This window comes from Corynebacterium sp. HMSC068H04 (assembly GCF_001811255.1).
GTDB lineage: Bacteria > Actinomycetota > Actinomycetes > Mycobacteriales > Mycobacteriaceae > Corynebacterium > Corynebacterium hesseae.
In genome coordinates, this window is the sequence record NZ_KV803997.1 from 57,303 (window position 1) to 156,902 (window position 99,600).

Sequence of the window (99,600 nt, forward strand, 5' to 3'; positions counted from 1 at the left end):
CGTGCGAGCACCACCTTGTGCCCTTCTACGGCAAGGCGCACATCGGCTACATCCCGGGCCCCGACGGCCACGTCACCGGACTGTCTAAGCTGGCCCGCCTGGCGGATATGTACGCCAAGCGCCCGCAGGTCCAGGAACGCCTCACCAGCCAGATCGCCAACGCCCTCGTGGACGTCCTCCACGCACAGTCCGTCATCGTGGTCATCGAGTGCGAGCACCTGTGCATGGCCATGCGCGGCATCCGCAAGCCGGGGGCTACCACGACGACCTCCGCGGTCCGCGGCGGTTTCAAGAAGAATGCGGCCTCCCGTGCGGAGGTCATGAGCCTCATTAGGAGCTAGTTTCCATGGCAGTCAGCAACCTCACCGTCCCCGGCCGCACGCTGGTCATGGGCATCGTCAACGTCACGGAAGATTCCTTCTCTGACGGCGGACGCTGGATTAATGTCGACGACGCCATCGCGCACGCCCGGCACTTGGTGGCCTCCGGCGCGGACATGATCGATGTGGGCGGCGAGTCCACCCGCCCGGGTGCGGTGCGTGTCGCGGCCGAAGAGGAAGAGCGCCGCGTCGTGCCCGTCATCAAGGCGCTGCACGAGGAGGGGATCAAGACCTCGGTGGATACGATGCGGGCCTCGGTTGCTCAAGCCGCCGCCGAAGCTGGCGTCGACATGATCAACGACGTCTCCGGTGGTGCCGCCGACCCGGACATGTACCGCACCATGGCCGCCATCGGCCTGCCGGTGTGCCTCATGCACTGGCGCACTGTCCAATTCGGCAGCGCAGCCGGAGTGGCCGACCACGGCGGGGACGTCGTGCGCGATGTCCACGAGTCCCTGGCGAAGCTCGCCGATAACGCCCTCCAAGCAGGTGTCAGCCACGACAATATCGTCGTGGATCCGGGCCTGGGCTTTGCCAAGTCCCCGCAGGATAACTGGGCTTTGCTCAAGGCGTTGCCGGAATTCCTGGAGGGCGAGTTCCCGCTGCTTGTGGGCGCTTCCCGCAAGCGCTTCCTCGCCGCCATCCGGGAGGATCGCGGTGTCGAGTCCAGCCCGCTTCTCGCGGATCCGGCCACCGCGGCCGTGACCGCCATTTCCGCACAGATGGGAGCGTGGGGCGTGCGCGTGCACGAGGTTGATGTCTCCCGCGATGCCGTGGATGTCGCCGCGGCCTGGAATGCGGGCGCGGCGTATACCGGCGGCGAGCATGCCTCCGGTAGCTACGCCAACGGCGCCGATGGAGGCACCGTGGTCTCGACTTCGCTGGGGAGGGCTTAAACCCATGGCGGATCGCATCGAGCTCACCGGCCTGGAATGCTTTGGCTACCACGGCGTCTTCGAGGAAGAGAAGAAGACGGGGCAGCCCTTCATCGTGGACGTCACATGTTGGTTGGACACCGCGGGCATCGAGGATGACCTGTCACGGACGGTCAACTACGCCGAGCTTGCCGACGTCGCAGCAAACATCGTCGAAGGCCCCTCCCGCGATCTCATCGAAACGGTGGCCGCTGAAGTCGCCGAGACCGCGATGCAGCGCTTCGAGATCCTCCACGCCATCGAGGTGACGATCCACAAGCCGAAGGCACCCATCCCGCGCACCTTTACCGACGTCGCGGTCGTAGCGCGCCGCTCCCGGAAGCGGATGGCAGGCTAATGCGCGCTGTCTTGTCCATCGGGTCCAACATGGAGGATCGCCGCGCGCTCCTGCAGACCGTTTTCGATGAATTCGCCGCCGAGACCGTTGCGGCCTCCCCGGTCTATGCCACCCCGCCGTGGGGTGTGACTGACCAAGATGAATTCCTCAACGCAGTGCTTATCGTGGACGTGGACTGCACTCCGCTGGAGCTGCTGCGCCGCGGTCAGAAGCTGGAAGAAGCAGCTGAGCGCGTACGCGTGCGGCATTGGGGTCCGCGCACCTTGGACGTGGACATCGTGCAGATAGACGGCGTTACCTCTGATGATCCGGAGCTCACCCTCCCGCACCCCTATGCGCACGAGCGCGCCTTCGTGCTCGTGCCGTGGTTGGCTGCGGATGAGCATGCGGAGCTCAACGGCACCCCGGTGCGCGAGCTCATCGCGGGCCTCGATGAGGACGAGGTCGCAGCGGTGAAGGAAGTGGGGTAGGCGATGAAGAGGACGTCGATCAGCGCGCTCGTCGGCGTGGCCCTCTTCGTGGCCGCAGCGGCCGCCATCCTCACCACCCGCTTTTATGGCTCAATGCTGGCCATTCCGGCAACGGTGTCGATTTCCCTGTGGGCCATGGCGCTGGTCTGCGTGCTGTTGACCCTCAAGGTGCGCGGTGCCAAGGATGATGAGCACGGCATCGGCCTGGATAACTCGCAGCTGAATCCGATGACCATCGCGCAATTCCTGCTCGTCGGTAAAGCCTCCGCGTGGACCGGCGCCATCGTGGGCGGGGCCTATGCGGGAATGGCGGTCTACGTGGTGCCGCGCGCCGGCGAGCTCGTTGCTGCGTCCGGTGACCTGACCGGGGTGGTGACCTCGGCGCTGGGTGGTGCCGCGATGTGCGTTGCCGGAGTGGTGCTAGAGCGACACTGCGAGGTGCCACCTCCATCTGATGGTGCACAAGCGGTAAGTTAGTGGGCATGACGAGTCCGAACCACGCCCCTGAGCCCCAGCACGAGTCGGCCCCGGATGATCGCCCGACGACCCAGTTTTCTGTACAGCCGGACTCACAGCCACCAACGTCGGTGGAGTCTTCCCAGTCCGGTTCGAAGACGGACGCCGGTTCCATCGGGCTCATCGTCTTGGTCATTCTCGCGGTCATTGCCAGCCTGGTCATGTTGATTTCGGGCTCGGCGAATGCGCTGAAGATCGCTTTGCTCGCCTCCCTGTGGGCCGCGGTTCTGGGCTTCTTCCTGGTGGTGCGCTACCGCCGTCAGGCCCATGAGGCCAACGAGCTTCTGGCGGTGGAGCGCTCCCATGCTGCTTCCTCGCTGACCGTCTCCGGATCTTCCACAGCAGACAACAGCCAGGTCCTGGCGGAGATCCGTTCTGAACTAGAAGCCATCCGCGCCCAGATCGAGGAGATCTCGGGGCGCGAGTGGGTCTACGAACCTGCCGCCCTGTACGCGGAGGCCCGCCGTATCCAGGAGCTGGAGCGCAAGGCCGGTGGCGCGAGCGTGGATGAGCGCGGCGATGCCACCAACGTGAATTTCACTCAGAAGTCCGGTGGCGCGCCGTCTGCCGACGCCGTGGCAGGCCGCCTCGGCTCGCAGCCGACCCACCCGGTGAGCAACCCGCTGGACAACCTGTTGGCGGATAATGCCCGTGCCAACGCCCAGCAGCCGGCGGCGAAGCCAGCTCAGCAACCCACGCAGAAGCCAGCCGAGCGGCCCGCCGCGAAACCCGCCGGGAAATCCGCAGAACAGCAGGGCGCCCGCCCAGCCCCATCGCCCTTCAGCGCGCCGCAGCCTTCTCAGAACCGTCCCTCGGCGTTTCGCCCAGTGACCGAAACACAGCCTCAGCCGCAGGCGGCACAGCAGAAGCCACAGCCGAAGCCTCAACCCCAGCCGAAGACTGAGAAGCCACAGCCCCAGCCAAAGGCGCCGGAGTTCAAGACCGATAGCTTCCAGGCCGTGCAGTGGAACCAGGGTGCCGCGGGCGGGCAGCACATCAAGGAGAACTCTGCCCCGGCCCAGCCGCACCACCGCCACCGCAAGCCGGAGGCAGACACCGCACAGACCAGCACCCGTGGCCGCCGCCGCAGCGATGAGCACCGCGAGGGCGCGGTCTCCGTGGCGGAGCTCATGGCACGCCGCAAGCGTCAGCAGGTACAGCAGAACAAGGGCGACAAGAAGTAGATGAAGGCACCACGCATGCGGGTGGCGGTCTGGGGTAACTCCCGGGCCGGCCTTAACTTCGCACGGCGCCTCGAGTGGGCGGGCCATACCATCGAGAGCCTTGAGGACCCCGCGCAGTTGGACCGCTTCGATGCACTGATTATCGCTGCAACGGCGAGAGAGCTGGAGGCAGCTGTGGGAGACGTCGCCAAGCACGTGCGCCCGAGACAGATCGTCATCCATACCTCGTTGCTGGCCGGTGTGGAAGCACTCGATGACCTGGAAACGCGCGGGTGTGTGACGATTGCCGCAGCACCATTGGCTGACTCTTATGCGGTGAGCGCGCCCGATGAGGTAGCGGAAACCGTCATTGGTCTGCTGCTATCGGAGATTTCCCAGTCCGCAGAAACGGTGCCGGAGGAGCAGCGCGCCGAACGTGCCGCACGGTTGTACTACGCGGAGATGCTCGGTGCACTCAGCGTGTGGGCGGCGATAAAGGCGGGGATTATCGAAAACTTTATGGGCGGCGCCTTCGACCTCGACGCCGGGGACATCATCGATGCTTATTCTGCCGCCGTGGAGCTGGGCATGGCGCGCAACTACCGCGACGTCGCCCGCATGGTGGGCGGGCAGGAGAAGATTGAAGAACTGGAACTGTGGGCAGTAAGAAAGGAAGCGCCGTGGCAGAACAACTCCTAGTGGAGGACATTGAGCGCATCCGCATGGTTGGTAGCGCCTACCGCAAGACGGGCAAGCGTGTGGTGCTCGTGCCGCTGGGCCGCGATATCCATGCGGGGCACCTGGCCTTGGTGCAGGCGGCGCAGCGCGTGCGCGGCGGCATCGTCGTCGTGGCTGTGGACCCAGAGACGGACATCTCTGCCCTCGACGGTGTTGATGTGGTGTGGCGCTATAGCGAGCAGAGCCAGCGCACGCGGGTCCTCGCACCCGATCACGGCATGGAGGACGTGAGCGCGGAGCTGACCCGCATTGTGGCGCTGACCTGTGCGCTGGGGCCCAGCGATGTGCTCATGGGGGAGAAGGACTACGAGCTGCTCGTGGCCACCCAGCAGGCCTTTACGGACCTCCACATCACAGCGCGCGTGCAGGGCGTGCCCTCGGTGCGCATGCCGGACGGAGTGGTGATGAGCCTGCGCAACGCTGACGTCGCACCGGAGGCCCGCGAGCAAGCCAGCGCGCTGTCGGCGGCACTCACCGCCGGTGCGTACGCGGCGGAGTCCGGAGCCGAAGAGGTTGTGCGCGTGGCACGTGAAGTGTTGGCCGCAGCAAACGTGGAGTCGGAGTACGTCGAGCTGCGCGGACGCGACCTGGGTGAGGCCCCCGCAGAGGGCGATGCCCGCCTCTTTATCGCCGCTACCGTGGGTGGGGTGCGGCTCATCGATAACGCGGGCGTGCCGTTGGGCATTGGCTTCCGTAACTTAGAACAGCGCGGATAAAAGTCTGTGGCGCAGGTCTCCACCAGTTAGGTTGGAGGCATGAAGATTGGAATTCTGGGAGCCGGCGCCATCGGCGGATACTTTGGCGGAAAACTGAAAGCAGCGGGCCACGACGTCGCCTTCGTCGCTCGCGGTGAGACCTTGCGGGTGTTGGGGGAGACGGGCGTGACGCTGATCGACGCCCACGCGGAACCCACCACCACCGAGGTCATTAAGGTCCCGGCTGCCCAAACTTTTGCTGAGGTCAAAGAACTCTTGGGTGGGCTGGACGTGGCGGTTATTGCGTCGAAGGCGCTGCCGGGCAACGAGACCTTTGGCAGCGCGGAGGACCGAGAGGCCCTGCAGGGGATCCCGGTGGTGACCACGCACAACTCGGTTGAGATTCCCTACCTGGCGGCCGAGGAATTCGGGGAGGAAAGCATCCTTGCCGGTGTCGCCCGCGTTTACGCCACCCGCCTGGGACCGGCTCAGATCAAGCGCAACCCAGGGCCCTTGGCTTTGGCTTTTGGTCCGCTGAGTGCTGAGGCGCCGGAGTCGCTGCGCCGTACGGGCGAGGAGCTGGCGGCCGCGTTGAAAAAGTCTGGGGCCTCCAGCAAGTTCCACGACGCCGCGCTTGTCGACGTCTGGTCGAAAGCCATGTTCGTCACCCCGACAGGCACTCTAGGCACCTTGGTGGACAAACCGATTGGGTACCTCTGCCAGGAAATCCCCGGCCAGCTCGAGGCCTTCATGCGGGAAGTTGAGGCCGTCGGGCGCGCACTCGGCGTGGAGCTACCAGAGAACGTGGTGGAACAGACCATGGAGTTTGCCCGCCAGCAGCACCCGGACAGCACGTCCTCAATGCAGCGCGATATCAAGGAAGGATTGCCCAACGAATTAGACGCCCAGGTCGGAGCGATCCGACGCATGGGCGTCAAAGCTGGGGTTGCAACCCCGTTGTGGGACTTCGCACAGGAGGTGCTGGAGGCGCAGCTGCGCACCGCCTAAGAGTGCGCACTACGCAGCGTCGGTGCCTTATTCGGTACCGATCTTGCCGCCCTTCTTCCACACCACAACCACGGCCGGGCGCGGGGTGGACTTACCGCCATCAGGCCAGTGGGAGGTGGCCTTGTCGAAGGTGGCGTCATCAGACTCGCCCGGGTGCTGAACGTTGACCATGACGCGGTCATCGTCGACGATCGGGCCACAGGTCTCCGCGCCCGCCGGGACGGTGAGGAAGCACTTGAGCTCGCCGCGGGTCTCGCCCTCGGTGGTCACGGCGTAGAGGCCGTCGTTAGAGTCCAGCGCGTTGCCGTCAGTGGAGATCCACAGGTTGCCGTGGTTGTCGAAGGCCAGGTTATCCGGGCAGGAAATCGGGGAGACCTTCTCCTTGTCGAAGCCACCGAAGTAGGTGCTGGCCTCACGCGGGTCACCGCAGACTAGGAAGAGGTTCCAGGTGAACTTCTCACCGGCGTGGTCATCCTCGAGCTCCATGACGAGGCCGTTCTTGTTCTCCTTGACCGGAGCCCATTCCTTGGCGTCTTCCTTGTTCTTCTTAGCGTTCTCGCCGGTGGCGCCGCGGTACTTATTGTTGGTCAGCGCGATGTAGACCTTCTCGGTCTCCGGGTGAACCTGGACGTCTTCCGGGCGGTCCATCTTGGTGGCGCCCACCTTGTCGGCGGCCTCACGGGTAAAGACGGCGACCTCTTCGGCGGACATGCCGTCCACGTGGGACTCGAACTTGTTGTTCTCAGTATCGGAGGTCAGCAGCTTGACCCACTCGCCGCTGCCATCGAAAGCGCCGTCCTCCGGCAGGACACCAGAGCCGTCGATTTCCTTCTCCGGGGAGTTGCCCTCCATCTTGGCCACGTACAAGGTGCCGTGGTCCAGGATGGTCATGTTGTGCTCGAGATCGCCTTCCTTGTACTTCTTGGTGGAGACGAACTTGTAGACGTACTCGAAGCGGGAGTCATCGCCGGAGTAGCACACCACGGTGCCATCCTTGGTTATGTGGATGTTGCCGGCCTCGTGCTTGAAGCGGCCCACTGCGGTGTGCTTAATCGGGGTGGACTTCGGGTCCAGCGGGTTGATCTCCACGAGCCAGCCAAAGCGGTTCGGCTCGTTCGGCTCCTTGGTCACATCAAAGCGGTCATCGTACTTTTCCCACTTGCGGTCGGACGGGCCTTCCTCGATGCCGAAGCGCTTGAGGGATTCAGCAGCCTTCTTATCCTTGATGTCGCCGCCGGCGAAGTATTGGTCGAAGTTCTCTTCGCCGGAGAGCATGGTGTTCCACGGGGTCACGCCGCCGGAGCAGTTGTTGAGGGTACCCAGGACCTTCTCACCCTTCGGGTCGGCGGAGGTCTTCACCAGGTCAGTGCCCTTAGCTGGGCCCACCAGGGTGAACGGGGTGGTGGCGGTGATGCGGCGGTTGAGCGGGCCGAACTCACGCTTGAGCTCGCCGGAGCCCTTGACCTTGGACACCTCGAGGATAGTGTGGCCGTGACCGGCCCAGCCGATCTTCACCTGTTCCTCGGTGGGGTTCTCCGGATCGTAGTCCGGGAACATCATCGGCTCGGTGGTGTACTCGTGCGAGCACATGTAGATCATGCGGTTCTTGTCATCCGGGTGCTCGATGAGGCCGGCGAAGTCATTGTTGAAGCCGAACTGCTTCTCCGCCGCTTCGGCGGTCTGGTTGTTGACGTCGAATTCCGGAGCGCCCTCGATGACTGGGTCACCCCAGGCAATCAGAACGGACTGCTCATAGCCCTTCGGGATGACGACCTCATCCTTGGTATTGGCCTCAACGGCTTCAAAGTGCATGCCTTCGGCGGAGGTGAGCTCGATGTCGGAGCCCTTAACTTCGCTGGTCTTGTTGGAGGAGCCGCCCGCCGCAGACCCGTTGTCATCCGGAGCAGCGCATGCAGCCAGCGCAGAGGAACCACCAACGGCGACGACAGCCAAGCCACCGGCGCGCAGGGCGGTACGGCGGGAGAACTGGTCGCCGAAGTAAGGGTTGTCGGAGGTGTTCTCGCATTCGCCGAAACAGGCATTACCGCACTTGTAGGTGCAGGTAAGAGAAGAACGAGACGAGGTGAACATGTTAGCCAAGAGATTACGGCCGTTGAGTGCCATGAAAGTTATGCTCCAAAAATCGAAAATCGTTGGTTGCGCAAGGGGATGTCGCAACGAAGTGTCGCAACGGACGTCATGAGTTAATACGGTTGAGATGACCGCGCGGTTGATCCTGTCTAACCGCTAGATGAACACTCTGTGAACCGGGATCGCGCCAGCGTATAGGGATCGACTACCCTAGACAACCGTGAGCGAGAAGAAGAATACTGAAGTTACTGACGTCCCCGAGCAGCTGCGCATTCGCCGCGAGAAGCGTGCCCGACTGTTGGAGTCCGGCACCGAGCCCTATCCGGTGACCGTAGACCGCACGATCTCTCTGCGGGATCTTCGCCAGCAGTTCCAGGTAGTGGCCGAAGGCGAGGAACCGGCCGCGGAAGAGGGCGTTACCTACCTCAGCGCTGGTGAGGAGACTGACGTTGAGGTGGCCATCGCCGGCCGCCTCATCTTCATGCGCAATACCGGCAAGCTGTGCTTCGCCACCCTGCAGGATGGCGACGGTACCCAGGTGCAGGCCATGCTGTCCCTTGCAGAGGTAGGGGAGGAGCGCCTAGCCGCGTGGAAGTCCGACGTTGACTTGGGTGATTTCATCTCCGTGCACGGCCGAGTAATTGCCTCGCGCCGCGGCGAGCTCTCCGTCATGGCTAGCGAATGGACCATGGCGGCGAAGTCCTTGCGCCCGCTTCCGGTGTCCTTCGCTGACATGAATGAGGAAACCCGCGTGCGCCAGCGCTACAACGACCTCATCGTGCGCGAGGAAGCCCGCAAGAATGCCATGACCCGCGTCAAGGTCATGCGTGCACTGCGCAACTACCTGGAGGATGAGGGCTTCGTAGAGATCGAAACCCCGATGCTGCAGACCCTCCACGGCGGTGCAGCAGCCCGCCCGTTCGTAACGCACTCCAATGCTTTGGACATTGACCTGTACCTGCGCATCGCGCCGGAGCTCTTCCTTAAGCGCGCCGTCGTCGGCGGCATCGATCGCGTCTTTGAGATCAACCGCAACTTCCGCAACGAGGGCGTCGACCGCTCCCACTCCCCGGAATTCGCCATGCTGGAGACCTACGCCGCGTGGGGCGACTACAACGATTGCGCCCGTACCACCCGTGAGTCCATCCAGTCGGTGGCACGTGCGGTCTTCGGTTCCACCACCGTCACCTTGGCGGATGGCACTGAGTATGACTTCGGTGGTGAAGAGTGGCCGGAGATTGAAATGTACCCCTCACTCAACGAGGCTCTGCAACGCAAGTTCCCGGGCCAGCCGGAGGTCACCATCGACTCCACCGTCGAGGAGCTCAAGGCGCTTGCCGACGTCATCGGGCTCGACGTCCCGAAGGACGGCGGCTGGGGCCACGGCAAGCTGGTGGAAGAGATCTGGGAGGTGCTCTGCGAGGACCAGCTGGAGGGCCCGATCTTTGTGAAGAACTTCCCGGTCGAGACCTCTCCGCTGACCCGCCAGCACCGCTCCCTGCCGGGTGTGACCGAGAAGTGGGATCTCTACGTGCGCGGCTTCGAGCTGGCTACCGGATACTCGGAGCTGGTGGATCCCGTTATCCAGCGCGAGCGCTTTGAGGATCAGGCGCGCTTGGCCGCCGGCGGTGATGAGGAAGCCATGGTCTTGGACGAGGACTTCCTCGCCGCCATGGAGCAGGGAATGCCTCCGACAGCCGGCACGGGCATGGGCATCGACCGCCTGCTCATGGCCCTGACTGGCCTGGGTATCCGTGAGACCGTGCTCTTCCCGATTGTGAAGCCGGAGAAGTAGGCCCGAGGCCAACTCGCACAGAGCTCACCCCGCGGCACATTCCGCGCGCAACGCACAAGCCACCAGCCCCACAGCTGAAGGCTTGTGCGTTGTTGTTTTGCAGCCTCCAGTTTGTTGCCACAGCGCACATCACTCAGCGAGAAGCCTGCCTGCGTGGAAAAATACAAAGCATGAAAAAGCTACTCTCTCTTCTCACACTGCCGCTTGTAACGGCTGGCTTGGTTGCGTGTTCTTCTGATGAAGGAACCGAGGAAACCCATCGATTCGAAGTTGTGGAGTCCTCCGGTTCTCAAAGCAGTGCGCAAAGCTCTGAAAGCGCCGAAGAAAGCGATTCCACAGATCGCGAGCCGGAGTTTGGCTCTCAATCTTCCGGACTCAAAGAGCGCGATGCCGAGGACTTCCGCGCCACTGGGTTCAGGTATGAGACCACGGTTGCTTGGGGAGTGAGGAGCCCAGACGGCAGGGTGTCGTGTTCTCTGACTGAGGGCTCTAAAGGGCCTTGGTGCAGCGTTGGCTTTGAGAACCCGCCTATCCTGCCTGACCCCGAGAACCCGCAATGGGAAGCGAACATGGTTTCCTTCAAAGATGGCGCAGGCTTCTTCCCCAACGGCGTGGTGGATGCCGGCGACCAGGTTCCATCGCAGCAGCTGGGGGAAGGCGAGAAGGTCGAAATAGACGGTGTGGTTTTTGAAGCCCCCAGCGCAGATGAATTCACCGTTCAGGCCCAAGGGCACCAGTTCACCGTGAAATACGGCGGCCAGTTTTCGGCGGATACCTATCCTTTTAAACCGGACTCCAATGGCTATGCGCCCGTGGGTACCGTCTGCGGCGAGGCTGACACCAATTTTGGCCGTCAGAAAGTCTTTGTGCAGACAGACGGGACGAATTGCACGACTGCAATGGACATCGTGGACAAGTACTTCAACTACGAGTGGGACATCAAAGAAATGAACTCTCGCGGAATTTTGGAGCTTGACGGCTGGAAGTGTTCCTACCGAGAACCGGAGTACATTGACATGCCGGATCCGGATGCACGCCGTCTGCACTGCGGTGATTTGTCCGGTAATGGTCGGGTCATTCTTCTCGACGCTGTACACCCAGATGTTCCGAAATACACATATAACTACTAGCGCAGCACTAATTCGTGGGACGATGATTGTTATGAAGAAGCTTCTCTCTATCCTTTCTGCCTCCCTCATGGCCTGCGCCGTGGCTTCGTGTTCTTCCACGAGCGAACCGGCGGGCGATGAGCCACAGTTTCAACAGAACTCAGCCAGCTCCACTAGCTCTGAGTCTGCCTCCAGTAGCTCTACTGAGGCCGCGGCGTCGAGCAGCGCCAAGCCCGATAAAGACAAACCCGGCGGATTGAAGGAACGCGATCCGAAGGACTTTATGGCCGGCGGTGATCGGGCGAGTATTCCGAACCCCATCCCGGCCGTCAAGAGCCCTGATGGGCGCGTCCTCTGCCTCATTCACGAAGAGACTGACGGCCCAAACTGCAAGGTGGAGTTTGCTGATCCGCCAATCTATCCGGGGCCAGTCATGCAAAGCTGGAGGTCAAACGCGGTGAGCTACCGCAGTGACCGTGGCTTCTTCCCTGTGTGGGCCATCGAGTTCTATAGGCCCACCGAGGTTGAAACGCTCAACGAGGGCGAGACCGTGAGCTTTGACGGTGGAACCTTTGAGGCGCACAGCGGCAATGAGTTCGTGGTCAAGTCGAACGGGCACCACTTCACCGTCAAGGATGATGGACAGTACTACTCCGATACCTTCCCGGCGAAACCGGACGCGGATGGCATTGCCAACACCGGTGCGGTGTGTGGTGAGAGCGGCACGCGTGGTGAAGACACCGGTTTGGTCTACGTGCAAGAGGACGGCACGAATTGCAATGACGCCATGGAATTGTTGGATGAATACGCCAACCATGATTGGCAGGCTGGCGAGGGCGGAAGCCGTGGCCACCTCGAGACTGACCTAGGACACTGTGCATACGGTGCGCCGAAACTGTGGGAGGATACCCCAGAAAACCGGCTGCTGGGTTGCAGCCTGGATAGCGGTGGCAGCGTCGTGGTCATCACGTCCCGCAACATGGAAACGATTCCTTAAAACCCCACCACCTGCCGGGGAGCGAGGAAACCTCGCTGCCCTGGCTCATGTGGCATCCCCGGCTAGCTTGCGAGTACTCTAAACTCCTTGCGCGCTGACATCGGAAGCGTTGGCGCGAGTATCCCCAGAGCAGAGAAAAGAAAGGTGTGGCTGGCCGCATGTCCGCTGAGATTCCCTCCAAGGTAGTCATCAACCTCAGCATCCTGGTGCTGGGAGCGATGGTCATGATTCTCAACGAGACCTCGCTGTCCGTCGCACTACCAGCCATCATGGCGGACTATGGCATCCCCGCCACGAGCGCACAGTGGTTGTTGACGGGATTCATGCTCACCATGGCCGTCGTCATTCCGACCACCGGTTACCTGCTGGAGAGGCTCACCACGCGCCAGATTTTCTTCGCCTCTGCCGGGTTCTTCCTGGCAGGCACCGTGGTGGCGGCCCTTGCGCCGAGCTTCGTCGCTCTGCTCCTCGGGCGCGTCCTGCAAGCAGGCGGGACTGCGTTGATGATCCCCACTCTCATGACCGTGGCCATGACTCTGGTCCCACCGCAGCGCCGCGGCACGGTGATGGGCATTATTTCTGTGGTTATTTCCGTCGCCCCGGCGCTGGGCCCCACGGTCGGCGGGGCAATCCTCAACCGCTTCACCTGGCACGTCATTTTTTGGGCCATGGTGCCGCTCATCGCTCTCATCCTGGTGGCTGGTCTCTGGCGCCTGAGTGATGTGGGTGAGAACCGCGATACCCCACTCGACGGTCCCTCCGTACTTCTTTCTGCTTGTGCATTTGGCGGTCTGATCTATGGTTTGTCTTCGATTGAAAAGATGCTGCAGGGTGGCGCCTGGGTAGACATCGCCGTCACCGTGGTGGGCGTCATCGCGCTCATCGTCTTCATCCGCCGGCAGCGGCGTCTGGCGCTCGAGGATCGTGCACTAATGGATATGCGCCCCTTCCGCGTTCGCAACTTCACGCTCGCGGTGCTCATCCTGGTATTGTCCTTCGGCCTGATGCTGGGAATGGTTACGGTCTTGCCCATCTACCTGCAGACCACCCTGGGCGTCACCGCCTTTGCCACGGGTTTGGCGGTGATGCCGGGTGGAATTCTCCAAGCATTTCTTTCCCCGATTGTGGGCCGACTCTTCGATTCCTATGGCCCGCGCCCGCTCATGATTCCGGGCTCGCTGTTTATGGTGGCCAGCCTGTGGCTCTTGGCCACCTTGGGCGAGAACTCAGCCGTGTGGATGGTTGTGGGCATGCACGTTCTCTTCTCCTTCGGCATGTGCCTGATGATGACGCCGTTGATGACAACAGCGCTGTCCTCGCTTCCGGAGAAGCTGTATTCGCACGGGTCGGCCATCATGAACACCTTCCAGCAACTGGCGGGTGCGATGGGAACGGCCTTCCTCGTTGTCTTCCTCACGCGCGGCACCCAGGCCGGTGTCGCGGCGGGGATGGGACCAGCCGCAGCGACGGCACAGGGAACGCACTGGGCTTTCCTCTTCGCTGGCGTGGCCGGCACCGCCATTGCGGTGATTGCGCCGCTGCTCAAGCGCGTGAATTAGCACAGCGGCATGTTCAGGCGAAGCTCCTCTGCATCCTCGCCCCACACGAGAACGGCGTCGGTCGAGTCCTCGGCGCCCATGTAGAACACCGGCTCGGTGTCGGAAACGTCGTAGCTGCGCACGGTGCACTGTCCGTTGGACAGTTCCTGTGCATCCTGCGTCGGGGCGGCTGCATCGCGCTTGGCGACGTCCCCGTACCGCGCCACGGAGTAGCCCACACCGTCACCAACGCAGGTGATTTTCGCGTCCTGACCATCTTCCGGTTCGCGGGCATCGCAGGTGGCACCGCTGAAGCCTTCCCCGCCGGGACGGGAGCTGATGAGTCCCGGGTGGTCGTCGACAAGCGCCTGCTCCGCCTCGGACCACGCCGGCCGCCCCAAGAAGAACCACAGTAGGCCGCCGATCAGAGCTAAGAGGAGAAGCCCCACGCCGAGCCCGGCGAAGACTTTCTTCTTCGAGGTCGACTTGCGCTTGGTGGAGCCTTTCGCGGGAGCGGGAGCTGCGACCTGCGGTTGGGGCTGCGTTCCCCACCCCTCCTGCGGGGCGGGGGAGTAAGGCTGTTCTGGCTGCCACTGCGGTGTGCCCGTTGCGGCGGTGTTCGTGCCACTGGTATTCGCGCCAGCCGTGTTCGTGCTGGTCGTGCCCGCGCTACGCAGCGAATCAACGACGGCAGCAGCCGAGGGGTAGGCGGCAGCTGCGCGGAAGGAAGGGCAGGCGGCGGCGACGATGCGCGCGAGGCGGTCGATTGCTTCTTTCGCTGTTGCGTTGGGAGCTTCGTTAGTTGAGGCTGGTCCGACCGCAGCGAAGAAGGCATTCGAGCGGTTATCGGTCAGGATGATGCGACGCGGATTGAGCGCGCGGATGGCGTAGTTGGCGCGGCCCTTGTTGAGCAGAAAATCGGTGGCGTCTGCCAATGGAGCAAAGACGGCGAGGGCTTCCTCCCGGGACAGGTGGTGCGCGCCAACGCCGGAGGAGGTGAAGTTAGAAAGCTGCTCGCCCGGCAGACTGCGGCGCACAAAGAATTCCTGACCGCTGTTCATCGTGCCTGTGCCCACGATGGGTGCGATGGCGCTGTGCTGTAGCTGCCCCATAATGCCGGACTGGCGGAGTACGCCGCGGTGCTCCGGGGCGTAGATTTCCACGAGCATCTCATCGTGTGAGGGATCTTCTACGAGGAAGAGCGTGGAGTCGGCTCCTTGGTCCAAGACTGCCTTTTGGCGCAGCTGGTGCTGGGTGGTGAAAAATTCTGGGAGCATAGACACGGTGAGGGGAAATCCTTCGCGGAGAGTCGACGATGAGATTTATAGAATCCTCTTCATTCTAAGGGGATGAAGCCTCCATGGCAGGCTGGTGCGTGATGCGGGCTTTCTACTGCCTGTTCGCTACCGGCGTACAGTGCCGTTGCCTGCGGAAACGGGGATTTAGGGGAAGTGGGGAGAAAAATCGTGAATGGAGTGTCCGCCCCGCGCGTTAGAGTGGATGACACATTTAAAGCGAAAGGTAAGAGGTAATGTTCGAGAGGTTTACTGACCGTGCTCGCCGCGTCATCGTTTTGGCGCAGGAGGAAGCACGCATGCTCAACCACAATTACATCGGCACCGAGCACATCCTCCTGGGGCTTATCCATGAAGGTGAAGGTGTAGCAGCCAAGGCCTTGGAGTCCATGGGCATCTCGCTGGAGGATGTCCGCCGTGAGGTGGAAGAGATCATTGGTCAAGGTTCTCAGCCGCACACAGGCCACATCCCATTTACCCCGCGCGCCAAGAAGGTCCTCGAGCTCTCGCTGCGTGAGGGCCTCCAGATGGGGCACAAATACATTGGCACCGAGTTCCTGCTCCTCGGCCTCATCCGTGAGGGTGATGGTGTGGCTGCGCAGGTGCTGACCAAGTTGGGTGCTGACTTGCCGCGCGTTCGCCAGCAGGTTATCCAGCTGCTCTCCGGATATGAGGGCAACGAGGGCGAAGGCAACCAGTCCCAGGGCGGTGCCGGCCCGGTTGGCGCTGGTGCTGGCGCTGGCCAGGGCGGCCGTGGCGGCTCGGGCGGCTCCGGTGAGCGTTCCAACTCTCTGGTGCTGGACCAGTTCGGCCGCAACCTCACCCAGGCTGCGCGCGATGGCAAGCTGGACCCAGTGGTGGGCCGCGATTCCGAGATCGAGCGCATTATGCAGGTGCTGTCCCGCCGCACGAAGAATAACCCGGTGCTCATCGGTGAGCCCGGCGTGGGTAAAACCGCCGTGGTCGAAGGCTTGGCTCTCGATATCGTCAACGGCAAGGTCCCGGAGACCCTCAAGGATAAGCAGCTCTACTCGCTGGACCTGGGCTCCCTGGTGGCCGGTTCGCGCTACCGCGGTGACTTTGAGGAACGCCTGAAGAAGGTGCTCAAGGAGATTAACCAGCGCGGTGACATCATCCTCTTCATCGATGAGATCCACACCTTGGTCGGCGCCGGTGCCGCCGAGGGCGCTATCGACGCCGCGTCGCTGCTGAAGCCGAAGCTGGCCCGTGGCGAGCTGCAGACCATCGGTGCCACCACGCTGGATGAGTACCGCAAGCACATTGAGAAGGACGCCGCTCTCGAGCGCCGCTTCCAGCCGGTCAAGGTGGAAGAGCCTTCTCTCGATGACACCATCCTCATCCTCAAAGGCCTGCGCGATAAGTACGAGGCACACCACCGTGTCTCCTATACCGACGAGGCACTGAAGGCGGCGGCCTCCCTGTCTGACCGCTACATCAACGACCGCTTCCTGCCGGATAAGGCCGTGGACCTCCTCGATGAGGCCGGTGCCCGCATGCGTATCAAGCGCATGACCGCTCCGGAGGGCCTGCGCGAGGTCGATGACCGCATCGCTGAGGTCCGCAAGGAGAAGGAAGCTGCGATCGACGCCCAGGACTTTGAGAAGGCCGCTGGCTTGCGCGATAAGGAGCGCAAGCTGGGTGAAGAGCGCGCGGAGAAGGAAAAGCAGTGGCGTTCCGGTGACCTAGAGGAGATCGCTGAGGTCGGTGAGGAACAGATCGCAGAGGTCCTGGCTCACTGGACTGGCATTCCGGTTCTCAAGCTCACGGAGAAGGAATCCAACCGCCTCCTCAACATGGAGGAGGAGCTGCACAAGCGCATCATTGGCCAGGACGAAGCCGTCAAGGCTGTGTCCCGCGCCATTCGCCGCACCCGTGCTGGTCTGAAGGATCCGCGCCGTCCTTCCGGTTCCTTCATCTTCGCCGGCCCGTCCGGTGTGGGTAAGACGGAGTTGTCGAAGTCCTTGGCTAACTTCCTCTTCGGTTCGGATGATGACCTTATCCAGATCGATATGGGTGAGTTCCACGACCGCTTCACCGCCTCCCGTCTCTTCGGTGCTCCTCCGGGATACGTCGGCTACGAGGAAGGCGGCCAGCTGACGGAGAAGGTCCGCCGTAAGCCGTTCTCCGTGGTCCTCTTCGACGAGATCGAGAAGGCCCACAAGGAGATCTACAACACCTTGCTGCAGGTGCTGGAGGACGGCCGCCTGACCGATGGCCAGGGCCGCATCGTGGACTTCAAGAATACGGTGCTCATCTTCACCTCCAACCTGGGCACCCAGGACATCTCGAAGGCCGTGGGCTTGGGCTTCACCGGCTCCTCGGAGAATGATTCGGATGCGCAGTATGAGCGCATGAAGAACAAGGTCAACGACGAGCTGAAGAAGCACTTCCGCCCTGAGTTCCTCAACCGTATCGATGAGATTGTGGTCTTCCACCAGCTCACCCAGGAGCAGATCGTCGAGATGGTGGAGCTGCTCATCGGACGCGTCGAGAAGCAGCTTTCCGAGCGTGACATGGGCATCGAGCTCACCCAGAAGGCCAAGGATCTTCTTGCCAAGCGTGGCTTCGATCCGGTCTTGGGCGCTCGCCCGTTGCGCCGCACCATCCAGCGCGAGATTGAGGACCAGCTCTCCGAGAAGATCCTCTTCGGTGAAATTGGCGCCGGTGAGATCATCACCGTGGATGTTGAAGGCTGGGATGGTGAGTCCAAGGACAACTCTTCCGCAACCTTTACCTTCACCCCGCGTCCGCGCCCGCTGCCGGAGGACACCTTCGACAAGGAGCTCGAGGAAACCGCCGTGCGCGAGGCCGATGAGGAACTAGCCACCGAGATCGATGAGGGATCCCACGGTCCGAATTCCGATGGTCCTGACACCGTCACCCCGGATGTCCTCGATGAGTCTGGTAGCGACTCCGCCGAGGAATCCCACAACAACGATGGTGATGACGGCAATCCGCCGCCGGCTGGTGCCGGTGCTGGCCAGCCGCTCTAAGCGCTGACTTGGGCCCCGCGCTGGGCCTATAAGGATTAGCCCCGAACCGCATGCGAGTGACACTCCGTGCGGTTCGGGGCTTTCTTTGCGTGACCGGTGGGCGGGACGGCCCGGTGGGCGGCGTGCCCACAACTAGAACAGAATCAGCACACTGTCTCGTGGGATTCGTGTTCTGGGGGCTCGATTTGGATGGTGGAGTGCTCGATGCCATGTTTGCGCAGAACGTGCTGGGCGGCATCTAACAGCGGACCGGTGTCGACGGTGCCGTCGCGCACGATGTGCACGGTCGTGAGAACGTTGACTCCGTCCAGGCTCCACAGGTGCAGGTCATGGATGTCGGCAACGCCTTCGACCCGACGCAGCACGGGTTCGATCACGCTGGCGTCGAAGCCCGCCGGAACCTGCTCGAGCAGAACGCTTGCCGACAACCGCATGAGCTGCCACGCGCGTGGGAGCACCATCGCCGCGATGACTAAAGAGGCGATCACGTCCGCCGCCACAAATCCCGTGGTCAGCACCACGATGCCCGCTACGATCACCGCGACCGAGCCGAGCAAGTCCACCAGTACGTGTAAGAACGCGCCTTCCACGTTGATCGAGGACTCGCGGTGCCGGTGCAGCACCCACGCCGAGAGCGCATTGGCTACCAGGCCGATCACCGCGATGATCAGCATCGCCTTGCCCTGTACCTCGGCCGGGCTCTGCAGGCGGCGCACCGCCTCGACGACAATCCACACTGAGATTGCCAGCACCATTACTGCGTTGGCTAGCGCCGCAAGTACCTCTACTCGCCGGTAGCCGTAGGTGGCCTGGGCTGATGCTTGGCGCCGCCCAACCAACACTGCGATCACCGCAATGATGAGTCCCGCGGCGTCGGAAAGCATGTGCATCGCATCCGCCATCAGTGCCATCGAGCCCGCCAACCATCCGCCGATTAGCTCCGCGAAGAAGACAATGCCGGTAATACTGAGCGCAATCAGGAGCGCGCGCAGCGGCGTGCTGGAGTGATCATGGTCGTGGTGCTCGTGTGCCATGCACTCAGCCTATCACCACCAACGCTTATTGACAATAAAATGAAAACGTATGGCGGCGGGCAAAAGTGTGCGTTCTAGCTCTACTTGGCCACGCCGAGGTCTACCAGAGCTTTCTTTGCTACTTCAGGGTCATCACTCTTGATCATGTACTCAACGATTCCCTTATCATCCGCGAGGATCTCCTGAACAGTGAAGATGGCCTCCAATCGCTGTGCCTTGAATGTGGAACCGCGCGTTGATTCTGCCGGAATCTCAGCGGCGTCCAAGACGGGCTTGCCGTCACGAACGGCGGCGGTGGCAGCAGGATCATCGGTGAAGACTACATAACCAACCTCAGGCGCCTTCGTAGTATCCACGGAACAGTTGGTGCCCTTCGCTTCTGGGGCAGGGGAGTTATCCGCGCCGTAGTAGCTGAACATCACTTCATAATCTGTGCACACTTCCACGAAGTCAGCAATCGGCTCGGGCGCATGGTCGGTAGGAGTGAGGCCGCTTTGAGCGTCGCCAGCAGTATCGCCACCGGTCTCGCCGGCGGTGTCACCGTTGGAAGCCCCGGAATCGGCAGGTGCTTCAGCGGCGGGCTGCGCAGGCGCGGCGGAATCCTCAGACTTGTCACCAAAGAGGGCATCTTTAGCTGCGACGTAACCAATCGCTACCACCACGATGACCGCGATTACTAGCGGAAGGAGCAACAGCTGCTTCTTTACACTGAGGCCTTGCTTCGGGGCATCGGTATGGGAACCTGTCGTGCCTGCGGTGGGGTTCGACGTGGAGGCGGTGCCTGATGCATTCTTCGAAGCTGCGCCTGGGTCTAGTAGTTCGCCATGCTTGATGAAATGGCGGTAGCCATTATCCGCAACTGTCTGGCCTTCTTTGATGTGTGATGTGTCTTCCGCCCCGTTAAGGTGATCGGGCGAACCCGGGTATGCAAGTCGGCTCATTATTCAGTCCACCACCGTGAATCAATATCGGAATACAGGGAGCGCATCGACTCAACGTGCTCTTCAAAGCTATTGCGATTGAGACGGTGCTTGTTTTCTTTCCACCGCTTAAAAAGCTCCTCCGAAGACACCGCGCGCGAGGCCTCCGTTCGTGCCTCCCGGCCTGCGGTCAGGGCCCACTGGGCGGCAAACTGCACGCGACGCGCGGCCTTTTCCGTGAACCCGCTCCACACTTTGTATGTGTTGTAGAGTTGAGCCACGACGGCCCAGCCATCCTGGTAGGGCAGAACTGTGACGTTGCCCAGGTTGTCAAGTTCAAGGAACTCAAAATGAGATGGATCCTTCTTATCGGCGGTCACGAGGATCCTTCGGTTGGTGACAAACGCGGCACCATCCACCCCGCTAGCTTTCGTAGCGGCGGCTTCCAGCACAATCTCGTCGACACCAAGGCCTTCTACAACGGCTGCGGCGGCAGCGTGCACAATCTCGGAATCACCAGCACGTTTAAGCGCAGCACCGAGATCTGGCCGGTCTGTCATTGCAATTTGGGGTCCTGTCATGCACACGAGACTAACAACACATCAAAAACTGTGACTGGGTGTGCTGAATTATGGTGTAGATCACCCCCAGCATAGGGGTGATGGATGGGACACCACGGAACCGTGCCAGAAACCTCGGTACGTTGTGTGGGTATGAGCTCAACGTTCACGCCAGCAAAGTTTGATGACACTTGGATCTACCGCCTTACAAAGTTCCCGTGGCCGGAACCGACGCCGAGCGACGATGAGGTGCGCCGCCACTCGTGGGGAATGACGTACAAGAGCAATAAGGCGTTTGCGACCCCGCTAGGGGTTGAGGCCATCAACGCAAGGGCGGCCAAATACTACAAAACATCTCTCGAGCAAAACTGGGGGGTCACTGGTGCACAGGAAGCGTATCAGGTTATTGATGCTCTGCTCGAAGGTGGCCAGCACGTGGAAAATGACCTGGTTTTACCCCTCGCATACGCCGTGAAGAACGTCCCCGAGCGCGAGCTAGACGCGGAAGTGGAGGAAAAGGTCGAGTTCCTCAAAGACTTCTTTATTGCCCAAGGCGCGGATCCGCGCCTTGGAGAACATAAGTTCCGCTACCTCGTGAGGATGTTGCGCTCGGAGGGCTTTGCCAAAGCAGCGGCCCCGGCACTGCCCACCACTACGCGCGCATGGGACATAATCCGTGTTCACGCCGTTGGTGGCCCGGCAACGGAGCTGGGGTGGATCTCTCCAGAAGAGTTCCTTCAGATTTCAGACAAGGCCGTGGCGGCGCTGCAGCGCTACTTCGTGTCGTGGGCTGACGTAGCCGCAAGTTTCTGGTGGGGTCGAATGATCTGGGCGAGTGATGGTGAGCCCGACGTCACCGCTGCGATGAAGGATCAATCGCAACGGATCACCGAGCTGCTCGCACACAGTGATTCGCCTTGGGTGCGCGTGCCCTTGCACGACATCCAGGCCGAGGAGCCATTCTCATCCTTGGGTGGTTTGCACTAAGTCTTAGGAAGCCTGGCAGTTAGAGGGTGCGGGGACATCCTTGAAGCGATCGATCAGATAGTCCACGCCGCGCGGAACCGAGTTGATGATGCCAACGGCGTGGTTGGCCCCGGAGTGGGGAAGAACGTCGACGGGGTCGGCGGCGTCAAACTGGACGGTGCCGCCGAGTGAGCAGTAGCTACCGGCCATCGCGCGAGCTTGCTCGTAGGGGATGAGGTCATCGGTGGGGGAGTTCATGACCAGCATCGGGGCGTTGAGGGCACGCTGGCCCAGTCGTTGCTCCGCAAGCATCTGGGCGGCAGCCGGTTTGCGGCGCACAAGTTCGCCGAAGGACTCGCCCGTCTTGGTCAGCTGGCTGGTGCGGGTAAAGCCCCACGTCGCAATCGAATCACCAATGCAGGCGTGGGCGGCGCTGGCAAGGAAGTGCATGCCGCGCGGGTTCATCTCGGTGACGACCTCGTTATAAAACTCAGGGCTGCGCTCCGCATAGCCGTTGATGGCATAGCCCAACACGTGAACGATGGAGGAGCCATCGACCGCGTTCATGACCTCGAAAAGATCGGCCGGCGGGGCACCGGCGTAGGTGCCCTTGACGTTGAGCTCCGGTGCATAGGTTTCCGCGTACTCGGCTGCGGCCGCGGCCGCACCGCCTCCTTGGGAATAGCCAGCAAAACCCACGGGGGCATCTATCGGCGCGTTCGCGTGGCGGAGGGCGGCGCGGGCGGCGTCGAGAACCGCGTGTGCTTCCTCGATGTGGTTGACATAGGTGTGGTGACCTGGTGTGCCGAGTCCAACCAGGTCGGTCGTGACCACGCGCACGCCCTGTTGCGCGGCGTATTGGTACAGCGCGTACTCGTAGTTCATATTGAGCGTGACCTGATTGGCCGGACCCAGCGCGACGTTGCCCACCGACTGCGTGGCATTGGACGGAGCGCACTGGTCGCCCGCGCCGCGGGTGCCGGGTGCGAAGATGATGGTGGGGCGCTCACCCGGGCCGCTCCAGGCAGCGGAAGGCTCGTAGATGACGCCGGTGACGGTGGTGGGGGAGCCGTCCATGAGCGTGGACTCATAGGAGATCTTCTCCGCAGTGACGCCGGAGACGCCTGCGAGGTGGTCAATCGGATGGGCGGAGGTCGGCGTGCCGGGTGTAGCCGATGCTGTGACGGGCAGCAGCGCAGAAGCCGCCAGCGTAAGGGCCGCCACGAGTGCGCGAGGAGAGATTAGATTCATGCCGTAAGGGTAATCGCTCTGTCGCCGGTGCGCAGCGACTTCGCTGCGCTGAGACGTCGCTGCGCTAAGCTAGCGCGCATGGGCATTTATTTTCGCAAGCGCAAGAAGACCGGAAAAAATAGCTGGATCAATCTCTCCGGCTCCGGTGCCTCGATGTCAACAAAGGTCGGTCCCGTGACCTTTAACTCCCGCGGCGGCATGTGGGTCAATCTTCCAGGTGGACTGAACTTCCGGGGGCGCTGGCGCTAATGACTTCTCACCCCAGCAGCGACTATGTCCGTATGGGGTACGAGGCCGACGTCGTCCTGCGCCTAGGCATGATGCTCATGGGTGCGGGAACGTCCGGCTACCGCGTGCTGCGCGGCATGAAACGTGCCGCCCGCGCGCTCGGCTTTGATCGGCTCGACGCCAACGTTGGCGTCACACAGATCACCTGTACGTTCCACCGTGGCCGCGACTTCCGCACGGTGGTGGCGCAACAGCATTCGCCGGCTGTCGACGCTTCCCGGATCGAAGCCCTTGAGGACCTGACCCACCACCGGCTGTACGCGGGCATCACGGCGGAAGAACTTACAAAGATGCTCGACGTCATCGAGGCCAACGTGGTCAAGCGGTGGAACCGCTGGCTCCTAGCTGCGGCGGCGTCCATTGCGTGCGCCTCTTTCGCGGTCCTGAACTTCTTTACGCCGCTGGCGATTCTGCTGGTAGCCCTCGCCGCCTTTTGTGGTCAGCTCACCCGCGCGGTTTTGCACGGCAAGCACGTCCACCAACTGGGGTGCATCGTGGCAGCCGGAACGGTGGCCAGCCTCGTGTACTTCTTCACCACCGAGGCCGTGGCCGCCGCCGGAGTGGCGGACCCGTCAGAGTTTTCCTCGGGCTACGTGGCCGCGGTGCTCTTCCTCATTCCCGGCTTCCCGTTGTTCTCCGCGCTCATTGACCTCGCGCGCTTCGACTTCGAGGCCGGGCTTTCCCGCCTGACCTATGCGCTGACGGTGATCACCGCCGCGACCTTTACCGTGGCGTTGGTCAGCTGGACCACGGAGCTAACTCCGGAACCGGGCATCCCCGACTATGCGCCGGTGTGGTACCTCGCCGCCGCGGCGGCCAGCTTCTTGGGCATTTCCGGATTCGCGTTCCTCTTTAATTCCTCGCGCCGGATGGTGCTCGTGGCGGCCGCGGTGGGAACGGTGGCCAACCTCGTTCGCCTTATCCTTATCGGGGTCGGGGCCACAAGCTACGTCGGCGCGTTCGCCGGCGGTCTCATCGTGGGGCTCTTGGGCGCGGTGGCCTCCAAGCGCGCGCATCTACCGCGCATCACCACGACGGTGCCGGCGTCCGTCATCATGATCCCGGGAACCTCCATGTTCCGCACGGTTTATCACCTTAATGTTGGCAACATGGACCAGGCGTTGAACAACTTCGCCACTGCCTCGATGGCCGTGGCGGCCATTGGTTGCGGGCTCATCCTCGCCCGCCTGCTGACTGACCGCGATTGGACCTTCGGTCACCTCATCGATTTCTCGCACGTGCCTAGTGCGGCAGGTGAAACAGGCCCTGCTCGTTGATGTCCATTAGGCCATCCTCGATAAGCGAGGCCTGCGCCCGCGAGCGCTGCGTCGCGTCCGGCCACACCGCATCCAGGTCGGCTTGGGGAACTGGGTGGGGTGAGCCTCGGAGGACGTCGAGAAGCAGCCCGCGCACCTGGCGGTCCGTGCCGGTGAACTTCTGCACGCGCTTCTTTGCCCGCGCTGCCTCCTCTTCGCTGGGTTCCGGACAGCCCGCGAGCTGCCACGCGCACGAGGCTTTGATGGGGCAGGCGGCGCAGTCGGGGTTCTTGGCTGTGCACACCAGTGCACCGAGCTCCATGAGCGCGGCGGAAAAACGTGGCCCATTCTCCTCCGGAAGCAGTGCTTCCACCTGTGCCAGCTCGCGTTTTGTGGGAGGCGGCGCGAGGAAGCGGCCCTCCTCGGCGCGGGCATAGACGCGGCGCACGTTGGTATCCACCACCGGGACGTTGTAGCCAAAATGGAAGCACGCCACGGCGCGCGCGGTGTACTCACCGATCCCGGGCAACGCCAAGAGCTTGTCGACGTCCCCCGGAACCGCCCCCTCACCAATCTCCTTCGCGCACTCCCACAAGCGCAGCGCGCGGCGCGGGTAGCCCAGCTTTCCCCAGGCGCGCAGTACATCCGCTTTGGATGCCGCCGCGAGGTCGTGTGGGGTGGGCCAGCGGCGCATCCACTCCTCCCACTGTGGGGCCACGCGTGCGACGGGGGTCTGTTGGCTCATGACCTCGCTTAAGAGCACACCCCACGCTGAGGTACCCGGTCGGCGCCACGGCAGGGGGCGCTCATGGGCATCGAACCATTCCACGACAGCTTGGGTATCCATAGGCACCTCAGTGTAGGGCGCTGAGGTCTAAGCTAAGAAACATGCCTTTAGCAAAAGTTCCTCAAAATCCACAGAAAGTGTGGGAAGCCCTCCAGCAAGGTAATCAACGCCTCGTTACGGGCAACCTCATCGCCGTTAACCAGGACGCGAAGCTGCGCGCTGGCCTGACCCAGGGCCAGGATCCGCGCGTCATCGTATTGGCCTGCTCGGACTCCCGCGCGCCGATCGAGCACGTGTTCAACATTGGTTTCGGCGATGCCTTCGTCATCCGTACCGCGGGCCACATTTTGGACAGCGCGGTGATGGCCTCGCTGGATTATGCCTTAGAAAACCTCCACGCCAACCTGCTCGTTGTCATGGGACATCAGTCCTGCGGCGCAGTGGGCGCGGCCAAGGACTTCCTGGATGGTGGCGAATTGCCCACGGGCCTGCAGCGCCCGATCATCGAGCAAGTTGCCGCGGCCTCGATGGTGGCCAAGCGTGATGGCCGCGAAGAGCGCGCTGACTTCGAGCGCGAAAACACCGCGCAGGTGGTTTCCCAGATCATCTCCGATATTCCGGCTGCACGCCGGCTTCTCGACGCCGGAACGCTCGGCATCGTCGGCCTGCGCTACCTCCTTGAGGATTCCAGCGTGGAAACCGTCGTCCTGCACGGAGTTCATTAGCCCTGGGCGCTGGGCGGGCCCCAAGCGCGTAGAAGCCGCTGCTCAAGACACGCGGCTTGGGGCTGGCCCGGGTTGGGCTCGAGTCCCCTTAAACTAAGACCTGTGACTGAGCCATCCCGTACCCCGAAGCAGCTGCCGCGAGAGATCTACGTGCGTCGTCGCGTCGCCGCACTCGTGGCGATCTTGGTACTCGTGGTTGTTCTTATCTTCGCTGCTACCGCGCTCTTTGGCGGTTCGAAGGAGGACTCGGCGGCCGAGTCGCAGCAGGCAGCGGTTTCGGATACCTTGGCACCTTCGGAAAAAACAACCTCCGCAGCGGAAACGACGGAGCCCACCTCAGCCAAGGAATCCGCCGAAGCGACGGGTTCGACGGAACCGGCGAAATCCGAGGCGGGCGAGTCCGGCAAGGAAGAACCAACGTCAGAGGCGAAGCCGGATGAGCTGACCGTGGACCCGTCCAAGACGACGTGCTCCCTCCAGGACCTCAAGGTGCTGGCTAAGACCAATGAGGACAGCGTCCCGGCCGGTAAGATGCCGACCTTCTACCTGGAGGTTTTTAACCCGACGACAAAGGATTGCTCCATCGACCTCGATGAAGAGCAGCTGCGCTTTGAGGTTTACAAGATGGGCTCTAACGAGCGCGTGTGGGCCGATACTGACTGCTATGCCTCTGTAGAAACCGGCAAGCAGACCTTCAAGTCCGGTGAGACCCGCTACTTCCAGGCGGATTGGTCCCGCAAGCGCTCCGAACCGGGCAAGTGTACCGAGCGTGAGGAAGCCGAGCCGGGTGCTTACTTCCTGCATACCGTCATCGGGGAAAACTACTCCCCAGCGTTGCCGTTTAACTTGCTTTAAGCGCTGCAATCGCCTCGCTCAGCGTTGCGGCTTGGTGCACCTGCATGCCGCCGCCGATCTCTACCTTTCCGGGCGGGACGATGGCGTAGCGGTAACCCAAACGGGACGCTTCTGCCAAGCGGCGGTCTAGGTTCGGCACACGGCGCACCTCGCCAGCTAGGCCCACCTCACCGATGACCACCGTCTTCGGTGGTAGCGGCTGCTCGTGCAAGGAGGACCACGTGGCGAGCGCTACGGCAAGATCCGTGGCTGGTTCCTGAATCTTCATCCCTCCCACCGTGGCCACGTAGGCGTCCTTATCGTTGGTGCGCTCGCCCGCGCGGGCCTGCAGCACCGCGAGCACCATGGGGACGCGGTTGGCGTCGAGCCCCGTCACCACGCGCCGCGGGTTCTTGGCCACGGGATCGACAGTCAACGCTTGTACCTCGGCCAAGATGGGACGCACACCATCCATGGCGACGGTTACCGCGGAGCCATCCGGGGTGCTGCCGCGGTGGGAAAGAAAGAGCCCGGAAGGATCCGCGACCTCCCTGATTCCGGCCGCTGTCTGTTCGAAGCAACCCATCTCATCGGTAGCGCCAAAGCGGTTCTTCAGGCCGCGAAGCAGCCGCAGTGAGGATTGGCGGTCACCTTCAAAGTTCAAGACAACGTCCACGAGGTGCTCGAGCACGCGTGGTCCGGCGACGTTGCCGTCCTTGGTCACGTGCCCGACGAGGAGGATAGGGATGCCGGTGGTTTTAGCTAGCGTGGTCAGCGCTGCGGTCACAGCCCGTGACTGCGCTACGCCGCCAGCGACGCCTTCGACCCCGGCGGCGTGCATGGTTTGGACGGAGTCCACGATAAGCAGGCTGGGCTTAAGCTGCTCTACATGGCCAAAGACGACGTCCAGGTTTGACTCGGCCGCAAGGTAGAGCGTCTCATGCAGCGCCCCGGTGCGCTCCGCGCGGGCGCGGACCTGCCCTGCGGATTCCTCCGCGGTGGCGTACAGGGCGGTGCGGCCCAACTGTGCCCAGCGGGAGGCTACCTCCAGCAGCAGAGTGGATTTGCCGACTCCCGGCTCTCCCGCCATGAGCACGACCGAACCAGGGACGATGCCGCGGCCGAGAACGCGGTCAAGCTCCCCGATGCCGGTATTGATGGCCTTCGTCGCTGACGCGCCGACCGTCGTTATCGGCACCGCCGGGCTCGTCGGCGTCAAGCCTGTGGGGCGCCGCCCAGACACCGCGGCTTGGGCGGCGGTACTGCTTTGAGTCGCCGCGGTTTCCTGCAGCGTCCCCCACGAGCCGCACTCAGGGCAGCGGCCAAGCCACTTGGGGGAGACGAAGCCACACTCAGAACACGTGTGGACGGGACGAACCTTTTTTGCCATGTCTCACACTCTAGTAAGCCGCGTGGACATCCAGTGTGCTCGTGAAATGAAGTAGGTCTTTTTCACTTACCGCGCGCGCTACTCATGAAGGCGTTACAGTGTTAAGCAGGTTACTCCAATGTGTGTGCCTGTCCCTCTTCATATCTGTCCGATTCTCTAGTAAGAAGGTAATTCTCATGAAGATTCGTCGCACTCTCGTTGCCGCTGGCGCTGCTGTTGCCATCGCTTTTGCTGGTACCCCGGCTGCTTCCGCAGCGCAGGCGCCGGAGCCGCTGGCTTCCGTTCTGACCCAGATTGCTAACACCGCTGGCTACGAGGCTCAGAACATCATCCTCGTCCCGGCTGCCCTGTCCTCCTTGGGCTTCCTGTCGAACCTGCTGTCCTAGTCCAGACCTCTCACACACAAACCTCACTATTCAAGGAGACAAAATGAAGATTCGTCGCACCCTCGTTGCCCTGGCCGCTGCTACCTCTCTGGCCGTTGCAGGCACCCCGGCCGCTTCTGCTGCTACCTACCCGGAGCCGCTGAACCAGGTTATGGATCAGATGGTTAAGGTCGGTGGCCCGCAGGCGCCGAACCTTCTTCTGGTTCCGGCTGCTCTGTCCTCCCTGGGCATCGTGAACTCCATCGTTGTGCTGGCTCTGACCTCTTCTCAGGCCTAAGCACCTCACTGGCACTGTAGAAAAGGCCACCGCGTGTATCTCATGCGGTGGCCTTTGTGCATCTACGGAAGCACTAATACGAAACGCAACCGCCCCAACTGACGAAGTTGATTCCCCGATTCGAAGATCCGGGAAAACTTTGGCAGCTGGGGCGGTTGCGCTTTGAAGAAAAGGCTTACTTGTTCTCGGCGTAGCCTTCGGTGGACTGCGGGTCGCGGTCGAAGTCACCGGACTGCAGCGGGGAGGCGGACACGGTGGCGTCAACCTCAATGGTGCCGGTGTTGAAGGTGAAGGTCACCGGGCGGGAGCCGCCGAAGGCGTAGTCCTCGTTCTCCAGGGAGGTGGTCACATAAGTGATGTTCTCATCCTTGCCGTCCTTGGGGAGGCGGTCCAGGTTCGTCTGGGAATCAGCAAAGAGGGAATGATCGCGGGGGAGCGGCTCGACGCCCTCCAGAGGAACATCCTGGCCGTCGACGCTGACGGACTCGAGGACGACGTCGTTGACCTTGTAGCCCTGGTTGACGGCGATGAACTTGAGGGAGGTCTCACCGGTGTCCGGCTCAACCTGAATGGTGACGTCACGCACGGCCACCTTTCCATCTTCGGAGCTTGCGGATGCGCCGTCGACAGCAATCACCTTTTCCGCGGTCTGAGCAACATGACCGGCCGAGCAGGACGCCAAGGCCAGCGCGGAGAGGGCGGTAACTGACATGATGGCACCGCAGCGAGCGGCGGACTTCAGGGACTGCACTGTGAGTGTCCTCCATTGAATTGCGATCACAAAGCTTATCAACGCTTTAGCCTAGTACCTCTGGGGAGAAAGCACACAGTTTCCAGCAAACCCCTTGGGTAGACCGGGGGTAGCCGAGCTTTCTATGGGGCGTCACCGTGGTGTAAAGCGGCGGGCAGGCGGTACCCGGGCGGGGGAGCGGGGCACGATGGCTGCGTGCTAAAATAGATTCCCTGTATATGCGGCCCACCGAGAGTACGCCGAGAGCACACGATGGGCACCGTCTCAAAGGCTTCACAAGGAGTGGCAATGGAATTTAAGGTCGGAGAGGTCGTCGTCTACCCCCACCACGGCGCCGCCAAGATTACGGCGATTGAAACCCGGGAGATGGGCGGCGAGGAGCTCGAATACCTCGTTCTCCAAATCAACCAGTCCGACCTCGTGGTCCGCGTGCCTTCCAAGAACGTTGAGATGGTCGGCGTGCGCGACGTCGTGGGCAAGGAAGGCCTCGAGAAGGTCTTTTCCGTCCTGCGCGAAGTAGACGTCGAGGAGGCCGGCAACTGGTCCCGCCGCTACAAGGCCAACCAGGAGCGCCTCGCCTCCGGCGACATCAACAAGGTGGCCGAGGTTGTGCGTGACCTGTGGCGCCGCGACCAGGACCGTGGCCTGTCCGCTGGTGAAAAGCGCATGCTGGCCAAGGCCCGCCAGATTCTGGTCGGTGAGCTCTCCCTGGCCAAGCCGGTTGATGAGAAGAAGGCTGACACCATGATGGAGGAAATCAACGCCACCATCGAGCGTCACCGCGCCGCTGGCCTGGTGGATGACAAGTCCATTACCACCGACATTGACAATGACGTCGATCTCGATGACCTCTCCTTCGACGACGAAGACTAAGGATCAGCCCACCCCGCGCGTCATTGCTCTCGTCGCGGCAGCCGGTCAGGGAACGCGCCTCGGCGCAGACGTTCCCAAGGCCTACGTGGAGCTGCGCGGGCGCACCCTCCTGGAGCGCTCCGTCCGGGTGATGATCACCTCCGAATTCGTTGATGAGATCATCGTGCTGGTCAGCCCGGCCATGGAAGATTATGCCTCCAGCATTCTCGGCCGCATCGACTCTGACGTGCCTATTCGCATCGTCCACGGCGGGGGCGAGCGCGCCGATTCCGTCTGGGCGGGATTGCAAGCAATCCCGGAGGAGGACGCCGTGGTGCTCATCCACGACGCCGCCCGGGCATTGACGCCGCCGGGGATGATCGCGCGCGTCGCCAAGCGCGTGCTCGACGGCGCCACCGCAGTCATCCCGGTCCTTCCCGTGGCAGACACCATCAAAGAGGTGGAGGGCCAGACGGTCCTGTCCACCCCAGACCGTTCCCGTCTGCGCGCTGTGCAAACGCCGCAGGGTTTTAACCTGGCTGCGCTGCGCCGCGCCAACCTAGACTATTGGGCGCAGGACCCTGACTTCGTCGCCACCGATGACGCCAGCCTCATGGAATGGCACGGCGAGCGCGTGGAGACCGTGCAGGGAGATACCTTCGCCTTCAAGATCACCACCCCCATCGACCTCGTCCTGGCCAAGGCCGTGACGGATGAGGCCGAACCGACCATCTTCGAGGTGCCTAGTGACTAACCCGATTATCCCGCGTGTGGGAATCGCCACCGACGCCCACCAGATCGAGCCCGGAAAACCCTGCTGGATCGCAGGTCTCCTCTTCGAGGACGTGGATGGCTGCGAGGGCCATTCCGATGGTGATGTGGTGAGCCACGCGCTTGTCGACGCCTTGCTCTCCGCCTCCAACCTCGGCGACCTCGGTTCCTTCGTCGGTGTGGGCCGGCCAGAGTACGACGGGGTCTCCGGTGCCCGGCTGCTGCGCGAGTGCCGCGAGCTGCTGGAGAAGGAAGGCTTCATTATCGGCAACGCCGCCGCACAGTTGGTTGGACAGAGCCCCAAGATGGGCCCGCGGCGGAAGGAAGCCGAGTCCGTGCTGAGTGACATCCTCGGCGCACCGGTGTCTGTTTCCGCTACGACGACGGATCATCTCGGCTTCACCGGCCGCAAGGAGGGCCGCGCTGCCGTGGCAACCGCCGTGGTCTGGCGCGCTCCCAATTCCTAACGTAAAGTCATCAGAAAAGGAGGACGCTGTGGCTTTGACAATGCGAATTACCAATACTGAGGCACTTCGCGCTCGGCACGACGAACTCCTGCACGCCTTGGAAGCTGCGGTAGGTGAAAACCTTAGCTCTGAAGATTTGCGGATGCTTGCAGACTCCGGTCGCTTTTCGGAAGCAGAACGCGCTTTATATGACGAGCTCCGACGCGTCGAGCTTATGCTTGAACGTTAAGCGGTGGTCTGCTTGGGGGGAATCGGGCAACAGCTGACAGCGGAATTCTTTAATTGGGTGCATGCCTTGCACCTGAAAGTGTTGCCCCTCAATAAAGACTCCGATATTCAGGTATGGACGGATCTCAACCCAGACGATGGATCTGCACTATTGGAATTGCACGCACCGCTGGTTTACGGCGTAGGAAGCGATAGTAGCCACTGTGTTTCCTACAGTGACCTTTTCGAATCTGTGGTTCGCTTTCACACGGTCCTTTCACCTGATGAATTGTCCCTCAGCGTAAAATCGAGCAAGTTTGAGCTACGGGTGGGGACTGCTCCGGGCGTGCGTTTCGAGTACGAGCGAGACAATCGTGTCGCTCCGACTGCCCATATTCATCATTCAGGAGTGGCTGGCTTGTTGAGTCCTGCGTTAATGAAAAATTTTTCCGGAGTGAAGAATCGGCGGAAGAAGGGAAAGATTGAGGACATACATTTTCCTGTAGGCGGCAGACGGTTTCGGGTGTCTTTGGAGGATTACTTTTTCTTCCTTTTCGCGGAATGCGGTTTCCGATCGCGGCCCGGCTGGAAAAGCGTTCTCACAGATAGTCGGGAAAAGTGGCTCGATGAACAGTTGCGCGGAGCAGTAGCTGATAATCCTGAGCGAGCTGCGCAAGTCTTGCGGCAGATGGGATACTCCGTTGAGTGGACAGGCACTGCGTCCGTTTCTCATACGCGTGACCATCGGCCGTGGTGAATTCCTACTTGCGGGTCAATTAGACTAGGCTAGGTGAGTACTTTGCGCATTTTTGATACCGCCACCCGCAGCCAACGTGAGTTCGAGCCGGTTCGTCCCGGCCACGCGTCGATCTACCTGTGTGGTGCCACCCCGCAGTCCCAGCCGCACATTGGCCACCTGCGCTCCGGCGTTGCCTTTGACATCCTGCGCCGCTGGCTGCTCGCGCAGGGCTATGACGTGGCCTTGGTGCGCAACGTCACCGATATCGATGACAAGATCCTCACCAAGGCAGCTGAGAATAACCGCCCCTGGTGGGAATGGGTATCCACCTATGAGCGCGAGTTCACCAAGGCCTATAACACCCTGGGCGTTCTGCCGCCCTCTGTGGAGCCGCGCGCGACGGGTTTTGTGACGCAGATGGTGGAATACATGCAGCGGCTTATCGACGCCGGCTTCGCGTATTCCGTTCCTGGCGAAGATGGTGCAGGCTCCGTCTACTTCGATGTCGCCGCGTGGAATGCCACGGAAGGCTCGGACTATGGCGCGTTGTCTGGCAACCGCGTCGAGGATATGGAGCAGGGCGAGTCGGATGCCGTGGGCAAGCGCAGCCCGCAGGACTTCGCGCTGTGGAAGGCGGCTAAGCCGGGCGAACCGTCCTGGCCCACACCGTGGGGCAAGGGCCGCCCGGGCTGGCACCTTGAGTGCTCGGCCATGTCGACTTACTACCTAGGCGGCGAGTTCGATATCCACTGCGGTGGCTTGGACCTGCAGTTCCCGCACCACGAAAATGAGATCGCACAGTCCCATGCGGCGGGGGATAAGTTCGCCAACTACTGGATGCACAACCACTGGGTCACCATGGCCGGTGAGAAGATGTCGAAGTCCTTGGGCAACGTACTCTCCATTGCCAACATGCTGGAGATCGTCCGCCCGGTGGAGCTGCGCTACTACCTGGGTTCCGCGCACTACCGTTCGGTCCTCGAATACTCCGAGGCAGCGCTGACCGAGGCCGCGGCGGGCTACCGTCGTATTGAGGACTTTGTGGGCAAGTTCGAGGGCGTCGAGAAGGGCCAGTGGACCGCGGCCTTCGAGGACGCAATGAACGATGACATTGCTGTCCCGAAGGCGCTGGCGGAAATTCACACCACGGTGCGCGCGGGCAATAAGGCGCTGGGAGAAGGCAACCGTGAGGAAGCCGAGCGCCTTGCCGGGGCGGTGCGCGTCATGGCTGCGGTTCTTGGCTTTGATCCACTCGATGAACAGTGGAAAGATAGTGGCGAAGAAAGCGGCGCTGATGCGGCATTGGACGTCCTCGTCCGAGCCGAGTTGGAGCGTCGCACTACCGCCCGTGCAGAAAAGGATTGGGCTACTGCGGACGCTGTGCGCGACCGCCTTGCAGCCGCGGGTATTACCATCACCGACACCGCCGACGGCCCCACCTGGTCCTTGGCGGATTAACGTCCTTGGCAAAGGCCTAGGACAGCACAGAAGCCGAGGACAACATAAGGAGAAGAATTATGGCACGTACCCATGGCCGCGGCGGCGCAGGTATCCGCAAGACGAATAAGAAGGGCGCTACGAAGGGCTCTGGCGGTCAGCGCCGCAAGGGCCTAGCCGGCAAGGGGCCCACGCCGAAGGCGGAGGACCGCGTCTACCACGCCAAGCACAAGGCGAAGCTGGAGCGCGAACGCCGCAACTCGGGCCGCCACCACAAGGAGACCGCGGAGATGGTCGTCGGCCGCAACCCGGTCATCGAGTGCCTCCACGCTAAGGTTCCGGCAACGTCGCTCTACATTGTGCAGGGAACGCGCAACGACGCCCGCCTGTCTGAGGCCGTAGCCATGTGCAATACCCGCAACATCCCGATTCTTGAGGTCCAGCGCCACGAGATGGACCGCATGACCGGCAACGGCATGCATCAGGGCATTGGTCTGCAGATCCCGCCATATAAGTATGCCGACGTCCATGACCTGATGGATCGCGCACGCGATGCCCAGGAACCGGGCATGTTCGTCATCCTCGATAACATCACCGACCCCCGCAACCTCGGCGCGGTCATCCGCTCCGTTGCCGCTTTTGGCGGCCATGGCGTCATCATTCCGGAGCGTCGCTCGGCCTCCGTTACCGCGGTGACCTGGCGTACCTCGGCAGGCACTGCCGCGCGCCTGCCAGTAGCTCGCGTGACCAACGTGACCCGCACGGTTCAGGAGTTCCAGAAGGCTGGCTACCAGGTCGTCGGCCTCGATGCGGGAGGCGAGCACACGCTCGACACCTACAACGGCGGCACTGACCCCGTCGTCATCGTCATCGGCTCTGAGGGCAAGGGCATCTCGCGCCTCGTCCGCGAGAACTGCGATGCCATCATGTCCATCCCCATGACCGACTGGGTTGAATCCCTCAACGCCTCCGTGGCGGCAGGTGCGGTCCTTTCGGAGTTCGCCCGCCAGCGCCGCGCGGCCCAGAAGTAGGCTCACGCTTTCGCCGCCATGTTCCTCACGAGTGTGCGTCCCGCCCCGGAGCTTATTGGGGAGGGACTGCCCGGCGTGCCGGAACACATGCGCCGCCTGGGCGTGCTCATCGCAGCGCTGCCCGGCGGCGCCTTGCGTTTGCCTACGCCCGTGACCGTCGTCGTGGGGGATAACGGCGCCGGAAAATCCACGCTGCTCGAGGCCATCGCCGTGGGGCTTGGCGTCAATCCCGAGGGCGGCTCGCGCCACGCCCGGTTTGCCACCGGCGACGAGGACTATCCCGAGTGGCTCATCTGCTCGCGGGCGCACAACCCGCGCGACGTGTACTTCTTGCGCGGCGAGACCTTCCTCAACTTGAGCGAGTATCACCACCAGATCCACAGCCCGGAGAATCCCGATCCGCTCAGTGACCTGCCGTTTCTCAGCCACGGCCAGGGTCTGCTCGCCCTCGTCGAGAGACGCTTCCATTCTGACGGAATGATCATTCTCGACGAGCCGGAAGACGGCTTGTCCTATCCCCGGCAGGTCGAGGTTGTCACGCAGCTCGAGCGCCTCGCCGCCCAGGGCGCGCAGGTCATCCTCGCGACGCACTCGCCAGTCTTCCTCAGCATACAAGGCGCGACCGTCTACGCGTTCGGCGACAAGGGGATTGCGCCCGTCGCTCCCGAAGCGACGGAAGCTGTCCACGCCGCGCGCGAGTTCCTTGCCGATCCATTGGGAACCGCCGCGTTTCTTATTGGGGAGGGCGAATGAGAGACTTCTATGTCGACGCCTATGCCGCGCTGGACGGCGGCCACGGACCTGAGTGGGTGTCCTCCGTTCCTGGTTTCGTGGCGCTGCGACGCCAAGGACTGGACCTGCGTGCGCCGGTGACCGTGCTGACCGGGGACAACGGGGTAGGAAAGTCGACGCTCGCCGAGGGCATTGCCTTCGAGTACGGCTTTCCTGAGCGCGGTGGGATATGGGGTGTGCAGCGCTCCGCCGGTCCCATCAATCCCCTCCGGAGGTGGGCGAGCCTGCGGCTAGGTACCGCGCCCAAGGACGGCTACTTCCTGCGAGCGGAGGCGCACTACAACGTTGGTTCGACCGCGATGTCGCATGGCGAGTCCGTCATGGACGTCGTGCAGCGTTCCTTTGATGGGCGCGGGCTCTACATCCTCGACGAGCCGGAATCTGGGCTTTCGCTCGTGCGGCAGATGACGCTCATGGCGGAAATCCATCGCGCCGCGGAGGCGGGTGCGCAGTTCATCGTGGTGACGCACTCACCGATTGTGGCAGCCATCCCCGGTGCGCGGATTGTTGAAATTACAGAAGATGGGTTCTTCCTTGAGCTGCGCGACGTGACACAGACGCTGGCGTTTCAGTCGTTGCGTGAGTTTCTCTACGCCTCCGGATGCTAGATTCAGGGCCGAGAAAGCTGGATGGCGATCTTTACTTCTTGGTTGCTGGCCAGTACTTCACATCTTGAACATTCAGATTGCGTGCGTGTGCCGAATACAAGGTTCTGGAGGATTGGGGTTCCACGGCTTAGAGACGAGGACGACTCGGTCCTTTGCCTGCCGTTTTGAGAGTTTTCACCTTGCACAGATTCAGCTGCGGGTAACTTGAAGAATCTTCGCCAGCAAACCGTGACATCGAGAGTGCATACATGCACAGACGTGTGCAACATCACGCTGGGACGTAATAATTCTCTAGATAACAACGGGTCGCAAGTGTGATTAGTCAGTACGCGAGAAAAGAAAACCTACGCGATGGAACGCGACCTCTACGCGATCGTCAACGACATTGCCGACCACTACAACAAGGTTCACTGAATGATGAACTGAAGGATCTTTTATCCCTTGTAGGCCTTTCATTGCACCACAGTGTTTCCTGCGAGCATGCTTCGCTCGGTATGAAACAGCGTCTAGGAATCGCCAAAGCACTGGTCGGTAATCCACAATTATTGCTTCTCGACGCTCACCTACGAACGGCCTCGACCCGAGGTTGGGGCTGAGTGGAGTGAGACACGATGGGGCGCACGTGCAGTCTAGAGCCCGAAGAATTCCTCCACGAGCTCGGCAGCGATGAAGGAATCCGTGTTTTTACCCAGGCGTGGGTCCAGCTCGTTGCCCGACGGGATGACGTGGCCCATGCCCTCGACGCTCACGAGCTCGACCGGCGCGCCGGTGGCGTCTGCCGGCTCCCAGCGGTCGACAACGGTGTCGGGGAAAAGGTGGGTGCGCTCTGGGCCGGCGGCATGGTTGAGCTCCGCGAAGCGTGCGGCGTTCTCCTGCGCGCCGGTGACGGCACCGCGGGTGCGCTTCGGGTCAATGCCCGCCGTTCCGCCCGTATAGGGCGCGAGCCGGTCGCCCGTGCCGTGGACGAACATGACCGGGGTGGGTTGGTACGCCGAGTCCGGATTGGTGGGCGCATGGTTGGCGCCGGCGCCGAGAGTGGAGGCGAAGATGCAGGCGGCATCGGCAAGCCCGGGGGCGTCGAAGAGCAAGCGGATAACCATCTGCCCGCCGTTGGAGAAGCCGCAGAGGAACACGCGGCTAATCTCCTGCTCCGCGCGCAGCTCGTCGAGGATGGCGCGCGTGAAGGCGACGTCATCGATGCCCAGCTCGCGCGCGGCGACGGGCAGGGTGGCGCGGGCATCGTTAAAGTGCTGTTCCACGCCGGTGGGGTAGACCGCAAGCATGCCGTGGCGGGTGGCGAGGTCATCGAACGTGCCGTTAGTGAAGCGGCGGATGACGTTCGCGGATTGCAGGGAGCCGTGGAAGAACAGGAGGAGGTCTCTCTGGCGCTCGACGTCATCATTCGGGCGGTACACGAGGTACGTGCGGGTGCGGTCTTGTAATTCGAGGCTACGGCGTTCCAAAGTCACGCATCTAGCCTAATCCTGATGCGCGCAGTGCTCATCGTGCGTCGAGGTGTGGTGTGTCTCGGCGTCGGCGCGATCGGTGGCGGCGCGGAAGTGTTCCTGGGAGGCGCGGCGGGCGGCGACGTCGTCGCGGACGGCCTTGCGGCTGCGAGCCCAGCCGATGCCGCGGCAGACCAGGTAAATAACAAAAGAGATGCTCGTGACGAAGACCGAGACGGGCAGGCCCGGCGCCAGGGAGAGGACCAGGCCGCCCACGGCGGAGACCTCCGCGAAGATGGTGGACCACACCACCGCGCGCAGCGGGGAGGAGGTAATCTGTACCGCCGCTGCGCCCGGGGTGATGAGCAGCGCCATGACGAGTAGGGAACCGACGATCTGTACGGACTGCGCGGCCGTCAGACCAACGAGGATGGCGAAGCAGACCGCTAGGGACTTCACCGGCACGCCGGCGGCTTGGGCCATGACGGGATCCGCAGAGGCGAAGAGCAGCGGGCGCCAGAACAGCGCCACTACGGCGACGATGATGGCGGTCGTGGCGGCGAGTAACCACACCGAAGCGGAGGAGACGCCGACGATTTGTCCCGTCAGGAGCGTCATAGCGGTGTTGGCGTTGCCAGGGTAGAGGTGCAGGAATAACACCGACAAGCCTAGGCCAAAGCTCATGACCACGCCGATGGCGCTGTCCTGTTGGCCTTTGAGGCCGAGCACCGCCAGAATGATGGCGGCGACGATGGCGCCGGCAATCGCGCCGAAGCCGATGTTCAGTCCGAACAACAGCGCTGCGGCCGCACCCATGAGCGCGAGCTCCGAGGTGGCATGCACGGAAAAAGACATCTGGCGCAGCACGATGAGCGAGGTCATCACTCCGGACAGGATGCCCAGCAGCGCACAAGCAACCAGTGCATCCTGTACGAAATCGACGCCCAGCAGGTACTGGGTGTCCTCGAGGAACTTAGACAACGATGAGCCTCCCATCGACGTTGAGGACCTTCACGGACGAGCCGTACAGCTCCGAGAGCACCTCCGAGCGCATGACCTCATCCACCGTGCCGAACATGTGCCCGTTGGGCGCGAGGTAGAGCACCTTGTCCACCACACCCAGCACGGGATTGATGCCGTGGGTGACGAAGAGGATGGAGGTGCCGCGTTCGTGACGCCACGCATTGAGCTTCTCGACGGTCGCCTGCTGCCTTCCCGGGTCCAGCGACAGCAGCGGCTCATCGGCAAGGATGAGTTCTGGGTCGTTGGCGAGGGCTTGCGCCTGGCGGATGAGCTGCTGCTGGCCGCCGGAGAGCTGGCCCACGCGGCGGTTGGCAATTCCGGTGGCGCCGACCTCGGCGAGGAGCTCGTCGACGCGGCCCCGAGCAGGCCGTCGGTTGCGCAGGGTGCCGTGGGCGAGGGACAGTGACACCAGATCCCGGGCGCGCAGGGGCAGGTCCTGGGGGAACATTCTTTGCTGTGGGATAAAGCCCACGCGGCACGCGACGTCCACGCTGCCCGCGGTGAGCTGGCGGGTACCCAGGATAGTTCCCAGCAGCGTGGACTTGCCCACGCCATTGGGGCCTAAAACGGCGATGAACTCGCCGCGGTCTACGGCGAGGTTCATATCCGACCACAGTGGTTCTACTGCGGCATTCTTAAAGGAAATGAGCACTTATGCGGCCTCGAGTGCGCTGACGACTTCTTCGTAGTAGTCGAGGAAGTTGGTCTTCTCCGGCGGGGTTTCACCAATCTCTACCACCGGGATGTTCTTGTCCTCGGCGGCGGTGCGAATGCGCTTGGTCATGTCGGTTTCGGTCTGCGGGTTGAAGATGAGCAGGTCGATCTTGTCCTGCTTGATGTCCTCGAGGAAGTGCGCCAGGTCGGCGGCGGTGGGCTCGCCTTCAGCAACGGTGGCCTTGCGGTAGCCCTCCGGGGTGGCGTCGGTGCTCTCGGTGTATTTGAAGATGTAGTCCGCGATGGGCTCGGTCTGCGCGTAGTTGTGCTGAGGCAGCTTCTCGATGCGTGCCTTCAGGCCCTCCACGCGCTCGACCAGAGGATCGGCGGTGGCCTTGGCCTCCGGGTTGGCCTCGTTGACGAGATTGGCTACGTCGGTCGCCACCTTCTCGATGGCCGCGGCGTCGTACCACACGTGCTCGTTGCCATCGATGTTGGTGATCTGCTCGGGGTGCTCGGCGGCGATCTTCTTGGCCTCGTCCATGGTCACGGTTTCGCCTTCGTGAGCGTGGTCATGATCATGACCTTCTCCATGGTCATGCTCGTCATGACCATGTTCGTCGTGGTCATGCGCGTGTTCCTCGTGCGCATGGTCGTGTTCTTCTCCATGATCATGATCGCCATGGTCATGCGCGGTCAGCGGCAGGGCGTGGATGATCTCGTCCTGGTTCTTGACTGCCTGGTAGAGCCATGCGTCGTAGCCGCCGCCACCGGCGATGATGACGTCGGCGTCGTTAGCGCGCGCGATGTCGGCCGCGGTGGGTTCGAAGTGATGGGGGTCCACGCCATTGCCACTCACGATGGGGCGGACGTCGATGTTGACGTCGGTCTGTGCGGTATCGACGACGGCCTGGGCAACGTCGGCCCAGATGGAGGTCGAGGCCACGACGTGGATGGTCTCCTTGTCGGAGCCGGCATCCGAGCCGCCGGCGGCGCTGTCATCACCGGAGGAGCAGGCACTCAGCGCTGCGGCACCCAGGGTGGCGGCGAAGAGGAGAGCGGTGGGACGTCGGAAAGCACGGCGTGAGTGGGAAGTGGTCATGTCCCTATTTCTACGCTTTAGTGAAAATTGTTGTCAAATGATAATGAGTTGAAAACGGGTAGTGTTACCGTCATGTCCAAACGCAGCACGACGCTGGCCTCCCTGGCTGCCGAACTCGGGGTTTCGCCCACCACGGTGTCCAACGCGTATAACCGCCCGGACCAGCTGGCGCCTGCCACCCGCGAGCGCATCCTCGCTGCCGCGGCCGAGCGCGGCTACACCGGCCCGGATCCCACCGCGCGCAGCCTGCGCACGCGCCGCCAGGGGTCGCTGGGGGTCCTGCTCACCGAGCACCTGTCCTATGCCTTCGAGGACATGGCTTCCGTGGACTTCCTCGCCGGGATGGCGGAGGCTTCAGCGGGGGCGAGCACGACCCTTACCTTGATTCCCGCCGGCCCGGATACCGTGGGCGCCCCCAACGATGCCCAGGCGGCGCAACTCGTAGGGTCGGCGGCGGTTGATGGCTTCGTGGTCTATTCCGTGGCGGCGGGCGATGCTTATCTGGAGGCCGTGCGCCGTCGCTGTCTGCCGGTGGTGGTGTGTGACCAGCCCACGGATTCGGGCCTGCCCTTCGTGGGCATCGACGACCGCGCCGCGATCGCCCCGGCGGCGCAGGCGCTTGTCGACGCCTCCCATACCCGCATCGGCATCCTCACCATCCGCCTGCACCGTGAGCGCCTCGACGGCGAAGTGACGGCCGAACAGCTCGCCGCGGCGGACATGCACGTCCAGCGCTCGCGCGTGCTGGGGGCGCTGGACGTCTTCGCGCAGGCGGGCCTCGATCCTTCAGATATCCCCGTGGTGACGCGCCACATCAACGACCCGCGCACCGCCTATGCGGCAGCCGAAGAGTTGCTGAGCGCCCACCCCGAACTCACCGCGGTGCTGTGCACGACGGACTCGATGGCGCTCGGCGTGATAGCTTATGCCCGCGATCATGGAATTGCTGTGCCCGAGCAGCTTTCCGTCACCGGATTCGACGGCATCGCGCCGGCCCTAGCGCTGGGACTGAGCACCGTCGTGCAGCCGAATAAGGAGAAGGGAGCGGCGGCCGGGCGCATGTTGGCGGGCCTCATTGAGGGCGACGGTGGTGCGGCGCGCACGTTGCTTTCGACGTCTTTCCGCCCCGGGCGCACAGTGGCCCCGGCCGGGGCTTAAGAGCTGTGCTGCGCGCGGGCGGACGCGAGTTCTTCGAGGAACTCCGTCACCGCCGCGATATCTGGTAGGCGAAGCGCTGCCTGCGTTGCGCCCTCGCCGACCTTGACGCCGAGGTCCGGCGGCTGGTTGAGCACGGCGAAGCCGTCTTCGTCGGTGGTGTCATCCCCTAAGAAGACCACCGCTGTGGCGCCGACGCGCTGGCGAAGCTTTTCAATCCACGTGCCTTTCGTGGCCTGCGTTGCGGAGAACTCGACGACGCATTTGCCTTCTGTCTTGGGGAAGCCATCGGCGCTTAACGCTGCCCCTTCCGCATAGGCGGCGGCCGCGGCGTCCGGGTCTTGCAGCTCTAGTGCGCGCAGGTGCAGCACGCGCTGGAAGGGTTTAACCTCCAGCTCCGCGCCGGGGTGGCGGGCGATGATCTCCTTCAGCTCTTCTTCCTTCTTGGCCAGATGGGCTTTCATCTCTGGGCTTAAGGAGGATTCCTCCCACGAGGATTCGGCTCCATGGGAACCGCCAAAGAGCACCGGTTCGCGCAATGGGCACACCCGCTTCAGGCCGTCGAGGTGCCGGCCAGAGAGTACTGCGGCGGTGGTGTGCGGGAGCGCCGCAAGGGAGGCCAAGGCATCGAGTGAGCGCTGCTCTGGGCGCACGTCATAAGCGTTTCGGGCGAAGCCAGCTAGGGTGCCATCAAAGTCGGACACAACCGCGAGGTGTTCGGCGGAGGCGAGAGCATCAATCATGCTTCCCACCCTAGCGCTGAAAATTTCGGCGCTAGAGCGAGGACATGCGGATGATCGGTGAATCCACTTTATCGGTGCGCAGCGTCAACACCAGCTGGTTGTTGGGGTTGAGCGCAAAGTCGAACTCATGGCCTTCGGCGATGAGGTTGCGCATCAGCGAATCGGCCCACCGGACCGAGCCCTCGCAGTCTTCACCGTTCGGTGGGCTCTCGTAGGTGGCTTTTTCTACCCTCATCACGTCACCCTCCCAGATCGTGGAGGCCTTGTTCCCTTTGTGGAAGGAGACCTCGGCGGTGAAGGGGACGCAGCCGGTCGAGCCCACGGCAGTGTGCTCACCGAAACTCATGTGCGGCACTTGCGCGGTATCGGCTGGGAGGGAGGATGGCGCGTCCGGGGAGGTATAAAGGTTGATGACCTGCCAATCCTTGCCCACGATGCGATCATCGCCGCGCGGCGTGGGCTCCTCGTCCGCGGAGCCGCACCCGGTGAGGCCACTTGCGAGCAGCGCCGAGGTGAGCACAGCGGTGAGCGCTGCGGCGGGGCGGCGTCGCATCATGCTTCCTCCTGATCCAACGCGCCGAGGAAGGACTGCGACCACAAAGCGATATCATGCTGGCGCACCTGCTCGTTCATGGCAGTCATGCGCTCGCGCATGGTCTCAGGCGATTCCTCCAGCGCCTTGACCGCGGAGAGCAGGGCGCGCTTGATGGATTCGATGTCGAAGGGGTTGCACAGGTTAGCTTGAGTAAGCTCTGCCGCCGCACCTGCGAACTCGGAGAGCACGAGCGCGCCGGAGCCATCGCCGTGGGAGGCCACGTATTCCTTGGCCACTAGGTTCATGCCGTCCTTAAATGGCGTGACCAGCATGATGTCCGCGAGCCTGTAGTAGCGGCGCAGGACCTCCTTCGGAACGGAGCTGTGCTGATAGTGCACCACCGGCGCACCGAGGCGCCCGAAGCGCCCATTGATGCGGCCTACGGCTTCCTCCACCTTCGAGCGCGTGGCGCGGTAGTGGTCGATGCGCTCGCGCGAGGGCGTGGCCAGCTGCACGAAGGTCACCTCTTCTGGGTCCAGCGCCCCGGTTTCGAGGAGCTCCTCGAAGGCAGTAAGACGCTGCAGGATGCCCTTTGTGTAGTCGAGGCGGTCGACTCCCAAAATGACGTGCGTGGGGTTACCCAACTCCGCACGTAGCTGGGCGATGTCCCCCGCATCACCGCCTTCAGCGAACTCACCCGCCGCAATGGAGATGGGGAAGGCGCCGATTCCGACGGAATGCCCACTACTGGTCACGATGCGCGCGGTGACTGCGCGGGTGCTCACTTCACCTTCGACCTTCAGGCCCTGGGCGCGGGCGAGCTCTAGGAAATTGCGGGCGTTGGATTCGAGGTGGAAGCCGATCAAGTTGGCGTCGAGAAGCCCCCGCACCAACTCCTCACGCCACGGCAGCTGACGGAAGAGATCCGGGGAGGGGAAGGGGATGTGGAGGAAGAAGCCGATGGTGAGATCGGGGCGCAGCTGGCGCAAGATGCCGGGCACGAGCTGCAGCTGATAGTCCTGCACCCACACCGTGGCATTCTCCGCGGCGACGGCCGCTACCTCGTTGGCAAAACGTAGGTTGACCTCGCGGTAAGCATCCCACCAATCGCGGTTGTAGACGGGGGTGACGATGAGGTCGTGGTAGAGCGGCCACAGGGTGGCATTGGAAAAGCCCTCGTAGAAGGCTTCATAATCCTCTTGCGTGAGGCGTACCGGGTGAAGCAGGACGCCGTTGTCGGTGGTGAAAGGCTCAGGTGCCTCGTCGGCCACGCCCGGCCAACCCACCCAACAGCCCTGGTGTTCTTCCAAGACAGGGGAAAGCGCGGTGACGAGACCGCCGGGGGAGGCCTTCCATTCACGGGTGCCGTCGGCGGAGGTCTCGAGGTCCACCGGCAGGCGGTTGGCCACGACTACGAAGCTATTGCTGCGCCCGGACATAATTAGGCTTTCTTCGCGGCCTTTTTAGTTGCCTTCTTGGTAGCCTTTTTGGTCGACTTCTTAGTGGCCTTCTTGGAGGCTTTCTTCGTAGCCTTCTTGGTCGCCTTCTTGCTGGACTTCTTGGAGGCCTTCTTCGTTGACTTCTTGCTGGACTTCTTTGGAGCAGCATCGGCTTGCTCGGCCAAGACCTTGCGGTGCACCAAGCCTTCCGGTTCGACGCCCAGCATCGACATAAGAGTCACGCCGTCAAGGAAATCCTCCGCATAGGTGGCAACGACGCGGCGCGCGGCGCGGGCGGTCTCTTCCTCTACTGCATGAGTCTGGTCAGCCGCTGGCTGAGTATCTGTGACCTTTGGTGGCACGGAGTCCTCCTGGGATGAAGTGTGAAAGCTTTCAGACCGGCTATTCTACGCTATTGCGACGCCGATGGGGCGCTCGGGTCATCTTTGCCGGGCACCGTGTAGGTGGGGCGCTGCGCTGGAAACTCCGTGGTGACGGGCCACATGTCCGTGACGGCATCACCCTGCTGGAAGCGCGCCTGCTGTGCAGGTGTGGGCGGTTTGGGGCCATACTGCGGCGGTGGGGCCGGCAGGTTGTGACGCGGAGCGAAGGGCGATAGGGGAACGCGCGGAATGCGGGCGCGCTGGGCCAAACGGGTGGCACGCGAGAAGGAGAACGTGCCCAAGCGCTTGATCGAGTTATAAGGCCGGAAGTATTGCGGGCGGCGCAGGCGGCGGGCCACTCGCTCGCCGAAGACCACGCCAGCGGCTAGTGCACCGGAAATGGCGAGGGCGCTGGCCAGGTTGGTCAGGCCGGTAATGAGCTGTTCGTTGAGCATGGCGTACATGCCGCGGTACAAAGTCAGACCCGGCAGCATGGGGGTATAGCCCACGATCATGGTGATGAGCGGCGGCATCATGTAGCGGCGGGAGAGGAGACCACCCGCGAGGCCTACCGCCACGGCCGAGAATCCGGAGGCGACGACAGCGCCAACGCCGAAAAAGACGACGAGGAAGTAGTAGAAAACCATACCGGCGGCCGCCGTGAGCCCGGAGATGGTGACCTCCGACCACGAAGCCCCCAAGGCCAACGCGAAGGCGGCGGAGCCGATTCCGCCGCACAGCACCAGAAGCGGGATCTGGTGATAGACGGGTGGCGCGAGCGTCGCCAGCGGCGGCAGGCTAAAACCCACCCATGAGGCAACCTGGATACCCAGGCCCACGCCGGCGATGATGGCGCCGGTGGACATGAGGGCCTCGAAGAACTTGGCGGAGGAGGTCACGGGCGCGCGCGTGATGCCGTCCACCAGGCACTGCACCAAGGTCAGTCCCGCCACCAGCACGATGATGCCCGAACCGATGATCTGGGAGGACAGAATGTGGATACCAAAACCCGCGAAGACGTTGTAGAGAATGGCCGCGGGGACAACGGCAAGCAGGCCACCGACGAGGTTCTGATAGAAGGGCGGCAAGCGGTAGCCGGCCAGGAACATGTTCGTGCCCATGATGAGCGCCGAAATGAGGAACGTGATGACGCCGACGAGGAGATCACCACCGAGCATGACGGCGATAAACCCACCCATGGCTCCCCAGGCGCTGACGATGGTGGTTGTGGAATAGGGGTTCTTCATCGCGTCGATATCATCCAGGACCTTCTCCGCCATGGCCGGCGGCGTGGCACCGGAGTGGATGGAGCGGATGAGGCGGTCGACGGCGGACAGCTTGGTGAAGTCCACAGCGATGCTCGGCGCCACGCGGAAGACGTGGAGGTTTCGCCGGTCCGGGCCCGTGCCGATAGCCGTGTGGATAGTGATCGTGTTCATCAGGATGGACACGTGACAGTAGTGCAGACCATAAGAGGATGCGACGAGGTGAATCTGCGCCTGGACGTCAGTATTGGCGGAGCCAGCCGCAATCAGGATTTCCCCGACGCGCGCGGCGATCTCCATGACGCCCGTGACTTGGGCCGGGTCGGTGAGATCGACCGGGGCAAGAGGGGAGGGCGGTGGTGCGGCCTTCGCGGCGTCAATGGTGGCGACGGGGGCCGAACGGTACAGCAGGCGCTGGCGCAAGGAAGAAAGAACAGACACGGAAAAGAAAGACCTCATCAACACTTCTGGGTTCGGTAAGTCAGCACTTTAGTAACTGCCGCCGATTTATGCACCTGCCAGTGCTTTTCGGGGTCCTCGCACCCGCTTTTTCGCAGCGCAAGCACCCTGGCTTTCCTTCCACGGGGTGGTCTCAGGTACGATTCCCTCTAGCGGATTAGCCGCGGTGCTGGAGTGGCGCAATTGGTAGCGCAACGCACTTGTAATGCGTAGGTTGCGAGTTCAAGTCTCGTCTCCAGCTCAAAAGGGCCTTTTTAAAGGCCCATTTTTTGTTAGTCGGTGAGGTGGCCTAGGGCGACGTCGATAAGCGTCCGGCGTCGCTGCGGTGACAGGGGGCGCTCGGTGAGGTGATCATGGACCCACAGGCCGTTCGCTATCACCATCGCGAGCGCCACGGATTCATCCTCCGTAGCGGGATCGGGGAGCCAACGCTCGTCGACATCCCTCCACACCTTCTGAAAATCCGGATGGGACTGCGCGTGGATGGACATCAGCAGCTCAATGAGCGGATCATTCTTGCCCATTGATTCCAACGCGGCACGGTAGCGCTGGCGCGGGCTTAATTCCTCGGCCGTCTTGCGGTCTGAGAGTGCGATAAGCTCCTCCTCCCAGCGCTCCGCGCACAACGAATGGCAGTCTATGAGCAGCTGGTGCCGGGTGGGGAAGTGGTAGATGAGCCCAGACTTGCTCATGCCCGTGGCCGTGGCCAAGGAATCATAAGTGAGCGCGTGGACGCCGTCCTTCTCGATGATGGTGAGCGCCATGTCGAGCGCTTCGACCTTTTTACTAGTGCGAGGCATCGGCACCTCCTGACGTGGGGTTGGTGCGGAAGCACCAGCCGGTGACCGCGGCGAAGACGAGCATGACTACGCCGAGTCCTGCGGCGGTGGCCAGGTAGGCGTCGGTATAGGCGGGGCCGGCAACCTCCGCGAGCGCCGGGTTGTGGAGCGCTTCCATGCCTAGGTCTTGGACGTCTTCGGGCAGACCGCTCTTGTACACCATGGGCAGTACGGAACCGGTGATCGCAATCGAGAGCAGCGTGCCGAATTCATAGGAGACCTCCTCTACGCCGGCGGCCATGCCGGAGCGCGAGGCGGGGGCGGCGCCGATGATGGCGGTAGAGGAGACTGACATGACAAGTCCCGCGCCGATTCCGGTGATGAATAGGCCCGCCAGGTATGCGGGGAAGATGTCGTGTGTGCCGCCCCACACCACGCAGCCGATGCCCGCCGCCATGAAGAGGAAGCCACCGGCGATGATCGGCAAGAAACCCCAACGGTGGAGGTTGGCACCACCCAACGCGGACATTGGCAGCGCCGCCAGCGCGATGAGGGAAATGATGAGCCCGGCATGAAGTGGGGAATACAGGTCCACCAGCTGGAGCTTCTGCGTTGTGGTCATCTCTAGTCCCGCCATGCCAAACATGGCGCCCGCCGCAGCCAAGACGCCGCCGCTGAAGATGGGGGAGCGGAAAATATCGAAGGTGAGGAGTGGTTCCTTCAGCTTGTGCTGGCGGCGGGTGAAGAGGATGGCGCCGATGAGGCAGGCGGCTAGCGCGCCGCCGATGAGCATGGCGTTGAGGTGGGCGCTGGCCACCGACTTGATGACGAGTATCAGCGAGGCCAGCGTGATGAGCGCATACAGCGAGGAGAGGAAATCCCAGTGCTTCGCCGGGTTCGCCATATTCGGCGGGGCGAGGAAGGCCGTGAGGATGAGCGCGATGATGACGATGGGCACGTTGACCAAGAAGACCGAGCCCCACCAAAAATGCTCCAGCAAGAAGCCACCCACCGTGGGGCCGGCCGCCGCACCCACGACGGCGATGGAGCCCCAAATGCCGATGGCCGTATTGCGCTCAATCTCATCCTCAAAGGTCAACCGGATGAGGGCGAGGGTCGCGGGCATCATGATGGAGGCCCCGAGGCCCAAAAAGGCGCGAGCCGCGGCTAATTCCCACGCGCCGGGCGCTAGCGCTGCGGCCAGTGATGCGATGCCGAAGATCCACAGGCCGATGACGAACATGCGGCGGTGCCCGATTTTATCGCCCAACGTGCCGGTTCCCAGCAGGAGGCCGGCCAGCATGAGCGCGTAGGCGTTGATGATCCACAGCTGCTGCAGCGAGGTGGCGTGGAGCTGATCGGAGAGCACCGGTAGCGCGGTGTAGAGGATTGAGTTGTCTAAGCCGATCATGAGCAGGCCCAGGGAAATGACGCCAAAAAAGGTCCACCGGCGCGTAGCGGAGGCGCGGAGGGATTCGGCGGAGGCTTTCACGTGGAGGTCTGACATGGTTCGAAACTATAGCGAACGGTCGTTACAGTTTCAAAGCTTAGAAGGTCGAGTTGTTGTCGCAGTCACAAAGTTTCTAGGACGTGAGAAGTCAGCTTTATGGTGGCGAAACGCGCCTTAAAGGGGGAACACTGGGGGCCGTTAACGGCAAAAGTTAGAGAGGTAAATCATGGCACGCAATTACGCCACACAATTAGTAGAAACCTTGGAAGCCCAGGGTGTGAAACGCATCTACGGCCTCGTCGGCGATTCCCTCAACCCCATCGTGGACGCAGTGCGGAAGTCCTCCATCGAATGGGTTCACGTTCGCAACGAGGAGGCCGCAGCGTTTGCCGCGGAGGCCGATTCCCTCACCACCGGCAACCTTGCCGTGTGCGCCGCATCCTGCGGCCCGGGAAATACGCACCTTATTCAAGGGCTTTACGACGCCCACCGCAACGGCGCCAAGGTCCTCGCCCTGGCCAGCCACATTCCTTCCCGCCAGATCGGCTCGAAGTTCTTCCAGGAGACCCACCCGGAGGCCATCTTCCAAGAGTGCTCGAGCTACTGCGAGATGGTGAACTCCGCTGACCAAGGTGCCGTGGTCTTGCACCACGCCATCCAGAGCACCATGGCGGGCAAGGGCGTGTCCGTCCTCGTCATCCCGGGCGATGTCTCCACGCAGGAGGCCGAGGATGATACCTTCACCTCCTCTGTTATCTCCGCCGGCAGCCCGGTCGTCTTCCCGGATCCTGCCGAGGCTGCCGCGTTGACCCAGGCCATCAACGAGGCCAAGACCGTCGCCCTCTTCGTCGGCGCCGGCGTGAAGAACGCCCGCGAGCAGGTCCTCGCGCTCGCCGAAAAGATCAAGGCCCCCATCGGCCACGCCCTGGGTGGCAAGATGTACATCCAGTACGACAACCCCTTCGACGTCGGCATGTCCGGCCTGCTCGGCTATGGTGCAGCCCACGAGGCCACCCACGAAGCAGACCTGCTCATCCTGCTGGGCACGGATTTCCCCTACAACGACTTCCTGCCGGATGCCAACGTGGCGCAGGTTGACATCGACGGCTCCCACATCGGCCGCCGCACCCGCATCAAGTACCCGGTGACCGGTGATGTTGCCGCCACCATCGAGAACATCCTGCCGCACGTGGAGGAGAAGAAGGACCGCTCCTTCCTGGACAAGATGCTCAAGAAGCACTACGACAAGCTGAATCATGTCGTCGAGGCCTATACCTCCGGCGTGGAGAAGCACACCCCGATCCACCCAGAGTACATTGCCGATCTCATCGATCAGCAGGCCGATGAGGACGCCATTTTCACCGTCGATACCGGTATGTGCAATGTTTGGGGCGCGCGCTACATCACCCCGAATGGTAAGCGTGAGCAGATTGGTTCCTTCCGCCACGGCACCATGGCCAATGCTCTGCCGATGGCCCTCGGCGCGCAGGCGGCGAACCCGGGCCGCCAGGTCATTACGTTCTCTGGTGACGGCGGTCTGTCCATGCTCATGGGCGAGCTCCTCACGGTGAAGCTGCACAACCTGCCGGTGAAGATGTTCGTGTTCAATAACTCTTCCCTCGGCATGGTCAAGCTGGAGATGCTGGTCCAGGGCCTCCCGGAGCACGAGACCGACCACGAGCACGTCAACTACGCCAAGATTGCGGAGGGCGCGGGCATCAAGCACTTCCGCATCGAGGACCCGAAGGAAGCGCCGCGCCTCATCAAGGAGGCCTTGGCCTACGACGGGCCTGCGCTTATCGACGTCGTCACCGACCCCAACGCCCTCTCCCTGCCACCCACACTGACCTTTGAGCAGCTGCTCGGCTTCTCCAAGGCGGCAACCCGCACCGTCTTCGGCGGCGGCGTGGGTCAGATGCTCACCATGGCGAAGTCCAATCTGCGCAACATCCCGCGCCCGCAGGACTTTTAATGTGCCGGCGTTAAGCGCCACACATTAAAAGGGGGCTACGTCGAAGGAGCTCACACCTTGGCGGGGTCTTTGACCGGGATGAGCACGAGGGCTCCTACGAGCAGGACCAGCCCAATGGCGAGCACGCCTCCCCGGTCGCCTTGGCCCAACAGTGAGACGAAGACACCGAACAGGAAAGGCGTCAACCACGCCACGGCCCGCCCGGTCGTGGCGTAGAGGCCGAACATCTCGCCTTCGCGCCCTGGCGGGGCAACGCGCGCCAAGAAACCGCGGGCGGAAGCCTGGGCTGGTCCCACACATAGGCACAAGATGAGTCCGCAGATCCAGAAGGCCGTCGGCCCCTGCGCCACGAACATGATGCCGGCCATGAGCGTCAAGATAGCCAGGCAGGTGAGGATGATGGCTTTGGGGCCCACGTGGTCGTCGATCAGCCCGCCCGCCACCGCGCCTAGCGCGGCCGCAACGTTGGCGGCAACGCCGAAGATGAGCACGTCACCGGGAGACAATCCATAGACGGACACCCCCAGCACCGCCCCGAAGCTGAACACGGCCGAGAGCCCATCGCGGAAAATGGCCGAAGCGAAGAGGAAAGCAAAGGCATTGCGGTCCTCCCGCCACAGCGTCACCACCGTGCGCCACAGCTCGCGGTAAGACGCCGCCACACCACCCGTCGATTCACCCGACGGCGCAATCTCCGGCACACGCAGCAACACAGGAATGGCAGACAACCCAAACCACGCTGCTGAAAGCAACGCTACGAGCCGGATATTCCAGCCGCCCTCCGTGTTTAGCCCTAGTGCGCCGCCCTCGCCGGAGACGAATCCGAAATAGCAGATGAGCAGCAGCGCGATGCCGCCGAAATAGCCCGCCGACCATCCCAAGCCGGATACCCGGCCCACCTTGTCCTCGGAGGCCACTTGATTGAGCTGGGCAAAGTAATTGACTTCGGCGAATTGGATGGTCACCGAACCTACCGCCAGGCCGATAAGCCCGAGCCAGAAATACGCGGGCGCATCATTGCGGATGAAGAATAAGCTAGCCATGACCAAGAACGTCAGCAGGGACCAGAAACCCAGCGCGCGCCGCCGCGTGCCCAGCCGGTCAGAGCGCTGGCCCATCACGGGGGTGACCGCAAAAATCACCAGCCCCGCCACCGTCATGGACCACGACAACCATTGTGCCGGTGTGAACTGCGAATCAATCTGCTGGCCCACCGAGTCGGTGAGGTAGACCGAGAAAATAAACGTCACGAGAACCGCGTTGAAAGCTGCCGAACCCCAATCCCACAGGGCCCAAGCAGCCACGGTGAGGCGGTCAGTGCGTGTCGAGGCGTGAGTCATGCTTCATTATCGTAGGCAAAAACATGTGCTGAGTGGCAGGAGTTGCACTTAACGCGACGTCAACTTTTAGGCTCAACGGCATGCGTAACGACTACAGCATCGGCGACGTTGCCAAAATCCTCAAAGTCACCACCCGCACGTTGCGGCACTGGGATGACATTGGGCTGCTCAGCCCACAGTGGCGCACTGGGGGTGATCACCGCCTGTACACCGAAGATGACGTGCAACGCGGGATGGACATCCTGATTTATCGCAGCGTGGGAATTGAACTGAAGGACATCGCAGTGCTTCTCGATGCCCCTTCCTCCGCCACCCTGGCCCGCCTCCGTGCCCAACACGAGGCTTTGCAGAAGCGGCGAGCCGACGTCGATGCCATGTTGTACGCAGTGGAAAGACTAATTGAGGAGACTGAAATGGATAAGAACCTAAGCCCCAGCCAAAAAATGCGCAACCTGGGTGACGCATGGCCCCAATTGCAGGAAGAAGCCCACGAGAAGTGGGGAGACAGCACAGAGTGGGCGGCCAGTGCGGCCGTCTCAGAATCGATGGGGAAGAAAGACTGGGAGGAATTCTCCGTGGAGCATGAACACTTTGCGGCCGAGCTAGAGGAGGCCGCGAAAGCGGGACTTGAGGCAGGCAGCGAGGAGGCGAAGGAGATCGTCGACAAGCACTGTGCTCTCATCGCCCAGTGGTACCCGGTGTCGAGGTCCAAGCAAGTGCTCCTGGCGCGCATGTATTGCGAGGATCCGCGCTTCGATGAGACTTACCGTGGCAACGCCGACTACCTGCGCCAGCTGATCGAGGCTCAAGCCCAGGCAGAAGGGCTAGATCTGGATAATCTCGTGTGGGACTAATTTGTTCACAGCGCACGTCCAGACTCCGCTCAGTACCCTGGGAAGGCGTAGTGCAATACTTCTCACTTTGAATGAGAAACCCCCACGCCACCTAGTCATAGGAACAGCGGAGAAAGGACCAAAGCGGGACCATGGATGATTCAAAGGACGTCAAGGTACTTGTCGTCGATGACGAGCCCAATATCGTTGAACTACTTACCGTCTCCCTGAAGTTTCAGGGCTTCGATGTACACAGCGCCAACTCCGGCAACGAGGCTCTGCGCATCGCGCGTGAGATCAATCCCGACGCCTACATTATGGACGTCATGATGCCGGGCATGGACGGTTTTGAGCTGCTGGGCAAGCTGCGCGCAGAAGGCCTCGACGGCCCCGTCCTCTACCTCACAGCCAAGGACAGCGTGGATCAGCGCATCCATGGCTTGACCATCGGTGCGGATGATTACGTCACCAAACCCTTCAGCCTGGAGGAGGTCATCACCCGCCTGCGCGTGATCCTGCGCCGCGGCAATGCGGTGGATGATCAGGATGGCAGCGCCACCATGACCTATGCCGACCTCACTCTCAACGATGACACTCATGAGGTCACCAAGGCCGGGGAGATCGTGGAGCTTTCGCCCACCGAGTTCAACCTGCTGCGCTACCTCATGCAAAACCGCGAGGTGGTGCTGTCCAAGTCCAAGATTTTGGACAACGTCTGGCACTACGATTTCGGCGGCGATGGCAACGTGGTCGAGTCCTACATCTCCTACCTGCGCCGCAAGATTGATACCGGCGATACACCGCTGATCCACACCGTCCGCGGCGTTGGTTATGTGCTGCGTACGCCGCGCTCGTAGGCTTTTCCACTATGAGCGAATCCCCCGCGAACACTCAGGGCTCGGATTCTGGATCCTCTTCGGTGCGGAACAGCGCCCTGCGCCGGCGCATGCAACGCCCTAAAGCGCTGCCCCTGCGCACGTGGCTGCTCGTCCTCATGGTTCTGGTTTCGGGCTTGGGCCTGGCTATGTCCTCCCTGGCGGTGTCATCGATTATGCGCAACGTTCTCTACACGCGCGTGGACACGGAGCTCAATGACGCGATTGGCTCCTGGGCCAGCAACCTCGACGCGGCCTTTTATACCCCGCAGGACGGAAGCCGCCGGCCCCCGACGGACTATGTAGCACTGGCGTATTATCCCGATGGTTCCGTGGTGACCACGCGGCCGATGGCGGGGTTGCCGGATGCCCGCTCGGTGGTCGTCGGCGGCGAGCCCACGAGTGTCCGCTCGGTTCAAGGCGAAACCGAATGGCGGGCCGTGGCGAAGCTCAAATCGGATGGTTCCGTGGTCGTCGTGGCCAAAGACATGACGACGGAGAACTCCATCCTTAAAGGCCTGGCCATTGTCCAGGTCATTATCGCGGCGTTGGTCATGCTCATCATCGCGTTGGTGGGCATGTGGCTCATCCACAGAGCCTTGCGTCCGCTGCGCGTGGTGGAGAAAACGGCCTCCCAGATCGCGGCGGGCAACCTGGATAAACGCGTGCCGGAGTGGCCGCTGCACACCGAGGTGGGGCAGCTCGCCGCAGCGCTCAACGTCATGTTGACGCAGTTGCAAAACTCCGTGCTCCATGCGCAGGAGAAGGAGCAACAGATGCGCCGCTTCGTCGGCGATGCCTCCCACGAGCTTCGCACCCCACTGACCAGCCTGCGCGGCTATACGGAGCTGTACCGTTCGGGGGCAACCCAAGACCCGGAGTTTGTCTTCAGCAAGATCGATGCTGAGTCGAAGCGCATGTCGTTGCTGGTGGAGGATCTGCTGGCCCTGACGCGCGCAGAGGGCTCGCGCCTCGATATGCGTGAGGTGGACATGCTGGAGCTCGTGCTCTCTGTGGGTTCTTCGGCGCGCGCGGCATTTTCTGGGCGCACCATCAACGTCAACAACGAAGCCTCCGGGATTCCAATGGTCAACGGAGACCCGGACCGCTTGCACCAGGTATTGCTTAACCTGGTGTCCAACGGCATCCGCCACGGCGGTGATGAGGCGTCGGTGACGCTGACGTTGCGGGATGACGAGGAGCACGTGCTTATCGACGTTGCCGATGACGGCAAGGGCATCTCCCCCGAAGATGCAGCCCACATCTTTGAGCGCTTTTACCGTGCTGATAGCTCACGAACCCGCGATACGGGTGGCTCGGGCCTAGGCTTGGCCATTGTGAAGTCTCTGGTTGAGCAGCACGGCGGTTCGATTTCCGTGGATTCGGAGCTGGGCAGCGGCTCGGTGTTTACCGTCCAGCTGCCCAAGGCGGCAGCTAGTTCCTAGCTGCCGAAAGGTAGCAGTCAGCTCTTAGCTGTCGCGGCGGCCGTCCTCATCCGTGCCGAGGTGCTGGCGGATACGCGCGGCGGCCTCGTCCATGGCAGCGGGGTCGGTGGCGTCGGCAGCGAAGGCCTTGGCAAAGTCGTAGTCTTCCATCTTCTCGGTGGGGAAGAGGTGGATGTGGGTGTGGGGAACGTCGAAGCCGGCGATGATGTAGCCGGTACGTGGGGTGTCGAAGGCCGTCTTGATGGCGCCACCGATTTCCAGAGCGATGGCGTTGAGGTGTGCCCAGGTTTCAGGATCGAGGTCAGTCCACTTATCTACTTCCTCGACCGGCACCACCAAGGTGTGGCCGTAGCGCAGCGGCTCGATGGACAAAAATGCCACGCATTTCTCGTCGCGGTAGACAAAGCGAGCAGGCAGCTCGCCCTCGATGATCTTTGTAAATACTGAAGACATGGCCCCTAGGCTACCGCCAGTTAAGATAGACGGCATGCGCATTCTCGTTATCGGTTCGGGCGGCCGCGAACACGCCCTGCTCACTGGCCTGAAAGCTGACCCCACTGTTACCGATCTGCACATCGCACCGGGCTCCCCGGCCCATGCGAAGCAGGCCACCGTCCACCCGGAGTATTCCCAGGTGGACGATCCTGCGCGCATGGTTGAACTAGCCGTGGACATCGCCGCTGACCTCGTCGTCATCGGGCCGGAGGTGCCGCTGGTGAAAGGCGTGGCGGATGCACTGCGTGAGCGCAGCATTGCGGTCTTCGGGCCGTCGGCAAGCGCGGCGCAAATCGAGGGTTCCAAGGCCTTTGCCAAGGACGTCATGGCGGCCGCCGGCGTGCGCACCGCCCGCGCAGAGCAGCTCGCCCCTGGTGTAAGTGATGCGGACATTGAGGCCGCGCTCGACCGCTTCGGCCCGCACTTCGTGGTCAAGGACGATGGCCTAGCCGGCGGCAAGGGCGTGGTGGTGACCGAATCCCGCGAGGAAGCCCGCGCGCACGTCGATGCCGTTCATGCAGCCGGCAACCCGGTGCTGCTCGAGTCCTTCCTTGACGGCCCCGAGGTCTCCCTGTTCTGCCTCGTGGATGGTGAGACCGTCGTGCCGCTGCTGCCGGCGCAGGACCACAAGCGTGCCTATGACAACGATGAAGGCCCCAACACCGGCGGCATGGGCGCTTATACGCCGCTGCCGTGGCTGCCTGCCGACGGTACCCAGCGCATCGTCGACGAAGTTTGCGTCCCCGTGGCCAAGGAAATGGTCAAGCGCGGCACGCCGTATACCGGGCTGCTATATGCGGGACTGGCCTGGGGCAAGGAAGGTCCGGCCGTCGTCGAATTCAATTGCCGTTTCGGTGACCCGGAAACGCAGGCGGTCTTGTCCCTTCTGAAGTCCCCACTGGGAGAGGTCCTGAACGCCACCGCGACAGGGCAACTCGCGGACCTTGCGCCGCTGGAGTGGGAGGAAGGCTACGCCGTTACCGTGGTGCTGGCTGCCGAGGGTTACCCGGCTTCCCCGCGCAAGGGTGATCCGATCACCTCGCCGGATCTTGATGATCCCACCCGCGTCCTCCACGCTGGCACCACCACGGGGGAGGGCGGATACGTATCCAACGGTGGTCGTGTCCTCAACGTCCTCGGCCGCGGTGCCACCTTGGCCGACGCCCGCGCCGCCGCCTACGAGGTGCTCGACGGCATCAAGCTGGAGGGCAGCTTCTTCCGCAAGGACATTGCGTTGCCAGCGGAAAAGGGCCAGATCAGCATCTAGTCCGCTGATAATGCCGCCTTTGGGGCGAGGCGTGGAATAATGAGCGACGTGGCTGAAAAGAAGAACATTTCCAACGTCCTGTCCGCTCGATACGCCTCCCCAGAGATGGCTGAAATCTGGTCCCCAGAACACAAGATTATTCTGGAGCGCCAGCTGTGGATCGCGGTGATGAAGGCGCAGAAGGATCTCGGCGTCGATATTCCCGCCCAGGCCATCGCCGCCTATGAGGCGCAGGTAGAGAACGTGGACCTTGCCTCGATTGCCCAGCGTGAGCGCGTCACGCGTCACGACGTCAAGGCACGCATCGAGGAATTCAACGCTCTGGCCGGCTGCGAGCACATCCACAAGGGAATGACCTCGCGCGACCTGACGGAAAACGTCGAGCAGCTGCAGATTCTGCGTTCCTTAGAGCTGGTGCGCAATAAGGCCATCGCGGTGGTCTCGCGCATTGGTGAGCACGCCGCGCAGTACCAGACGCTGGTGATGGCAGGCCGCTCCCACAACGTTGCTGCGCAGGCGACGACCTTGGGCAAGCGCTTCGCCTCGGCTGCCGACGAGCTCCTGCTCGGCATCGAGCGCGTGGAATCCCTGTTGAGCCGCTACCCGCTGCGCGGCATCAAGGGCCCGATGGGCACCTCGCAGGACATGCTCGACCTCATGGGAGGCTCCGAGGACAAGCTCGCCGCGCTGGAGACGCGCATTGCGGATCACCTGGGCTTCTCCCGCGTATTCAACTCGGTGGGCCAGGTTTACCCGCGCTCCCTCGACTTCGACGCTGTGTCTGCGCTCGTTGAACTGGGTGCTGCGCCCTCCTCGCTGGCCACGACCATCCGCCTGATGGCCGGCAACGAGACCGTGACTGAAGGATTCAAGGAAGGCCAGGTCGGCTCCTCCGCGATGCCGCACAAGATGAACGCCCGCTCCTGCGAGCGCGTGTGCGGTTTCCAGGTAATCCTGCGCGGCTACCTCACCATGGTGGCGGATCTGTCTGGCCAGCAGTGGAACGAGGGCGACGTGTTCTGCTCGGTGGTCCGCCGCGTGGCACTGCCGGATGCCTTCTTCGCCATTGACGGTATGTTTGAAACCTTCCTCACCGTGCTCGCGGAATTCGGTGCCTTCCCGGCGATGATCGACCGCGAACTGGAGCGTTACCTGCCCTTCCTTGCCACCACCCGCATCCTCATGGCGGCGGTGCGCGCGGGCGTGGGCCGCGAAACCGCGCACGAGGTCATCAAGGAAAACGCCGTCGCCGTGGCGCTCAACATGCGTGAGAATGGCGGGGAGCAGGATCTGATCGAGCGCCTAGCTGCCGACGAGCGCCTGCCGCTCGATGCCGCCGCCCTCGAGGCCGCGCTGTCGGACAAGCACGCTTTCATCGGCGCTGCCGAATCGCAGGTGAGCCAGATTCTGGGCCGCATCAAGGCGATTGCTGATCAGCACCCGCAGGCCGCCGCCTACACCCCGGGCGAAATCCTTTAGTTTCACCCCTTGGCGGTACGTTTCGATCAATTAAGGTTGCCAGCTCTTCAATTTTCTAGCCCCTATTTGATCGAAACGACCTCCCATCGGCGGCCGGACAACCCGGCACTAGCTCTTAGGCCATTCCAGGGATGCGCAGCACCGGCAGCTCGAAGCCGCCGAGGGATTTGCCGTTGGTAGCAAGGTAGCCGCCGATCATCAGAGCGGTGAGCACCGCCATGATGCCGAGAACCGTAGCACCCGTGGACGAGGTTTGCTGCTGCGTCGTCTTGCCCGGGATGGGTAGCTCCGGCACCGGCTGGATACCTTCCTGCGCACCGCGGCTGTGCAGCTCTTCCACGCACTCGGCAAAGGACTGCACCTGCGCTGCGTTGAAGGCATCGACGGCCTCCTTTTCCTGCGCCTGGTTTTCTGCCAGAGCGGCGCGCAGCTTAGGGCTGAAATCGCTACCCGTAGACAATAACGGTGCCGGTCCCTTCTCAGTCCGGGACTTCGCCGCATTGATCGAGTATTCGGCATCCCCTGGCAACAGCACCGATTCATCCTCCACCAGGTCCTCCGGGGCGGACGCGCCGACCATGATGATGACCATATCCGCGCCCGTGTAGCCGGCCTTGCCCAGCGCGGCCACCGTCGCCGCGTAGCCCGGAGCCTTGCTGATATCGCGCGAGGTGTACGCGGAGAAGTCCAGCTTCGGGAACTGCGCTTGAATCTTCTCCGAGGTCGTGCGGATGGTGTTGATGTAGCCCGCCCGGACGTCGCGGGCTAGTGCGCGATCCGTGGCGGACGCCGACATCGTGCACAGCCACTGTCCGTGGGCGGACTCGCGCACGGAGATGTCGGCTGCGCGCGCAGCGGGCACAGACAGGGCGGCGCCCACCAGCGCAGCGGAGGTCAAAAGGGAGGTCAGGCGAGAGTGCACGGGCTTAGCTCCTCGGGATTGGGATGTATCTTGAAGCAGTCTAGACGGGTCTAGAATGTATGTCATGCGTCCAGAACTTTCTTCCTATGCCCACATCGCCTCCGGCAAGGTGCGCGATATCTACGAAATCGATGACAGCACCCTGCTCATGGTGGTCTCCGACCGTATTTCCGCCTATGACCACGCCCTCGAGCCGGCCATCCCCGACAAGGGCCGCGTGCTCACGGCGACGTCGAAGTTCTTCTTCGACGCCATCGACTTCCCCAACCACCTGGCCGGAACGCTCGATGATGAGCGCATCCCCGAGGAAGTCCTCGGTCGCTCAATGGTCGTGCAGAAGCTCGACATGCTTCCCTTCGAATGCGTCGCCCGCGGCTACCTCACCGGCTCCGGACTCAAGGAGTACAAGGCATCCGGCAGCGTGTGCGGAGTCAAGCTGCCGGAAGGGCTGACCGAAGCTTCCCGCCTGCCCGAGCCCATCTTCACCCCAGCCACCAAGGCGGAGCAGGGCGAGCACGATGAAAACGTTTCCTTCGACGTCGTCGTGGACAAGCTCGGCCGCGAACGCGCCGAGGAGCTGCGCGATGCCACCCTGCGCATCTACGCCACGGCCGCCGCGTTGGCGGAGGAGAAGGGCATTATTTTGGCGGATACGAAGTTTGAGTTTGGCGTCGATAAGCACGGCACCCTGGTGCTGGCCGATGAAGTCCTCACCCCGGACTCCTCGCGCTACTGGCCGGCCGACACCTATGAGGAAGGCAAGGTCCAGCCTTCCTTCGATAAGCAGTACGTGCGCGATTGGCTCACTAATTCCGGCTGGGACAAGGAGTCCACGCCGCCGCGCTTGCCGGACGACGTTGTCCAGGCCACCCGCGCGCGCTATGTTGAGGCCTTTGAGCGCCTGTCCGGAACCACCTTTTAAGGAGGCTGAATGAACGCACCGATTGCTGCCAAGCGCCCCATCACGCGAGAGTTCCACGGCCGCAGTTTCGTCGATAACTACGAGTGGCTGCGTGAGAAAGACGCCCCGGAGACCCGCGAATACCTCGAGGCCGAAAACGCCTATACCCAAGAGCGCACCGCACACCTGGACACCTTGACGGAGAACATCTTCACCGAGGTCAAGTCCCGCATCAAGCAGACGGACATGTCCGTGCCCCAGCGTCGCGGCAAGTACTGGTACTACGGCCGTACCGAGGAGGGCAAGGAGTACGGCTATAGCTGCCGCATCCCGGTGTCGGAAGGCTCCGATCCGTGGACCCCGCCGACCATCCCGGAGACGGGGGCACCGGAAGGGGAGCAGGTGCTTCTCGACGTCAACGCGCTCGCCGAAGGCCACGACTTCTTCGCTCTGGGTGCGTCCACGGTGAGCGATTCCGGTGACCTGTTGGCCTATTCGGTCGACGTGGCCGGTGATGAGCGCTTTGAGCTCTTCATCAAGGACCTGCGCACGGGCGAGCTGTTGGAGGACCGCCTGGAAGGTATCTTCTACGGTGCAACGTGGGTGGGGGAGGAGTTCATCTTCTACACCACCGTGGATGATGCGTGGCGCCCGGATACGGTGTGGCGCCATCGCGTGGGCACCCCGCAGTCGGAGGACGTCGTGGTCATGCGTGAGGAGGATTCGCGTTTCGGCATCGGCGTGGGCACGACCCGCAGCGAGAAGTACATCATGATTGTCTCCGGCTCGAAGACGACGAATGAGGCGTGGGTGCTCGAGCAGGATAATCCGGAGGGGGAGTTCCGCTGCCTCTGGGAGCGCGAAACGGGCGTGGACTACGACGTCGACCACGCCGTGGTGGCAGGAACCGACTACTGGGTAGTCACGCACAATGCCACCGGCCCCAACTTCGCGTTGGGCTACTGTCCGGTCACTGATGATTTGCCAGCTTTGCGCGAACTTACCGTCCTCATGCCGCATGATGACACAGTGCGCATTGAGGGCGTGGATTGTTACCGCGACCAGATCGTCGTGGGCTACCGCCGCGGCGGCATCGGCCGAGCAGCGGTGATGGACGTGCGTGAAGGCTGGGCCCCTCTTAGCGAGCTCCACTTCAATGAGGAGCTCTACACCGTCGGCGTGGCCGGCAACCCGGAGTGGGATGCGCCGGTGCTGCGCGTGAGCTACACATCCTTTATCCAGCCCGCACAGCTCTTTGATTACCGCGTGGCTACGGGCGAGTACACGCTGCTCAAGGAGCAGGAAGTCCCGGGCGGCTATGACAAGGACGAGTACGTGGCCTACCGCGTCTGGTCTGAAGCACCCGATGGGACGAAGGTGCCGGTGTCCATCGTGCACCGCGCGGACCTGGACCGCACGCAACCGAACCCGACGTTGCTTTATGGCTACGGTTCCTATGAGGCGAATATGGACCCGTACTTCTCGGTCTTCCGTTTGTCTCTCATGGACCGCGGCATGATCTTCGCCATGGCGCACGTTCGCGGTGGCGGCGAGATGGGCCGTACCTGGTACGACGACGGCAAGATGCTGGCCAAGAAGAACACGTTTACGGACTTCATCGCGGTGGCTGATGACCTCATCGCGCGCCGGGTGACTACACCGGAGACCTTGGTGGCTGAAGGAGGTTCCGCCGGTGGCCTGCTCATGGGCGCGGTGGCGAACATGGCGCCGGATAGGTTCAAGGCCATCGAGGCCAACGTGCCCTTCGTGGATCCGCTGACCTCGATTCTCATGCCGGAGCTTCCGCTCACTGTGGTGGAGTGGGAGGAATGGGGCGACCCGTACCACGATCCGGAGGTCTACGACTACATGGCCTCCTATGCGCCGTACGAGAACATTGCGCCGCAGAAGTATCCGAATATTCTGGCGTTGACCTCGCTCAATGACACCCGCGTGCTGTATGTCGAGCCGGCGAAGTGGGTGGCCAAGCTTCGCGACGTTGCTACCGGCGGCGAGTTCCTCCTCAAGACTGAAATGGCCGCTGGCCATGGTGGCGTGTCCGGGCGCTATGCCAAGTGGCGGCAATCTGCATTCGAGTATGCGTGGCTGATTAACCAGGCCACGGGTGTCGAGGCCTAGAGACCGCTTGCGCTTTGTGGCTCATTAGCCACACGCCGCCCATGTGGGGGAGCGCCGAATCCCTCTCAGCGCGCGCCGGGGCGGTGGCTGTGCGATAATTTTCCTTATGCATGGCCACCTTCTGGTTTCGATTTCCAGTATCTTCGACGACACCCGAAGCCAAGCCTCCGATCTACTTAAGCAGTTCGATAAAGCTGACGTCCCTGTTTCTTTGCTGGTGGCGCCACACATCGACGGCAATTGGCACCTAGCTAAAGACGCGGCGACGCAATCCTGGCTTCGCGAGCAGGCCGAATCGGGTCGCGTGCTTATTCTCAATGGCTTTGACCAAGCGGTCCAGGGCCGCCGTGCGGAGTTCGCCAACCTGGATGCGCACGAGGCACGTCTGCGTCTCAAGGGCGCGACGCGACAGATGGCCAAGATCGGCTTTGAGCCGACCATTTTTGCACCACCGCGCTGGCGAATGTCGGAGGGAACACTAGAAGTCCTTCCCGAGTTTGATTTCGACTTTGCCGCCTCCACCCGTGGCATCCACGACCTTCGCACAGGCGAGCTCCACCAAGCCCGCAACTTGTCATTTGGTGAGGGCTTCGGTTCGGCCAAGTGGTGGCGCCGCAACATTATTCGCGCAGCAGAGCGCTCCGCCCAGCGCGGAAACACCGTGCGCCTATCGATTTCCGGCCGCAACCTCGATGACCGTAAGGTAGTTGCTGATTTCCTTAAGGCCGCCGAGCGCGCCATGGCAGCAGGCGCTAGCCCCGCTGACTATTCCGTTTTCACGCACGCCGAATAGCCCACCAACCTCTTTTTCTTTGGGGTGTGGCCGAATTAGACGCGGTGTAGGTTTGTGAACCCGTCGGGTGTGCTGGCTGCGTGTTTCACGAGCGCAATCCCCGAATTGCGGTAGCGGACGTAGGTTTCAATTGCCCCACCCGCAATCGGAGCGAGAAAAGCCTCTCTTATGAGGGGCTTGACCTGGCTGAGCAGAGACGAACTTAGCGAGTATTCCGGCGTCGCGGGTCAGTGAGTAAGTGGCAGGAAGCTCCGTCAGTAATGCTGGCGGGTGTCCGGCTGCACTGTTTGCGGCGTCTAGCGCGTACTCGGTACTACATGGGGGGGTTGGAGGCGCCACGACTCGGTGGCGTTGCGTCAACTTCTACTTGGAAAAGCTAGTTCTTGTGGCTAACTTCAAACAGATCATCGTGATGTGCATTGAAGGTGATGGGGTCTTTACAGGTTTACAGCCAACTGCCCGTGTAAACACATGCAGATAAGCGTTTGGCGCTCTTGGGGCAGAGGTTTAAAAGCGTTCATTTGTTTGAAAATGATGTTTTGCTGCTGTCATTAAATGCGCCAGCTTCTCATACGGGCGCGTACGAAAGTACGGTTCCCTCTCGAATTAGGTGTGGTTCATTGAAAAGCGTGTGCCCCCGGGAGGTTTCCCTGGGGGCACGTGCGTGTTTCTCTTAGCTCTTTAGAACCAAGAAAGTTAGGGCCAATCTACTTAACAACAATCTTTACCATTACCGGCTCGTCATTCACGGTTACTTCCTGACTACCCTCGAGCGCTCGCGCGGAGGAAAGACTGGAAAGCCCTGAACAAGATGCGTTGATGGTATGCGAACCAGGTTCCAACGCGTAGAAGTACACGCCTTTGGCATTAGTCGTGTGTACCTTTTCCTGCGAAAGGCCAAGAAGCTTACATTCGCCTGCCGGGTTACCACTGGAGGTTACAACGCGAATCGTTGATTCTCCTGCATTAGGCTTGGACTGCCCATCGTTGGGGAGGCCTTGGCCGACACTGATTGCAACAACTAGGGAAATAATGCCCAGAACGGTACCAATGAGTCCGAGAAGGTTACTGGGGTTATTAATGAGAGCTTGAACCTGAGCTGGAACCGGGATCTGTGGTTGCATTGTTTTGGATCTCCTTAATGTCATTGAAGGTATTTAGCATGCTTGGGCTTATACGTAGGGCACTGTTTTCAGGGCAGCCGAGATCGCTGATGCCATGCGTGTGAATGCCGATGGCAGCGTTGTCTGTGGCATAGACCGGAGAACCGCTTTGTCCGCCTGTGGTGTCTAAGCTATAGCAAAGTCGAGTTTGGGTTCCTGGATGAAGGATTCCGAAGAGAGAACTTCATGAGTGTCCTTTGCAGGAGAGAGATGATTTGTGGGGTGAGCTGGGGTAAGTCCCTTTCACCTTGTAGTGAATAATGAGGCATCGAAAAGGAGCCTGCAACCGTCAGGCGGTTTGATGTTGCCTTGTGCTCCCCCCAAAAAAAGGGGAGGGGTGGCCTCTTGTTTCATCGGGTCCGGCTGGTCTCTATTCAGATTCGGTTGGGGCGCAGGCCGCGCCGATGATGCCAAGCGCAGCCAGCAGGCCGAGGCCACCGACGGCGTACTGAGCTTCGCGCGGGATGTTGCGGGTCATCGACTCAATCTGCTTCCGGACAGGCTCGAAGCCCGGGATGTTGAACTGCGTGTTGGCAAACCCAAGGAAGGCAACCGGAATGGCGAGGGCTGCGGGGATGGTGAGGCCGAGGGCAGTCGGCAGGCAGTGCTCGCCGGCAGAAGAACCGGAGCTGTGAGTTGGCTTGGTGTCAACCTTGTCGTCATCGTCGGTCTGATCCGGCTCCTCCGACGGAGCCGGCTCCTCAGACGGGTCCGGCTCGTCGGTCGTGGTGCAGTCCTTGAGCTGGTTATCGGTGCGCTTCACCGTCGCAAGGTTAAAGCCCACCTTGACCGGGTCGTGGTCGGAGGAGCGGTAGGGGTTATCGGCCTCAAAGACATCGCCGCCGGTGTAGTTGCGGCGGGAGTATTCCATGGCGATGGGCTCATCGGAGTTGATGTTCCAGGTCTGCGCGGCCTGAGCATCTACGTGCTCGTTGGCCAGGATGTGGTCCAGTGAGCCGAGGCGGCCGGAGAACTGGTAGGAGGCCACGTTCTGCCAGTCCTCTTGCGCGTTGAGCTCTTCCACCGGGATGGTGTAGCCGGCGTTGCGGAAGACGGAGATGGCATCTTCCTTGGAGTAGGTGTTCAAATCACCCATGACAAAGGTGGCCTTCTTCTGCCACTGCGGTTGCTTGGCCAGCCCGTCGAGGACGGCCTGGGCGTGGGCGTTGCGCACGTTGGGGTTGTTGCCTTGGCCGTCGCCGGTATCGGCATCACCGTTCGCTACCGATCCCTTGGATTTGAAATGGTTGGTCACCACCACGAAGGAATCGGGACCTTCAACAGCGCACCTATCGGAAACAGGCTGGAACTCCGCGGCGAGCGGGGTGCGGGCGGTGCCCTTGAAGCGGGCGTCCTCAAGCAAGGTGGCCTCACCCACCGGCTTAACGCGGTCCTTCTTGTAGATGATCGCGGTGCGGATGACGTCCGTATCGGCTGACGCGTTCGCCGGGGCCTTGACGTAGTCCCATTTCTCAGAACCCGCGCGGGAGTTGAGCTCACCCACGAGGTACTTCACGGCGTCATCGTAGGAGCCCCCCACGGTATTCGCGGCGTTCTCGATCTCAGACAGGCCAATGACATCGGCATCAAGGCCCTCCAGCGCGGTGAGGATCTTGCCCTTCTGGTCATTGAACGCGGACTCGGACCACGCACCGCGGAAGGTCCCGCTATCGGAGCCCACGCCGTTGCCAAAGCGGTCCTTGTACGCCTTTGCGCCGTTGTCTTCGCCCAAGTTGATGAAGAAGTTCAGCACGTTAAACGCCGCCACGGTGTAATCGCCAGCCACCTGCGGGGCCTCTGGACGGGCCGGGTCCCACGTAATCGGCAGGTCCGCAGCGGCAGAGTCACCGGTAATCATCGCGGTGGGCTGGAAGCGCCACTGGTTGTGGCCGTAGCCCAGGATCACGCCGGAGTCAGCAAACTCCACCTGGTTGGTGGTGCGGATGGTCTTGACCTCCGAGCCGTTCTGCATGATGTAGGGCAGCTTCGTCGAGGCGCCATCACGGGAGAAGTCGCGGGTGGAGCCGTCGTCCAAAATGACGTACTTCGCCGCGTTAGCAGCCTCCATGTCCTTTTGCTCTTGGGTGCCCGGGGCGACGATGTCAGTGGGCTGACGCAGAGCCTCGGTGCCCGGTGCCAGGCCCAGCTCGCCGTAGCGGTTGAGACCGTAATTGTCGGTCACGGTGTGTACGCCAGGCTTGAGCAGCATGGACTCGAGCTTCTCGCGCTCCTCATCACCTTCCGGCAGGGCATCGATGGTCAGCGGGGTGACGGCGGGGAGGGCGTCGTCAAGCGTGGAGCCGTCGCTCAGGGCAATCTGGGTCTGCCCAAAGTACTCATCAACGGTGCCGGTGACCTCCACAGAATCTCCAATTTCTGGGTAGAAGCCGGTGCCGCCGGTGTAGACGAAGACCGCCTCAGATGCCTCGGTTGGCGCGGTCTGGCCTGTGCCCGGGGTCTGGATGGTGAAGCCGTTGAGGGACTTCTCGCCCTGCCACACCGCGGTCACCACACCTTGGGTGGTGACGTTCTGGCCCTTGAGCGGGGACTCCGCGCCGGTGCCCTGGATCTCCGGGATGGTGACGGTGGAACCCGGCTCGGCCGGGGACGGGTCCGGTTGCGGGGCTGCGCCGCCGGCAGACTTCGGCGTCGGCGCTGCACTGCTGAAGTCAGCAGCGTTGTTATCGGTGTCGGTGCCCTCGGCGTCGCGCTGCGCAGAGGTGGAGTTGTTCAGGGCTTGGGCGGGGGAGCCCTCGCTTAGCGACGCCTCTCCGTACCCCACGAGGTCCACCTCGGCCCCGGAGGCGTCGTAAAGCTTCACCGATCCTTTGGAGCCGGACAGGTTCAGGTTCCCCTCTACATCAGGGGAAGGAAGCGGCTCCCCGGTGTCGCCGCCACCTTCCTGGATGAGGAAGTAGCCCCCAGCCGGGATGGAGCCGGATAGCTCGTGCTTTCCGCCTGAGTTGCCAGAAGCGGATAGGTACTCCACGGACCAGCCAGTGAGGTCGAGGTCAGCGGAGGTGGGGTTATAAAGCTCGATGAAATCCTTAGTAAACGCCGCCCCCTTGTTGCCGCCGCCACCGTAGACCTCAGAGATAACGGCGTTGGAGCCGTCCGCCGCCGCACCGGCCTGAGGTGTGACGATGCAGGTAGAGACAAGAGCAGCGATGGCGAGTGAGCCAATGTGTGTGAGATGCATGAGAGGTTCCTTGGATAGGTGAGAACAGGACAATGCATCTCGTTCTACCCGGGTTTCGCACCGAGTGATACCGGAGCGCACTAGGTGAGCTGGGGGTTAAGGTGGGGTTCCCCAAGAATTCTTCAGCCGTTTGGTTTGAATTCATCACCCCCAAAGATTCCGAATCTTCCTTGCCGGCGGGATAGACTGGCGGGGCACCTATACTCACGCACAGTAAGGCAAAAATTTTCATGGCTCGTGTAGTTGTCAATGTCATGCCCAAGGCCGAGATTTTGGACCCGCAAGGTCAGGCCGTTGTTCGCGCGCTGGGCCGCCTGGGGGTTGCTGGTGTCAGCGACGTGCGCCAGGGCAAGCGCTTTGAAATTGAAGTCGATGACTCGGTCAGCGCCGAGGAGCTGGAGAAGGTGGCTTCCACCCTGCTGGCCAACACCGTGATCGAGGACTACGAGGTCATCCAGTAATGAAGATCGGCGTTATTACCTTCCCCGGCACGCTTGACGACGTCGACGCGGCCCGCGCCGCCCGCACCGCCGGCGCCGAAGTCGTGTCCCTGTGGCATGCGGACGAGGACCTGCGCGGCGTCGATGCCGTCGTGGTTCCCGGCGGTTTTTCCTACGGTGACTACCTGCGCTCCGGCGCGATTTCGGCGCTCGCCCCGGTGATGCGCGCGGTCGTCGATGCCGCTAACAAGGGCATGCCGGTGCTCGGCATCTGCAACGGCTTCCAGATTCTGACGGAGGCTGGCCTGCTGCCCGGCGCCCTGACCCGCAACCAGGGCCTGCATTTCCACTGCGTGGATACCTACCTCGAGGTGGAGAACGCACAGACCTCCTGGACCAGCGAGTTTGCGCAGGGGCAGCGCATCCTCATCCCGGCGAAGCACGGCGAAGGCCGTTTCCAGGCGGATGCGGAGACCGTGGAGCGCTTGGAGGGCGAGGGCCGCGTGGTTTTCCGCTATACCGATAACTTCAACGGCTCCATCAATGGCATTGCCGGCATCACCAACGAGGCCGGCAACGTGGTGGGGTTGATGCCGCACCCGGAGCATGCCATCGATCTTCTCACCGGCCCGTCCACCGACGGTCTGGGTTTGTTTGTGTCCGCCCTCAAGGTCGTCGCTTAACCCGCGCCGACGGTTAAAGGAGAAACAATGACCGTACACAACGACACCGTCGAGCAGGCATCCGCGCAGCCTGAACTGGACCAGCCCTACCGCGAATTGGGCCTGAAGGATGACGAATACGCGCACATCCGCGAGATCCTGGGTCGCCGCCCGACCGATGCCGAGCTGACCATGTACTCGGTGATGTGGTCGGAGCACTGTTCTTATAAGTCCTCCAAGGCGCACCTGCGCTACTTTGGCGAGACCATGACGGAAGAGATGGGCTCCAAGATCCTCGCCGGCATCGGTGAGAACGCCGGCGTGGTGGACATCGGAGACGGCAACGCCGTGACCTTCCGCGTGGAAAGTCACAACCACCCCTCCTACGTGGAGCCGCACCAGGGCGCCGCGACGGGCGTGGGCGGCATCGTCCGCGACATCATGGCCATGGGCGCGCGCCCGATTGCCGTGATGGATCAGCTGCGCTTCGGCCCGGCGGATGCGCCCGACACCAAGCGCGTTCTGCCGGGTGTTGTCGACGGCATTTCGCACTACGGCAATTGCTTGGGCTTGCCCAACATTGGTGGCGAAACCGTTTTTGATGAATCTTATGCTGGTAACCCGTTGGTCAACGCGTTATGCGTGGGCACGCTGAAGGTCGAGGACCTCAAGCTGGCCTTCGCTTCTGGTACCGGAAACAAGGTGATGCTCTTTGGCTCGCGCACCGGCCTCGACGGTATCGGTGGCGTGTCCGTGCTGGCGTCTGACACCTTCGAGGATGGCGCGGAGCGCAAGCTGCCAGCCGTTCAGGTGGGTGACCCGTTCGCGGAGAAGGTTCTCATCGAGTGCTGCCTGGAGCTGTACAAGTCCGGCATCGTGGTGGGCATCCAGGACTTGGGCGGTGCGGGCTTGGCCTGCGCCACCTCCGAGCTGGCTGCGTCCGGCGACGGCGGCATGGAGATCAACCTGGACAACGTCCCGCTGCGTGCGAAGAACATGACCGCAGCAGAGATCCTCGCTTCCGAGTCCCAGGAGCGCATGTGCGCCGTGGTGACCCCGGAGAACGTGGAGAAGTTCAAGGAGATCTGCGCGCACTGGGACGTCACCTGCGCCGAGATCGGTGAGGTCACCACCGGCAAGCACCTCATCATTCGCCACCAGGGCGAGGTCGTCGTCGATGCCCCGGCACACACCATCGCCAACGAGGGCCCGGTGTACGACCGCCCGTACGCACGCCCGGAGTGGCAGGATGCGCTGCAAGAATTCGAGGGCGTCGAAAAGCAGGACATCACTGTGGCGCTCAAGAAGCTCGTGGCCTCCCCGGCACTGTGTTCACGTGATTTCATCACTGAGCAGTATGACCGCTACGTACGCGGCAACACCGTGCAGTCCCACCACGCGAACGCTGGTGTTCTGCGCATTGATGAGGAGACCGGCCGCGGTATCGCGGTGTCGGCTGACGCGTCTGGCCGCTACACCAAGCTGGACCCGAACATGGGCGCACGCCTGGCTCTGGCGGAGGCCTACCGCAACGTCGCCGTCACCGGCGCCCGCCCGGTCGCCATCACCAACTGCCTCAACTATGGCTCCCCGGAAAACCCGGACGTCATGTGGCAGTTCCGCGAGTCCGTGCACGGGCTTGCCGACGGCGCCGTGGAACTCGGCATCCCCGTCTCCGGTGGCAACGTCTCCTTCTACAACCAGACCGGCGAGGAGCCGATCTTGCCGACGCCCGTCGTGGGCGTCCTGGGCGTCATCGATGACGTCCACGCGTCCATTGGCAACGAACTCGGCCTCGTGGAGGAACCGGAGGTGCTCGTTCTGCTGGGTGAGACCAAGGATGAGTTCGGCGGTTCCATCTGGCAGCAGGTGAGCGCTCATGAGCAGGGCCATGAGGCGAAGAACGGGCTCAACGGCTTGCCGCCGCAGGTCGACCTGGCTAATGAGCAGCGCCTCGCTGACTTCTTCGTGGGCAGCGAAGGCTTGACCGCCGCTCACGATATCTCCGAAGGTGGCCTCGCCGTCACCGCGTTCGAGATGGCCAAGCGCAGCGGCGTGGGCTTGAGCCTGGATCTGTCCAAGGTCCATGAGGATGCCTTCGTGGCTGCCTTCTCCGAGTCCGCCTCCCGCGTGCTCGTGGCAACGACCGCTGACCGCGTCGACATGCTGCTGCACCGCGCTGAGGAGTGCGGCGTGCCGGCCGTCGTCATCGGCCAGACCACCGACAATGGCGAGTTTGAGCTCGGCGGCGAGTCCATTGCTGTCTCCGAGCTTCGTGAGGCCTGGGCAGCAACCCTGCCGGACCTCTTTGGCCACGCGGTGGGCGCCAACTCCGTCGTGGAGTAGACCTCACGCACAGTACTGCAACCGGGCAGGGTTCTCGCCAAGGCGAGGCCCTGCCCGCACTGTCTAATTGCTCCAGTCAGCGTTGTAGACTATTAGTAATAGCTGCGTACGGGGGCCGGGGAACAGAGATGGAAGACGTGAAGAGAAAAAGAGCTTTGTATGTTTTTCTCGATGAGTCGGGGGATATGCAGTTTGGTGCAAAAGCCTCCACGCACTTCCTAATCACAGCATTTTGCACTTTCAATCCAGCAGGCACTGCGATAGGACTGCAAGCGCTGAAGTATGAACTTATGGCAGCGGGGAGTAAAGACCTTGAGTTTCATGCAACAGAAAATTCGAAGGGAACGCGAAAGCGGGTAATAGACCGAATTAATGAGCTTGATCGGTGCCGTGTCCACACGATCTGGGTGGATAAGCGAATGACGCATCCGACTTACCAGTCTCCACCGCAGCTTTTAGGGCTCTTTGCTGGTGCAATGGGGAAGTGGATTAATGCGGTGTGGGGAGACTCAGAGGTAAGCGACGTAATCTTAATTTTCGACTCGGTTCTTACTGGCAAGGAAAGATCGGCATTTGAAAAGAGGATAAAGCCTCTGTTGAAAGGCCTACAGCTAAAGTTCCGTGTGCTCTTTCATCCAGTAAAACAGGATTTGAACGGTCAGATTGCTGACTACTTTTCTTGGTCCTGGTTTCAGAAAATGGAACGAGGCAAGGGACAGTACGTTCAAGCACTTTCGCAGCGGCACAATTGGGATCAATTCAATATGTTTTCGGCGGGAAAGACCTATTACTGGAGTGGCCCGGTCCGAAAATAAGCGACCGCCCCACCTACCGGCGTAAGCCGGAAAGCCTTCAGGGGCTCTTTCAGTGGGGCGGAACCTTTCGCCTTGAGTTTAGACCTTCATCGTGTGGGGAGGCAAGGGAGCTATTAGGAAATGCCGAAGGCAGGAGCGAGGGGCCGGCCCCGCCCGCCGTGAGGCGGCAACCTCCTAGGAACCAACCAATTAAGCGCCGATGGTGCGGGCGATGGTCTGGTCCCAGCTCAGCTTCATCTGGTGGGAGAAGAGGTTGAAGGTGTGCGAGCCCTGGGGGCTGAAGTAACGGTTCACTCGCACCCCGGCATTGCGGGCGTTGCGGGTGAATTCCTCTGAGCACTGGTTAGCAACCGTCTCTACCGCGCGGGGTCCGAGCCATTGGCCGGGGTTATTGGTCCCATCGATGGGACCCGGGGTGCCGGAGGCCGAGCCCACGAAGACCTCGACGTCGCGCAGGCGCCCAGGGTTGGCGTTGGGGTCGTGCTCGAACCACTGCGGGGAGCCCGGCAGGCCCCACGCATTGAAGGAGGATCCGCCGCCATAGGCGATCATCGCGGTGGAGGTGGGGAAGCCAATCGCACCGGAGCGCACCGGGCAGCCGGAGTAGGAGGCTGCTGCTTTGTAGCGCTGTGGGGCGTGGCCGGCGATGTCGAGTGCGGCGCCGCCCGTGGAAGAAATGCCGCCGATGGCATCGCGGCCGGTGCCGTGGAATTCGGCGTCGATCAGCGGGGGCAACTCAGCGGTCATGTATGTGTTCCACTTGTTGACACCCAGGATGGGGTCCTCGGCATTCCAATCGGTGTAGAGGGAATAGGCGCCGCCGAGCGGCATAACGACGTTGACGTTCTTGCCCACGGCCCAATTGCGGATATCAGAGTGGGTCATCCAGTTCATGCCGGCCTGGCCGCCTTCCACTCCGGGCAGCAGGTAGAAGGAGGGGCGCGGCTTATCGCCCTCGGGGAGCAGGACGTTATTAGAAATCACCGCACGGTTGGCAGGGGACCACACGTCTACCACCCAGTGGTTGCCACCCATGTGGCGCTTTGAGGTAATGAAGGCCTTGTCACCGAGCCAGGGCTGCGGGTTGGTCACGCGCGAGGAAACCTCGCCGATGGTGCTGGACTGTGCGGAAGCGGAGCCGACGCCTGCCGACGCCGCCCCCAGCGCCACCATGGCAGCTGCGAACAGCGCCGCGGTGCGGCGAGAGCGTGAGACAAAGGAAAGCATAATGTGGGTAGTTTACGTGGCCAGCGCCCTCGAACTGCAAATATTGGAAGAAAAACTGGTGAAAACTGTTGCTCCACCCTTGTCTGCCACAATGCTCGTCCGTATAGTTACGGGTACGTAAGTTTTGGGAGTGAATGCGTTATACGCATGACCCGCATCTCAGGCAAGGCAAGGCCCCCACTATGAACGCACCCAGTGCTCAGAAATCGTCCCCGCAAGAATTTCCAGTTGAAGAAGGCTCTGTGCAGGAAAGCAGCACGATAGAGCAGCTCATCCAGCGCACGTACTGGATGGCGGACCGCGGCCCGCGCCCACTGACGCGCGGCTGGGGCCACTTCTTTGCGGCCATCGCCTCCCTGATTGCATCGACGGTTTTGATTACCTTTGCGTGGATGACACTGCCGTGGTGGCAGGGGCTCGCGGTGACGGTCTACGGCGTCGGCGTGGTGGGTCTCTTTACGGTCTCGGCGTTGTACCACCGCTGGCCGTGGGTGACCATGCGGGCGGTGCAGTGGTGGCGCCGGGCGGACCATGCCACCATTTCCGTCTTTATTGCCGCGACGTACACGCCGCTGTGTGCCATCGTTCTAGAGCCAACGCAGGCGTTATGGATGCTGACCTCGGCGTGGGTGGGCGCCATCATGGGCGTCATCTTGAATCTGGTGTGGATTAATCACCCACGCTGGCTGGACGTGGTGGTTTACCTCGTGCTGGGCTGGCTCATCCTGCCGCTATTGCCGAACCTGTGGCAGTCCGCAGGACCGGCTGTGGTGTGGCTTCTCTTTGCCGGCGGCGTGGTCTATTCAGTGGGTGCGTTGATGTACGGCTTCAAGTGGCCGGGGCGCAACGCGCGCTGGTATGGCTACCACGAGCACTTCCACACCGCGACGATTGCCGCGGCGGTGGTGCACATGGTAGCCATCTGGATGGTTGTTGCGGGCTAGCCGAATACGGGGGCTAGCTTCACGGAATTTATGGGGATGGAGCTTATTCAGCGTCGGTGAGGTCCTCCGCGAGGGGGAATTCGACGACTAGGCCTTGGCACAGCACGCGTGCGTTAGGGTTGCCATCCCACGTGGGATTAAAGCCAACCGCACGCAGCGCTTCGACGAGTAGCTCGCCAACGGCCACAGGTGTGCTGAGCTCGGCATCGGTTCTCATGGTGCCGAAACCAAAGAAGAGGTCTCCGGTGTGGATTAACCTGTCGACGTCCTGCATGTGGCAATAAACATATCCTGCGGCACCGTCTTCTTCCGCCTTTTCGGCGCCGCATTCAGCGCCGTCGGAGGCGTCCCAGCCCTCGTCGAAGCTGAAGGCTAGGTTGCGCTGTTGCAGCTCATCACGGAGGGCGTCGAGGCGCTGTGCGTCTGCGGACTTCTCTGTGACCTTCTGTGCGTACTTAGCGGCAACTTCGTCAATGATGGAATCGAAATCTTCCGGGAAGGGATCCGTGCGCACTGTCGTCCACTCGGAAGGATCGTCGAGAAGCTCAATAAAGTCGTTGTGAATGTCCTGGCGTGAATGGCCGTGGCACAGATGCAGCGAGATGTCGTTGCGAAGGGTTCCGGAGACCAAGATGTCTTCGGAAGGCGGGAAGGAACTGGAGAACATGGAGTGTGGTGTGGTCATGCCTGTGGATGGTAGATGCGTGATGCTGACAGTCGTTGAAAGCAGGGAGGGCACCCCGCCAGGTGGCGGAGGTGCCCTCGAGATGCGTGGCGTGACTACACGTGGAGCGGATCCACACCGGCCTCGGTGAGCATCGGGATGTTGTGCACCTCAGGCGGAACGCCGAAGGCATCCACGAGAACGACGGACCATGGTGCGAGCGAATCGACGAGGTCGTTGATAGCAGCGCGGGCGGCCTTCATGCGGCCGGCCGGAATCAGGTTGTGCTCCTGGTACCAGCCCGCGTGCTGAACCAAGGTGTCGAAGACGAAGAGGTGGCGCAGCTGCTCGAAGACCTGGCGTGCCAGCGAACCTTCCTCAAGGCGCTCTTCTGCCTCAATCATGGCCTGGACCAACAAGGTATCCACGCGGGCCCAGCCGGCGGCGATGAGGTGATCCTGGCACTGATCCACGATGGCGGCGGCCTGCACCTTATCGGCCTTGCGAGCCGGCTGGATGCGGCGCACGAGGGAGAAGAGGATGGACTGGGCGCGATCGTCGATCAGCTTGGCCTGGTAGGTGGCGTCGAAAAGCGAGGCCTCTGAAGGATTCACGCGGTCCACCAGGCCTTGCAGGCGAGTAGTGAACCCGTAGCGGCGGCGAACCACATCGGTGGCGGTGGTAGCCGCGTACTTCACGGTGTCCCACGGGCTCATGTCATTCATCGCGCGACCATAGGCGGTGAGCAGGTTCTTGCCCACCATCTGAATGAGCACAGTGTTATCGCCCTCGAAGGTAGCGAAGACATCGGAATCGGCGCGGTAGGTGGTCAGGCGGTTCTCGGACATGTAGCCGGCGCCACCGCAGGCCTCGCGGCACTCTTGGATAGTGCGGGTGGCGTGCTGGGTCTGCGCGGATTTGATGGCAGCTGCTAGGGATTCCATCTCACGGGAGGCAAACTTCTGCTCTTCGGTCGGCTCCGTCACAGACCAGGTGCCAGCCTCGTGCTGATCGTTTTGCTCCTGGTAGCGCTCCAGAATTTGGTTGTAGAGCAGGTGCAGCGCGTATGTACGGGCCAGCGGAATGAGCAGGCGGCGGCGGTGCTGGCGGTGCTCAATGAGGCGCTTCTCGGCGCCGGTCGCGCCCTCGAACTGACGACGGCGGTTGGCGTAGCGGATGGCGATGTCCAGGGAAGCCTCGGTGGCGGCGCCCGCTGCGCCGGATACGCCGATGCGGCCGCGGATGAGAGTGCCCAGCATGGTGAAGAAGCGAGCATTCTTGGACTCGATGGGGGAGGAGTACTTGCCCTTCTCGTCCACATCGGCGAAGCGGTTGAGTAGGTTCTCGCGCGGCACGCGGACGTTGTCGAAGCGCAAGGTGCCATTATCGACGCCTACCAAACCACCCTTGTGGCCATGATCGCCCAAGGTAACGCCTGGCAGCTCGTTGCCTTCTTCATCGCGGATGGGGACGATGATGGCGTGGACGCCGTGGGAGCGGCCGTCGCTATCTGGGGTGATGAGCTGGGTGAAGACGACTGCGGCGCGGCCATCCTTGGCGGCGTTACCGATGTAGTTCTTCACCGCGGAATCGGAGGGGGTGTTGATGATGAACTCATCGGTCTCCGGGTCGAAGGTGGCGGTGGTCTCGAGGGATTGCACATCGGAACCATGGCCGCGCTCAGTCATGGCGAAACAGCCCGGCAACTCCAGGCTGGCGGCCTTCTCAACCCACTTGAGGTGGCGCTCGGTGCCTAGCTGATCCAGCGCTCCACCCCACAGGCCCCACTGCACACCGGACTTAATCGCCAGCGAACCGTCGACCCACGCCAAGCCTTCGAGGGTGAAGGTGGAGAGATTTGGCTTTCCGGCACCGCCGTTGGCGCGGCGCAGGCCGTGGTTGAATCCGCCGAAGTCACAAACTTTGGAGAGGTTCTCAAAGGTGTGTTGGCGCTGCTCCGCCATGGGCAGATCCGGGTTCGGGAAGAGCGAAGGATCGTTGAGGAAGGTGCGCAGCTCCTGGCGGAAGGCGGCGTGGGGGCCGTCGAGAAGCGCGGCAAGTTCGGTGGCAACAGCAGGCTTCGGGGTGGTGGGCAGGCGGTGTGGGCTGCGGGCCTCGGCCTTGGGGGCGTCGGTGGAGGCCTGGTTGTTGAGCTCCGGGGAGATGGACTTTTTGTCAGCGGAAGACTTGGTCAGTGGCATGGTGAAGGTCCTTTCTGGGAGGCTTTTCTTAACGTTCAACGATGGCCGCGACGCCCTGACCGCCGGCGGCGCAGATGGAAATGAGGGCCCGTCCGCCGCCGTTTTCTTCGAGAATCTTGGCGGTGGTGGCGAGGATTCGGGCGCCGGTGGCGGCGAAGGGGTGGCCGGCGGCCAGGGAGGAGCCCTTGACGTTGAGCTTGGCGCGGTCGATGGGGCCTAGCGCGGACTGTAAACCGAGGCGTTCGCGGCAGTAGGTCTCGTCCTCCCATGCGGACAGGGTGGCCAAGACCTGGGAGGCGAAGGCCTCGTGGATCTCGTAGAAATCGAAATCCTGCAGGCTTAGGTTGTTGCGCTCGAGCAGGCGCGGGACCGCGTAGGTGGGGGCCATGAGCAGGCCGTCGGGACCGTGGACAAAGTCGACGGCCGCGGTCTCTGAGTCCACGAGGAAGGCACGGGGCTCGATGTTGTGCTCGGCCGCCCATTCCTCGGAGCTGAGGAGGGCGACGGAGGCGCCGTCGGTCAGCGGCGTGGAATTGCCTGCGGTCATCGTTGCCTGCGTGCCGTGTTGCTCAGCATCGCGCTTGCCGAAGACCGGCTTGAGCTTGGCCAAGGACTCCAGGGAGGAATCCGGGCGCAGGTTGGTATCGCGGTTGACGCCGAGGAAGCCCGTGGTGAGGTCTTCAAAGAAGCCTTCCTCCCAAGCCTTGTGGAGGTTCTGGTGGGAGGCGAGCGCCAACTCATCTTGGGCCTCGCGGCCGATGTTCAATTCACGGGCGGTGATGGCGGCGTGATCACCCATGGAGAGTCCGGTGCGCGGCTCACCGTTCTGTGGCTGTTCCGGGGCCAGCTGCGAGGGGCGGATAGAGCCGATGAGCTGGGCACGCTGCGCAGCGGTCTTGGCGCGGGTGAGGTTGAGCAGCGTGCGGCGCAGCGTGTCATTGACGGCCAGCGGGGCATCCGAGGTGGTGTCCGTTCCGCCCGCGATGCCGGCGGAGATTCGGCCTTGGGCAATGGCATCACCGACGTGGATAGCTGCCGCAAGAGAAGTGCAGCAGGCCTGTTGTACATCGATGGCGGGGGTCGTGGAGTCGAGGGCGGAGCCTAGAACGACTTCGCGGGTGAGGTTGAAATCGCGGGAGTGCTTGAGCACAGCGCCGGCGGCGACGAGGCCGAGGCGTTCGTCGTGAAGCCCGTAGCGTGCGACGAGTCCATCCAGCGCACTGGTGAGCATGTCTTGGTTGGACGCGTGGGCGTACTGCTTATTGGAACGAGCAAATGGGATGCGGTTGCCACCCAGGATGGCTACGCGGTGCGGGGGTTGGTCATTAAAAAGCTCCTTCGCGAGTGGTCTCGTGCGAATCATCCCAGCGGGAGGGGGTAGCAACCCGGCTGTTCGTTTCGCGTCACAACTAAAGTGATATTGTTAGTTCTATCACTCAATTAACTAACCTTGCAACCAGCTCAACAAAGCTCGCAAGGTTGTGAAGAATCGAGAAAGGAACATGCCAGCCTATGCTGAACGTCACAATTGCTGAGAAGCTCATCAACTCACCGCTCGCCGCCAAAGCAGGAGTACCCCAAGGTCATCCCCTGCGCCGCCACAAGGCTGGGGAACCAGCACTCGATGGCCCCATCGTCATCGGCGGCCAGGGGCGCATCGCTGAGTTTCTGAGTTCTCAGCTAGCCGTGGACTACCAGGTCATCAATGCTTCCGCGGAGGCGAAGCGGGCCGCCCTCGTCTTCGACGCCACCGGCCTGGAGACCCCAGAGCAGCTGCGTGAGCTCTATGACTTCTTCAACCCGCAGATGCGCAACCTCCTGCCGTGCGCGCGCTTGGTGGTCATCGGCACCACCCCGGAAGCTGCGGACACTATCGACGCCCGCATTGCCGCCCGCGCACTCGAAGGGTTCACCCGTTCCCTGGCCAAGGAAATGCGCAAGGGCGGTACCGTGAACCTGGTCTGGGCAGACCCCGCTGCCACCACAGAGGTGGAGTCCACGCTCCGCTTCTTCCTTTCTGGCAAGTCGGCCTTCGTGGACGGGCAGGTTGTGCGCGTCAGTGCCCAGGGGCACGATTCTCCGGCAACCAATGGCGAAGCGCAGAACTGGGAGCAGCCGCTCGACGGGCGGCTGGCGGTGGTGACCGGTGCTGCCCGCGGCATCGGCGCCACCATTGCTGAGGTGCTGGCGCGCGATGGTGCCAGCGTCATCTGCATCGACGTTCCGCAGGCCAGCGAGCATTTGGCCAAGACCGCGAACAAGGTCAAGGGCACCGCGCTGCCTCTCGACGTCACCGACCCCCAGGCCGCAGACAAGATTGCCCAGCACGCGCAGGAGCGCCACGGCCGAGCCATTGACGTCATCGTCCACAACGCCGGAATTACCCGTGACAAGCTGCTGGCCAACATGAATGAAGGCCAGTGGGACTCTGTTCTTGCCGTTAACCTCTTGGCGCCGGTTCGCATTACCGAAAGCCTCTTGGAATCCGGTTCCCTCGCGCCGGGTGCCGCAGTGATTGGTGTGTCCTCTATGGCTGGCATTTCCGGCAACCGCGGTCAGACCAACTACGCCACGACCAAGGCCGGCATCATTGGCCTCGTTGATTCCTTGCGCTCAGTGTTGGCGGAGAACGGCTCCACCATCAACGCCGTGGCGCCGGGCTTTATTGAAACCGCCATGACCGCGGCGATGCCGACCGGGCCGCGCGAGATCGGCCGCCGCCTGAACTCACTGCAACAGGGTGGTTTGCCTGTCGACGTCGCGGAGACCGTCGCCTTCTTCGCCTCGCCGGCCTCCGCGGCGGTGAGCGGCAACACCGTCCGCGTCTGTGGTCAGAACCTCATGGGAGCCTAAATGAACGTCACCACACTCAACGAGATTCCGGACCTTCCCGCCCTGTACCGCAGCCTCATGCTGGGTGCGGTCCCCATCCCCGGGCTGGGGGCGGGCAAGCGAAAGGTTGAGGACTCGCAGACCGCGTACCGCGTCGACAGCGTAGGCGTCGACACCGAGCACCTGGCTCGCTACTGCCAGGCCACGGGCCTGCGGCTGAGCAACGAGCTGCCTGCTACCTATCTCTACGCGCTGGCCTTCCCGCTCGCCATTAAGGTCATGGCAGCACCGGACTTTCCGTTCCCAGCTGTGGGCGTGGTGCATCTGTCCAACCGCATCGAGCAGAAACGCCCGCTGCGCGTCGACGAGCGCTGTGACATCGCGGTGCACGCGGAAAACCTGCGCCCGCACCGCAAAGGGTTGGTCATCGATATGGTGACCACGTACAGCGTTGGCGGCGAGGAGATCTGGCGCCAGACATCAGTCTTCCTCGGCCAGGGGGCGAAGTTTACGAAGGACACCCCGCGCCAAGTGAGAACACGTCCGGAGGCCGAGCGCTTCCTCGACTTCCCCGGCGATGAGGCGGGAACGCCTACGGCAACGCTGCGATTTAGCCCCGAAAGCACCCGCGTCTATGCCGCGGCATCGGGCGATAAGAACCCCATTCACGTGTCCACGGTGGGTGCCAAACTCTTCGGATTCCCCGCGCCCATCGCGCACGGCATGTACACGCACGCTCGCATGCTGTCGGTGCTCGACGGCACCCTCCCCGGTGCTGTGCGCATCAGCGCGGACTTCTACAAGCCCGTCATCCTTCCGGCGACCACGGGAGTGTTTGTGGCTCCGAGCGTCGCCACAAACAGTGAGATCGGAGCCCGCACCGTCACCTTGCGCAAGGCCAAGGACCCAAGCTCCCTCCACGTGGCGTGCCGGGTTGAGCCTCTAGAGTAGGCGCGGCCCGGTGGATGAGCCTCTGGCTCATCCACCGGCTAATCCACGTGTTGGTGCTTTGGTGCCACCACCAGTGGCTTCGGGGAGTACTTGCCGCGCAGGCCGCGAAGGATGCCGGCGTGCTCCCAGAGGCGCTTGTCTTCCTCGGTGCGGGGAGTGAATTGGCGGGCAGCTAGCGGCTGCCAGTCAGCGTCCATCGCCATGTAGGAGACGGTGGCGTGGATGGCGGTCTCCAGTTTTTCGCGGCCGCCGCGCGGGTTGCCCGAGCGCACGTGGACGGACATCTGCATCGAGCGGGTATCCGTGCGCATCATGCGGGCATCCACCTCGATGAGATCTCCAATATGGATTGGCCGGTAGAAGCGGATTCCGCCGGCATAGACCGCGACGGTGTGCTCGCCGGACCACTCCATGGTGCAGGCGGCGCCCGCCTCATCAATCCATTCCATGGCGGTGCCGCCGTGGACGTTGCCGCCCCAGTTGACGTCGGTGGGCTTGGCCAAGAAGCGGTTGACCATGCGGGGAGCGTCAGACGGGCCGTCATAAGTCTGCTTTTCCATCTCTGCTTCGATGGCTTTGCGCAGCTCGATGCGGGATTCCGCGGCCTCCCATACGCGCTGGTGCTCAGTGGAATCCGGAACGAGCGGCGGAACGGCCATCGACTTTCCGGTCTCGGTGTCCTTGGCCACGAAGATGACGAGGCAGTCGCAGGCGCGCGTGAAGATGCCATCGCGCGGGTCAGCGGAGAGCACTTCGTTGACGATGTGCATGGAGGACCGCCCGGTCATCGCGATGCGCGAGCGTACCTCTACCAAGTGGCCCGAAGGGATCGGGCGCGTGAAGTGAATGTGGCCCACGTAGGCCGTCACGCAGTAGGTACCGGACCATTGAACCGCGCACGCATAGGCGGCCTTATCGATCCATTCCAAAACACGCCCGCCGCCGATGCCTTGGGCGCCGGCGATGGTGAGATCTGTCGGGGCGGCCATAAACCGCAGCGTGATTGAGGGAGACTTCCCGGTCGGGACAGGCTTCTTTTCTTCCGAGGAGCTTGGTGGCATGGTTGGTGACATGGATAACAAAGTATCAGGGAGTGTGCATAGCGTATGAAAAAGGCCGTTGATGCCGCCACCACCCGTGCTGCCGTCGAAGCGGTGGCGGAGTGGATCCGTGACCCTGAGAGGACCGAAAAACCAGGTCGCTCTGCTCTGGCAAAGGCCACCCGCACTACGGCCCGCCTGGTGGAGGCGGACGCGCCGGGACATTCCGTGGAGTTGCGGGTCCCCCCATTCGTGGCAGTCCAGTGCATCGCCGGTCCCCGGCATACCCGGGGTACCCCTCCGAATGTGGTGGAGATGGATCCCCTGACATGGTTGCAGCTGGCCACGGGAGTCATTGGCTGGGAGCAGGCGCTTAACGCTGGCCGCGTAGACGCCTCCGGATCCCGCTCCCACGACATTGCAGCCTGTTTGCCCGTGATTCCGTTAGTTTTCACAGGCCCAAACAGCTAGGATTGGCGCCGTGGTAGCTGAACACGTCCAGAGCATGACTAAGCCCTTGTCGACGGATCCCAGCCTGGATCCGGAACCCCGCGAAGAATGCGGAGTCTTCGGTGTTTGGGCACCAGGAGAAGAGGTTTCGAAGCTAACCTACTTCGGGCTTTTCGCCCTCCAACACCGCGGACAGGAGGCCGCCGGTATCGCGGTGGGCGATGATGATCGCATCGTCGTCTTTAAGGATATGGGCCTTGTCTCCAATGTCTTCGATGAATCAATCCTGAGCTCGCTGCATGGAAACGTGGCCGTCGGCCACACGCGTTATTCCACCGCAGGCGGCAAGGAATGGTCGAATGTGCAGCCGATGTTCGGGACGTCGCCCAGCGGCGTTGACATCGCGCTCGGCCACAACGGAAACCTAGTAAATTACCTGGAACTGCGCGCCGAGGCCGTGCGGCGCGGGCTGATTAAGCCACAGGAAGAGTCCGTCTCGGATTCCATGTGCCTGTCCATCTTGTTGGCGGACGGCGTCAACGAGGACAACACCGTCTTTGATTCGGCCCTGCACTTGTTGCCTACCGTACAAGGTGCGTTCTGCCTGACCTTTACGGACGGGCACACTCTCTATGCCGCACGCGATCCGCATGGCGTGCGCCCGCTTGCCCTGGGCAGGCTCAACACGGGCTGGGTGGTAGCCAGCGAGACCTGTGCGCTCGACATCGTCGGCGCGCAGTTTATCCGGGAGATCGAACCGGGCGAGCTCGTTGCCATCGATGAGACCGGAATCCGCTCCGAGCGCTTCGCCGAGACCAAGCGCCATGGTTGTGTCTTCGAATACGTCTACCTAGCTCGGCCCGATACGAATATCAAGGGCCGTTCTGTCAACGCCACGCGCGTGGAAATTGGGCGGCGCCTAGCGCGCCAGTACCCGGCACCCGATGCGGACATGGTGATCCCCGTTCCCGAGTCCGGCAACCCGGCTGCCGTCGGTTATGCCCGCGAATCCGGGCTGACCTTCGCACACGGCTTGGTGAAGAACTCCTATGTGGGCCGCACCTTCATCCAGCCCACGCAGTCCCAGCGCCAGATGGGCATTCGCCTCAAACTCAACCCGCTGCGGGAGGTCATTGAAGGCAAGTCCATCGTCGTGGTGGATGATTCAATCGTGCGTGGTAACACGCAGCGCGCGCTGATCCGGATGTTGCGGGAAGCCGGTGCTGCCGAAGTCCACGTGCGCATCGCCTCCCCGCCGGTGAAGTGGCCGTGCTTCTACGGCATCGACTTCGCCTCCCCGGGCGAGCTCATTGCCAACGCCAACCCTTCGGATGATCCGGAAGAGGTAGCACAGACCATCTGCACCGCGATTGGCGCGGATTCGCTGGGATTTGTCTCCACCGATGAGATGGTGGCGGCTACTCAACAGCCGCGCAACGAACTGTGCTGTGCATGTTTCGACGGTAAGTACCCACTCGGACTGCCTGCCGGAAACCCCAATGCTGAGGCCGTGCGCACCCTGCAGGGCTCGACGACAACTAACGAATAAGGACTAAGTCACTCATGAGCGAGAACACGTATGCTGCCGCCGGCGTCAACATTGAGGAAGGCGACCGCGCAGTAGAGCTAATCACCCCCCACGCCAAGCGCGCCACCCGCCCCGAGGTTATGGGCGGGCTCGGCGGATTCGCCGGCTTATTCAAGCTGGGGGAGTACAAGGAGCCGGTCCTTGCGGCTGGCTCTGATGGCGTAGGCACCAAGCTGGCCGTGGCCCAGGCCATGGACAAACACGACACCATCGGCATCGACCTCGTCGCCATGTGCGTGGACGATCTTGTCGTGTGCGGCGCTGAGCCGCTCTTCCTGCAGGACTACATCGCCGTGGGCGAGGTAGTGCCGGAAAAGGTAGCGGAGATTGTTAAGGGCATTGCTGAGGGCTGCGTCCAGGCTGGTGCAGCGCTCCTCGGCGGCGAGACCGCCGAGCACCCAGGGGTGATGGGTAAGGATGAATACGATGTCTCCGCTACTGCGGTTGGCGTTGTAGAGGCTGATGAGCTGCTCGGCCCGGATAAGGTGCGCGAAGGCGACGTTCTCATCGCCATGAAGTCCTCCGGCCTGCACTCCAACGGTTACTCCTTGGCGCGCTACGTGCTCCTGGAGCAAGCGGGTCTGCCGCTCGACGGCTACATGGAAGACCTAGGCCGCACCCTCGGCGAGGAACTTCTGGAGCCTACCCGCATCTACGCCAAGGACTGTCTGGCGCTGACATCGGAGTGCGCGGTGTCTACCTTCTGCCACGTCACCGGAGGCGGCCTTGCCGGCAACCTGGAGCGCGTCATCCCGGAGGGCCTGAGCGCTGAGGTGAGCCGTTCGACGTGGACTCCGGGCCAGATCTTCAAGACCATTTCTTCGGTGGGCAAGGTTGCCCTCGAGGAGATGGAGAAGACCTTCAACATGGGCGTTGGCATGATCGCCGTCGTTGCGCCGGAGGATCGCGAGCGAGCATTGGCTATGATGACCGCCCGCCACGTGGAGGCGTGGGAACTGGGCACCGTTCGTGCTGCCGAAGAGGGCGAGCCGCGCGTTGTCATGACCGGCGAGCACCCAGGGTTCTAAGTCCTGAGAAAAGGAACAAGGCCGGAGGCGCTTCCCTTTAAGAAGAGGGGGAGACGGCTCCGGCCTTTCGCTTAAGTGATGTACAGGGTGGGACAGTGACTCGCGCGCCTAGCGCGCGTCGGAATCATCCTCATCCCACTCATCCGAGTCCCAGCGATCTGCGTAGTCCTCGTAATCCGCGTACTCCGAGTATTGGTCTTCGTCCTCATCGTGGGAACGCTTGGAGTTCTGTGAGGCGAGCTCACGCTGGAGCGAATCCAGATCCATCTCGGGCGAATTGTACTTCAGCTGGCGTGCAACTTTGGTCTGCTTTGCCTTTGCGCGTCCGCGTCCCATGTGCATGACCCCCTTGAGGTGTGTAGGGCGGTCCAGGGATTCTTGGCCGCCCCATCGTCTTAGTCAGATATGTGTATGTTCCTGTAAGACACCATAGCCTGTGTGAAGAAAAAATTCCGAACTACCCCCCAGTGGTGCGTGGAAAAGTGCGCTAGCCCGCGGCCAACGGGCAGTGTGCATTTCGCCACTATTTTCCGCGCAGCCGGTCCACAGCGGCGCGTCCGGCCTTGGGGCCCTCGTCGGCGGGGATGGAGTCCGGCTCGACCGATGCCGCCACTGGACCAATGCTCAGATCCCCGTGGTTGAGGGCGCTGCGTTTCACTAGACCAAGCGCGATGGGGCCGTAATCGCAATCCTCGACCACGGTGCCGAGCTTGCCGACGCGCCGTCCCCCAAGCGTAATATCCGCTCCGCTTACGGGGAGCTCCGGAGCGGAGCCATCAAGGTACAGCATGACCAACAAGCGCGGAGAGCGCCCGAGGTTTTCTACGCGCGCGACCGTCTCCTGCCCGCGATAGCAGCCCTTCTCCAAATGCACGAACGCGGGGTTATCATTGCTGCGTCGGATCCACTGGGGAACCTCGTGGGCGATGGTTTTCGCATCGAGGTCAGCGGCCAATTCTGGTTCGCGTGCGCGCACTCGTTCGGCGGTGTAGGCCATGAGCCCCGCTAAACTTCCGCCTTGCTTTTCCAACTCTGTGACTGCTGTCTCCAGCTCACCCCGCGGTACGAGGAAATCCTGGCGCGGGCAGCCCGGCCAGTGCACGCAGCGCTCCATCACGGCGCTGGAAGGCTTCTGTAGCGGCTTGCCCAGCACGGTGATGATCGCCGCGTCCGCTTCCTTCACGGTGACCTGGGACCAGAAAATCATGGCGGTGAGGAAGTCCCGCAAAGATTCGAACTGGGCCGGTGGCACATCGAGGTAGAAGGTTTCCCCGTCGAAGGACAGGTCGATGTGGTGTAGGACGTGGCCCTGTATGTCTAGATCAAGGGCGCCGGCAGAGAATCCGGCGTCCGCGTCATCGAGCTTCTGGCTCAGGAGGTTGTGCAGGAAAGCCCGGGCATCGGGCCCGGAAACGGCAATGACCCGGCGTTGGGAACGGTCGATGATGGCGGAACCTGTCTCCACCGCGCGCTGCTCCACGAGGGGGTCGCCGTAGTGCCAGGGGATACCGGAGACGTCGACAAGCGTGGTGCCCTGGAACTCAGCGGCCCCGGGCCGGGAAAGAAGTGGCGAAGTATAACTCACGCCCTCCGATGGTAGGGCATAATCGGGTCTATGAGCCTTCAGCGTAGGAAAGAGCCGGTCATCTACGTCGTGGAACCGTTTGGAGGGTCGGTGCGGCGTCATATGCCGAACCTACCGTTGGTCTATTGGGACGATGCTGCGGTCACACGCGGTGACGGTATCTTCGAGTCCCTCCTCGTGCGTGACGGCAAGGCGGCCAATTTTCATCGCCACGCGGAGCGCTTCCGGCATTCCGCGCGTGCTCTCGATCTTCCGGAGCCACCCATCCACAAGTGGAAAGAAGCCACCGAGCTGGCCATCGCGGACTATTGTGGTCCCGCCGCCGGGGAAGGCGAGGACGGTTTAGCGCGAGAGGCCAAGTGCACGTGGACCTATACCCGCGGGCGGGCCTCGACTGGGGTGCCCACGGCATGGGTGGTGGTTCAGGAGATTCCGGATGACGTTGTGGCGCAGCGTGATACCGGCGTCAAGGTGATGAGCACGCCGCGTCTGTGGCAGGTGGCGGAAGAGCTGCCGGCGAAGACGCTGAATTATGCGGCCACGATGGCCACGCTGCGCCTGGCCCGCGAGCGTGGATTTGATGATGTGATCTTTACCGATCCCGATACGGGGCTGGTCTTGGAAGGGGCCACCTCCACCGTGGTGGCGGTCAAGGGTACAAAGCTGCGCACCCCGGCGGGCAAGGGAATACTGCCTGGCACCACGCAAGCTGCGCTCTTTGAGTATGCCTCTGAACAGGGATATCGCTGCAAGGCGAAGGAGCTGAATCTGCGCTACCTCGAGGAGGCTGACTCAGTGTGGCTCGTCTCCTCGGTGCGCACTGCGGTGCGTGTGACGCGCCTGAATGAAAAGAAGCTCAAGGCGCCGGCGAACGCGGAGAAGATACGCGCGCTGATCGACGCCGCCCTGGCACGCTAACTTCGCCGCACTGCTAATTAGCCAGCCACACGGGTGAGCTCGGCGGACATGTAAGGGCGCATTTCGCCGTCGACAAGCCGCTCATCCACCCAGCCGAGGTTGTTGTTCGGCATGAGGCCATACATGCGCTTGCCGGGGCCGAGGTTGGCGGGGCCGGTTTCGGTGACCATCGTGGACGCAGACTCGAGCTGCCAGGCGCGCTCGTTAAACAGCGAACCATAGAAGATCTCGTTGATGCCGTTGGACGAGGTATAGGTCATCTCAATCTCGTCCTTGAGTGAGATGCGCCAGAACCCGGACTCGCGGACATCGGGGCCAACCGGGTTGCCCTCGGAATCAATCTTCCAGGTGCGGGACGTATAGGTCAGGTAGTTCTCACCGTCGTGGGCGATGATGAGCTGCTGGCCAAAGGCGTACTGTTCACCGTCGGTGCTGTGGGCTTGGCCTTCCCCTTGCCATACACCGACGAGGGGGAGAAGCCCGAGCAGACCATCGTGCAGCGACGGGCCCTGACGCAAGTTCGCCGTCTCATCCGGCAGGGGATTATCTGCTACATCAACGGTGGGAATGTTGCGGGAGGCTGCATCCTTCCATGCCTCCGCTGCCTGGTTGACGGCCGCGTTGCCGTCTACCTTGGTGTTCTCCGGGTGGGTGTTTTCCGTGTTTTTCTCGCTATTTGTCTGTTCGCTCATGCTGCCCCAGCGTAGTCGTGGCAGCGCCGCGGAAACCACTAGGCTCCAGTAGTCTAGGGAGCCATGCGCGCTTTGCTGATTTCAAACCCTAATTCTACGAGCCAGAATGCGGCTCTCTTCCGAGAGGTTTTGCCCGTCATTCGGGAGGTGGATGGGTTGCAGCTGCTCGCTCGCTTCACGCACTACCCGGGCCACGCGGAAGACATGGTGCGCGGTATGACGCGGGAGGACTTTGACGTCATCCTGGTCTTCGGCGGCGATGGCACGGTCAATGAGATCGTCAACGGGTTGCTCGGCCCGGCGAATTCCGCACAGCGTCCTAGCCCCCAGGAGATCCCGGCGCTAGCGGTGATCCCTACTGGTTCAGCAAACGTCTTCGTCCGCGCCCTTGGTTTCCCCAATACCCCTGTCGAGGCGGCGCACGTGCTGGCCCGGATGCTGGAGCGAAATACCCGCCGCACCGTGTCGTTGGGTATGTGGAATGACCGGTGGTTTGCGGTCAATGCTGGTTTCGGGCTGGATGCAGACGTGCTGGCTCGCGTGGACCGTGCACGGGAGATGGGCTTTTCAGCCACCCCGCTGCGCTACCTGGCGGTGGCCTTTCAGGCCTATCAGCGCGCCCGCATCCGCCCACCGCGCATTAATGTGCGTGCGCGCTCGAGCTCGGGCGAAACCTTCGCGGCCGATGACGTTCCCGTCATGTTCACCTCCAACACCAACCCGTGGACCTTCCTGGGACCGCTGCCGGTGGTGACCAATCCGCGCAATTCCTTCGATCAGGGGCTTGGCCTTTTTGGCGTGTCGGATCTTGGCGGGATTGATGGTCTCGTGGGCGTTCTCCACCTGTTCGGCGTGGATCACCGTCACTGGTTGAATAAGGTCACGGATGCCCGCACGCTGCATTTTGAGGATGCCGTTGAGGTGGACTTGGTCTGCCCTAAGCCGCACCGCTTCCAAGCGGACGGGGAGTCGGAAGGCACCTTTACGGAGGTGCACTTGGAGTCGGAAGCAGACGCGCTGGAAGTCTTTGCTCCCATCGACCCGGCACCGCCCATTCACCGCAGCTTCCGCCGAGTCCTGCGAGATCTCATCCGTATTAAGTAGCCGGCGGTAGCAAAAGCCTGCGGTGCGGGTACCGCTGGTGCACCGTCGGCTTAGTTTTGCCTATTTTGACGCCAACTCGGCGGCGTCGTCGGCGCGCTGCCTACTTCGTTTGCGGTGTCTTGCGCTTTTTGCGCGGCATCCTCGACGGCCTTTTCCTCCGAACCGTCGATCTCCAGCGGGGAGAGCTGTGCTGTTTTCAGCGTAATGTTGCGTCGCTGTACCTCGAAGGTGATGGAGCCGCCGTGTAGTTTCACGGAGGTGGCTTGAGAAGGCAACGGGAGTTGGCGCGTGTCCAAGACCAGGCCGAAGGCCTTTTTCAAGCGTTCGTCATCAGTCCCGTAGACACTCATGCGAAATTCTGGGCCGACGAGGCGCAGCGTCACCGTCGCGGTGGACTTGGTGGTATCCCCCGGCAGCGTGCCGGTGAGCTCAGCTTCGGCGGAGGGCCCGCCGGTGGGGGACATATTATCGGGGTTGGCAATGGAGAGGTCAGTAATACCCAGCATGCGGCCCAAGGCCACTCCGTCGAGGCTGATGCTGCGCGTATAGGTGGATACCGGTGAGCCTTCCAGTTCGCCGCTGAAGAGTTGCTCGGGGCTAATTGTGATGTCGCGCAGTGTTGTGGAGGCATTGACCATGCCGAGTTTCGGAACTTCCACGTCGGAGGAGTTGACCTCCAGGTATGGAATCTCTTTGGTTAGCGCGGCAAGGGAGAAGGGGACGCCGCCGATGTAGACATTCGGGGTGTTTTCCAACTGGGAGCTGGCTTTCGCTTTCTGGGCCACGGTATGTTCTGCGTGCATCGCCACCGCTGAATCCGCCAGCCATGCTGTCAGGGCCACACCCGCAACGGCGGCAAGGCGTACGGCAGTGCGGTTGAGGTAGATGACAGTCACCCCTCTATTACTACCGCACGTAGGGTGGGAAGCATGAATATTGAGACCAAGACTCTGCCACAGAACCCAGATGTGGCCCAGCGCGTGGAGGAGCTGGCCACTGCTGCTGAAGCTCACGACGGCGTTGCGCCCCTCTCCGAGCAGTTTCTTTTAGGGCTCAGGGATGAACGCCTTGGGCACCATCATCTTCTCGCAATTGAAGATGGTGCGGTAGCTGGCGTGGCTGCCCTCGATGGGCAGACTGTAGAGCTCTTTGTTGACGTGGAACACCGTGGGCGAGGGGTAGGGCAGGCGCTTGTCGACGCCCTCCCAACCTCCCCCCAAATCTGGGCCTATGGCAATCTTCTCGCTGCGCAAGCGCTGGCGAAGCGCAACGAGATGGACGTCGTCAGGCGCCTGCTTGTCATGGCGATTGAGGGGCAGGACTTGCGCGCGGCCGAGGAAGCGCCGGCAACGGTTGATGGCCTAGAGATTCAGACCTACACCGAGTCAGTGGAGCGCTTCGGGCGCGGGCACGTCGAGGCGGAATGGGTACGCACGAACAATGAAGCCTTCTCGTGGCACCCGGAACAAGGAGGCTGGGATCTGGAGCGCCTGCACCGCGGGATGGAGGCAGAGTGGTTCGATCCGGCCGACGTGCTTTTTCTGTGGGATTCTCCGAATGACTCCCACAGCCACCCGGTAATGGCTGGCTTCCACTGGCTGAAGTGGCACGACGAGGCTACCCCAGCCTTCGGTGAGGTCTATGTTGTGGGATTGGGTGAGGACTATCGCGGGCGCGGGCTCGGTGGACCGCTGCTGAGCGCTGGGCTGCAGCGCATGGCGGCTAAAGGTGCGGACAAGGTCATCTTGTATGTCGAGGCTGATAACGCTCCGGCGGTAAAGGCCTACGAGCGTTTGGGCTTTGGCATCGCTGAGGAACACTGCGTCTGGGCGAAAAGTGGCTAGCCTCACCGGCTTTTGGTACAAGTTCACCGATTGTTCATCTCTTGATCCCTGTGGGGTTAACCCGCCCTGTATAGCTTTACAACCCGTGAGTTAATCGCGCTCGTCTCAAGAAGATTGCTCAAAGAAGAGCAGAGGGCGATTTGCTCGGACAATCATTCTCTTGTATCCGCACCGGAAAGGTTTCCCGTGATCCGCAACTTCAAGCGCACCGCCACTATCTTCGGCATCGTCGCCGCCACCTCCACCGTTCTCGTTGCCTGCTCTGAGTCCAACGAATCTGGCTCCGCTGAAGGCGGCTCCGATGGCGCAGAGGTTTCCGGCGACCTCTCTGGTGAGGGCGCATCCTCCCAGAAGTCCGCTATGTCCGTCTTTGAGAAGGCATTCCTGGAGGCATACCCGGATGCTAACTTCTCCTACACTTCTTCCGGCTCCGGCGCTGGTGTGAAGGCTTTCAACGGCGGCACCGTTGACTTCGCCGGTTCTGACTCCGCTCTGAAGGAAGATAAGGGCGAGGTTGAGGCCGCCAAGGAGCGTTGCGGTGGCAACGACGCATGGCACCTGCCGACGACCATTGGCCCCGTCGCCATCGCCTACAACCTGGGTGACACCGAGGTCAACCTCTCCACCGAAACCCTCGCCAAGATCTTCAAGGGCGAGATCACCAAGTGGAACGATGACGCCATCAAGGCTGAGAACGAGGGCACCGACCTTCCGGACAAGAACATCACCGTTATCTTCCGCTCTGACGAGTCCGGTACCTCCGATAACTTCCAGAAGTTCCTGAAGTCCGCTACCGGCAACTGGGACAGCGAAGGCAAGCAGTTCCCGGATTCTGTTGGTGAGGGTGCTAACGGTTCCTCCGGTGTGGCTGACCAGGTTGCCTCCATCGAGGGTGCTATCACCTACGTTGAGGCTGGCTACGCTCACCAGAAGGAAGCCGATGGCGTCAAGATTGCCAAGATTGACTTCGGCAACGGCCCGGTTGAGCTCAGCTCTGAGTCCGTCGGTGTGGCTCTCGACCACCTCGCTTTCAAGGAGACCAACTCCGAGCACGACATGGTCGTTGACTCCGACAAGCTCTTTGCTTCTAAGGATGAGGGCGCTTACCCGCTCATCCTGACCACCTACAACATCGTCTGCTCCGCTGGCTACGACGAGGAGACCTCCGCTCTGGTGAAGGCCTTCTTCAACACCGTCCTGGACAATCAGTCCGAGGAACTGGAGAAGGCAGGCTTCATCCCGGTTTCCGGTGACCACCTGGAGCGCCTGAAGGCAGCCGTCGAGGCTATCCAGTAAGAGCGCGTTACTACGCGGGCAGCTTTTAAGCCCCGTAGTTTCCGTTTGAATACACACTTCCGCCCCCAACCCGCCCTTCACGAGCGCTTTGGGGGCGGCAGCATGTCCCGTATTTTCATTGTTTCCGTTGAAAAGGATTCCCTAGTCTCATGGCAGACAACAATCTCACCACAGCGTCGTCCGTGAAGGAGGATGCCGTTTCAGCGACTCGCCCTAGCGCGCATGCGTCCGAGGCGGACGCCACCTCTACGCCCGCCGTCAAGTCCGGTGTGAAGCGCCCTGGTGATCGCATTTTTGAATTCCTGTCCACTGCGTCCGCAACGCTGATCACGGTGATGATCGCTGCCATCGCGGCCTTCCTGATCTGGCGTGCGGTTCCTTCTCTGTCCGTCAATGAGGGTGGCATTCTGGGCTTCTTCACCTACGGTGACCGTTGGGAGACCAACGACACCGATGCTATGAAGTTCGGTATCCCGACCATGTTCGGCCACACCGTCTTGATTTCCATCGTGGCTCTCATCATTGCGATGCCGGTCGCGCTCGGTATTGCCATCTTCCTGTCCAACTACGCGCCGGCCAAGCTGGTCAAGCCGTTGGGATTCTTGGTAGACATGCTCGCCGCCGTGCCGTCCATCGTGTACGGCCTGTGGGGCTGGCAGGTGCTCGGCCCTGCACTGTCCGGCTTCTACACCTGGCTGCACTCTTGGGCTGGTGGCTTCTTCCTCTTCAAGGTCTACGACAACTCCCCGAACTTTGCGACGGGCCGCAACGTCCTCACCGGTGGCATTGTTCTGGCGGTGATGATCCTGCCGATCATCGCTGCCACCGCCCGCGAGGTCTTTGTGCAGACCCCTCCCGGTCAGATCGAGTCCGCCTTGGCCCTCGGCGCCACCCGGTGGGAAGTCATCCGCATGACGGTTCTCCCCTTCGGTATGTCCGGCTACATCGCCGGCTCCATGCTGGGTCTGGGCCGCGCGCTGGGTGAGACCATGGCGCTGTACATGGTTGTCTCCCCGCTGGTGGACTTCCGCTTCTCGCTGTTCGACGGCGGTACCACCTTCGCAACGGCCATCGCCCTGGCGGCTGCTGAGTTCGGTAATGAGATGCGTGCCGGTGCGTATATCGCCGCAGGTCTCATGCTGTTCCTTCTGACCTTCTTGGTCAACGCTATTGCCCGTTCCATCGTGAAGAGCAAGTAAGGAGGGCTCAGAGATGACTACGACTACAACTTCCAACTCTGTCCCGGCATCTTCCGGCCCGACCTTCCTGGATATCTCCTCGAGCCGAAAGACCACCAATACTGTTGCCACCGTTCTCGTGTGGGCAACGATGATTATCGCCATGATCCCGCTGTTGTGGGTTCTCTTTGAGCTCATTTCTCGCGGTTCGGGCGCTATCCTGAGTCCCGAATGGTGGACCCACTCCCAGCGCGGAATCCTTGATACCGAGGCTGGCGGCGGTGCGCTCCACGCTATTATCGGTACCTTTGTGCAGACCGTCATCGCGACCGTCATTTCCGTTCCGATCGGCATCTTCACCGCGATTTACCTGGTGGAGTACTCTCGCGGTGGAACGCTGAGCCGCCTTACTACTTTCATGGTGGACATCCTCTCCGGTGTGCCTTCCATTGTTGCGGCCCTGTTCATCTTCGCCATGTGGATTACTCTGTTCGGCTTCAAGCGTTCCGGTATGGCGGTGGCGTTATCGCTTGTGCTCCTGATGATTCCGATTGTGGTCCGCAATACCGAAGAGATGCTCCGCGTGGTCCCGATGGATCTGCGTGAGGCTTCCTATGCTCTCGGTGTGCCGAAGTGGAAAACCATCGCGCGCATCGTTCTGCCGACCGCGCTGTCCGGCATCGTCACCGGCATCATGCTGGCCGTGGCCCGCATCATGGGTGAGTCCGCGCCGGTGCTGGTGTTGGTGGGCTCCACCTCCTCCATCAACTGGGACGCACTCAAGGGTGCGCAGTCCTCGTTGCCGTTGATGATGCTGGATATGTACAAGTCCGGCGCTGATCCGGCCGTCCTAGACAAGCTGTGGGGTGCCGCCCTGACGTTGGTTCTCCTCATCGCGATTCTCAACATTGGCGCGCGCATCGTTTCGGCGAAGTTCTCCGTCAAGAAGTAACCGTACTCACTTTCTACCTACCCCAAAGGAGCACTACTCATGTCCAAGCTTGAGCTCAACGACGTGAACATCTACTACGGTGACTTCCACGCCGTACAGAACGTCAACATGCAGATCCCGGCGAAGGCCGTGACTGCCTTCATCGGCCCTTCCGGCTGTGGTAAGTCCACAGTCCTGCGCACCCTCAACCGCATGCACGAGGTCATCCCTGGTGCTTATGTCAAGGGTGAGATTCTCCTGGACGGCCAGAACATCTACGGGCCGAAGGTCGATCCGGTGTCCGTTCGCAATACCATCGGCATGGTCTTCCAGAAGGCCAACCCGTTCCCGACGATGTCCATTGAGGATAACGTTGTTGCCGGCCTGAAGCTGTCCGGCGAGAAGAACAAGAAGAAGCTGAAGGAAGTCGCCGAGAAGTCCTTGCGCGGCGCCAACCTTTGGGATGAGGTTAAGGACCGCCTGGACAAGCCGGGCGGCGGCCTGTCCGGCGGACAGCAGCAGCGTCTGTGCATTGCTCGCGCGATTGCCGTGGAGCCGGAAGTCCTGCTCATGGACGAGCCCTGCTCGGCGCTCGACCCGATTTCCACCTTGGCCGTGGAGGACCTGATCCATGAGCTGAAGGAAAACTTCACCATCGTTATCGTTACCCACAACATGCAGCAGGCAGCCCGCGTGTCGGACAAGACCGGCTTCTTCTCCCTGGAAGCCACCGGCCGTCCTGGCCACCTGGTGGAGTTCGATGACACCACGAAGATCTTCGAAAACCCCGCCAAGAAGGATACTGAGGATTACATCTCTGGCCGCTTCGGCTAAACACTGACAGCGCCGAAAGCCGGCACCTCTTCTAAAGGTCTAGAAGAGGTGCCGGCTTTGTGCATGCACTGTGCGCTAGGTGTGGCGAGCGGTAGGGGCTAGCGGTGAAACTGGCGCTCCAGCTCCGCCATGCGGGCCTCCAGCTCTGCCTCTCGTAGCTCCTGATCACGCTTGCGCATGTAGCGGTCGGGGTCCAAGCCCGTTGCCAGGTAAATGATGCGGCCGGCAGCTGCTGCGCAATGATCGGCGAAACGCTCGTAGTAGCGCGAAAGCTGCGAGGTTTCCACGGCCTGGCGCACCGTTCCTTTCCACTCGCGCTGCGTCAACATACGAAGCAGGTGTTGGTTGATGTCATCGACGGCGTCGTCGTCCTCGGTCAAACGGAGCGCCAGCTCCGGATCGCGGGTGATGAGGATGTCTTTGAGGCCTAAGGACATGTCGAGAACGAGGCGGGCGTATTCCTCGAAATAGCCCATAATGTCTGGCGGAACAACTGATTCAGGGTGGCGGCGGCGGGCGCTGGTGGCAATGTGCTGAGACAAGCGGCCCATGCGGTAAAAATCTTCCACAATATAGATGGAAGCGATGACCTGGCGCAGATCCTTGGCCATCGGGTTCTCCAAGGCCAGAAGGGACACCGCACGGTCTTCGCAGCGCGAGCGGACTTCATCCAACTCATCGCGCAACGACAAGGCCTCTTCGGCTGGTTGCAGGGAGGATTCGATTAATGCCTGAGAGGCAAGAGTCATCAGCTTATGAACCGCAGTGCTCATGATGATGAGGTCATGGGCAAAGTTGTCCAACTGTTCACGGTAGGCAGCGCGCATGTCACGTACTTTAGCTGAACAATTGGTCTAGTGCCTGTCGAGCGACACAAAAGGGGTTTTCGTGGCTAGCCGCCGGAATGCATAATCTCCGCGCCTTCCGGAACGGTTGCGTCCTCCGGATCGTCGAGCCAGCCCTCGGGAAGGACTACCTTGGCGGGCGAACCCTGGCGGCCGCGGGCGCCATCGGCATCGTCGGCAAGCGCAGGCGAATCCGCCCACGGCTCGAGCAGCTCCCGGAGATCGTCGAGGGAGTTCACGCGGGACAGGCCAGCACGGACCTGACCTCCCACGGGAAAACCGCGCAGGTACCAGCCGATGTGCTTGCGGATATCGCGGCTGGCCTGGTCCTCGCCCTCGTGCTGCGCCAGCAGTTCTGCGTGGCGAATCATGATCTGCGTGACCTCACCCAACGTGGGCTCGGCCGGCACCGGCTCGCCGCGGAGGTGGGCGGAGAGCTCCGCAAAGAGCCAAGGACGGCCCAGACAACCTCGCCCCACGACGACGCCGTCGCAGCCCGTTTGTTCCATCATGGCGTGGGCATCCGTGGCTTTGAAAATATCGCCGTTTCCCAAGACAGGAACACCGGTATGGGCCAAGTGCTCCTTAAGGCGCGCAATTTCATTCCAGTCCGCATGGCCCGAGTAGCGTTGCGCGGCGGTACGTCCGTGGAGCGCGACTGCCGACGCCCCTTCTTCCACCGCAATGCGGCCGGCGTCGAGGTGCGTGTGGTGCTCATCGTCGATGCCCACGCGCATTTTCACGGTGACCGGGATATCGGTGCCCTCTGTGGCCTTGACCGCTGCGGCGACGATGTTGCCAAAGAGGCGGCGCTTATAGGGGAGTGCGGAGCCTCCGCCGCGGCGCGTGACCTTGGGAACCGGGCAGCCAAAGTTCATATCGATGTGGTCAGCCAGATTCTCATCCACGATCATCTTCGCAGCCTTGTAGGTGTACTCCGGATCGACGGTGTACAGCTGCAACGAGCGCGGATTCTCCTGTGGATCGAAAGTGGTCATGTGCAGCGTCTTGGGATTTCGCTCTACCAAGGCGCGGGCGGTAACCATTTCGCAGACATAAAGGCCGGAGACGGTGCCGGTCTTCGCTATCTCTTGCTCGCGACACAGCACGCGAAAGGCCACGTTGGTCACGCCCGCCATGGGGGCGAGGACAACGGGGGAGTTGAGCTGGATTTTTCCGATAGCAAGAGTCACGCCGCCAATTGTGCGCGGAAAGAGCCTGGGGTGGCAAATTCTCACGAGGAAAGTGAGGGGTGCACACAGTTTGGGGCAGAGTGCGGTAAATCCTCCACCGATTCGCTAGTGTGGTGCATGTAACTAACAGGAAAGGACCGTAACGTAGGTCGTTTCTGCACATAAAAGGAGGACTAATGTCTGAGAGAATTGCATACGCACCGTTTGAGAAGCTCGTGATGAGCGCTGACGAGGCCGCAAAGTTCGTCAACCACGGTGACCGTGTGGGAATCTCCGGCTTTACCGGCGCTGGCTACCCTAAGGCGCTGCCGACCGCCATCGCGGAGAAGGCGAAGGCAGCTCATGAGGCGGGCGAGGAGTTCAAGATCGATGTTTTCTCCGGTGCCTCTACCGCTCCGGACTGTGATGGTGTGTTGGCTGAGGCAGACGCCATCCGCTTCCGCTCTCCGTATAACTCTGACCCGGTTTTGCGCGGCCGCTTCAACGACGGCTCCGCCCTGTACCAGGACATCCACCTCTCGCACTCTGGCCAGCAGGTGGAAGAGGGCTTCTACGGTGACTTCCAGGTAGCCATTATTGAGGCCGTTCGTATTGACGAGAACGGAAATATCGTTCCGTCCTCCGCTGTGGGCAACAACCTCGAATACATCGATGCCGCCGACAAGATCATCATTGAGATCAACGAGTGGCAGTCCCTCAACCTCGAGGGCATGCACGATATCTACAAGATCGAGAAGCTGCCGAACCGCCAGCCAATCCCGATTACCAAGCCGGCTGACCGCGTCGGTACCACCTACATCGAGATTCCGGAGGAGAAGGTCGTGGCTGTGGTCAAGACCAATGCCCCGGACCGCAACGCTCCGTTCAAGGCCCCGGATGAGGTTTCTGAGAAGATTGCTGCGAACTTCATCGAGTTCCTCGAGGGTGAGGTTGCTGCCGGCCGCCTAGAGTATGACAAGTTCATCATGCAGTCCGGTGTGGGCAACGTCCCGAACGCCGTGATGGCAGGCCTGTTGGACTCCAAGTTCGAAAACATTCAGGCCTATACCGAGGTTATCCAGGACGGCATGTTGGATCTTATCGACGCCGGCAAGATGACCGTCGCCTCCGCAACCTCCTTCGCCCTGTCCCCGGAGTACGCGGACAAGATGAACGCTGAGGCTGATCGCTACGCCAAGCACATCATCCTGCGCCCGCAGCAGGTATCCAACCACCCGGAGGTTATTCGCCGCGTGGGCCTGATTTCTTCCAACGGCATGATTGAAGGCGATATCTACGGCAACATCAACTCCACCAACGTCTCCGGCTCCCGCATCATGAACGGTACCGGCGGCTCGGGTGACTTCACCCGTAACGCCTACATCTCCACCTTCGTCTCCCCGTCGGTGGCCAAGGGCGGCGCTATCTCCGCTATCGTGCCTTTCGTTTCTCACACCGACCACACCGAGCACGACACCATGGTCATCATCACCGAGTATGGCGTTGCGGACCTGCGCGGTTTGGCCCCGAAGGAGCGCGTGGAGAAGGTCATCGCCGTGGCTCACCCGGATTACCGCCCGATGTTGGAGGAGTATTTCGAGCGCGCCAAGGCTAACAAGTTCCAGCACACCCCGCACGACCTGAAGACGGCCTTCGACTTCCAGGTGAACTTCATGGAGAAGGGTGACATGCGCGGCTAAGTCTTAGACCCGCAAGGCCGTGGCCCTTACCGCTGAAGGTGAGGGCCATTTCCTTTTCTTTGGTGCCACCGGCTAGGATAGGTGAGCGTTGGGCCTTTAGCTCAGTTGGTAGAGCTACGGACTTTTAATCCGCAGGTCGTGGGTTCGATCCCCACAGGGCCCACAAAAAGAGCCGCCTTCGGGCGGCTCTTTTTTGTTTTGGGGCCCAAGCGCAGGGCTGGGTTCAGGCTTAAGGGACATTTCGTGTGGATTTAGGAGCGTCCGGCCCAGCCTTTTCTTATGCCTAAGCTGGGGTTCCACTCGTTGTCGATATGGGTGTCGAATGTGGCAGGTCGCCCGTCTGGGTGGCCGCGTCGTGTGAGCTCTTCTTTCGTCTAGGCCGCGTATGCCGCTTCTCCCCATTGCGTCCAAACTCTTGATGCCTGGCTAGGTCCAGTGGATGTACAGGGGCTTCGGTGCGGACGTCACCATAGGAATTGACCTAACCGCTCCAGCCGCGGCTTACCTACCACAGACCTAGGACTATCCGGTGTTGATTTCACCGATCAGGCTGTTGGAACCAATTTAGAATCAAGATCACTGCATTATCCCAGGCTGCCCCGGGAATCCGTATCGATTTATCCACACGAAATGTCCCTTAAGCCTGGG

General features: G+C 62.1%; 93 protein-coding genes, 2 tRNA genes and 1 pseudogene (1 of these 96 cut by a window edge). 59 read left to right on the forward strand and 37 right to left on the reverse strand.

Going from position 1 to position 99,600, the window contains the following annotated elements; all coding sequences use genetic code 11:
- The 9 genes in view from folE to HMPREF2792_RS06975 are tightly spaced (at most 39 nt apart) and all read left to right on the forward strand, a layout consistent with a single transcriptional unit that may run on beyond the window.
- Nucleotides 1–341 carry the 3' portion of a GTP cyclohydrolase I FolE gene (folE, locus tag HMPREF2792_RS06935; protein WP_070532246.1) on the forward strand. It extends 250 nt beyond the left edge of the window, so the window shows 341 of its 591 coding nt (coding positions 251–591); its start codon lies beyond the left edge, outside the window; its stop codon occupies nt 339–341.
- A gap of 5 nt (nt 342–346) precedes the next feature.
- On the forward strand, nt 347–1,276 hold the full coding sequence (gene folP, locus HMPREF2792_RS06940) for a dihydropteroate synthase (protein WP_070532247.1): 930 nt from the start codon (nt 347–349) through the stop codon (nt 1,274–1,276).
- 4 nt (nt 1,277–1,280) lie between these two features.
- A complete protein-coding gene (folB, locus tag HMPREF2792_RS06945) occupies nt 1,281–1,652 on the forward strand; it encodes a dihydroneopterin aldolase (protein WP_070532250.1) in 372 nt (123 codons plus the stop codon).
- Entirely contained in the window at nt 1,652–2,122 is a 471-nt protein-coding gene (folK, locus tag HMPREF2792_RS06950) for a 2-amino-4-hydroxy-6-hydroxymethyldihydropteridine diphosphokinase (protein ID WP_070532253.1), read from the forward strand. Before folB ends, folK begins: the two co-directional genes overlap by 1 nt.
- Nucleotides 2,123–2,125: 3 nt before the next feature.
- Nucleotides 2,126–2,599: a DUF3180 domain-containing protein gene (locus HMPREF2792_RS06955; RefSeq protein WP_070532256.1), complete on the forward strand. Its 474-nt coding sequence runs from the start codon at nt 2,126–2,128 to the stop codon at nt 2,597–2,599.
- Nucleotides 2,600–2,604: 5 nt separating this feature from the next.
- A complete protein-coding gene (locus HMPREF2792_RS06960) occupies nt 2,605–3,822 on the forward strand; it encodes a DUF6779 domain-containing protein (protein WP_070532420.1) in 1,218 nt (405 codons plus the stop codon).
- Nucleotides 3,823–4,500, forward strand: a complete 678-nt coding sequence (locus tag HMPREF2792_RS06965) for a Rossmann-fold NAD(P)-binding domain-containing protein (protein WP_083306406.1) — start codon at nt 3,823–3,825, stop codon at nt 4,498–4,500. It begins immediately after the preceding gene.
- Nucleotides 4,482–5,255, forward strand: coding sequence for a pantoate--beta-alanine ligase (locus HMPREF2792_RS06970; protein ID WP_338025102.1), 774 nt, complete (start codon nt 4,482–4,484; stop codon nt 5,253–5,255). Before HMPREF2792_RS06965 ends, HMPREF2792_RS06970 begins: the two co-directional genes overlap by 19 nt.
- Before the next feature lie 39 nt (nt 5,256–5,294).
- Nucleotides 5,295–6,242 carry a 2-dehydropantoate 2-reductase gene (locus HMPREF2792_RS06975; protein ID WP_070532259.1) on the forward strand — a complete coding sequence of 316 codons (948 nt, stop codon included), beginning with the start codon at nt 5,295–5,297 and terminating at the stop codon, nt 6,240–6,242.
- Between the two features lie 27 nt (nt 6,243–6,269).
- Here HMPREF2792_RS06975 and HMPREF2792_RS06980 read toward each other — a convergent pair whose 3' ends face one another.
- Nucleotides 6,270–8,366, reverse strand: coding sequence for a PhoX family protein (locus HMPREF2792_RS06980; protein WP_070532262.1), 2,097 nt, complete (start codon nt 8,364–8,366; stop codon nt 6,270–6,272).
- 187 nt (nt 8,367–8,553) lie between these two features.
- Between HMPREF2792_RS06980 and lysS the strand changes: the two genes are divergently transcribed.
- The 4 genes from lysS to HMPREF2792_RS07000 all read left to right on the forward strand — a co-directional run bounded on the left by lysS (nt 8,554) and on the right by HMPREF2792_RS07000 (nt 13,793).
- Nucleotides 8,554–10,128, forward strand: a complete 1,575-nt coding sequence (lysS, locus tag HMPREF2792_RS06985; RefSeq protein WP_070532265.1) for a lysine--tRNA ligase — start codon at nt 8,554–8,556, stop codon at nt 10,126–10,128.
- Between the two features lie 170 nt (nt 10,129–10,298).
- Entirely contained in the window at nt 10,299–11,258 is a 960-nt protein-coding gene (locus HMPREF2792_RS13010) for a hypothetical protein (protein WP_070532267.1), read from the forward strand.
- 31 nt (nt 11,259–11,289) lie between these two features.
- Nucleotides 11,290–12,234 carry a hypothetical protein gene (locus HMPREF2792_RS06995; protein WP_070532269.1) on the forward strand — a complete coding sequence of 315 codons (945 nt, stop codon included), beginning with the start codon at nt 11,290–11,292 and terminating at the stop codon, nt 12,232–12,234.
- Nucleotides 12,235–12,392: 158 nt separating this feature from the next.
- Nucleotides 12,393–13,793, forward strand: coding sequence for an MDR family MFS transporter (locus HMPREF2792_RS07000; protein WP_070523012.1), 1,401 nt, complete (start codon nt 12,393–12,395; stop codon nt 13,791–13,793).
- Here the strand turns inward: HMPREF2792_RS07000 and HMPREF2792_RS07005 are convergent.
- A complete protein-coding gene (locus HMPREF2792_RS07005; protein WP_070522755.1) occupies nt 13,790–15,049 on the reverse strand; it encodes a serine/threonine protein kinase in 1,260 nt (419 codons plus the stop codon). The two genes, HMPREF2792_RS07000 and HMPREF2792_RS07005, sit on opposite strands and share 4 nt — an antisense overlap.
- Nucleotides 15,050–15,303: 254 nt before the next feature.
- Between HMPREF2792_RS07005 and HMPREF2792_RS07010 the strand changes: the two genes are divergently transcribed.
- Nucleotides 15,304–18,081, forward strand: coding sequence for an ATP-dependent Clp protease ATP-binding subunit (locus HMPREF2792_RS07010; RefSeq protein WP_070522758.1), 2,778 nt, complete (start codon nt 15,304–15,306; stop codon nt 18,079–18,081).
- 143 nt (nt 18,082–18,224) lie between these two features.
- Here HMPREF2792_RS07010 and HMPREF2792_RS07015 read toward each other — a convergent pair whose 3' ends face one another.
- From HMPREF2792_RS07015 to HMPREF2792_RS07025, 3 genes are all read right to left on the reverse strand, one after another.
- On the reverse strand, nt 18,225–19,115 hold the full coding sequence (locus tag HMPREF2792_RS07015; protein ID WP_070532270.1) for a cation diffusion facilitator family transporter: 891 nt from the start codon (nt 19,113–19,115) through the stop codon (nt 18,225–18,227).
- Between the two features lie 80 nt (nt 19,116–19,195).
- Nucleotides 19,196–20,056, reverse strand: a complete 861-nt coding sequence (locus HMPREF2792_RS07020) for a hypothetical protein (protein ID WP_070522763.1) — start codon at nt 20,054–20,056, stop codon at nt 19,196–19,198.
- On the reverse strand, nt 20,056–20,616 hold the full coding sequence (locus HMPREF2792_RS07025; RefSeq protein WP_070532271.1) for a hypothetical protein: 561 nt from the start codon (nt 20,614–20,616) through the stop codon (nt 20,056–20,058). The genes HMPREF2792_RS07020 and HMPREF2792_RS07025 overlap by 1 nt, the downstream gene beginning before the upstream one ends.
- Nucleotides 20,617–20,748: 132 nt before the next feature.
- Here HMPREF2792_RS07025 and HMPREF2792_RS07030 point away from each other — a divergent pair, with 132 nt between their 5' ends.
- On the forward strand, nt 20,749–21,582 hold the full coding sequence (locus HMPREF2792_RS07030) for a DUF1266 domain-containing protein (RefSeq protein WP_070532275.1): 834 nt from the start codon (nt 20,749–20,751) through the stop codon (nt 21,580–21,582).
- Nucleotides 21,583–21,585: 3 nt separating this feature from the next.
- On the opposite strand, the gene HMPREF2792_RS07035 is transcribed toward HMPREF2792_RS07030, so the two are convergent.
- Nucleotides 21,586–22,812, reverse strand: coding sequence for a lipase family protein (locus HMPREF2792_RS07035; protein ID WP_070532277.1), 1,227 nt, complete (start codon nt 22,810–22,812; stop codon nt 21,586–21,588).
- A gap of 78 nt (nt 22,813–22,890) precedes the next feature.
- Here HMPREF2792_RS07035 and HMPREF2792_RS12635 point away from each other — a divergent pair, with 78 nt between their 5' ends.
- Together HMPREF2792_RS12635 and HMPREF2792_RS07040 are read left to right on the forward strand one after the other, a co-directional pair.
- The gene (locus tag HMPREF2792_RS12635; RefSeq protein ID WP_083299135.1) at nt 22,891–23,061 is read left to right on the forward strand and encodes a DUF4236 domain-containing protein; all 171 of its coding nucleotides are present in this window, start codon (nt 22,891–22,893) and stop codon (nt 23,059–23,061) included.
- Entirely contained in the window at nt 23,061–24,377 is a 1,317-nt protein-coding gene (locus HMPREF2792_RS07040) for a threonine/serine exporter family protein (RefSeq protein ID WP_070532280.1), read from the forward strand. The genes HMPREF2792_RS12635 and HMPREF2792_RS07040 overlap by 1 nt, the downstream gene beginning before the upstream one ends.
- Here the strand turns inward: HMPREF2792_RS07040 and HMPREF2792_RS07045 are convergent.
- The gene (locus tag HMPREF2792_RS07045; RefSeq protein WP_070522778.1) at nt 24,343–25,203 is read right to left on the reverse strand and encodes an HhH-GPD family protein; all 861 of its coding nucleotides are present in this window, start codon (nt 25,201–25,203) and stop codon (nt 24,343–24,345) included. The genes HMPREF2792_RS07040 and HMPREF2792_RS07045 overlap by 35 nt on opposite strands.
- A gap of 41 nt (nt 25,204–25,244) precedes the next feature.
- On the opposite strand from HMPREF2792_RS07045, the gene HMPREF2792_RS07050 reads away from it, so the two are divergent.
- On the forward strand, nt 25,245–25,868 hold the full coding sequence (locus tag HMPREF2792_RS07050) for a carbonic anhydrase (RefSeq protein ID WP_070522781.1): 624 nt from the start codon (nt 25,245–25,247) through the stop codon (nt 25,866–25,868).
- 102 nt (nt 25,869–25,970) lie between these two features.
- Nucleotides 25,971–26,723: a hypothetical protein gene (locus HMPREF2792_RS07055; RefSeq protein WP_070522784.1), complete on the forward strand. Its 753-nt coding sequence runs from the start codon at nt 25,971–25,973 to the stop codon at nt 26,721–26,723.
- On the opposite strand, the gene radA is transcribed toward HMPREF2792_RS07055, so the two are convergent.
- On the reverse strand, nt 26,710–28,092 hold the full coding sequence (radA, locus tag HMPREF2792_RS07060; protein ID WP_070532288.1) for a DNA repair protein RadA: 1,383 nt from the start codon (nt 28,090–28,092) through the stop codon (nt 26,710–26,712). The two genes, HMPREF2792_RS07055 and radA, sit on opposite strands and share 14 nt — an antisense overlap.
- 176 nt (nt 28,093–28,268) lie before the next feature.
- On the opposite strand from radA, the gene HMPREF2792_RS07065 reads away from it, so the two are divergent.
- Both HMPREF2792_RS07065 and HMPREF2792_RS07070 read left to right on the forward strand, forming a co-directional pair.
- Nucleotides 28,269–28,478, forward strand: coding sequence for a hypothetical protein (locus HMPREF2792_RS07065; RefSeq protein ID WP_070532290.1), 210 nt, complete (start codon nt 28,269–28,271; stop codon nt 28,476–28,478).
- Between the two features lie 43 nt (nt 28,479–28,521).
- The gene (locus tag HMPREF2792_RS07070; RefSeq protein WP_070532292.1) at nt 28,522–28,755 is read left to right on the forward strand and encodes a hypothetical protein; all 234 of its coding nucleotides are present in this window, start codon (nt 28,522–28,524) and stop codon (nt 28,753–28,755) included.
- Between the two features lie 175 nt (nt 28,756–28,930).
- Here HMPREF2792_RS07070 and HMPREF2792_RS07075 read toward each other — a convergent pair whose 3' ends face one another.
- Nucleotides 28,931–29,506, reverse strand: coding sequence for a hypothetical protein (locus HMPREF2792_RS07075; protein ID WP_070532295.1), 576 nt, complete (start codon nt 29,504–29,506; stop codon nt 28,931–28,933).
- 288 nt (nt 29,507–29,794) lie between these two features.
- Here HMPREF2792_RS07075 and HMPREF2792_RS07080 point away from each other — a divergent pair, with 288 nt between their 5' ends.
- The 8 genes from HMPREF2792_RS07080 to HMPREF2792_RS12640 all read left to right on the forward strand — a co-directional run bounded on the left by HMPREF2792_RS07080 (nt 29,795) and on the right by HMPREF2792_RS12640 (nt 37,006).
- Entirely contained in the window at nt 29,795–30,379 is a 585-nt protein-coding gene (locus tag HMPREF2792_RS07080; protein ID WP_070522798.1) for a CarD family transcriptional regulator, read from the forward strand.
- Nucleotides 30,351–31,112 (forward strand): 2-C-methyl-D-erythritol 4-phosphate cytidylyltransferase, encoded by a 762-nt coding sequence (ispD, locus tag HMPREF2792_RS07085; RefSeq protein ID WP_070532298.1) that lies wholly within the window; start codon nt 30,351–30,353, stop codon nt 31,110–31,112. The genes HMPREF2792_RS07080 and ispD overlap by 29 nt, the downstream gene beginning before the upstream one ends.
- Nucleotides 31,105–31,596: a 2-C-methyl-D-erythritol 2,4-cyclodiphosphate synthase gene (ispF, locus tag HMPREF2792_RS07090; RefSeq protein ID WP_070532302.1), complete on the forward strand. Its 492-nt coding sequence runs from the start codon at nt 31,105–31,107 to the stop codon at nt 31,594–31,596. Before ispD ends, ispF begins: the two co-directional genes overlap by 8 nt.
- Nucleotides 31,597–32,593: 997 nt before the next feature.
- Complete coding sequence (gene cysS / locus HMPREF2792_RS07100) at nt 32,594–34,000, forward strand: cysteine--tRNA ligase (protein WP_070532308.1); 1,407 nt, start codon at nt 32,594–32,596, stop codon at nt 33,998–34,000.
- A 59-nt stretch (nt 34,001–34,059) separates the two neighbouring features.
- Entirely contained in the window at nt 34,060–35,010 is a 951-nt protein-coding gene (rlmB, locus tag HMPREF2792_RS07105) for a 23S rRNA (guanosine(2251)-2'-O)-methyltransferase RlmB (RefSeq protein ID WP_070522812.1), read from the forward strand.
- Between the two features lie 18 nt (nt 35,011–35,028).
- Nucleotides 35,029–35,763, forward strand: coding sequence for an AAA family ATPase (locus HMPREF2792_RS07110; RefSeq protein ID WP_070532312.1), 735 nt, complete (start codon nt 35,029–35,031; stop codon nt 35,761–35,763).
- On the forward strand, nt 35,760–36,410 hold the full coding sequence (locus HMPREF2792_RS07115; RefSeq protein WP_010188886.1) for an AAA family ATPase: 651 nt from the start codon (nt 35,760–35,762) through the stop codon (nt 36,408–36,410). Before HMPREF2792_RS07110 ends, HMPREF2792_RS07115 begins: the two co-directional genes overlap by 4 nt.
- Nucleotides 36,411–36,724: 314 nt before the next feature.
- Nucleotides 36,725–37,006, forward strand: coding sequence for an ATP-binding cassette domain-containing protein (locus tag HMPREF2792_RS12640; RefSeq protein ID WP_080550367.1), 282 nt, complete (start codon nt 36,725–36,727; stop codon nt 37,004–37,006).
- A gap of 33 nt (nt 37,007–37,039) precedes the next feature.
- On the opposite strand, the gene HMPREF2792_RS07120 is transcribed toward HMPREF2792_RS12640, so the two are convergent.
- From HMPREF2792_RS07120 to HMPREF2792_RS07135, 4 genes are read right to left on the reverse strand one after another with little or no spacing between them, the layout of a single operon-like run.
- Nucleotides 37,040–37,879 (reverse strand): CE1 family esterase, encoded by an 840-nt coding sequence (locus HMPREF2792_RS07120; RefSeq protein WP_070522820.1) that lies wholly within the window; start codon nt 37,877–37,879, stop codon nt 37,040–37,042.
- A gap of 9 nt (nt 37,880–37,888) precedes the next feature.
- The gene (locus tag HMPREF2792_RS07125; RefSeq protein WP_186312193.1) at nt 37,889–38,851 is read right to left on the reverse strand and encodes a metal ABC transporter permease; all 963 of its coding nucleotides are present in this window, start codon (nt 38,849–38,851) and stop codon (nt 37,889–37,891) included.
- The gene (locus HMPREF2792_RS07130) at nt 38,829–39,530 is read right to left on the reverse strand and encodes a metal ABC transporter ATP-binding protein (RefSeq protein ID WP_070522825.1); all 702 of its coding nucleotides are present in this window, start codon (nt 39,528–39,530) and stop codon (nt 38,829–38,831) included. The genes HMPREF2792_RS07125 and HMPREF2792_RS07130 overlap by 23 nt, the downstream gene beginning before the upstream one ends.
- Nucleotides 39,531–40,634, reverse strand: a complete 1,104-nt coding sequence (locus HMPREF2792_RS07135) for a metal ABC transporter solute-binding protein, Zn/Mn family (protein ID WP_070522828.1) — start codon at nt 40,632–40,634, stop codon at nt 39,531–39,533.
- Nucleotides 40,635–40,706: 72 nt separating this feature from the next.
- Here HMPREF2792_RS07135 and HMPREF2792_RS07140 point away from each other — a divergent pair, with 72 nt between their 5' ends.
- Nucleotides 40,707–41,792 (forward strand): LacI family DNA-binding transcriptional regulator, encoded by a 1,086-nt coding sequence (locus HMPREF2792_RS07140; protein WP_070532317.1) that lies wholly within the window; start codon nt 40,707–40,709, stop codon nt 41,790–41,792.
- Here the strand turns inward: HMPREF2792_RS07140 and otsB are convergent.
- Genes otsB through HMPREF2792_RS07165 form a run of 5 tightly spaced genes read right to left on the reverse strand, consistent with a single transcriptional unit; the run spans nt 41,789 to nt 46,595 of the window.
- Nucleotides 41,789–42,532 (reverse strand): trehalose-phosphatase, encoded by a 744-nt coding sequence (otsB, locus tag HMPREF2792_RS07145; RefSeq protein WP_070532319.1) that lies wholly within the window; start codon nt 42,530–42,532, stop codon nt 41,789–41,791. The two genes, HMPREF2792_RS07140 and otsB, sit on opposite strands and share 4 nt — an antisense overlap.
- Before the next feature lie 31 nt (nt 42,533–42,563).
- A complete protein-coding gene (locus tag HMPREF2792_RS07150; RefSeq protein WP_070532320.1) occupies nt 42,564–43,088 on the reverse strand; it encodes a hypothetical protein in 525 nt (174 codons plus the stop codon).
- A complete protein-coding gene (locus tag HMPREF2792_RS07155; RefSeq protein ID WP_070532321.1) occupies nt 43,085–44,506 on the reverse strand; it encodes an alpha,alpha-trehalose-phosphate synthase (UDP-forming) in 1,422 nt (473 codons plus the stop codon). The genes HMPREF2792_RS07150 and HMPREF2792_RS07155 overlap by 4 nt, the downstream gene beginning before the upstream one ends.
- A gap of 2 nt (nt 44,507–44,508) precedes the next feature.
- Nucleotides 44,509–44,868 (reverse strand): hypothetical protein, encoded by a 360-nt coding sequence (locus HMPREF2792_RS07160; RefSeq protein WP_070532324.1) that lies wholly within the window; start codon nt 44,866–44,868, stop codon nt 44,509–44,511.
- A 50-nt stretch (nt 44,869–44,918) separates the two neighbouring features.
- Nucleotides 44,919–46,595 carry a threonine/serine exporter ThrE gene (locus HMPREF2792_RS07165; protein WP_070532427.1) on the reverse strand — a complete coding sequence of 559 codons (1,677 nt, stop codon included), beginning with the start codon at nt 46,593–46,595 and terminating at the stop codon, nt 44,919–44,921.
- A 186-nt stretch (nt 46,596–46,781) separates the two neighbouring features.
- Between HMPREF2792_RS07165 and HMPREF2792_RS07170 the strand changes: the two genes are divergently transcribed.
- A tRNA-Thr gene (locus tag HMPREF2792_RS07170) sits at nt 46,782–46,854 on the forward strand.
- 31 nt (nt 46,855–46,885) lie between these two features.
- Here the strand turns inward: HMPREF2792_RS07170 and HMPREF2792_RS07175 are convergent.
- Both HMPREF2792_RS07175 and HMPREF2792_RS07180 read right to left on the reverse strand, forming a co-directional pair.
- Nucleotides 46,886–47,413: a TetR/AcrR family transcriptional regulator gene (locus tag HMPREF2792_RS07175; RefSeq protein ID WP_070532327.1), complete on the reverse strand. Its 528-nt coding sequence runs from the start codon at nt 47,411–47,413 to the stop codon at nt 46,886–46,888.
- Complete coding sequence (locus HMPREF2792_RS07180; protein ID WP_070532329.1) at nt 47,400–48,899, reverse strand: MFS transporter; 1,500 nt, start codon at nt 48,897–48,899, stop codon at nt 47,400–47,402. Before HMPREF2792_RS07180 ends, HMPREF2792_RS07175 begins: the two co-directional genes overlap by 14 nt.
- A 169-nt stretch (nt 48,900–49,068) precedes the next feature.
- Between HMPREF2792_RS07180 and HMPREF2792_RS07185 the strand changes: the two genes are divergently transcribed.
- Entirely contained in the window at nt 49,069–50,814 is a 1,746-nt protein-coding gene (locus HMPREF2792_RS07185; protein WP_070532332.1) for a pyruvate dehydrogenase, read from the forward strand.
- A 50-nt stretch (nt 50,815–50,864) separates the two neighbouring features.
- Here the strand turns inward: HMPREF2792_RS07185 and HMPREF2792_RS07190 are convergent, their stop codons facing one another.
- Entirely contained in the window at nt 50,865–52,154 is a 1,290-nt protein-coding gene (locus HMPREF2792_RS07190) for an MFS transporter (RefSeq protein ID WP_070532335.1), read from the reverse strand.
- Between the two features lie 80 nt (nt 52,155–52,234).
- Here HMPREF2792_RS07190 and HMPREF2792_RS07195 point away from each other — a divergent pair, with 80 nt between their 5' ends.
- The 3 genes from HMPREF2792_RS07195 (at nt 52,235) to HMPREF2792_RS07205 (ending at nt 55,307) form a co-directional block, all read left to right on the forward strand.
- Nucleotides 52,235–53,008, forward strand: coding sequence for a MerR family transcriptional regulator (locus tag HMPREF2792_RS07195; RefSeq protein ID WP_070532337.1), 774 nt, complete (start codon nt 52,235–52,237; stop codon nt 53,006–53,008).
- Between the two features lie 131 nt (nt 53,009–53,139).
- Entirely contained in the window at nt 53,140–53,844 is a 705-nt protein-coding gene (locus tag HMPREF2792_RS07200; RefSeq protein ID WP_070532340.1) for a response regulator transcription factor, read from the forward strand.
- Nucleotides 53,845–53,855: 11 nt separating this feature from the next.
- Nucleotides 53,856–55,307: a sensor histidine kinase gene (locus HMPREF2792_RS07205; RefSeq protein WP_070532342.1), complete on the forward strand. Its 1,452-nt coding sequence runs from the start codon at nt 53,856–53,858 to the stop codon at nt 55,305–55,307.
- A 24-nt stretch (nt 55,308–55,331) separates the two neighbouring features.
- On the opposite strand, the gene HMPREF2792_RS07210 is transcribed toward HMPREF2792_RS07205, so the two are convergent.
- A complete protein-coding gene (locus tag HMPREF2792_RS07210; RefSeq protein ID WP_010188927.1) occupies nt 55,332–55,760 on the reverse strand; it encodes an HIT family protein in 429 nt (142 codons plus the stop codon).
- A gap of 34 nt (nt 55,761–55,794) precedes the next feature.
- On the opposite strand from HMPREF2792_RS07210, the gene purD reads away from it, so the two are divergent.
- Together purD and purB are read left to right on the forward strand one after the other, a co-directional pair.
- Nucleotides 55,795–57,069 (forward strand): phosphoribosylamine--glycine ligase, encoded by a 1,275-nt coding sequence (purD, locus tag HMPREF2792_RS07215; protein WP_070532345.1) that lies wholly within the window; start codon nt 55,795–55,797, stop codon nt 57,067–57,069.
- A 39-nt stretch (nt 57,070–57,108) separates the two neighbouring features.
- Nucleotides 57,109–58,548 carry an adenylosuccinate lyase gene (gene purB / locus HMPREF2792_RS07220; RefSeq protein ID WP_070532348.1) on the forward strand — a complete coding sequence of 480 codons (1,440 nt, stop codon included), beginning with the start codon at nt 57,109–57,111 and terminating at the stop codon, nt 58,546–58,548.
- Between the two features lie 115 nt (nt 58,549–58,663).
- On the opposite strand, the gene HMPREF2792_RS07225 is transcribed toward purB, so the two are convergent.
- Nucleotides 58,664–59,470 carry a serine/threonine protein kinase gene (locus tag HMPREF2792_RS07225; RefSeq protein ID WP_070532350.1) on the reverse strand — a complete coding sequence of 269 codons (807 nt, stop codon included), beginning with the start codon at nt 59,468–59,470 and terminating at the stop codon, nt 58,664–58,666.
- Nucleotides 59,471–59,534: 64 nt separating this feature from the next.
- Between HMPREF2792_RS07225 and HMPREF2792_RS07230 the strand changes: the two genes are divergently transcribed.
- From HMPREF2792_RS07230 to HMPREF2792_RS07240, 3 genes are all read left to right on the forward strand, one after another.
- The gene (locus HMPREF2792_RS07230) at nt 59,535–60,392 is read left to right on the forward strand and encodes a phosphoribosylaminoimidazolesuccinocarboxamide synthase (RefSeq protein WP_070532429.1); all 858 of its coding nucleotides are present in this window, start codon (nt 59,535–59,537) and stop codon (nt 60,390–60,392) included.
- 9 nt (nt 60,393–60,401) lie between these two features.
- Entirely contained in the window at nt 60,402–62,510 is a 2,109-nt protein-coding gene (locus tag HMPREF2792_RS07235; RefSeq protein ID WP_070532352.1) for a S9 family peptidase, read from the forward strand.
- A 106-nt stretch (nt 62,511–62,616) separates the two neighbouring features.
- Nucleotides 62,617–63,303, forward strand: coding sequence for a DUF2334 domain-containing protein (locus tag HMPREF2792_RS07240; RefSeq protein ID WP_070532355.1), 687 nt, complete (start codon nt 62,617–62,619; stop codon nt 63,301–63,303).
- 707 nt (nt 63,304–64,010) lie between these two features.
- Here HMPREF2792_RS07240 and HMPREF2792_RS07245 read toward each other — a convergent pair.
- A complete protein-coding gene (locus HMPREF2792_RS07245) occupies nt 64,011–64,427 on the reverse strand; it encodes a hypothetical protein (RefSeq protein WP_070522883.1) in 417 nt (138 codons plus the stop codon).
- A 409-nt stretch (nt 64,428–64,836) separates the two neighbouring features.
- Nucleotides 64,837–67,665 (reverse strand): ExeM/NucH family extracellular endonuclease, encoded by a 2,829-nt coding sequence (locus tag HMPREF2792_RS07250; RefSeq protein WP_070532359.1) that lies wholly within the window; start codon nt 67,663–67,665, stop codon nt 64,837–64,839.
- A gap of 230 nt (nt 67,666–67,895) precedes the next feature.
- Here HMPREF2792_RS07250 and purS point away from each other — a divergent pair, with 230 nt between their 5' ends.
- The 4 genes from purS (at nt 67,896) to HMPREF2792_RS07270 (ending at nt 71,928) form a co-directional block, all read left to right on the forward strand.
- Entirely contained in the window at nt 67,896–68,126 is a 231-nt protein-coding gene (gene purS, locus HMPREF2792_RS07255; protein WP_039676532.1) for a phosphoribosylformylglycinamidine synthase subunit PurS, read from the forward strand.
- A complete protein-coding gene (gene purQ, locus HMPREF2792_RS07260) occupies nt 68,126–68,788 on the forward strand; it encodes a phosphoribosylformylglycinamidine synthase subunit PurQ (protein ID WP_070532362.1) in 663 nt (220 codons plus the stop codon). The genes purS and purQ overlap by 1 nt, the downstream gene beginning before the upstream one ends.
- 27 nt (nt 68,789–68,815) lie before the next feature.
- Complete coding sequence (purL, locus tag HMPREF2792_RS07265) at nt 68,816–71,113, forward strand: phosphoribosylformylglycinamidine synthase subunit PurL (RefSeq protein ID WP_070532365.1); 2,298 nt, start codon at nt 68,816–68,818, stop codon at nt 71,111–71,113.
- A gap of 128 nt (nt 71,114–71,241) precedes the next feature.
- The gene (locus HMPREF2792_RS07270; protein WP_070532367.1) at nt 71,242–71,928 is read left to right on the forward strand and encodes a DUF3800 domain-containing protein; all 687 of its coding nucleotides are present in this window, start codon (nt 71,242–71,244) and stop codon (nt 71,926–71,928) included.
- A 189-nt stretch (nt 71,929–72,117) separates the two neighbouring features.
- On the opposite strand, the gene HMPREF2792_RS07275 is transcribed toward HMPREF2792_RS07270, so the two are convergent.
- On the reverse strand, nt 72,118–73,155 hold the full coding sequence (locus HMPREF2792_RS07275) for an alpha/beta hydrolase (RefSeq protein ID WP_070522900.1): 1,038 nt from the start codon (nt 73,153–73,155) through the stop codon (nt 72,118–72,120).
- Between the two features lie 290 nt (nt 73,156–73,445).
- Here HMPREF2792_RS07275 and HMPREF2792_RS07280 point away from each other — a divergent pair, with 290 nt between their 5' ends.
- A complete protein-coding gene (locus HMPREF2792_RS07280; RefSeq protein ID WP_232748491.1) occupies nt 73,446–74,099 on the forward strand; it encodes a PAQR family membrane homeostasis protein TrhA in 654 nt (217 codons plus the stop codon).
- A 43-nt stretch (nt 74,100–74,142) separates the two neighbouring features.
- Here the strand turns inward: HMPREF2792_RS07280 and HMPREF2792_RS07285 are convergent, their stop codons facing one another.
- From HMPREF2792_RS07285 to HMPREF2792_RS07295, 3 genes are all read right to left on the reverse strand, one after another.
- The gene (locus HMPREF2792_RS07285) at nt 74,143–74,784 is read right to left on the reverse strand and encodes a DUF6891 domain-containing protein (protein WP_070522903.1); all 642 of its coding nucleotides are present in this window, start codon (nt 74,782–74,784) and stop codon (nt 74,143–74,145) included.
- Between the two features lie 95 nt (nt 74,785–74,879).
- Nucleotides 74,880–76,964: an acyl-CoA dehydrogenase family protein gene (locus HMPREF2792_RS07290; protein WP_070532369.1), complete on the reverse strand. Its 2,085-nt coding sequence runs from the start codon at nt 76,962–76,964 to the stop codon at nt 74,880–74,882.
- Between the two features lie 28 nt (nt 76,965–76,992).
- Nucleotides 76,993–78,327, reverse strand: coding sequence for an acetyl-CoA C-acetyltransferase (locus HMPREF2792_RS07295; protein WP_070532372.1), 1,335 nt, complete (start codon nt 78,325–78,327; stop codon nt 76,993–76,995).
- A 149-nt stretch (nt 78,328–78,476) separates the two neighbouring features.
- Here HMPREF2792_RS07295 and HMPREF2792_RS07300 point away from each other — a divergent pair, with 149 nt between their 5' ends.
- Both HMPREF2792_RS07300 and HMPREF2792_RS07305 read left to right on the forward strand, forming a co-directional pair.
- A complete protein-coding gene (locus HMPREF2792_RS07300; protein WP_070532374.1) occupies nt 78,477–79,817 on the forward strand; it encodes a 3-oxoacyl-ACP reductase in 1,341 nt (446 codons plus the stop codon).
- Nucleotides 79,818–80,747: a MaoC/PaaZ C-terminal domain-containing protein gene (locus tag HMPREF2792_RS07305; protein WP_070532376.1), complete on the forward strand. Its 930-nt coding sequence runs from the start codon at nt 79,818–79,820 to the stop codon at nt 80,745–80,747.
- A gap of 38 nt (nt 80,748–80,785) precedes the next feature.
- Here HMPREF2792_RS07305 and HMPREF2792_RS07310 read toward each other — a convergent pair whose 3' ends face one another.
- The gene (locus tag HMPREF2792_RS07310) at nt 80,786–81,820 is read right to left on the reverse strand and encodes an acyl-CoA thioesterase (RefSeq protein WP_070522918.1); all 1,035 of its coding nucleotides are present in this window, start codon (nt 81,818–81,820) and stop codon (nt 80,786–80,788) included.
- A 33-nt stretch (nt 81,821–81,853) separates the two neighbouring features.
- On the opposite strand from HMPREF2792_RS07310, the gene HMPREF2792_RS07315 reads away from it, so the two are divergent.
- From HMPREF2792_RS07315 to purM, 3 genes are read left to right on the forward strand one after another with little or no spacing between them, the layout of a single operon-like run.
- Entirely contained in the window at nt 81,854–82,258 is a 405-nt protein-coding gene (locus HMPREF2792_RS07315) for a sterol carrier family protein (RefSeq protein WP_070522921.1), read from the forward strand.
- A 34-nt stretch (nt 82,259–82,292) separates the two neighbouring features.
- Nucleotides 82,293–83,786 (forward strand): amidophosphoribosyltransferase, encoded by a 1,494-nt coding sequence (gene purF, locus HMPREF2792_RS07320; RefSeq protein ID WP_186312197.1) that lies wholly within the window; start codon nt 82,293–82,295, stop codon nt 83,784–83,786.
- Nucleotides 83,787–83,800: 14 nt separating this feature from the next.
- Nucleotides 83,801–84,853, forward strand: coding sequence for a phosphoribosylformylglycinamidine cyclo-ligase (gene purM, locus HMPREF2792_RS07325; RefSeq protein ID WP_070522927.1), 1,053 nt, complete (start codon nt 83,801–83,803; stop codon nt 84,851–84,853).
- 108 nt (nt 84,854–84,961) lie between these two features.
- On the opposite strand, the gene HMPREF2792_RS07330 is transcribed toward purM, so the two are convergent.
- Both HMPREF2792_RS07330 and HMPREF2792_RS07335 read right to left on the reverse strand, forming a co-directional pair.
- Nucleotides 84,962–85,189: a DUF3073 domain-containing protein gene (locus HMPREF2792_RS07330; protein WP_070532434.1), complete on the reverse strand. Its 228-nt coding sequence runs from the start codon at nt 85,187–85,189 to the stop codon at nt 84,962–84,964.
- Between the two features lie 187 nt (nt 85,190–85,376).
- On the reverse strand, nt 85,377–86,438 hold the full coding sequence (locus tag HMPREF2792_RS07335) for a CAF17-like 4Fe-4S cluster assembly/insertion protein YgfZ (protein WP_070532382.1): 1,062 nt from the start codon (nt 86,436–86,438) through the stop codon (nt 85,377–85,379).
- 30 nt (nt 86,439–86,468) lie between these two features.
- On the opposite strand from HMPREF2792_RS07335, the gene HMPREF2792_RS07340 reads away from it, so the two are divergent.
- On the forward strand, nt 86,469–87,356 hold the full coding sequence (locus tag HMPREF2792_RS07340; protein WP_070522936.1) for an aminodeoxychorismate lyase: 888 nt from the start codon (nt 86,469–86,471) through the stop codon (nt 87,354–87,356).
- A 17-nt stretch (nt 87,357–87,373) separates the two neighbouring features.
- Here the strand turns inward: HMPREF2792_RS07340 and HMPREF2792_RS07345 are convergent, their stop codons facing one another.
- On the reverse strand, nt 87,374–88,048 hold the full coding sequence (locus HMPREF2792_RS07345; protein WP_070522940.1) for a heme-binding beta-barrel domain-containing protein: 675 nt from the start codon (nt 88,046–88,048) through the stop codon (nt 87,374–87,376).
- Nucleotides 88,049–88,111: 63 nt separating this feature from the next.
- On the opposite strand from HMPREF2792_RS07345, the gene HMPREF2792_RS07350 reads away from it, so the two are divergent.
- Nucleotides 88,112–89,152 carry a diacylglycerol/lipid kinase family protein gene (locus HMPREF2792_RS07350; RefSeq protein ID WP_070532383.1) on the forward strand — a complete coding sequence of 347 codons (1,041 nt, stop codon included), beginning with the start codon at nt 88,112–88,114 and terminating at the stop codon, nt 89,150–89,152.
- A gap of 50 nt (nt 89,153–89,202) precedes the next feature.
- Here HMPREF2792_RS07350 and HMPREF2792_RS07355 read toward each other — a convergent pair whose 3' ends face one another.
- On the reverse strand, nt 89,203–90,048 hold the full coding sequence (locus tag HMPREF2792_RS07355) for an LmeA family phospholipid-binding protein (protein ID WP_070532386.1): 846 nt from the start codon (nt 90,046–90,048) through the stop codon (nt 89,203–89,205).
- Nucleotides 90,049–90,081: 33 nt separating this feature from the next.
- Here HMPREF2792_RS07355 and mshD point away from each other — a divergent pair, with 33 nt between their 5' ends.
- The 5 genes from mshD to pstB all read left to right on the forward strand — a co-directional run bounded on the left by mshD (nt 90,082) and on the right by pstB (nt 95,235).
- The gene (gene mshD, locus HMPREF2792_RS07360; protein WP_070532388.1) at nt 90,082–90,996 is read left to right on the forward strand and encodes a mycothiol synthase; all 915 of its coding nucleotides are present in this window, start codon (nt 90,082–90,084) and stop codon (nt 90,994–90,996) included.
- Between the two features lie 186 nt (nt 90,997–91,182).
- On the forward strand, nt 91,183–92,292 hold the full coding sequence (gene pstS, locus HMPREF2792_RS07365; protein ID WP_070532391.1) for a phosphate ABC transporter substrate-binding protein PstS: 1,110 nt from the start codon (nt 91,183–91,185) through the stop codon (nt 92,290–92,292).
- 149 nt (nt 92,293–92,441) lie between these two features.
- On the forward strand, nt 92,442–93,491 hold the full coding sequence (pstC, locus tag HMPREF2792_RS07370; protein WP_070522957.1) for a phosphate ABC transporter permease subunit PstC: 1,050 nt from the start codon (nt 92,442–92,444) through the stop codon (nt 93,489–93,491).
- Between the two features lie 13 nt (nt 93,492–93,504).
- Nucleotides 93,505–94,422 (forward strand): phosphate ABC transporter permease PstA, encoded by a 918-nt coding sequence (gene pstA, locus HMPREF2792_RS07375; protein WP_070522961.1) that lies wholly within the window; start codon nt 93,505–93,507, stop codon nt 94,420–94,422.
- Nucleotides 94,423–94,461: 39 nt separating this feature from the next.
- Entirely contained in the window at nt 94,462–95,235 is a 774-nt protein-coding gene (gene pstB, locus HMPREF2792_RS07380) for a phosphate ABC transporter ATP-binding protein PstB (protein ID WP_070532392.1), read from the forward strand.
- Nucleotides 95,236–95,333: 98 nt separating this feature from the next.
- Here pstB and phoU read toward each other — a convergent pair whose 3' ends face one another.
- Together phoU and dusB are read right to left on the reverse strand one after the other, a co-directional pair.
- Complete coding sequence (phoU, locus tag HMPREF2792_RS07385) at nt 95,334–96,062, reverse strand: phosphate signaling complex protein PhoU (protein ID WP_070532395.1); 729 nt, start codon at nt 96,060–96,062, stop codon at nt 95,334–95,336.
- A gap of 65 nt (nt 96,063–96,127) precedes the next feature.
- On the reverse strand, nt 96,128–97,273 hold the full coding sequence (gene dusB, locus HMPREF2792_RS07390) for a tRNA dihydrouridine synthase DusB (RefSeq protein ID WP_070532398.1): 1,146 nt from the start codon (nt 97,271–97,273) through the stop codon (nt 96,128–96,130).
- 176 nt (nt 97,274–97,449) lie between these two features.
- On the opposite strand from dusB, the gene HMPREF2792_RS07395 reads away from it, so the two are divergent.
- Complete coding sequence (locus HMPREF2792_RS07395; protein ID WP_070522973.1) at nt 97,450–98,952, forward strand: acetyl-CoA hydrolase/transferase family protein; 1,503 nt, start codon at nt 97,450–97,452, stop codon at nt 98,950–98,952.
- Between the two features lie 90 nt (nt 98,953–99,042).
- A tRNA-Lys gene (locus HMPREF2792_RS07400) sits at nt 99,043–99,115 on the forward strand.
- A gap of 88 nt (nt 99,116–99,203) precedes the next feature.
- Here the strand turns inward: HMPREF2792_RS07400 and HMPREF2792_RS12645 are convergent.
- Nucleotides 99,204–99,409 (reverse strand): annotated as a pseudogene (locus HMPREF2792_RS12645) (IS256 family transposase); the annotation flags it as partial.
- Nucleotides 99,410–99,600 lie beyond the last annotated feature (191 nt).

Coding starts and splice junctions, on each gene's coding strand:
- HMPREF2792_RS07025 (WP_070532271.1), bottom strand. CDS start 20,616: ATGACAGGACCCCAAATTGCAATGACAGACCGGCCAGATCTCGGTGCT.
- purF (WP_186312197.1), top strand. CDS start 82,293: ATGACTAAGCCCTTGTCGACGGATCCCAGCCTGGATCCGGAACCCCGC.
- HMPREF2792_RS07020 (WP_070522763.1), bottom strand. CDS start 20,056: ATGAGCCGACTTGCATACCCGGGTTCGCCCGATCACCTTAACGGGGCG.
- HMPREF2792_RS07315 (WP_070522921.1), top strand. CDS start 81,854: ATGAAAAAGGCCGTTGATGCCGCCACCACCCGTGCTGCCGTCGAAGCG.
- HMPREF2792_RS07345 (WP_070522940.1), bottom strand. CDS start 88,048: ATGAGCGAACAGACAAATAGCGAGAAAAACACGGAAAACACCCACCCG.
- HMPREF2792_RS07205 (WP_070532342.1), top strand. CDS start 53,856: ATGAGCGAATCCCCCGCGAACACTCAGGGCTCGGATTCTGGATCCTCT.
- pstC (WP_070522957.1), top strand. CDS start 92,442: ATGGCAGACAACAATCTCACCACAGCGTCGTCCGTGAAGGAGGATGCC.
- folK (WP_070532253.1), top strand. CDS start 1,652: ATGCGCGCTGTCTTGTCCATCGGGTCCAACATGGAGGATCGCCGCGCG.
- HMPREF2792_RS07065 (WP_070532290.1), top strand. CDS start 28,269: ATGAAGATTCGTCGCACTCTCGTTGCCGCTGGCGCTGCTGTTGCCATC.
- HMPREF2792_RS07080 (WP_070522798.1), top strand. CDS start 29,795: ATGGAATTTAAGGTCGGAGAGGTCGTCGTCTACCCCCACCACGGCGCC.
- HMPREF2792_RS07010 (WP_070522758.1), top strand. CDS start 15,304: ATGTTCGAGAGGTTTACTGACCGTGCTCGCCGCGTCATCGTTTTGGCG.
- HMPREF2792_RS07015 (WP_070532270.1), bottom strand. CDS start 19,115: ATGGCACACGAGCACCACGACCATGATCACTCCAGCACGCCGCTGCGC.
- HMPREF2792_RS07050 (WP_070522781.1), top strand. CDS start 25,245: ATGCCTTTAGCAAAAGTTCCTCAAAATCCACAGAAAGTGTGGGAAGCC.
- HMPREF2792_RS07040 (WP_070532280.1), top strand. CDS start 23,061: ATGACTTCTCACCCCAGCAGCGACTATGTCCGTATGGGGTACGAGGCC.
- HMPREF2792_RS06975 (WP_070532259.1), top strand. CDS start 5,295: ATGAAGATTGGAATTCTGGGAGCCGGCGCCATCGGCGGATACTTTGGC.
- purM (WP_070522927.1), top strand. CDS start 83,801: ATGAGCGAGAACACGTATGCTGCCGCCGGCGTCAACATTGAGGAAGGC.
- HMPREF2792_RS12635 (WP_083299135.1), top strand. CDS start 22,891: ATGGGCATTTATTTTCGCAAGCGCAAGAAGACCGGAAAAAATAGCTGG.
- pstA (WP_070522961.1), top strand. CDS start 93,505: ATGACTACGACTACAACTTCCAACTCTGTCCCGGCATCTTCCGGCCCG.
- HMPREF2792_RS07155 (WP_070532321.1), bottom strand. CDS start 44,506: ATGTCCGGGCGCAGCAATAGCTTCGTAGTCGTGGCCAACCGCCTGCCG.
- rlmB (WP_070522812.1), top strand. CDS start 34,060: ATGGCACGTACCCATGGCCGCGGCGGCGCAGGTATCCGCAAGACGAAT.
- HMPREF2792_RS07285 (WP_070522903.1), bottom strand. CDS start 74,784: ATGACCACACCACACTCCATGTTCTCCAGTTCCTTCCCGCCTTCCGAA.
- HMPREF2792_RS07295 (WP_070532372.1), bottom strand. CDS start 78,327: ATGATTCGCACGAGACCACTCGCGAAGGAGCTTTTTAATGACCAACCC.
- purL (WP_070532365.1), top strand. CDS start 68,816: ATGACCGTACACAACGACACCGTCGAGCAGGCATCCGCGCAGCCTGAA.
- HMPREF2792_RS07395 (WP_070522973.1), top strand. CDS start 97,450: ATGTCTGAGAGAATTGCATACGCACCGTTTGAGAAGCTCGTGATGAGC.
- HMPREF2792_RS07250 (WP_070532359.1), bottom strand. CDS start 67,665: ATGCATCTCACACACATTGGCTCACTCGCCATCGCTGCTCTTGTCTCT.
- HMPREF2792_RS07140 (WP_070532317.1), top strand. CDS start 40,707: ATGTCCAAACGCAGCACGACGCTGGCCTCCCTGGCTGCCGAACTCGGG.
- HMPREF2792_RS07135 (WP_070522828.1), bottom strand. CDS start 40,634: ATGACCACTTCCCACTCACGCCGTGCTTTCCGACGTCCCACCGCTCTC.
- folP (WP_070532247.1), top strand. CDS start 347: ATGGCAGTCAGCAACCTCACCGTCCCCGGCCGCACGCTGGTCATGGGC.
- HMPREF2792_RS07275 (WP_070522900.1), bottom strand. CDS start 73,155: ATGCTTTCCTTTGTCTCACGCTCTCGCCGCACCGCGGCGCTGTTCGCA.
- phoU (WP_070532395.1), bottom strand. CDS start 96,062: ATGCGCGCTGCCTACCGTGAACAGTTGGACAACTTTGCCCATGACCTC.
- mshD (WP_070532388.1), top strand. CDS start 90,082: ATGAATATTGAGACCAAGACTCTGCCACAGAACCCAGATGTGGCCCAG.
- HMPREF2792_RS07290 (WP_070532369.1), bottom strand. CDS start 76,964: ATGCCACTGACCAAGTCTTCCGCTGACAAAAAGTCCATCTCCCCGGAG.
- pstB (WP_070532392.1), top strand. CDS start 94,462: ATGTCCAAGCTTGAGCTCAACGACGTGAACATCTACTACGGTGACTTC.
- HMPREF2792_RS07185 (WP_070532332.1), top strand. CDS start 49,069: ATGGCACGCAATTACGCCACACAATTAGTAGAAACCTTGGAAGCCCAG.
- purS (WP_039676532.1), top strand. CDS start 67,896: ATGGCTCGTGTAGTTGTCAATGTCATGCCCAAGGCCGAGATTTTGGAC.
- HMPREF2792_RS07150 (WP_070532320.1), bottom strand. CDS start 43,088: ATGATGCGACGCCGCCCCGCCGCAGCGCTCACCGCTGTGCTCACCTCG.
- HMPREF2792_RS13010 (WP_070532267.1), top strand. CDS start 10,299: ATGAAAAAGCTACTCTCTCTTCTCACACTGCCGCTTGTAACGGCTGGC.
- otsB (WP_070532319.1), bottom strand. CDS start 42,532: ATGATTGATGCTCTCGCCTCCGCCGAACACCTCGCGGTTGTGTCCGAC.
- ispD (WP_070532298.1), top strand. CDS start 30,351: ATGACCTCTCCTTCGACGACGAAGACTAAGGATCAGCCCACCCCGCGC.
- HMPREF2792_RS07175 (WP_070532327.1), bottom strand. CDS start 47,413: ATGCCTCGCACTAGTAAAAAGGTCGAAGCGCTCGACATGGCGCTCACC.
- HMPREF2792_RS07115 (WP_010188886.1), top strand. CDS start 35,760: ATGAGAGACTTCTATGTCGACGCCTATGCCGCGCTGGACGGCGGCCAC.
- HMPREF2792_RS07110 (WP_070532312.1), top strand. CDS start 35,029: ATGTTCCTCACGAGTGTGCGTCCCGCCCCGGAGCTTATTGGGGAGGGA.
- HMPREF2792_RS07245 (WP_070522883.1), bottom strand. CDS start 64,427: ATGCAACCACAGATCCCGGTTCCAGCTCAGGTTCAAGCTCTCATTAAT.
- HMPREF2792_RS07190 (WP_070532335.1), bottom strand. CDS start 52,154: ATGACTCACGCCTCGACACGCACTGACCGCCTCACCGTGGCTGCTTGG.
- HMPREF2792_RS07340 (WP_070522936.1), top strand. CDS start 86,469: ATGAGCCTTCAGCGTAGGAAAGAGCCGGTCATCTACGTCGTGGAACCG.
- HMPREF2792_RS07070 (WP_070532292.1), top strand. CDS start 28,522: ATGAAGATTCGTCGCACCCTCGTTGCCCTGGCCGCTGCTACCTCTCTG.
- HMPREF2792_RS07000 (WP_070523012.1), top strand. CDS start 12,393: ATGTCCGCTGAGATTCCCTCCAAGGTAGTCATCAACCTCAGCATCCTG.
- HMPREF2792_RS06955 (WP_070532256.1), top strand. CDS start 2,126: ATGAAGAGGACGTCGATCAGCGCGCTCGTCGGCGTGGCCCTCTTCGTG.
- HMPREF2792_RS07235 (WP_070532352.1), top strand. CDS start 60,402: ATGAACGCACCGATTGCTGCCAAGCGCCCCATCACGCGAGAGTTCCAC.
- HMPREF2792_RS07035 (WP_070532277.1), bottom strand. CDS start 22,812: ATGAATCTAATCTCTCCTCGCGCACTCGTGGCGGCCCTTACGCTGGCG.
- HMPREF2792_RS07270 (WP_070532367.1), top strand. CDS start 71,242: ATGGAAGACGTGAAGAGAAAAAGAGCTTTGTATGTTTTTCTCGATGAG.
- HMPREF2792_RS07200 (WP_070532340.1), top strand. CDS start 53,140: ATGGATGATTCAAAGGACGTCAAGGTACTTGTCGTCGATGACGAGCCC.
- folB (WP_070532250.1), top strand. CDS start 1,281: ATGGCGGATCGCATCGAGCTCACCGGCCTGGAATGCTTTGGCTACCAC.
- HMPREF2792_RS07005 (WP_070522755.1), bottom strand. CDS start 15,049: ATGCTCCCAGAATTTTTCACCACCCAGCACCAGCTGCGCCAAAAGGCA.
- purQ (WP_070532362.1), top strand. CDS start 68,126: ATGAAGATCGGCGTTATTACCTTCCCCGGCACGCTTGACGACGTCGAC.
- HMPREF2792_RS07125 (WP_186312193.1), bottom strand. CDS start 38,851: ATGGGAGGCTCATCGTTGTCTAAGTTCCTCGAGGACACCCAGTACCTG.
- HMPREF2792_RS07350 (WP_070532383.1), top strand. CDS start 88,112: ATGCGCGCTTTGCTGATTTCAAACCCTAATTCTACGAGCCAGAATGCG.
- purB (WP_070532348.1), top strand. CDS start 57,109: ATGAGCGACGTGGCTGAAAAGAAGAACATTTCCAACGTCCTGTCCGCT.
- HMPREF2792_RS06960 (WP_070532420.1), top strand. CDS start 2,605: ATGACGAGTCCGAACCACGCCCCTGAGCCCCAGCACGAGTCGGCCCCG.
- HMPREF2792_RS07180 (WP_070532329.1), bottom strand. CDS start 48,899: ATGTCAGACCTCCACGTGAAAGCCTCCGCCGAATCCCTCCGCGCCTCC.
- HMPREF2792_RS07310 (WP_070522918.1), bottom strand. CDS start 81,820: ATGTCACCAACCATGCCACCAAGCTCCTCGGAAGAAAAGAAGCCTGTC.
- HMPREF2792_RS07030 (WP_070532275.1), top strand. CDS start 20,749: ATGAGCTCAACGTTCACGCCAGCAAAGTTTGATGACACTTGGATCTAC.
- HMPREF2792_RS06980 (WP_070532262.1), bottom strand. CDS start 8,366: ATGGCACTCAACGGCCGTAATCTCTTGGCTAACATGTTCACCTCGTCT.
- HMPREF2792_RS07300 (WP_070532374.1), top strand. CDS start 78,477: ATGCTGAACGTCACAATTGCTGAGAAGCTCATCAACTCACCGCTCGCC.
- purD (WP_070532345.1), top strand. CDS start 55,795: ATGCGCATTCTCGTTATCGGTTCGGGCGGCCGCGAACACGCCCTGCTC.
- HMPREF2792_RS07210 (WP_010188927.1), bottom strand. CDS start 55,760: ATGTCTTCAGTATTTACAAAGATCATCGAGGGCGAGCTGCCTGCTCGC.
- HMPREF2792_RS07305 (WP_070532376.1), top strand. CDS start 79,818: ATGAACGTCACCACACTCAACGAGATTCCGGACCTTCCCGCCCTGTAC.
- HMPREF2792_RS06965 (WP_083306406.1), top strand. CDS start 3,823: ATGAAGGCACCACGCATGCGGGTGGCGGTCTGGGGTAACTCCCGGGCC.
- HMPREF2792_RS07045 (WP_070522778.1), bottom strand. CDS start 25,203: ATGGATACCCAAGCTGTCGTGGAATGGTTCGATGCCCATGAGCGCCCC.
- HMPREF2792_RS06995 (WP_070532269.1), top strand. CDS start 11,290: ATGAAGAAGCTTCTCTCTATCCTTTCTGCCTCCCTCATGGCCTGCGCC.
- HMPREF2792_RS07240 (WP_070532355.1), top strand. CDS start 62,617: ATGCATGGCCACCTTCTGGTTTCGATTTCCAGTATCTTCGACGACACC.
- HMPREF2792_RS07280 (WP_232748491.1), top strand. CDS start 73,446: ATGGCGGACCGCGGCCCGCGCCCACTGACGCGCGGCTGGGGCCACTTC.
- HMPREF2792_RS07230 (WP_070532429.1), top strand. CDS start 59,535: ATGCGTCCAGAACTTTCTTCCTATGCCCACATCGCCTCCGGCAAGGTG.
- HMPREF2792_RS07195 (WP_070532337.1), top strand. CDS start 52,235: ATGCGTAACGACTACAGCATCGGCGACGTTGCCAAAATCCTCAAAGTC.
- radA (WP_070532288.1), bottom strand. CDS start 28,092: ATGGCAAAAAAGGTTCGTCCCGTCCACACGTGTTCTGAGTGTGGCTTC.
- HMPREF2792_RS07330 (WP_070532434.1), bottom strand. CDS start 85,189: ATGGGACGCGGACGCGCAAAGGCAAAGCAGACCAAAGTTGCACGCCAG.